Here is a 113,659-nt window from a genome sequence, read left to right as displayed (position 1 = left end):
AACTCGTCCCGGTTCTCCGCGTCGCGTGAGGCGGACGTGGCGACGAACCGGATCCGCTCGGCGCCGTGCTTCTTGATGACCTCGGCGTACTCCCGGCAGGCGGCGAACGTGCGCTCCAGCGCCTCGGGCGCCAGACGTCCGGTGCGGTCCACGCCCTGCCCCAGCCGGACGATGGTCATCCGCCGGTCGAGTTCGACCAGTTCACCCGTGCCAGGGTCGGCGTCCGCGACCAGGAGCCGGATGGAGTTCGTACCGCAGTCGATGGCGGCGACCCGAGTCATTCGGCGTCCTCCTCGCAAACCCCGGCCCCCACACAGGACCCCTTGCGCCACCACTCCGGCAGCATCGCGATCGCCTCGTCGCCGAGCGGGTTGACGCCCGGTCCTGCGGCCAGGGAGTGCGCCACGAGGACGTGCAGGCACTTCACCCGGTCCGGCATGCCGCCCGCGCTGGGGAAGCCCTCCAGGACCTCGATGGCGTCACGGCGGGAGATGTAGTCCTCGTGCGCGGCGCGGTAGGCGGCGGCCAGTTCCGGGTCCGTGCCCAGGCGCTCGGTCATCTCCTTCATGACGCCGTCGGCCTCCAGCGTGCCGATCGCGGAGGCCGCCTTAGGGCACGTCAGGTAGTACGTCGTCGGGAACGGGGTGCCGTCGGGGAGCCGCGGCGCCGTCTCCACGACGTCCGGCTGCCCGCAGGGGCACCGGTGCGCGATCGCGCGCAGCCCGCGCGGGGGGCGCCCGAGCTGCTGCTTGACGGCCTCGACGTCCGCGTCCGTCGGCTCGGTGCGCGGGGTGGGCGGCGGAGGGGTTTCCATGGCTCTCTTTCAGGCTGTCTTTCTCATGGGTGCGTCAGGGTCCGTCGGGGTGCGTCCGGGCGCGTGACGGGCACGTCAGGGCGCTGTGCGCTCACCGGCCGGACCGTCGGCCCTGTCCGCCGTGTCGGCCCTGTCGACCCCGTCCCAGAGGCCGGCGTACCAGGGGCGTACGGCCGTCGTCCGGTCCGCGCGCGACGGCTTGACCACGTCCGGGTCGATCACGATGTAGCCGGTCTCCCCCGGCATCACATAGTGCAGCCGCTGCCGGATCTGCTGCTCCGCGTAGGCGTCGTCCTGCCAGCGCGCCTTCAGGTCACGCAGCTGTTCGACGCGCTTGCGGGCCTGCTCCTGCTGCCGCTCCAGGTCGGCGATCTCGCCGCGCTGGGAGACGTACTGGCGCATCGGGTAGGCCAGTGCCACGATCAGCGAGCACAGGACGAGGGCGAGGAGCGCGGCCCGGCCGGTGAGCCGGGAGCGGCGGGCCTGGCGCCGGGTCTGGGAGCGGTAGACCCGGGCGGCCGTCTGCTCGCCGAGCAGCCTGAGCCTGGTCGCGGTGGAGAACCGGTCGCGGTCCTTCCCGGCCATGTCTCCCGCCTCCCCTTCACACGCGCGTACGTCCCCGCACACGGTACGGGACCGAGTACGGGGACGTACGTACGACCGGCCAAGCCCTGCCCGGGCTTGTCCCAGCGGCTTGCCTCGTCTCAGCCCTTGAAGCGCGGGAAGGCCGAGCGGCCGGCGTACACCGCGGCGTCGTCGAGGATCTCCTCGATGCGCAGCAGCTGGTTGTACTTGGCGACGCGCTCGGAGCGGGCCGGGGCGCCGGTCTTGATCTGACCGCAGTTGGTGGCGACGGCCAGGTCGGCGATGGTGACGTCCTCGGTCTCGCCGGAGCGGTGGGACATCATGCACTTGAAGCCGTTGCGCTGGGCCAGCTCGACGGCGTCCAGGGTCTCGGTCAGCGAGCCGATCTGGTTGACCTTGACCAGCAGGGCGTTGGCCGCGCCCTCCTCGATGCCGCGGGCGAGGCGCTCGGGGTTGGTGACGAACAGGTCGTCGCCGACCAGCTGGACCTTGTCGCCGAGCTTGTCGGTGATGACCTTCCAGCCGGCCCAGTCGTCCTCGAACAGCGGGTCCTCGATGGAGACGAGCGGGTAGGCCGCGACGAGCTCCTCGTAGTACTCCGTCATCTCGGCGGCGGAGCGCTCCTTGCCCTCGAAGAGGTACTTGCCGTCCTTGTAGAACTCGGAGGCGGCGACGTCGAGCGCGAGGGCGATCTGCTGGCCGGGGGCGTAGCCGGCCTCCTTGATGGCCTCCAGGATGAGGTCGAGGGCCTCACGGTTGGAGCCGAGGTTCGGGGCGAAGCCGCCCTCGTCGCCGAGGCCGGTGGCGAGGCCCTTGCTCTTCAGGACCTTCTTCAGCGTGTGGTAGACCTCGGTGCCCCAGCGCAGCGCCTCGGAGAAGGACTCCGCGCCGATCGGGGCGATCATGAACTCCTGGATGTCCACGTTGGAGTCGGCGTGCGAGCCGCCGTTGAGGATGTTCATCATCGGCACCGGCAGCAGGTGCGCGTTCGGGCCGCCCAGGTAGCGGAACAGGGGCAGGTCGCTGGCCTCGGAGGCGGCGTGGGCGACGGCGAGGGAGACGCCGAGGATCGCGTTGGCGCCGAGGGAGCCCTTGTTGTCGGTGGCGTCCAGGTCCATCATCGCCTGGTCGATCAGGCGCTGCTCGGTGGCGTCGTAGCCGACCAGCTCCGGGCCGATCTGCTCGATGACGGCGAGAACGGCCTTCTCGACGCCCTTGCCCTGGTAGCGGTTGGGGTCACCGTCGCGGAGCTCGATGGCCTCGAAGGCGCCGGTGGAGGCGCCGGACGGAACGGCGGCACGACCCGTGCTGCCGTCGTCGAGGCCGACCTCGACCTCGACCGTGGGGTTGCCTCGGGAGTCCAGGATTTCCCGGGCTACGACGACGTCGATGGACGGCACGAGCATCTCCTTCTTGGATGTGACGCTGGAAGTGCGGGGCTGTCTGCCTTGCGGCTGTGCCTTGCGACTAGAGCCTAACCGCCCCGGGCTGTCGGCCGACCTACCGACCGTCCCGTGGACAGGGTGACGGTACACATTGTTCCCGTTCGGAACAAAGGGCGGGGGAAAGGTCCGGTGAAATCCGTGCGGCCGGACGGCGAACGGGCCGGACAGCGAACGGGCCGGACAACGGCGAGGCGGACAGCAAAAGCCCCGCTCCGGCGCGTACGGGGGAACACGCGCCGGAGCGGGGAGCCCGTGGGGACGGGGGGTGGGCCCTCACGTGACCCCCACGGTGGGGGTCACGCCTGGCAGGGGCCTGTGGCCCGGCTACCGGGTGGCTGTCACTTCAGGTGCAGCTGCTGGCCCGGGTAGATCAGGTCGGCGTCCTGGATGATGTCCTTGTTCAGGTCGAAGAGCTTCTTCCAGCCGCCCTGGACGTGGTGGCTCGCGGCGATCGAGCTGAGGGTGTCGCCCTTGACCACCTTGTACTCGCCGTCGCCCTTCTTGACCTTCTGACCGGTCGGGGTGGTGACCGTCTTCTTCGGGGCCGTGCGCTGCACGGAGCGGTTGGCCGCCTGCTGCTCGGTCGAGCGAGTGGTGGTGCTCTTCGGGGCGCTCTTGGCACCGCTCGACGAGCCGGTGGCCGCGGCGCCGTTGTACGTGGCGTTGGTCAGGCCCTTGCCGCACACCGGCCAGGCGCCCTTGCCCTGGCCCGCGAGGACCTTCTCGGCGACGGCTATCTGCTGGCCCTTGGTGGCCAGGTCGGCGCGGGAGGCGTAGGCGGTGCCGCCGTACGCGGCCCAGGTGGAGTTCGTGAACTGCAGACCGCCGTAGAAGCCGTTGCCGGTGTTGATGTGCCAGTTGCCGCCGGACTCGCACTGGGCGACGGCGTCCCACTGGGCGGCGGTGGCCGCGGAGGCGTTTCCGGCCGCGAGGAGCGGGCCGGCGATGGCAGCGCCGGCGACACCGGCGAGCGCGATGGCACGGGTGGCCTTGGACGGGCGGCGGTGCTTGCCGTTGCCGGAACACAGCATGGTTCGTTCCCCTCACCGACGCCTGCGAGGTGAGCTGTCGGGTTCGGGCCGGTTGAGTTGCCCGGCCGTGCCCTTGCGGGACACGGCTTCACCCCGAGCCGCTTCCGGTCAACTCCCGGACGCGGCGCCTACCTTGGGTCCCCCGCTCCTGCCTACGGCGCTTGACGCGACGACTGTTCCCGTACGGCCGCTGGCAGGATTCGGCGTTGCGACCGCAGGGGCTCGCTGTGGCGAGCGATCACGACCGTAAGCAGTCGATCGCCGGAATTTCAAAGACGATCAGGGCTTATGAGACTCATATCTCACTTTCCCTAAACGGGACATTCAGCGCGAAATAGGTCGTGAACTTCCGCCACGCAAGGGGCAGTTCAGGACGAGCCGCCGGCCGGGTCGGCGTCGAGCGCAAGGCTCTGACCGGGAAGGATGAGGTTCGGGTCGGCACCGACCGTCCGCTTGTTCGCCTCGTACAGCGCCGTCCATCCACCGCTGAGTTCAAGGGAGTCGGCGATGGACGACAGATTGTCCCCGGGGCGGACGGTGTACGAGCCGTCGACGGCGTCGCGCGCGTCCGCGGTGCCGCGTGAGGCGTGCCGGCCGGAGGCGTCCGACGTACGGCCGTCCGCGACGCTCTCGTCGGCACTGTCGCCGCGATGGCGACCGGCGCTCGAGGTCTCGGCCGAACTCGCCCCGGATGAGGCGTCGTTCTGTGCCGACTCGTCCGGGTCATCGCTCTTCGTCGTGGCCGTCGGCGCACTGCCGGACCCCTGTGCGCTCTTGGCGGCGTCGGCGGTCGACGCCTCGGACGAGGACGAGGACGAGGAGGGCGAAGGGGACGAAGAGGATGAAGAAGGCGACGGAGTGGTCGACGCAGACGATCCGGACGAGTCGGACAGACCGGAGTCAAGTCCGGCCCCGAGACCGGAGTCGAGGCCGGAGTCGGAGGACGATCCGCCGCCGGACGCCGAGTCCCCGGCGACACCCGTGTCGACGCCGGCGGAGCCGGAGTCCTTGCTCAGACCGTTCAGCAGGCCGCAGGTGCCCCAGACCCCGACGCCCCGGGCCGCCAGGACCTTCTCGGCGACCGCGATCTGCTGCGAGCGGCTCGCCTGGTCGGGGCTCGGCGCATAGTCGAGACCCCCGTACTTGTCCCACTCGTCCTGCGTCAACTGCAGCCCGCCGTAGCGGCCGTTGCCGGTGTCCGCGCTCCATGAGCCACCGCTGACGCACTCCGCGACCTGGTCCCAGGTGGTGCCGGTGGCCGCGCTCGCACCGGTGGCGCCGAGCAGCGGGATCGCGATCGCTGATCCGGTCACCCCTGCCGCGACGAGGAGAGCCGGAGCCTGACGGGGGCGACGGTGACGACCGTTCCCGGAGAGCATGCGGTTGCCTTTCACACGACAGCATCGAACGACGCGACGGCCGTGGCGTGCGGACCGCCGCGTTGCTGCGTGAACGTATCGGCACTAGATCGCTTGTCACAAGTTAATGCAGCGTAGATCACGTGAAGATCACAGAGGTGAGATCCTGTCACCTTCTTGTGACCATCGGCGTGTTCGTCGTGTCATGTCCGGATGTCGGCGGGAGCTTCGTGACCTTTCTCCGGTACCGGTGTGAACGCCACGGGCAGCGTGCGCAGGCCCCGCATGATGAGTCCGCCGCGCCATCGCAGGTCGGACGGGTCGACCGCGAGCCGCAGGTCGGGCAGGCGGGTCAGGAGCGTGGCGAGCGCCGTCTGTCCCTCCAGGCGGGCCAGGGGAGCGCCCAGGCAGTAGTGGATGCCGTGCCCGTACCCGAGGTGCTGGTTGTCGCGGCGGGAGAGGTCGAGGACGTCCGGGTCGGCGAAGCGCGCCGGATCCCGGTCCGCGGCGGCCAGGACCACCAGGACGGGGTCGCCGGGGGCGATGTCCTGCCCGCCGATGGTGAGCGGCCGCGTGGCGAACCGCCAGGTGGCCAGCTCCACCGGACCGTCGTAGCGCAGCAGCTCCTCGACGCCGGTCTCGAGCAGGTCGCGTTCCCCGGCGGCGAGCGACCGCTGCAGACGGGCCCGCTGCCCGGGGTGCCCGAGGAGCGCGAACGTGCCGTTCCCGATGAGGTTGACGGTGGTCTCGAACCCGGCGAAGAGCAGGATGAAGGCCATCGCGGCGGCCTCGTTCTCGGTGAGGTGCTCGCCGTGGTCGGAGGCGCGGATGAGCCCGGAGATGAGGTCCTCGCCGGGGCCGGGCTCGGCGGGCAGCGCCTGGCGCTTGCGGTGGATGAGGTCGGCGAGGTAGCCGCGCATCCTCTTCACCGACCGCGCGACGCCGCCTCGCGGTCCGCCCCCGTGCCGGATCATCATCCCGGCCCAGTCCCGGAAGTCGTCCTGGTCCTCGCGCGGGACGCCGAGCATGTCGCAGATGGCGTAGATGGGGAGCGGGAAGGCGAACTCGTGGATGAGGTCGGCCTCTCCCCTGCCCGCGAACCGGTCGATGAGATGGTCGGTCAGTTCCTGCACCCGCGGCGCGAACTCCGCGACACGCCGGGGCGTGAAGGCCTTGGAGACGAGCCGGCGCAGCCGGGTGTGGTCCGGCGGGTCGATGTTGAGCAGATGCGTCATCAGCTCGGCCTTGCGCTCGCCGGGGATGCCGGTCTTGCCCTTGGCGTGCGCGGGCTCGTCGTGGTGCGCCGGGTTCTTGCTCAGCCGTTGGTCGGCGAGGGCCTGCTTGGCATCCGCGTACCGGGTGACCAGCCAGGCCTCGACACCGCTCGGCAGCCTCGTCCGGTGCACGGGGGCGTGCTCGCGGAGCCAGGCGTAGGCGGGGTACGGGTCGGCTGCGAACTCCCAGGTGAACAGTTCGGGGGCGGGGGAGGCGGTCTGGCCGTTCACTGCTCCGAGCCCCCGCTCTCCACCTCCCGGATCGCGTCCCGGTACGCGCGTGCCGCCGCGCGCAGGGCCGCCTCCGGGTCCACGCCCTCCGCCTCCGCGCGCGCGGCCAGCGCCAGCAGCTCGTAGCCGATGCCGTCGCCCTGCGGGAGCGGGACGTCGAGGCCCGCCGTGCGGACCCGGGAGTGCAGCTTCGCGGCGAGGGCGAGGCCCGGCTGGCCGAGCGGGATGCCCTCCGTCACCGACGTGCGCCGCTTCTCGACCGCCTTGGTCCTCAGCCAGTGCTCCTTGACCTCCTCCGGCGTCGTCGCGGTCTCGTCCCCGAACACGTGCGGATGGCGGTGGATCAGCTTGGCGACGATCCCGCCCGCCACGTCGTCGATGGAGAACGGCGCCTGAGGGTGCTCCTCGGCTATCCGGGCGTGGAAGACGACCTGGAGCAGGACGTCGCCCAGCTCCTCCCGCAGCTCCTCGCGGTCGCCCGCCTCGATGGCCTCGACCAGTTCGTACGCCTCCTCGATGCCGTACTTGGCCAGGCCCAGGTGGGTCTGCCGGGACGACCAGGGGCACTCGGCGCGGATGCGGTCCATGACCTGCACCAGGTCCAGGAGACGGGCGCCCGGGAGGTCGTACGACGCGGGCAGCAGTTCCAGCTCCGGCATGTGGACGCGCCCCGATCCGGCGAGGCGCGCCAGGCCGTCCGTCAGCGCGGGCTCACCCTCACCCGTGGCGACGACGACCACCGTGCGGCCGCCGGCGCAGGCGTCGACCAGCTGCTGCGCGCTCGGCGCGCTCTCCTCGACCGCTATGCCCGCCTCGCGCAGATAGGGCAGCTGCGGGTGCGCGCCGTCCGCGCACAGGACCCGGTCGGCGGCGTGCAGTGCCTGCCAGGCGGGCCAGGACAGGAGACCGGGCGCGACCCGGTGGCTGGTGGTGAGCAGGACGATCCGGCCGGGCTCGGCGGTCGCCTCCGGTCCCGGGGCCGCTTCGAAGCTGGTTGCGTTCACCCTCCGAACGTAACGCACGCCACGGACGGCCCCCGGAGTTGTCCACAGGCGAGGACCAGCGTTCCTGGAGTTGTCCACAGGCGAGGACCAGCGTTCCTGGAGTCGTCCGCAGGCCCGGAGCACCGCCCCGGGCCCCGAACCGCCCGTCTACGCCGTCTGCTGCGCAGCCGCCGCCGTGACCTCCTTGACCCACGGCGTCTTCGCGTCGGCCCGGCTGCTCTTCTGCACGTCCCAGGTGCCGTAGCGGGGGTTCAGGTCGACGCGCAGCTCCCGCGACGCCTGCGACATGGCCTTCCAGAACGCGGCCTTGCCCTCGGTCGTGCTCATGTCGGCGCCGAGCGCGGCGGCCAGCTTCTGCGCCTCGACTTCCGTGCGGAGGCTGTCGTCGAGGCGCTGGGGAGCCACCCCGTACTGCTGCAACCACACGGTCTGCAGCTCCTTCGAGCCGCCCGCCTGTGCCTGAAGGTCCGCCCGCATCTGTTCGACGTCCCTGCTGGTGACGCTCACGCCCGCGTTCTTCGCGGCGCGGTCCAGGACCCGGTCCAGGACCAGACTGTGCAGCGTGTCGCGGGCGAGGCTGCTGGTCTGGGCGACCGCCTGCTCGTACTGGGCGTCGTCCGTGGCGGCGGCGCGCTGGGCCGCGCGCACCTCGTCCACCCGGCTCTCCAGCTGCGCGACCGTGATCCGCTCACCTCCGACGACGGCCGCGGCACCCGGGTGCGGGGTGCCGCCGCACGCGGTGAGGAAAGGGGCCGCGATCAAGGCGGCGCTGAGGGCGATCGCGGGGCGACGGCGGTGCAAAGTGACCTCCCATTGGGGATTGTGCGACGGTGCACAAGGTCTTGCGGTGATCGATGGTAAGGAGCGGACCGGCTCCGGCCAACCCATTCGACCAACGATTCACCGACGCTTCGGGCACCGCCCGCCCCTGGTGAGCCCCGTCCGGCCGCTCGCGCCCGCCCGTCCACCGCTCGCCCGACCGCCCCGGCCACGTCCGTGCGCAGCGTGTCGCCGGTGTCGAGCCTGGTCACATCGGCACCGGCGGTCTCGCCGCCCGCGCTGCCGACGAGCACAAGCCGACCTTCCGGTACCGCGCCGCCGCCCCTCGTGTCGTGGCTCGGCTGCCGGGTCAGCCGGTGATGGCGACGGGCGCGTCCCAGGCGTCACGGTCCACGGTGATCGTGTAGCCGTTGCGCGTCTCCTTGCTGTTCACCATGTACTGGTGGGCGCGGCTGTGGTTGGTGTACTGGGTGGAGCCCCACGGCCAGTCCGTGGTCGTCGTGTACTGCTTGTCCCACAGCGCGTACCAGAGGTTGCCCGGCAGGTCGGTCTTGTTGGTCGCGGTGGCGATGGCCTTGGCGCTGGAGCTGCTGAAGCCGTAGTACCCGGCGCGGTAGATCTTGGCGCGCAGCTGCTTGTCGAAGGCTCGGACGTACGTCAGCACGGCGTTGTTGCACGACGTGTTCGTGATGTCGTACGGCTCCATGTCGAGGTAGATGGGGCTGCCGGCCTTCATGCCGAGCGCCGACGCCTTGGCCACCGCGTCGTTCGCGTCGCTCGTCCCCAGGGTGGCCGCGGTGGTGGCGGTGAGCTTCTCCGGGTTGGAGCCGCTCTGGCAGGGCGGCTGGGCGCCGACGTAGATCGGGATGAGCTTCCAGCCCATCGAGCTGACGGACTTCACCCAGGACGCGGTGAGGTTGGGCTGGCTGCAACCGCGGTTCTTGCCGCCGACGTAGACGGCGGCCGCCCCGTAGGCGCCGGTGTTCCAGGCCTTCATCGCGGCCGCCGAGGGCGCGGTGCAGGTGTCGAAGGCGTGTCCTGTGTAGGTCTTCTGGGCGGGCCAGGTCGTGGCCGCCATCGACGTCTGCGCCGCGATCCCGGCACCCGCGACGACGGCGGCACCCGCGACCGACCAGGTGATGTACCTGAACTTCTTCGACTGCCGATGGCCGGCCATCCCCACCCCAATTCATGACAGGCGGACGCGTGCGGCGTCCGCCGGAAAGTCTTCTGAGCCCCTGAAGCGACGCGGGTCCGGCACGGCGACGTCTGTACGGATTCGCAGGGAAACGTCCGCAGGCACACGGGACTTGAGCGTCCGAAGCGGATCGCACCGTAACCGACGGCGCCCTTGCGCTTGGAAAACGGACCCCCTCGATCGCCACAAGATTATCTCAGGGAACGGCAAAAACACCGGTTACGGGGAACGGCGGCCCGGCCCACCACGTCACTCCCGCCCGATCGGTGATCACTTGGACGGCCTCAGGGCCGTGTACGACCTGCGCATGACCTGACCCGCGCAGGGTACGGTCGGCGCGGCGCCCCACAGACGCTCTAGCCTTGCCCCCTGCGCTCTTCCCGCCCGTCTGCGGCGGAGAGCCGGGGGTCGAGGGCTGGGGATTGGGGGCCACATGGAAAGACGGCTGGAGGCCGGCTGGTTCCAGCGGATCGCCTGGGCGGTCCTGGTGTGGGCATCGCTGGGCCTGCTGGCGTGGGTGCCGTTCCTGTACGCGGCGATCCGCCGTGGGCGGCCGTCGGACTGGGGCGCCTTCGGGTCGTTCGTGCTGTACGAGTGCGTGACCCTGCCGTGGGGGGCGGCCAGGGGAGAGGGGGCGGGTGACCCCGTCCTCGGCGCGGTCGTGATGCTGAGCCTGCTGACGGCGACGGGCCTGCTGCTGTTCGCCCTGTTCGACAGGCGGACGCCGCAGCGGGCGACGGTGCACGGGGTGATGCCCGCGCCTCCGCCGCCGCAACGCAACCCGTACATGCGGTAGTCCGGCGCCGTACGCCCGAACGGCCACCGTCCCGGTGCCGCCCCGCAGTGCCCCTCACGCCCTCCGTGTCCGCCGCAGGATCCGTACGGCGGGCCAGGCCAGCAGGGCGGTGACGCCCCACATGAAGCCCGCGATACCGAGCCACTCCCCGGTGCTGGTCTGCGGGTCGCGGCCGAAGACCGTGACCGCGAGGGCCAGGAAGGCGAAGAGGCCGGCGAGGAGGCCGAACACGACCACCGCCGCCGTCTGCCGCCCGGTGCGCCGGGCGGGTGCGGGCCGCTGCTCGCCGTTCGCCGAGGTCTCCCCGTTCCCTTGGCTTGCCGCGGCCGGTCGCGCCTTGGGCTGCTGCTGCCGGGGCGGCAGCCACACCACCGCGGACTGCGGCACGGCGGCGTCGACGGCCGCCATGGTGTGCGCGTCGACGCCGTACAGGCCCGGCTCCACCTCCACGACCAGACCGTCGGTGCCGATGAGCTGACGGCCGCCGTCGGGCCAGCTCAGCACCGCCGCACAGGCGCGGTAGGCCACGGTGACCGCGTTCTCCGTCCCGTCCTTGGCGCGCACGGTCATGCTGACGCCCTCGTCCCCGAACACCAGCGCCGACCCGTCACCGCCCACGGAGGCGAACCGCCGTCCGGTCACCGCGTACGCCGAACGCGTGGGGGCCGCCGTGTACCCGGCCCAGTCCGCGCTGTGCCCGGCGGGCACCTGCATCAGGGCCGTCCCGGCCGCCTCCAGGGCGACCGCGTGCAGGTGCTCCGGCGTCACCGCCCACAGTTCGGAGCGCAGTTCGTCGAGGCCGCGCAGCGACCGCCCGGCGAGCAGGTCCTCCGCCGCCCCCGGCAGCCTCCGGGCGGCCGCGTCGGGCACGGTCAGCGCCCCGTCGGCCCGGGTGCGCACAGCCTCCAGGTCACCCTGCGCCATCCGGCCCACCTGGAGCCCGGCGAGGACGTCGACGAAGCCGCCGAGCACCGCGTCCTGCTTGGCGGGCAGGGCGTCCGCGAAGGCGGTCACGAGGGCGAAGCCGTCGCGGCGCGAGGCGTAGTCGGTGGCCGCCGTGTAGGAGTAGCCGCCCTCCTGCCGCAGGGCGCGGGACAGCTCGCGCTCGAGGACACCCGCGTACACCCGGGCGGCAGTGGTGTCGGTGACGACGGCGTCCAGCAGGACGCCGCCCTTGCCGTCGGAGAAGTAGGCGGGAGCGGCGGGCAGCGCGGAGGTGACGGCGGGCAGGGGGCGCCGCGGGCCGGCGGGCAGCTTGAGGGTGAGCCCGGCCGGCAGCCGCTCACCGGCGATCCACAGCGCGGCGTTGCCCTGGGTGAACCAGGTGTGCACCCACTCCCGTACGTCGTCCGGGCGCAGGCTGCGCACACCCCACTCCGGGTAGCTGACCAGGCCGTATCCCTGGGCGCCGTACCGCCACAGCGGCAGCTGGCCGACATCGCGCCGGGACTCCTCGGTGCGCAGGATCTCCTTCTCGGTCTCCAGGCGCTCCATGGGCAGGTCGGTGAGGGACGCGCAGACGCCCTGGAGGTAGGCGACGACCTCGTTTTCGGCGCCCTCCACGTGGAAGTGGGTGAAGGCGGCCTTGGTGGCGCCGTTGAAGTGGTAGTCGGCCAGGCCCTGGCGGTGCAGGGCGAGGTGCTCGACCAGGTGCGTGACGCCGGTCCGGGCGAGCGTCTCGTCGGCGACACCGACACGGAAGACGAGTCCCGCGCGCATCGGCCCGGTGGCGTGCGCGAAGAGGGTGGGTATGCCGTCGACCTCGGTGGGGTGGATGGCTGCCTGGGGGTTCATCTGGTGCCTCTGTTCGGCGTGTTCGTCGGGGTCATCCGGGTCATCCTCTGGCGAGCGCGGCGTCGCGGTGCTTGACATAGACCGCGGTGGCGTCTCGGCCCAGATCCGCCCAGGGGTACTCGGACGCGAGGTTGCCGAGCACGCGGAAGCAGGCGGCGGCCCGGGACAGGTCCCCCACGAGGGAGAACAAAGCCGCGAAGTAGCCCGCGACGGTGATCCAGCCGTAGCCGCGGTGGAAGCGAGGGTGGAGCACGGACCGCTCGGCGGCTTCGACGAGTTCGGTGCGCACGGCGTCCTGGAGCAGGTAGTCCTCGCGCTCCTTGCCCTTCAGGACGAGCCAGTGCTCCATGTGCGCCTCGGCCACCATCCCGCCGTTCATGGCGCCCTCCGGAGCCTTGACGAGGCATTCCCGGGCGAAGCCGTGGGCCGCCTCCCAGCTCCCGCTCCACTTGGGGCACAACTGCTGGAGCAGCCGACCCTGCGCGCTGAGATGGTGCGGGTGGAACGCGGCCAGTCGGTCGTACCGGCGCCGCGCCTCGTTCTGCCCGAGCTGCAGCCCCATCGCCGTGGTGAGGCGTGAGGCCCAGGCCGCGTCGAACGAGGGGTCGAGCGCGGTTGCCCGGATCAGATGCTGCTCGGCCTGCCGCAGGTGCGCGTGCAGCCCGGCGAACTGCTCACGGCTGACCTGCTTGGCGGGCGCGGTGGTACGGATCTCCCAGCCGATCTCCACCTCGCGGCTGCCGAGGACGGTGAGCGCGAGCACGTCGTCGGGCGTGGCGGCGAGGATGTCGCGCATCCACTCCTCGACCCCCTTCACATCGGACAGCACCCCGACGGCGAAGCTGCGGTCCGTGCCCTGCGGGAGCCCGTACACGTACTGACGTATCGCCGCCCAGTCCCACGCGCCGGCGGCCTGCCGCAACCAGGCGGCCTCGGGGAAGGCGGAGGCCACCTCGAAGTCGGGGGGCGGCAGGGAGGGGGCGGAGGGGAGCGACATGTCGCGGATACTAAGCGAGGGCGGTGACAACGGAACTCGCCGGGGATGTCGGACCCGAGCAGGCAGAAAGATGACCACACTTTGGTCAATTCCATGCTCTTCTGTCACCCTGCATTAACCGAATCTCCGTAACGTCCGTCCGTCTTGATCACCGCCGTGATCCGCGCGTCGCTCTCGCCGCCCCTGGTCACGTGCATCCCACCGAGCGCTCTGCTTCGCACCCCTGCGCGTCTCCCTCTCCCCTTTTTTGGAGTCCCCGTGGCCCTCAACGCCCGCCGTACCAGGCAACTGCTGGAAACCGCCGCGCCCTTGCTGCTGCAGGGCGAGCAGGTGGAGATGACGACCCTGGCGGGCGTCGGCTCGGTGTCGGTCCGCAAGCAGGCACTCACCGCGGCCGTGGTGGGGGTACTGAGCGCGGGCACGGTGATGGCGACGGTCACGCCGCGCCCGATGTACATAGTCCTGACCGACCAGCGCCTGCTGTTCTTCGACGGCAACCGCGGCGGCAAACCGGGCAAGCTGCTGCTGAACCTCCCGCGCCCGTACGTGTCGGCGGGCGGCTCGAAGAAGGCGTTCCTGGGCCTGCAGTACGTCACGCACCTGACGCTGGCCGACCAGGAGAAGGGCCTGAAGGTCACGTTCCCGGTGCAGCACAAGGGGGACGGGCCGCGATTCGTGGCGGGGTTGCCGGTGACGCGCTGAAAACAGCCTCCGATAGCCGCAGTCGCACCCGACCAGCCCACCACGCAGACGCGCGGGAGCCCCCACCACGAAGCACGGGTGGGGGCTCCTGGCATCCGCCGGCGTAGCTGTCAGCGTTGCCGCCAGGTCACCACGTCGACCACTTCTCAACCCGCGAGGCCGCCGCCTCAGCCGCCGCACTGCCGCAGCATCATCTGCTTGTCGGCCGCCGTCACGGGAAGGTCGTACTTGAGCGACACCTGGGCGAAGCGCACCGAGTAGGCGCAGCGGATCTGTGTGTTCGGGGGCAGCCAGGCCGCCGGGCCGGAGTCGCCCTTCGCGCCATTGGTCGGTCCGTCCACCGGGATCAGGTTCAGCGGGTCGTTGGCGATGTCCTCCCGCTTGTCCTTGGTCCAGCGCGAGGCACCCATCTGCCAGTCGTACGACAGCGGCATGACGTGGTCTATCTGGACTGTCGCCGCATGGGACTTGGTCCACTCGATCGTCTTCCCGGTGTACGGGTCATGCAGCGTCATGGAGGTGACGACGCAGTCCGAGCCCGTCCGGAAGCGGACTTTCTCGCCATCGCGTTTCAGGAGATCGTTTCGCGAGTCGCACCCGTTGTGGGAAAAGGGGATGCCGCCCGGGGCCGAGTCGGTCCAGGCATAGCCGAACTTGTCCCGCTCGTACCCCGTCTTGGGGCCGCGGCCCTTCGTCGCCACCTTCTCGATCAGCGACCGGGCCTTCGCCTTGTCCGCACTCGAGGTGACGGCCGCCAGCCCCGGCTTCGTACCGTCGGGGTTGTCCAGCGGGTTCACCGCGCGGCCGTCGGCGGCCGTCGGGACGGCGGAAGCGGAGGGTCCGCCGTCCGCGGGCGGGGCGAGACCCTCGCACCCGGTGACCATCAATCCGGTGGCCAGAAGCGCGGCGGACATCAGCAGGCCCCGCCGCCTCCCGCCACGGTGCCCGACGTGCCGCTCGGTAAGCATCGCGCGACGCCCTCCCCTTGCCTGTACCGCCCGCGCCGGGCGGGTTCTCCCGGCCTCACGGTATCCGTCAAGGGGTATGTCCCTCACATCGCCTTCGTCATGCGTACGAGAATCGGCCCGCTCACGCCCTGCGACCCGATACGAGCGCTACGACCTGCCAGGACTGATCCACCGCCAGGTCCCCAGGACCTGATCCGGCCTGCCAGACCCACTAGGACCCGCCAGGAGCTAGGACCCACTAGGACCCGCCAGGACCCGCCAGGGCCCGCCAGGGCCCGTTACGATCCCAGGATCGACGTCAGGAACTCCCCGACCCAGCCCAGCAACTCCCGCCCGACCAGCGGCTTTCCGCCCACCTTCGCCGTCTTGGGGCGGGGCACCAGGACCTGGTGGACGGCCGGCTTGACGATGGTGCCGGGGTACAGGCGCTTGAGCCGCAGCTCCTGGGACTCCCTCAAGTCGACCGGGGCGAAGCGGACGTTGGTGCCCTGCAGGACGATCTCGCCGACACCGCAGGCGCGGGCGAGCATGCGCAGGCCCGCCACCAGCAGGAGGTTCTCGACCGGCTCGGGCAGCTTGCCGTAGCGGTCGACGAGTTCCTCGCGGACGGCCTTGATGTCCTCCTCCGAGTTCACGGATGCGATCGCGCGGTAGGCCTGCAGACGCAGCCGCTCGCCGGGCGCGTAGTCGTGCGGGACGTGGGCGTCGACGGGCAGCTCGATCTTGACCTCGAGCGGCGCCTCCTCCTCGATCTCGCCGGTCTCCAGCTGGCGCCGGTAGTCCGCGACCGCCTCGCCGACCATCCGCACGTACAGGTCGAAGCCGACGCCCGCGATGTGGCCGGACTGCTCGCCGCCGAGCAGGTTTCCGGCTCCGCGGATCTCCAGGTCCTTCATCGCCACGTACATGCCAGCGCCCATCTCCGTGTGCTGGGCGATGGTCGCCAGCCGCTCGTGGGCGGTCTCGGTGAGCGGCTTCTCCGGCGGGTAGAGGAAGTACGCGTAGCCGCGCTCCCGGCCACGGCCGACGCGGCCGCGGAGCTGGTGCAGCTGGGACAGGCCGAAGGTGTCGCCGCGCTCCACGATCAGCGTGTTCGCGTTGGAGATGTCGATGCCCGACTCGACGATCGTCGTGGAGACCAGCACGTCGAACTTCTTCTCCCAGAAGTCGACGACGACCTGCTCCAGCGCCTGCTCCGACATCTGGCCGTGGGCCGTGGCGATCCGCGCCTCGGGGACGATCTCGCGCAGCCGCGCCGCCGCCCGGTCGATCGACTCCACCCGGTTGTGGATGTAGAAGACCTGGCCCTCGCGCAGCAGCTCACGGCGGATCGCGGCGCCGATCTGCTTCTCCTCGTACGGCCCGACGAAGGTCAGCACGGGGTGCCGCTCCTCCGGCGGGGTGGTGATCGTGGACATCTCGCGGATGCCCGTCACCGCCATCTCGAGGGTCCTGGGGATCGGGGTCGCGGACATCGTCAGCACGTCGACGTTGGCGCGCAGCTTCTTCAGCTGCTCCTTGTGCTCGACGCCGAAGCGCTGCTCCTCGTCGACGATGACCAGACCGAGGTCCTTGAACCTGGTCTCCGAGGAGAACAGGCGGTGCGTGCCGATGACGACGTCCACCGAGCCCTCGCGCAGCCCCTCCAGGACCGCCTTGGCCTCCGTGTCCGTCTGGAAACGGGACAGCGCCCTCACGTTCACCGGGAACTGCGAGTAGCGGTCGGAGAACGTGCCGAAGTGCTGCTGCACCAGCAGCGTCGTCGGTACGAGGACGGCGACCTGCTTGCCGTCCTGGACCGCCTTGAACGCGGCCCGCACAGCGATCTCCGTCTTGCCGTAGCCGACGTCGCCGCAGATCAGGCGGTCCATCGGGACCGACTTCTCCATGTCCTCCTTGACCTCGGCGATCGTGGTCAGCTGGTCCGGGGTCTCCGCGTACGGGAACGCGTCCTCCAGCTCCCGCTGCCAGGGGGTGTCCCCTCCGAAGGCGTGGCCGGGGGCCGCCATGCGCGCGGAGTACAGCTTGATGAGGTCGGCGGCGATCTCCTTGACGGCCTTCTTCGCGCGCGCCTTCGTCTTGGTCCAGTCGGCGCCGCCCAGGCGGTGCAGGGTCGGGGCCTCGCCGCCGACGTACTTGGTGATCTGCTCGAGCTGGTCGGTCGGGATGTAGAGGCGGTCGCCGGGCTGGCCGCGCTTGGCCGGGGCGTACTCCACCACCAGGTACTCGCGGGTGGCCCCCTGGACCGTGCGCTGGACCATCTCGATGTAGCGGCCGACACCGTGCTGCTCGTGGACGATGTAGTCGCCGGACTCCAGGGTCAGCGGATCGATCGTCTTGCGGCGGCGGGCCGGCATCCGGGCGCCGTCGCGGCCGGCCGCCCGCTGGCCGGACAGGTCCATCTCCGTGAGCACGGCCAGCTTGAGGGCCGGGTCGACGAAGCCGTACTCGATCGAGCCGCACGCCACGTGCACGACCGACGGGGACAGCGCCCCGAGGTCGGCGTCGAGGCGGGCCGCGATGCCCTCGTTGCCCAGGACCTCGACCGTGCGGGACGCCGGGCCGTGGGCCTCGGTGACGAACACGGTGCGCCAGCCGTCGGCGAGCCAGCCCTTGGTGTCGGCGAGCGCCTTGGCGGTGTCGCCGCGGTAGGTCTCGGGCGCGTGCATGCCGAGCGTGAGGGTGTCCGCGTCGAGGTCGGCGTCCGCGGCGAACGGGGACACCGACCACCACATCATGCCCAGCTCGCCGGCCCGGTCCCGGACGTCCGCGAGGGGCCACAGGGAGGCGGCGCCGACGTCGATGGGGGCCTCTCCGCCGCCGGCGGTGGCCGCCCAGGACGCCTGCAGGAACTCCTGCGACGTGGCCACCAGGTCCGCGGCGCGCGTGCGCACCCGCTCCGGGTCGCACACGACGGCCATGGCGCCCGCGGGCAGGACGTCGAGCAGCAACTCCATCTCGTCGACGAGGACCGGTGCGAGGGACTCCATGCCCTCCACGGCGATCCCCTCGGCGATCTTGCCGAGCAGTTCGCCGAGCTCCGGGTGGTCCTCGGCGAGGGCGGCGGCGCGCCGGCGCACGTCGTCGGTGAGCAGCAGCTCGCGGCAGGGCGGTGCCCACAGGCCGTGCTCGGCGACCTCCAGGGAGCGCTGGTCGGCGACCTTGAAGTAGCGGATCTCCTCGACGTCGTCGCCCCAGAACTCGATGCGCAGGGGATGTTCCTCGGTGGGCGGGAAGACGTCCAGGATGCCGCCGCGCACGGCGAACTCGCCGCGCTTCTCCACCAGCTCCACGCGGGAGTACGCGGCGGCGGCCAGGGCCTCCACGACGTCGTTCAGGTCGGCGCTCTGGCCGGTTCTCAGGGCCACCGGTTCCAGGTCACCGAGGCCCTTGACCTGGGGCTGGAGCACGGAACGCACGGGGGCGACGACGACGGAGACCGGGCCGGTCTCGGGGTCGTCGGAGCTCGGGTGGGCGAGCCGTCTCAGGACGGCGAGGCGGCGGCCGACGGTGTCGCTGCGGGGACTGAGGCGCTCGTGCGGAAGGGTCTCCCAGGACGGGTACTCCACGACGCCGTCGGGCGGCAGCAGGGAGCGTAGCGCGGCCGCTAGGTCCTCGGCCTCGCGGCCGGTCGCGGTCACGGCGAGGACGGGCCTGCCCGCGTCCCGGGCGAGTGCGGCCACGGTGAAGGGGCGTGCCGCCGGGGGGCCGACGAGGTCGACGTGCATACGGTTGCCGTCGGTCGCGGCCTTGACCGCTTCCGCGAGTGCGGCGTCCTTGACTACGGCGTCGAGCAGACCGTGCAGGCTCATGGAGGGGCATCCGTCCCGGGGTGGGCAACACGAACACCCGGCCGCGAGGTTTTCAGGGGCCGGGGTTGTCCAGCGTACGACGCCGGACTCGGCTGCGCGGAGGCTGTGGACAACCGCGGCCGGGGAGCGGCAGCGGCGCGGGACTCACCCTTCGGACGCCTGGCGGCCGGTCCCCGCCCACCGGAGACCACGGAGTACCGCTCACGGAGCCTGCGCCGCATGCGCGTGGGCCGCTGTCGAGTCACATGCGAGATCACCGGAAGCACTGTCACGGTCGTGGTCGTGGTCCTTCACCCCGGCCGCAGGGCGTGAAGGTGGGGGCCGGGTCCGGTGGCTCTCCACCGGACCCGGCCCGTCCCCGTCACGCCCGCCTCCCGGGCTACTCCGTCGCGATCGCGTTCAGTACGTTCATCCGACCCGCCCGGAACGCCGGGATCAGGGCCGCGAACAGGCCCACGAAGGCCGAGGCGACGAAGACGCTCGTGATCGTGCCCCACGGGATCTGGAGGACGTTCAGGCCCTCCAGGGCGAGGAGCTTCTGGGCCGTGGCGCCCCAGCCCATGCCCAGGCCGAGTCCCAGCAGCGCGCCGAAGAGGGCGATCACCACCGACTCCAGGCGGATCATGCGGCGCAGCTGGCGGCGGGAGAGACCGATCGCCCTGAGCAGGCCGATCTCCCTCGTCCGCTCCACCACCGACAGGGCCAGCGTGTTCACCACGCCCAGGACCGCGACGATGATCGCCAGGGCGAGGAGGCCGTAGACCATGTTGAGCAGCTGGCCGACCTGGTTCTTCAGCTCCTTCTTGTAGTCGGTCTGGTCGCGCACCTGGTACTGCGGGTACGGCTTCATCGACTGCTTCAGCGCCGCGTACGCCTGTTTCTCCTGGCCGTTCTCGGCCTTGGCGAACATGATCTGGTTCGGCGGGATCCTGTCCTTCGGGACGTACTTCTCCATGGTCGCGATGCTCATGTAGCGGGCGCCCTGGTCGAGGGCGGTGTCGTCGCTGGTGATCGCCGCCACCTTGAGCTTCGCCGTCCGGCCGCCCTTGAAGGCGACGGTGATGGTGTCGCCGACGTGCACACCGTGCTTCTTGGCGTAGTCGGAGCCGACCGACATGGCGTCGTCGCCGTAGGCGGCGGACAGGGTGCCCTGCGTGGTCGTGCGGCGCAGGTCGTCGGCGTACGAGGGGTCCGCGGCCGTGATCCCGGTGTCGTCGGCCTTGCCGTCCGGCGAGGTGAGGGTGGCGTCGAGCATCTTGTAGCGGGTGACGTGCGCCAGATGCGGACTCTGCTGCATGGCTTTCTCGGCCTGCGGCACGATCCGCTGGTTGCCCTGGACGATGAAGTCCGCGCCGACCGACTTGTCCAGCTCGCTGGTGGCCGAGGCCACCATCGAGGAGCCGACCACCGAGAGGCAGGCGACCAGTGCGAGGCCGATCATCAGGGCCGCGCCGGTGGCGCCGGTGCGGCGCGGGTTGCGCAGGGCGTTGCGCTCGGCCATGCGGCCCACCGGGCCGAAGGCCCGCAGCAGCACCGCGCTGATCACCCGGACCACCCCGCCCGCCAGCAGTGGGCCGATGACCACGAAGCCGATCAGGGTCAGGACCACGCCGACGCCGAGGACGAGCGAGCCTTCGCTCGCCTTCTTGGCACTCGCCGCCGCGTACAGGGCGGCGGCACCGGCGCCCGTGAGGACGAGCCCGATCAGGGCGCGCACCCGGCCCGCCTTGCCGTCGGCCGGCGTGCCGGCGTCCCGCAGGGCGGCCATCGGGGAGACCTTGCCGGCGCGGCGGGCCGGCAGGTAGGCGGCCAGGACGGTGACGACGACGCCCAGGACCAGGCCGGCCACCGGTGTGGTCGCCTTGATCGTCAGGTCCCGCGTCGACAGGTCCATGCCCATCGAGCCCATGACCTTCATGAGGCCGATCGCGATACCGACACCCGCGCCCACACCCAGGACCGACCCCAGGACACCCAGCAGCAGCGCCTCGACCAGCACCGACCGGTTGACCTGCCGGCGGGAGGAGCCGATCGCCCGCATCAGGCCGATCTCCCGCGTCCGCTGGGCGACCAGCATCGAGAAGGTGTTGATGATCAGGAAGATGCCGACCAGGAACGCGATCCCGGCGAAGCCGAGCATGGCGTACTTGATGACGTTCATGAACTGACCGACGTTCTGGCGGTTCTCGTCGGCGTTCTCCTTGGCGGTCTGGACCTTGAAGGACCCGGCCCCGGCGAGTGTCCGGGTGACGTTCTGCTTCAGCTGCTCGTCCGACACACCGGACGCCGCGGTGACGTTGATGTTCGTGAACCGGCCCGTCGCCCCGAGCAGTTCGCGCTGCGCGGTGGCGGTGTCGAAGTAGACGACCGCGGCACCGGGGTTGGTCACCTTGAAGGTGGCGATGCCGACGATCCGCGCCCGGAAGTCACCGGTCTGCGCGATGGTGCGCAGCTCGTCGCCCAGCTTGAGGTGGTGCTTGTCGGCGGTGTCGGCGTCGACCATCATCTCGGTCGGCCCGCGCGGGGCGTGACCGGACGTGATCTCCATCGACCGCAGGTCGTTGCTCGTCCAGTTGCCGGCGATCGTCGGGGCGCCGGTGGAGGAGCCCATGTTCTCGTTGTCGCTGTCGACGACGGTCACGTTCATCGAACTGACGCCGCCTTCCACCGACTTGACGCCCTCGGCGTGCCGGGCCTTGTCCAGCACCGAGGCCGGCAGCGACTCGGGCACGCCGTTCTGCGGGGTCTCGTCGCTCTTGGCGACCTTCGGCGAGACGGTCACGTCGGACGCCGTCACCGCGAACAGCTTGTCGAACGTCGTGTTCATCGTGTCCGTGAACACGAGCGTGCCGCACACGAACGCCACCGACAGCAGGACCGCGACGGCCGACAGCGCCATGCGCCCCTTGTGCGCGAAGAAGTTGCGCAGCGAGGTCTTCAGGACGGTCATGACGTGCGCCCCCGGGCGTCGAAGTCCTTCATGCGGTCCAGGACGGTGTCCGCGGTCGGCTTGAGCATCTCGTCGACGATCCGGCCGTCGGCCAGGTACAGCACGCGGTCGGCGTAGGAGGCGGCGACCGGGTCGTGCGTGACCATGACGATGGTCTGGCCGAGCTCGTCCACGGACCGGCGCAGGAAGCCCAGCACCTCGGCGCCCGCGCGGGAGTCGAGGTTTCCGGTCGGCTCGTCACCGAAGATGATCTCGGGGCGGGCGGCCAGGGCGCGGGCCACGGCCACGCGCTGCTGCTGTCCGCCGGAGAGCTGGCTGGGCCGGTGCTTGAGCCGCCCGGCGAGCCCGACGGTCTCCACGACCCGGTCCAGCCACGCCTTGTCCGGCTTACGGCCGGCGATGTCCATGGGCAGCGTGATGTTCTCGATCGCGTTCAGGGTGGGCAGCAGGTTGAACGCCTGGAAGATGAACCCGATGCGGTCCCGGCGCAGCTGGGTGAGCTTCTTGTCCTTCAGGCCGGTGATCTCGGTCTCGTCGAGGTAGATCTGGCCGCTCGTCACGGTGTCGAGCCCGGCCAGGCAGTGCATCAGCGTGGACTTGCCGGACCCCGAGGGGCCCATGATGGCGGTGAACTGGCCGCGGGCGATGTCCACGTCGACGTGGTCGAGGGCGACGACGCGGGTCTCCCCCGCCCCGTACGCCTTCACGACCTGCCGAGCCCGCGCGGCAACGGCCGTACGCCCTCCAGTGCCCCCGTGCCTGGGAATGGTCACGGCCGATGTCATGGTTAATCCCCTTTGTCCATCAGTGAATACATGCGCGTAAGTGCGCTGATCGGTGGCGATCGGTGCAGGGCCATGCCGATCGGTGGCGATCGGTGGCGATCGGTGTGGTGAGTACGCCGGTCAGTCTGGTGCCGGCGCACGGTCCGGCGCGCTGGTGCCCGGCCCCGTCTTCCGCTGGGGAAAACCCCACCCCCTCTGGTGCGGCCGGCGCGACCCCCGTGCGCCCCGACCGCTCCCCAGCGGCGTAAAGCCAGGCTAAGGAACGGGCCCGGTCCCTCTCGTCCTCCGATGGGACGAGCCCTCCCCGAGCCCTGATACGGAGGAACCCCTATAGGTCCTCCACCTCGAGGTGGACCGGCCTCGGGGCCTGCCTCCACCCGTCGGCCCACCCACTCTCCACCCTGACGTCGCGTGAGGGTCAACTCTCCCCAGGCAGGGGCCGCGAGTGAGAGGGTGTCGTACGGCAGATACGTGCACAGGGAAACGACCGGGAGAGGATTCCTGTGGACCAGGGGGACACGGACATACGGACCGCGGCGGCCGGCCGCACCCAGGACGCGACGCGGCGCCGCGGGGCCGTCGTCGCCGCGCTGATGCTGGCGATGGCGCTGGCCGCGCTGGACTCGACGATCGTCTCGACGGCCGTACCGCAGATCGTCGGCGACCTCGGCGGATTCTCCGTCTTCTCGTGGCTGTTCTCCGGTTATCTGCTGGCCGTGACGGTGACGCTGCCCGTCTACGGCAAGCTCTCCGACACCTTCGGCCGCAAGCCGGTGCTGATCGCGGGCGCGTCGGTCTTCCTGCTGGGCTCGCTGTTGTGCGCGTTCGCCTGGAACATGGGCTCGCTGATCGCGTTCCGCATCGTGCAGGGCCTGGGCGGCGGCGCCCTGCAGGGCACGGTGCAGACGCTCGCGGCCGACCTGTATCCGCTGGAGGAGCGTCCGAAGATCCAGGCGAAGCTGTCCACGGTGTGGGCGGTCTCCGCGATCGCGGGCCCGGGGCTCGGCGGGGTGCTCGCCGCGTACGCGGACTGGCGGTGGATCTTCCTGGTCAACCTGCCGATCGGGGCGGTCGCGCTGTGGCTGATCGTCCGCCATCTGCACGAGCCGAACCGGGAGTCGGGCCCGCGCCCCCGCGTCGACTGGGCGGGCGCCCTCGCGGTGTTCGCGTGCGGGGGCGTGCTGCTGACGGCGCTGGTGCAGGGCGGGGTGGCCTGGCCATGGCTGTCGACGCCGTCCCTGGCGCTGTTCGGGACGGGAATCGCGCTGGTCGCGGTGGTGGTGGCGGTGGAGCGCCGGGCGGCCGAGCCGATCATCCCGGGGTGGGTGTGGCGGCGCCGTACGATCGCCGCGGTCAATCTGGCGCTCGGCGCGCTGGGACTGCTGATGGTGGCCCCGACGGTCTTCCTGCCGACGTACGCCCAGGCCGTGCTCGGTCTCGCCCCGGTGGCGGCCGGGTTCGTCCTGTCCGTGTGGACGCTGAGCTGGCCGGTGTCGGCGGCGCTCTCCCAGCACGTGTACCGGCGCATCGGCTTCCGTGACACGGCGATCCTGGGCATCGGCCTGGCCGCGCTGCTCCTGCTGGCGTTCCCGTTCCTGCCCTACCCCGGCTCGCCCTGGCAGCCGGCCCTCCTGATGCTCCTGCTGGGCGGCGCGCTGGGCCTGTTCCAGCTGCCGCTGATCGTGGGTGTGCAGTCGACGGTCGGCTGGGCGGAGCGCGGGACGACGACGGCGTCCGTCCTGTTCTGCCGTCAGACCGGCCAGACGGTCGGGGCGTCGGTGTTCGGCGCGGTCGCCAACGGGGTCCTGGCGTCGCGGCTGGGCGGGTCGGGCGGCCTGGACGCGGTGACGCGCGGCCTGAACGCGGGCACCACACCGGAGGTGACGCGCCGGGCGATCGCGGACGCGGTGCACGCCGTGTATCTGGGTGCGTCGTGCGCGGCCGCGTTGGCGCTCCTGGTGCTGCTGTTCGTGGCCCCGCGGAGATTCCCCGTGCTCAACGAATGAGCGGTCCCCCTCCCCCGGCTCACGGCACCGGCGGAGCCGACGGGTATGCCACCGCACGCCCCGACAAGTCCCGCTCAGGCCCGACGAACCCCCGCTCCGCGGACCGCGGAGCGGGGGTTCTCTTCAGAGCGCCGGGCAGGCCTTGCACCTGCATCTCCCCGCAGGAAGCGGGGCGTCTTTCCTTGGACCACCAACGCACCACCGGACACCGGGAGTTGCGGCGACCAGCACATGATCAAGTGTAGCCCACTCCCGTCAGGCGCCGCACATCGCGCCTCAGGAGGGCAGCTGCTGCCGGTACGCGGCCAGCGCGGGCGCCGTCTTCGTCGCCAGGAACTCGGTGACCCGGTACGCGCACACCCCCGCCGCCACGAACGGGTCGGTCGCCGTCAGGCGCTCGATCTCCTCGCGGTCCTCGCCGACGGCCAGGACGACCCCGCCGTCACGCGGGACCTTGCGGCCGGAGGCGAGGAAGACACCTGCGGCGTACTGCTCGTCCAGCCAGGCCACATGCGCCGGAAGGACTGCGTCGACGGCTTCGAGCGGGGCGGTGTAGGTCAGTTCCAGTACGAACACGCGCGCCAGCCTATCCGCCCCTCCCGCCGGCCAGATGGTCATTCACCCGTGAAGCAACCTCGAGTAACCGTGGGTAACGTCACAGGTCGGTGTAGTAAGCGCATACCGACCGGCCAGTTTGCCGAAAAGCCTACGCGTCCCGGATCTCCACGAGTAGCGTGCGTCGCTCACCCCCCGCTCCCTGCGGTCCGCCGCACCGGACCCGAGCCACGCAAGGAGAACCGGGATGTCCGACGCGTTCATACCGCGGCACTCGTCCCCCGAGTACTCAGTACCGCACCACTCACCACCGCCGTACCCCACGTACCCCTGGCAGCAGCCGCCCGCCCCGCCGACCCGTCCGCGGACGCCGGCCCATCCGCCGCTCGGACACCACAGCGACCTGCGCCTCCTGCGCACCGCCTATCGCTGGCAGCGGCGCGTGGCCACCTTCACCGCGCTCGGCTACTTCGTGGTGTTCCTCCTGCTGTCCGCGTTCGCGCCCTCCTTCATGACGGCCACCGTCTCCGGCGGCCTCACCATGGGCCTGCTGCTCGGACTGCTCCAACTCCCCGTCACCTGCGTCGCGATCGGCGTGTACGAGTACACGGCACGCCACGGCGTCGACCCGATCGCCGACCGCATCCGCAGGCAGATGGAACCGGACACCGGGCGGGGGGCGGCCCGATGACCACGGCGAGCCTGCCGGGAGGGATCACCGGGTTCAGCAGCTCCGCACAGGCCATGTCACTCGTGGCGTTCACCACGGTCGCCACCATCACGCTCCTGCTGTGCGTGATGACCGGACCCGACCGCGACGACCTCGTCGAGTTCTACACCGGCTACAACTCCCTGTCCCCGATGCGCAACGGCCTCGCCATCGCGGGCGACTACATCTCCGCCGCCACCGTACTCAGCACGGGCGGGATCATCGCCCTCACCGGATACGACGGCGTCGTCCTCGCACTGAGCACGGCGCTGTCGCTGATGCTGCTGATGTTCCTGCTGGCCGAGCCCCTGCGCAACGCGGGCCGGTTCACCATGGGCGATGTGCTGGCACGGCGGATGCCCGGGCGGGCGGTGCGTGGGGCGGCGTGCGCCGTGACCATCGCCGCGCTGCTGCCGCTGATGCTCGTACAACTCGCCGGAACCGGCGACCTGCTGGCCTTCATCCTCGGCTTCTCCAGCGACGCCCTGAAGACGGGCTGCATCATCGGCATCGGCGCGCTGATGATCAGTTACGCGGCGATCGGCGGCATGAAGGGCACAGCCCTCATCCAGATACTGAAGATCGTGATGCTGCTGGGCTCCGGCGCGGCCGTCGCCATGCTGATCCTGCACCGCTTCGACTGGGACCCGGGCGCGCTGTTCGCAGCCGCCGCGAAGAACAGCGGCGTCGGCCCCGCCTTCCTGCACTCGGGCCTGGAGTTCGCGGGCGGCCCGGCACCCCGCCTCGACATGATCAGCTCCGAGCTCACGGTGGTGCTCGGCGGCGCCTGTCTGCCGCACATCACCATGCGGATGTACACGGCGAACAGCGCCCGGCAGGTGCGCCGCTCGTTGTCCTGGGCGGTGCCGTCGGTGGCCCTGTTCGTGCCCATCATCACGGTCGTCGGGTTCGGCGCGACCGCCCTGATCGGGCGCGCCACCATCGCGGCGGCCGACCCCCAGGGCCGTACGGCCTATCTGCTGGGCTCCCGGGCCGCGCTCGGGACGGACGTGTCGATGGGCGCGACACTGCTGTTCACCGCGGTCACGGCGGCGATCTTCCTGACCCTCCTCGCCTCCGTGGCCGGAATGATCCTCTCCTGCGCCAACTCCCTCGCGCACGACGTCTTCGCCGCCCTGAAGCACGAGATGCCCCCGCGACGCGAGATGACCACGGCACGCCTGTCGGCGATGGCGGTGGGTGTCGTGGCGGTCCTGCTCGCCACCCTCGTCCAGCACCGCAGCCTGCAGCCGCTGGCCACGCTCTCCTTCTGCATCGGCGCGTCCTCGATCGCACCGGCCCTGGTGTACAGCCTGTTCTGGCGCCGCTACACCCGAACCGGCCTGCTGTGGACGCTGATCGGCGGCACCCTGACCACCATCGTGCTCATGACCGGCACCAACCTGGTCTCCGGCTCCCCCGCCGCGGCCTTCCCCGACGCCGACTTCAACTGGTTCCCGTTCACCACCACCGGCCTCGTCTCCATCCCGCTCGGCTTCGCCTACGGCTGGCTGGGCACGCTCGCCTCCGGCCGCGGCCAGGCCGCCGAGCAGCGCCGGCAGTACGAGGCGGTCGAAGGCTGGATCCTGGCGGGGGCGACCCGCAGGAGCGGCTGACGAACGGCCGGGCGCGCGCGGAGTCCCTGAGGGGACCCCTTACTCCGCGGGAGCCCGGCCCGTCAGCATGGCCAGGCTGTTGCGCACATGGTCCATCTGAGCCTGCACACAGTCCCAGACCTCACCGTGCTCCCGCAGCACCCGCTCCGTCTCCCGGGCGATACGGTCCTCCCGCAGCCGCGCCTCCGCGACCAGCTCGGCGGCGCGCGCCTGGGCGTCCCGCTGCACCTGCCGGGCCGACTCCTCGGCCTCGGCCAGCGCCCGCTGTGCCTGAGACAGCGCGGCCTGCGCGCGCGCCACCCGCTCCGCCTCCCACGCCTCGGCCTCCGCGACCCGTTCGGCCGCCGCCCGCTCCTCGTCCGCGCAGCGCTCGGCGTGCTCCCGTTCCTGCTCGGCGAGCAGCGCCGCCGTACGCTGCCGCACCTCACGCAGCGCGGCCAGCGCCTCCCCGCGCCCCTCCTTCACCTCACGCCGCGCCGTGATCCGTACGTCGTCGGCCTCGGCCCTCGCCGCCAGCAGCCGGGTGCGGACCCGCTCCTCGGCCTCACCGCGGACCTCGTCCGCGTACGCCTGCGCCTCGTCCCGCACCCGCCGCGCCTCCTGCTCCGCCTCCGCGAGCACACGCCCGGCGTCCTGCCGCGCCTCCTCCCGCAGGGCCTCGGCCTCCTCCCGCGCCAGGTCGAACAGCCGGCCGGCCCGACCGCCCAGGCCCTCGTAGGTCTGCGCGGGAAGCTGCGCCACCCTCTCCCGCAGCCGCAGCAGACCGGCCTCCATCTCCTTGGCCAGCACCGTCAGCCGCGCGGCCCGCTCCCAGGCGGCGTCGCGCTCGCGCGAGAGGGCCGAGGTGTAGGCGTCGACCTGGTCGGGACGGTAGCCGCGCCGCACGGACACGAAGCCGTACGGCGACCTCGATGCGCTGCTCATCGTGGAACCCCTCTCCAGCTGACCCACGAATCGATGATTTTGCGCACATCTTGATGGATCAGTCAGAAGTGTTCATAACGCGACACTCCACGCACAAGCAACGGATCGCCCCGAAGATCACCCGAAAAAGCGGCCGGGCCCGGTCGTCCGTACGACCGGGCCCGAACTGACGAAGCGTCAGACATGGGTTGTGCGGGAAGAGCTCACAGCAACCCGTCCCACATCTGCTCCAGCAGCACCGACCACCAGCTCTCCGGTGAACTCAGCGCCGCCGGGTCCAAAGAGGCGAGCTGCGCCTGGAAGTCCACCGTCCAGCGGCCCGCCTGCTCCTGGTTGAGGCCGTAGCGCAGCCGCCACATCCGGCCGAGCAGGGCCAGAGCGCGCACGAACTCGGGCAGACCCGTGTTCACGAACTGCGGCGGCACGGAAGCACCGCCCGGCCCCGCCTCCACGGGCACCGCGACGATGTTCGCCGTCCCGTACTGCACACAGATCGCCTTGCCGAAGTCGCTTCCCATGACCAGGTACGAGCCCGCGTCCGGGGCCGGCTGCACCCCGCGCTCCTGCGCCAGCTCCGCCAGCGTCGGCACCGGACGGCCCGGCTGGGCCTGCGCCCAGAAGAACGGGCCCATGTCGAAAGGCAGTCCCGCCACCACCAGGGTGTGCGCCACGATCGGCGGCACACCCTGCCGGGACACCGCGGCCTGCTCGAACCGGAAGATCCCCGGACCGAAGGAACCCGCCAGCTCCTGCGCGATGCCCTCCGGCGGGACCGGCGGCGCGGGCTGCACCGCGGGCAGCGGCGCACGCACCGGCCCCGGGCGCGCCGGACCGTCCGCCACCTGATGCAACTCGCCCTGGTGCGCCAGCAGTTGCCGCATGCCCTGCTGGCGGGAGGCGTGGTCGGTGCCGTACGGGGCGATGCTGGTGATCCGCGCCTGCGGCCAGTTCTCCCGGATCATCCGCGCACAGTACGCGCCCGGCAGCTCGCACGACTCCAACTCCGTGTGCAGCTCCAGCACCTGGTCCGGCGGCACGTTCATGGCACGCAGCTCATGGAAGATCTGCCACTCCGGGTGCGGCATGCCCGGCGCCGAGCGCCGGATCAGCTGCTGCTCGGAACCGTCCTGCGCGCGGTAGCGCAGCACGGCCTGATAGCCGGGGCCGACGGTCGGCGGACCCTGCGGCGGATAACCGTACGACGGCTGCGCACCGGACATGGGCTGCCCGGGCGGCTGCTGCCCGGGCGGCTGCTGCCCCGGCACCGGCGGTCCCGGCACCGGCTGTCCACCCATGGGCTGTCCGGGCACCGGCGGTCCGGGCAGGGGCTGCCCCGGCGGCTGCGGGGCGCCCGGAGGCATGCCGGGGGCACCCGGAGGCGGCGGGGCCGCACCGGGGCCTCCGGCCGGCGGCCCGGCCAGCATGGTCTCGGCGTGATGAACGGCACCGGGGGCACCCGGCAGCTGCGAAACCCCCGACGGATTCGGCGCGCCGGGGGCGCCAGGCCGTCCGGAAGCCGCGGGCTGTCCCGGAGCACCGGGCTGTCCCGGAGCCGCGGGCAGGGCCGAAGGGCTCGGCGGACCGGGGGGGTTGGGGGCACCCGGAGCGCCGGGGCCCGGCCGGTACGGGTCCGCGAGCACGGTGGCCGCGTGCTGCACACCGCCCGGGGGCGGGCCCGGAGGGTTGGGCGCTCCCGGAGCATGCGGCGCCCCCGGAGGGTTCGGCACACCCGGCGGCTGGGGGCCGCCCGGCGGCGGTGTTCCCGGCGGAGGCGGCGGAGGCGGAGGCATGCCGGGGCCCGCCGCGCCCTCGGGCCCGTCCGGGCCGAGCTGCGAGACGAGCTGGGTCGGCACATACCCGCCCGCCGAAGCGCCCGGTGCGGGCGGCGGCGGGGGAGGCGGCGGAGGCACGGCACCCGGCCTCGCACCCGGAACCCCGGGCGCGCCCGGCGGATGGGGCGCACCACCGGCCCGCGCAGCCCGTGGAGGCGCCGCCTTGCTGGTCGCGGCATCCGCGATGTCCGCGGCGTTCGGCGCGGGAGCCTGCGGCCCGCCGGGCGCAGGCGTGCCCGGAGCCTGCGGATAGCCGTACGCCGGAGCACCCGGCGCCTGCGGAGCACCCGGAACACCACCGGGAGGCTGCGGATAGCCGTACGCCGGCGTCCCCGGAACGCCCGGAGCACCCGGAGCACCAGCAGCACCCGCCCCCGGCGTCCCCGGAGCGCCCGGCGCACCCGGAACCTGCGGACCCGGCGGCGTACCGCCCGACATCCTCGCCGCCTTCGCATCCGGCGGCGCGGCACCCTCGTCCGAGTCGCTCAACGGCGGAGCGAACACCGTCTCCGGCAACGGCACCGAACCGTCCTCGCCCGCCTCCGCGTTGGTGTCGGTCCCCGCCCACGGCGTATCCCCCGCGGACCTGTCCGGCACCTCCCCGCCACCACCGGCCGCAGGCCACGCCGTACCCGACGCACCCGAAGAAGCCGCCGCGGCCGGACGCGAACCCGCCCCGTCCGACACACCGTCACCGGACGTCCGCCCCTGCGGAACCCCCCTCCTGTCCGCCGCCTCCTGGAGCCACTCCGGCGGCGTCAAAAGGAACGACGTCTGGTTCAGATCCACCCGGGCCCCGGGCGCCGCAGCCGTGGGTACCTCCTCGTCCCGCGTCCCGTACTCCTCCTCGTACCGGCGGATCACCTCACCCACGGGCAGCCCCGGCCACAGCGTCGCCTCACCACTGTCCCGGGCGATCACCAGCCGCTGAGCGCCCCCGTCCGAACGCGGCCCCCCGTCCCGGTCCTCCGCCCACACCACGAAGCCGAGCTCGAACTCCCGCACCCGCACCTCACGCTGCAGATACGCCGGAACGTCCCCGTTGATCCACTCTTCCGCGCGCTCCTGCGCCTGCGCGAACGTCACCATCGCCCGAACTCACTCCCCCACCGAAGACGCCGACGACTCCGACGACACCGGCACCGCACGCGCGAACCCACCGTCCACCATCAGATTCGCCACGGTCTCCAACTCCGGCGGATCACCCGCAAGCCGCCCCAGGAACTGGTCGAAGTCGTCACCGCACGGCAGCAACAACCGCTCCACCCGCTCCGCAGGCGCCCACGATGCGTCCACATCCCGCGCATCGTCATACGCGCAGAACCACACCGAACCGATCCGGTCACCCTTCACCTTCACGGCCAGCAACCCGCCCTGCACAAAACCGACGCCCAGATAGTCCTTCGTCAGATGGTCACGCAGACACTTGTTCACATACACCAGGTCATTGACCGCCGCCTCGTCCCGCACCGTGAAGAACGGCTGGTCCACCAGCAACCCCAACTCCGCGTCCAGCGCCGCACCCACCGGCGCACAACCACCCGCAGCCTTCAGAAACGACCGATAAGCACCAGGCAGCCGATACCCCAGATCCTCCTCGACCCCCTGCACCTGCGACTCCGTCACCGCAACCGACGACTTCGGCAACCCGAAATGCACCGGCCGCGTCTCCTGCAACGGCCGCGTCCCCCGCTTGCCCTGATCCACCCTCGCCGTCGCGATCCCGCCGTGATGCCGCAGCAGCGCCTTCACCTCGACCGGAACCAACTCCAGCCGCCGCGAACCCCGCACGTGATGCCACGTCCAACCATGCGGCGTCGCCACCGACGCGACCGTGTCCCACAACTCGTGCCCCGACGCCGCCAACGCCGCGTTCGCCGACACGTAGTCCGTCAGCCGCAACTCGTCCACACCGAAACCCTCCGGCGGATCCGCGATCTCGGCGGCCGCACGGGCGTACGGCGAGAAATCCGGATAACCGTACTCATCGACCCGCACCCCCCTCGGATGCCGGGCCGCCCTCACCGGGTCCGGAAAGTGCACGACCTGCCCGGCGTATGCCGCGTTCGGCGGCGCGGCCTGTCCCCCAGCCTGGCGGCTGGGCGGTGCCCCCAGCCCGAGCCGACCTGTCGTCACGGTTGCCCCCTGCGGCTTTCTGTCTGGCCTGTACGGCGATACGGATCGCGGACCCCGACAGCCTATGCGGTACGACGACACCGGTCACCGGCCCACCGCTCCCCCGCCCACCCCACATGACCAGCCGTCACCCCACAGTCACCGAAAGACCCGACCCGGGCGTGTCACAGCGCCCCAGCTTCCGCACCCGCCACGGCATTTGGCAGTCTGTGTCCCCACCGGGGGGATGCACGGAGGGGAAGACGATCATGAACACCGCACCGACAGACACGTCCGCCGACCCGCGCATCGGCTGGAGCGCGACCGACGCGCCCCCCGCCCCCACCCTCCGCCACCGCCGCGACGGCATCCTCCCCACCGTCGCCGCCGCCCTCTCCGTCCGCGGCACCACCCTCACCGGCACCGCAGCCCGCGGCGACCAACCCCCCGCCCTGCACCCCCTCGTCCAGGACTTCCTCGACGCCCTCACCACCAGCCAACGCGACCGCTACACCGGACGCTGCGCCGAAACCATCCTCATCTCCCGCCACATCGCCGCCGCCGACGCCGCCCGCAGCAAACGCGCCGCCCGCAGACCCATGACCAACGGCGAAGCCCGCAAAGCCCTCAGACACGCCAAACTCACCGCCCGCCGCATCCGCGAGGACGGCGACCCCCTCCACGGCAGCTTCGCCCCACCCTGCCGCGCCTGCACCGCACTCAGCGCCCACTTCGGCGTCCGCATCATCGACCCCACACCGCAGGACTGACCCCCCCCCACACACACAACGGCAGCCCCCACGCCGGACCAGGAACCCGACGAACGAAGAGCAGATGCACGCCGACCGCTCCACAACCACCCGCTTCCCCGTCCCCGTCGACGCCGCACTACGCGCCGCAGGCTGGCAACCAGGCCGCTGGGACATAAAGCAAGCGGAAATCTGGGCCGACACCCTCCGCAACCACACCTCACCCGCAGGCCACCGGCACGCCGTCTTCCCCGCCGCCGTCGAAGCCTGGGCCGAATTCGGCGGCCTCCACCTCACCGCCCAGGGCCCCGGCCGGCAACTCGCCCCCGCCGCCCTCCACCTCGACCCCCTGCACGGCCTCCACATGGCCCGCACCCTCGGCGACCTCGGCCGCGCCCTCGACACCGAAGTCAGCCCCCTCGGCGAGGAAACCGACAGCCACACCCTCATCGCCATCGACTCCGAAGGCCGCGTCTACGCCCTCGACCACACCGGCGACTGGTACCTCGGCCCCGACATCGACCACGGCCTCACCACCCTGCTCACCGGAATCGCCCCCGTACGACTCACCGCAGGGTGACTCAGGCCGCCTCCGCCGGAATCACCGCCGACACCCGGAACCCACCGGCATCCGTCGGCCCCGACACGAACACCCCACCCAGCGCCCCGACCCGCTCCTTCATCCCCAGCAGGCCATTGCCCCCACTCGGCAACCGCGCCGCCCCCACCGCACCCGGCTCCGGCGGCGGCTCGTTCTCCACCTGCATCGCGATCTCCGCACTGCGATGCGCCAACCGCACATGCGTCTTCGCCCCCGCCGCATGCTTGTGGACGTTCGTCAACGCCTCCTGCACCACCCGGTACGCCGTCTGCTCCACCTCCGGCGCATACGACCGCACCTCCCCCTCCACCGACAGATCCACCACCATGCCGGCCGCGGCGGACTGCCCGATCAACTCCTCCAACTCGGCAAGGCAAGGACCCTCGGAGGACTCCGGATCAGCCGCCCGGGACGCCGCAGCGGCAGCCGCCACCCCCACCGCGGCAAGAGACACAGCAGCCGGAGCCGGCCGCGCCACGGCCCCCTCCCCGCTCCGCAGCACACCCAGCATCTGCCGCAACTCGGTCAGCGCCTGCCGCCCCATGTCCCCGACCAGGGCGGCGTTCTTCACCGCCTTCTCCGGATCCTTCCGCGCGACAGCCTGAAGCGCCGCCGCATGCACCACCATCAGACTCACCCGATGCGCGACGACGTCATGCATCTCCCGCGCGATCCGCGTCCGCTCCTCGTTCCGCGCCCACTCCGCACGCTCCTCCGCCCGCTCCGCGAGCAGCATCAGCTCCCGCTCCAGCGAATCCGCCCGCTCCCGCAGGCTCTCCATCAGCCGCCGCCGGGCACCGACGTACAGACCGAGAAGCACGGGAGGCGCGGTCATACCAAGGGCCGTGGTCACAGAAAGAAACGGGATGAACCCACCAGCGATGGACAGATCTCCCCGCACCATCCCCTGATGCGCCCGCACATACGTGACGACGAACATCCCCACGAACGACATCCCCGCCAGCGCACCGATGATCCGCCGAGGCAACTCCGAAGCCGCAAGGGTGTACAACCCGACGAGCCCCATCAGGAAACCCATCTGCGCCGGCGTGACGGCGATGCTCACCAGCACCACAGCAACGGGCCACCGCCGCCGCAACAGCAGCGTCAGCCCCGCGAACAGCCCGAACACCATCCCCACCGGAGCCGGCAACCCGGCATCCCGCGAGAACTGGAGCCCCTCCACCGCACACTCCACGGCGGACACCGCCGCGAGCCCGATATCGAGCACGGCACTACGCCACCGCACCCACCACCACGGCCCCCCGGCCGCGATGTGCACTTCCCCCGACGTGGTCATGGCTCCAGCCTACGGGCGCCCACCGCGGCTTTTCCGGCGAGTTTCCACGACTGCGCCACACCACACTCCGTAACCGAACAGAAGCGAAACGCCCCGGAATCCCTCGAACTGCTGAATCGCACACTGTTCGACCCCGGAAGGACCGATTCCGCCCAGAGGTTATGCCCATGCACGGGGCAAGTACGCGGACTTCGAGGGACTACGGGAGCGGGTGGTGGCGCTGCGGCGCGCGGGCCTCAGCCGCCGACAGATCCGCGACCGGCTGCACGTCGACAACAACGACATCCTCAACCGGCTCCTGGAGGGAGAGCCGCCCCCGGAATGGACGAAGCGCCCGAACGCGAAGGACGACCTGCGCGACAGGGCGCGTGAGCTACGGCTTCAGGGCTGGACGTACGACCAGATCCAGGTGGAGCTGGGGTGTTCCAAGAGTTCGATCTCGCTGTGGGTACGGGATCTGCCGAGGCCGGAGCGACGGGATCCGTCGGAGCAGGCCAAGCTGGCAGCGAGGAAGCGCTGGGAGCACGAGCTGGCCGTACGGGATCAGGTGCGACAGCAGACCAAGGCCGCAGCGACGCAGGAGATCGGGGAGATGTCCGACCGAGACCTGTTCATGATCGGCGTTGCCCTCTACTGGGCGGAGGGCTCCAAAGACAAACCGTACGATCGACGTGAGAACGTCCTCTTCGTCAACAGCGACCCTGGTGTGATCCAGCTCTACCTGGCGTGGTTGGGCCTCCTGGGCGTGGAGCCGGAGCGCCTGCAGTACCGCGTGATGATTCACATGACGGCGGACGTGGAGGCAGCCAAGCGCTACTGGGCCGACCTGGTCGGCGTCGACGTCTCAACCTTCCAGAAGACGACGATCAAGAAGCACAATCCCAAAACGGTCTGCAAGAACGTGGGCGAGAACTACCGAGGTTGCCTGGTGATCCGCGTAACACAGGGCGCCGAGCTCTACCGCCGTATCGAAGGTTGGTGGACCGGAATGGTGACCCAGGCGCCAGTACGTCTCCGGTAAGGTCTGAGGCAGTGATCCGCCGTGGGGTAATCGGTAGCCCGCGGGACTTTGAATCCCTGTAGTGCTGGTTCGAGTCCAGCCGGCGGAGCTGCTCGGTTCGGGCCCTGACTGACCCAGTCAGGGCCCGCTCGCATGTCCCCCGAGAAACGCCCCGGTATCCTGCGGATGTCCACCCCACTCCTTGAAGCCGAAGGGCATCCCCGTGAGCGCCAACCGCCCGGCCGCCGTCGTTGTTCTTGCAGCGGGTGAGGGCACCCGTATGAAGTCGGCCACACCCAAGGTTCTGCACGAGCTCTGTGGTCGTTCCCTCGTCGGGCATGTGCTCGCCTCCGCGCGCGAGTTGAAGCCCGAGAATCTCGTCGTCGTCGTGGGCCATGCCCGGGAGCAGGTCACGGCGCACCTGGCCGAGATCGACCCGGATGTCCGCACGGCCGTGCAGGCCGAGCAGAACGGCACGGGGCACGCTGTGCGGATGGCTCTGGAGGAGCTGGGCGGGTCCGTGGAGGGGACCGTGGTGGTCGTGTGCGGTGACACCCCGCTGCTGACCGGTGAGACGCTGCGGCGGCTGGCCGCGACCCACGGTGAGGACGGCAACGCCGTCACCGTGCTGACGGCCGAGGTCCCGGATGCCACGGGTTACGGCCGGATCGTGCGGGACGACTCGGGTGCGGTCACCGCGATCGTCGAGCACAAGGACGCGACTGACGCGCAGCGGGCGATTCGTGAGATCAACTCGGGTGTGTTCGCTTTCGACGGCCGGTTGCTGGCCGAGGCGCTGAAGCAGGTGCGGACGGACAACAGTCAGGGTGAGGAGTACCTGACGGATGTGCTGGGGATCCTGCGGGAGGCCGGGCATCGGGTGGGGGCGTCCGTCGCCGCCGATCATCGTGAGATCGCCGGCATCAATAACCGTGTGCAGCTCTCGGAGGCGCGCCGCATCCTCAATGACCGGCTGCTGACGGCTGCCATGCTGTCGGGTGTGACCGTGGTCGATCCGGCGACCACGTGGGTCGACGTCACCGTGACCTTCGGGCAGGACGCCGTCGTGCACCCGGGTACGCAGCTTCTGGGTTCGACGCACGTCGGTGAGGGTGCGGAGGTGGGTCCGAACTCGCGGTTGAAGGACACCGAGGTCGGTGCGGGGGCGCGGGTCGTCAACGCGGTGTCGGACGGTGCCGTGGTCGGGCCGCAGGCGTCGGTCGGTCCGTACGCGTATCTCCGTCCGGGCACGCGTCTTGGGCTGAAGTCCAAGGTCGGTACGTACGTGGAGACGAAGAACGCGTCGATCGGTGAGGGGACGAAGGTCCCGCACCTCTCCTATGTCGGTGATGCGACGATCGGTGAGTACACGAACATCGGTGCCGCGAGTGTCTTTGTGAACTATGACGGGCAGGACAAGCACCACACCACGGTGGGGTCCCATTGCCGTACCGGTTCGGACAACATGTTTGTGGCTCCTGTCACGGTCGGGGACGGCGCGTACACCGCGGCCGGTTCTGTGATCACGAAGGATGTGCCGCCCGGTTCGCTGGCTGTGGCCCGTGGTCAGCAGCGGAATATCGAGGGTTGGGTGGCTCGTAAGCGTCCGGGGAGTGCCGCTGCGAAGGCGGCGGAGGCGGCTTCCCGGGAGTCGGATGGCGAGGGCTGACCGGAAACAGGTGCGTCTGTGACGGCGTACCGTGATAAGTGCACATCCGCACCCCACCAGCTGAGACGGTCGTCCGTGTTCCAGCCGTTGTGGCTGTGGCGGCCTCTGGATGCCCAGCTGAGTTATGACCTCTGAGGAGACAGTGTCGTGACCGGGATCAAGACGACCGGCCTGAAGAAGTTGATGTTCTTCTCCGGCCGCGCCCACCCCGAGCTTGCCGAGGAGGTCGCCCAGCAGCTGGGTGTCGGGGTTGTCCCGACGAAGGCCTTCGACTTCGCGAACGGTGAGATCTATGTTCGTTATCAGGAGTCGGCGCGGGGTGCTGACTGCTTCCTGATCCAGAGCCATACGGCTCCGATCAACAAGTGGATCATGGAGCAGTTGATCATGATCGACGCACTGAAGCGTGCGTCGGCGCGTTCCATCACCGTGATTGTGCCTTTCTACGGTTACGCGCGGCAGGACAAGAAGCACCGGGGGCGTGAACCGATTTCGGCGCGTCTGATCGCTGATCTGATGAAGACGGCGGGTGCGGACCGGATTCTGACGGTGGACCTGCACACGGATCAGATCCAGGGTTTCTTCGACGGTCCGGTGGATCACCTGTTCGCGCTGCCGCTGCTGGCGGACTACGTGGGCGGGAAGGTGGACCGGGACAAGCTGACCGTGGTGTCGCCGGACGCCGGCCGGGTGCGGGTCGCGGACCGCTGGTGCGACCGGCTCGGTGCGCCGCTGGCGATCGTGCACAAGCGGCGGGACAAGGACGTCGCGAACCAGGTGACGGTGCACGAGGTCGTGGGTGAGGTCGAGGGCCGGGTGTGCGTCCTGGTCGACGACATGATCGACACGGGTGGCACGATCTGTGCGGCGGCGGACGCGTTGTTCGCGCACGGTGCGGAGGATGTCATCGTGACGGCGACGCATGGTGTGCTGTCGGGTCCTGCTGCGGACCGTCTGAAGAACTCGCGGGTGAGTGAGTTCGTCTTCACGGACACGCTGCCGACGCCGGGTGAGCTGAGCCGGGACCTGGACAAGATCACGGTGTTGTCGATCGCTCCGACGATCGCGAGTGCGGTGCGTGAGGTGTTCGAGGACGGTTCGGTGACGAGCCTGTTCGACGAGCAGTAGGTCCTGTCGGCCCTGGGGCTGGTGGAGATCGTTTTGGGTGCGGCCTCCTTCTGCGAGTAAACTGCTGCAGTTGCTCGGCGAGGGAGGCCGCACTCGTTTTTCGATTGCGGTGGTCCGTTATCGACGCGCTCTTCGTAGCAGGCCGTTCGTGGCCGGGTGACCCCGACCGTTGTCCTACGTACTACTACGAGGAGTGTTGAGATGTCCGAGGTGAAGATCGCCGCTCAGACGCGCACCGAGTTCGGCAAGGGTGCCGCGCGTCGTATCCGCCGTGACAGCAAGGTTCCGGGCGTGCTGTACGGGCACGGTTCCGAGCCGCTGCACCTGACGTTCCCGGGTCACGACCTGCTGCTGGCGCTGCGTACGCCGAACGTCCTGATCGCGCTGGACATCGACGGCAAGTCCAACGAGCTGGCGATCCCGAAGTCCGTGCAGCGTGACCCGATCAAGGGCTTCCTGGAGCACGTGGACCTGCTGCTGGTGAAGCGCGGCGAGAAGGTCACGGTCGAGATTCCGGTGCACGCCGAGGGCGAGCTGGCTCCGGGTGGCAACCTGCTGGAGCACGTGCTGAACGCGCTGCCGGTCGAGGCGGAGGCCACGCACATCCCCGAGGCGCTGACCGTCTCGGTCGAGGGCCTGGAGGCCGGCGCGTCGGTGCTGGCGAAGGACGTCGCGCTGCCGAGCGGTGTGACGCTGGCCGTGGACGAGGACGCGGTGGTCCTGCAGGTGCTGGCCGCGCAGGTCGAGGAGGCCGCCGAGGGCGAGGCCGAGGGCGAAGAGGCCGCTGCCGAGGCCTGATTTCTCACCGGCACTGTTTTGTCAGCCGCTGCTCCTTCGGGAGTGGCGGCTGGCGCGTATCGAGGAGACGTGGACGTGACGACCGATCCAGGCGCGCCCTGGCTCATCGTGGGGCTCGGTAATCCTGGGCCCGAGTACGCCATGAACCGGCACAACGTCGGGTTCATGGTGGCGGATCTGCTGGCGGGGCGGATCGGGGGGAAGTTCAAGCGGGCGGGGAAGGCGCAGGCGCAGGTCGTGGAGGGCCGTATCGGGCCGCCGGGTCCGGGGAGCCGTCGGGTGGTCCTGGTGAAGCCGATGTCGTACATGAATCTGTCGGGTGGCCCGGTGAACGCTCTGCGGGATTTCTACAAGGTGCCGGTGGGGAATGTCGTCGCGGTGCACGACGAGCTGGACATCGACTACGGGACGCTGCGGCTGAAGCTCGGTGGTGGCGACAACGGTCACAACGGGTTGAAGTCGATCACGAAGGCGCTGGGGTCGGACTATCACCGGGTGCGGTTCGGGATCGGGCGTCCGCCGGGGCGCATGCCGGTGGCGGACTTCGTGTTGAAGGATTTCTCCTCTGCGGAGCGCAAGGAGCTGGACTACTTCGTGGACCGGGCGGCGGATGCGGTGGAGTGTCTGGTGATCGATGGGCTGGAACGGGCGCAGAGTACGTACAACTCGTGAGGTGCCGCCCTGCGGGGTTGACCGCGTGTGTGGGGATGTCCCATGATCCCCGCCATGTCTGCCACCGCCGCCCGTTCTCGCCGGGTCTCGTCCGCTGCGTTCCGGTCGGTGCGGGTGGTGGTGATGGGGGCCGTCGCCCTGCTGATTCTGGTCGGTGGGCTGTGGGGGTCCTGGGGTACGGCGCAGTTGGTGATGCTGACCAAGGGTCGTGAGCGCGGCACGATCGAGGTCACGCGGTGTGGGTCGGATGTGTGCAGTGGTCCGTTCAGGCCGTTGTCGGCGGGGGCGGCGGCGCGTGACCGTGTGACGATCGAGCAGACGGTGGCGGTGCGGCGGGGGCGTACGTACGCCGTGGTGGTGAGGCCGGGCACGGACGATGTGGTCCGTTCGGGTCCTGCGGGGGTTCTGTATGCGTGGCTTCCGCTGGGCGGGGCGTTGTTGCTGGCCTCGGTGGTGGTGGCGGGCGGGCTGCGGCTGAGGCGGACGGCGTGGGTGCTGGCGGGGTCGGGAGTGGCGCTGCTGACGGCTGCCTTCGTGACGATGTGACTGCTGTCCGCTCGCCTGGCGTTTGTGAATGAAGTGTCTGTTGCCTCTTCGTGATTGACGTGTGGTGTTCTCGGGCCCGATGCTGAGCCGCCCCCTCCACGTCTTCCGTTCCGTTCCTCGAAGTTGGACTGCCCATGCGTACCCTCATGCGCGCCGGTGCTTTCGTCGCCGTCGCCTCAGCAGCGTTGCTGACCGCTCCCTGCGCCCATGCCTCGGCTCGGGGCGACAACGGCGACGTGAAGATCCACAAGTCCGCCACGGACGAGTACGACCAGCGCAACGAGCCGCACGTGTGCTCGTTCTACCTGGACGCCTTCAATTTCGATGGCCGGCAGCAGGTGGACTGGCACATCGAGGCGTGGGCCCCGACCGCCGCCACCAAGGGTGAGACCGTGAAGAGCGGTGCGGTCACCCTGGACGCCGACGGCCACGGCCGTACGGCGGACATGACGCTGCCCGACGGGCACTACAAGCTGTTCTGGAACTTCGACGGCGAGAAGGGCGCCGCGAAGCACAAGGTGTTCTGGACGCAGTGCGAGAGCTCGGGCGGGGGCGGTACGACGCCGTCGGGCTCCCCCTCGGCCTCCGCGTCGGCCTCCGCGTCCGCCTCCCCGTCGGGCACGGTCGGCGCGAGCGCCTCGCCGAGTTCGTCGTCGGGTGCGGGGGCGTCGGTGCCGGCCTCCGCGTCCCCTTCGGCGCAGGGTGGCAGCGGTGACCTGGCCGAGACGGGCAGTGGTGCTCCGGTGGGGCTGCTGTCCGGTGCGGCGGCCGTGCTGGTGGCCGCCGGTGGTGGTCTGGTGCTGTGGCGCCGCAGGGCCGCCCGGGGCTGACGTCCGCGGGATGTGACGGTGCCCCCGAGCCTGCACGGGCTCGGGGGCACTGTCGTGTCCGGGGCTGTGTCAGCCGGTGTTGCGCAGGCCGGCTGCGACGCCGTTGACGGTGAGGAGAAGGGCGCGGGAGAGCAGCGGGTCGGGTTCCTCGCCTGCGGCGGCGGCGTCGCGCTGGCGCTTGAGGAGGGCGACCTGGAGGTAGGAGATGGGGTCGAGGTAGGCGTCGCGGATGGCGAAGGTCTGCTTGAGGACCGGCTGGGCGTCGAGCAGTTCCTGTTCGCCGGTGACGCGGAGTACCTCGCGGACGGTGAGTTCGTGTTCGGCCCGGATGGTGTCGAAGATGTGCTTGAGGTTGTCGGGGACGAGTGTGTCGACGTAGTGCTGGGCGATCCGCAGGTCGGTCTTGGCGAGGGTCATCTCGACGTTGGAGATGAAGTTGCGGAAGAAGTGCCACTGTTCGTGCATCTCGTTGAGCACGCTGTCGAGGCCGGCTTCGCGCAGGGCCTTGAGGCCGGAGCCGACGCCGAACCAGCCGGGGACGATCTGCCGGGACTGGGTCCAGCCGAACACCCAGGGGATGGCGCGCAGGCCGTCGAGCGAGACGCCCGAGCCGGGGCGGCGGGAGGGCCGCGAGCCCAGGTGCAGGTCGGCGAGCTGGTCGACCGGCGTGGAGGCGAGGAAGTACGTCGGCAGGTCGGGGTCCTCGACGAGCCTGCGGTAGGCGGCGTGGGCGGCGTCGGAGACGACGTCCATGGCGGCGTCCCAGCGGGCGAGTGCCTCGTCGGACTGGCGGGGGGCGGTGTGCAGGGCGGAGGCCTGCAGGGTGGCCGCGACCGTCAGTTCGAGGTTCTCGCGGGCGAGGGACGGGATGAGGTACTTGTCGGAGATGACCTCGCCCTGTTCGGTGACCTTGATCTCGCCTTCGAGGGTGCCCCAGGGCTGGGCGAGGATGGCGTCGTGGGTGGGGCCGCCGCCGCGGCCGACGGTGCCGCCGCGGCCGTGGAAGAGGCGCAGGCGGACGCCGTAGCGGTGGGCGACGTCGCGCAGGCGGCGCTGGGCGCGGTGAATCTCCCACTGGGAGGTGGTGATGCCGCCGAACTTGGAGGAGTCGCTGTAGCCGAGCATGACCTCCTGGACGTCTCCGCGCAGCGCGACCAGGCGCCGGTAGGAGGGGTCGGAGAGCATGTCCTCGAGGATGGTGTCGGCGGCCTTGAGCTCGTCGGTGGTCTCCAGGAGGGGCACGATGCCGATCTTGGCCCAGCCGGCGTGGAGGTCGATGAGTCCGGCTTCGCGGGCGAGGACGGCGGCGGCGAAGACGTCGTCGGCGCCCTGGCACATGGAGATGATGTAGGACTCGATGACTTCGGGGCCGAAGACCTTCAGGGCGCGCTTGATGGTCTCGAAGGTGCCGAGGGTCTTGGCGCCGGCCGCGTCGAGCGGTGCCGGGGTGGGGGCGAGGGGGCGGCGGGAGCGGAGTTCCTTGGCGAGCAGCTTGTGGCGGTACTCGCGGGGCATGTCGTCGTAGCGCCAGGATTCCTCGCCGAGCCGGTCGAAGAGCTGGCCGAGGGCGTGGTGGTGGGCGTCGGCGTGTTCGCGGACGTCCATGGTGGCGAGCTGGAGGCCGAAGGCGGCCAGGGTGCGGATGGTGCGGGCGAGGCGGCCGTCGGCGAAGAGGCCGCCGCGGTGGGCGCGCAGGGAGGTCTGGATGAGTCTCAGGTCCTGCAGGAGCTGGCTGGTGCCGAGGTAGTCGCGGCCGGGCTCGTGCTGGGTGCCCTTGGCGAGGCGCTGCTTGGTGTTGACGAGCTTCTGGCGGATGCAGGTGGCCTTGAGCCGGTAGGGCTCCTCGGCGTTGAGGCGCTTGTAGCGGGGACTGATCTCGGGCAGGACTTCGAGGTCCGTCTTGAGGGAGTCGAGGAGTTCCTCGGTGGCGCCGGTGTAGCGGATGGAGTTGGACAGGAAACCGCGCAGCTCGTCGATCATCTCCAGGGCGTCGTTGATGCCGTGCTCGTGCTGGAGGATGAGGACGTCCCAGGTGACCTGGGGGGTGACGTTGGGGTTGCCGTCGCGGTCACCGCCGATCCAGGTGCCGAAGGTGACGGGGCGGGTCTCGTCGGGGAGCTTGACACCGACGCGCTCGAGTTCCGCGGTGAGGTCCTCCAGGACGTCGCCGACGGCGCCGGCGTGCAGCTCGTCGAGGTAGTAGATGGCGTTGCGGGCCTCGTCGGCGGGCTCGGGGCGCACGACGCGGAGCTCGTCGGTCTGCCAGACGAGGTCGATGTTCTCCGCGAGCCGGGTGTCGAGGCGGCGGCGGTCGGACTCGAGGACGGGGGTTTCCAGGAGTGCGGCGATGCGCCGGAGCTTGTTGAGGACCGACCGGCGCGCGGCCTCGGTGGGGTGCGCCGTGAAGACGGGGCGCACGTTGAGGTTGCGGACGGTGTCGCGCAGGTGGTCGGGGTCGGCGTCCTTGAGGCGGTCGGCGGTGCGGGAGAGCAGCCCGCCCTCAGCGGCGCGCTTGGCGCGCAGTTCGCGGCCGCGGTGCACCTGCTCGGTGACGTTGGCCAGGTGGAAGTAGGTGGAGAAGGCGCGCACCAGCTTGGCGGCGGTCTCCAGTTCGGTTCCGCGCAGCAGTTCCGCGGCGGCGTCACCGTCCTCACGGGTCAGCCGGCGGACCCGTTCGACCAGGTCAAGGAGCTCGGGGCCTTCCTGGCGGACCAGGGTCTCGCCGAGCAGGTCGCCCAGTCGGCGGATGTCGGCGCGCAGTTCACTGCTGGTCGTCGTCGTCTGGTCGTCGGCACTGCTCACAGGTGCGGCTCCTTGCAGTGTTGAAGCTCGTCTGGGAGGGGACCCGGATGGGTGCCGTGCGCGGCGGGTGCCGCATACGGTCCTGGCATCCGGGAAGAAATCAGAGCGGACCGCGCTGTCCGACCGACTCCAAGGATAGGTGGCGATGCGGACGCGCAGGCTTTCGGGCTCTTGCCGCCGAGCGACGCACTGCCATACTTACGACGCCGTAGGTTACGGAACCGTAGGGTGTCCCGTCAGGTGGCGGGAGCACGCTGGGTGCCGTATCCGGGCATTTGCCTCGACCCTCGACCCCACAGGGGACGCCCCATGACCACGAGCTCCGATGTGATCGAAGACGCCCCGAAGGCGAACGACGACTCTCCGCTGCCCTCCGCGACGCTGGGTGGCGAGCAGAAGCGCTCGATCGAGCAGATCACGCTGCTGCTGTTCATCACCGTCCCGTTCCTGGCGCTTGTCGCGGCGGTGCCGCTGGCGTGGGGATGGGGCGTGAGCTGGCTCGACATGGGCCTGCTGGTCTTCTTCTACTACCTGGGCTGCCACGGCATCACGATCGGTTTCCACCGTCACTTCACGCACGGTTCGTTCAAGGCGAAGCGGCCCCTGAAGATCGCGCTGGCGATCGCGGGGTCGATGGCCGTGGAGGGGCCGCTGGTGCGCTGGGTGGCCGATCACCGCAAGCACCACAAGTTCTCCGACGCGGAGGGCGACCCGCACTCCCCGTGGCGGTACGGGGAGACGGTTCCCGCGCTGATGAAGGGCCTGTGGTGGGCCCATGTCGGCTGGATGTTCGACGAGGAGCAGACGCCGCAGGACAAGTACGCCCCGGACCTGATCAAGGACCCGGCGATGCGGGCGATCTCCCGCCAGTTCGCGCTGTGGACGGCCGTGTCGCTGCTGCTGCCGGCGCTGATCGGCGGGCTGGTCACGATGTCCTGGTGGGGTGCGTTCACCGCGTTCTTCTGGGGGTCGCTCGTTCGGGTGGCTCTGCTGCATCACGTGACATGGTCGATCAACTCGATCTGTCACGCGGTGGGCAAGCGGCCGTTCAAGTCGCGCGACCGTTCGGGCAACGTGTGGTGGCTGGCGGTCCTGTCGTGCGGCGAGTCGTGGCACAACCTGCACCACGCGGACCCGACGTCGGCGCGGCACGGTGTGGAGCGGGGCCAGCTGGACTCCTCGGCGCGGATCATCCGCTGGTTCGAGCAGCTGGGGTGGGCGTACGACGTGCGCTGGCCGTCACGCTCGCGTATCGATTCACGGCGCGCGGTGACGGGAGTGGCTCCCGACTCGGGAAGGTGACCGCCGGCACGGCATGATGGCGGGGTGGCGACCGACTCCAGCACCCCCAGCAGCGACAAGCCGCGGCGCGCACGCCGTACTCGGATGACCGGTGCGGAGCGCCGCCAGCAGCTGCTGGAGATCGGTCGCACGCTGTTCGCCGCGAAAGGTTTCGAGGGCACGTCGGTGGAGGAGATCGCGGCCAAGGCCGGGGTGTCCAAGCCGGTGGTGTACGAGCACTTCGGCGGCAAGGAGGGTCTGTACGCGGTGGTGGTGGACCGCGAGATGCGGCGCCTGCTGGACATGGTGACCAGCTCCCTGACGGCCGGGCACCCCCGTGAGCTGTGCGAGCAGGCGGCGTTCGCGCTGCTGGACTACATCGAGGAGTACACGGACGGTTTCCGGATCCTGGTCCGGGACTCCCCCATCCCGCAGTCGACGGGCTCCTTCGCGTCGCTGATCTCGGACATCGCGACGCAGGTGGAGGACATTCTGGGCCGCGAGTTCAAGAGCCGCGGCTTCGACCCGAAGCTGGCCCCGCTGTACGCGCAGGCGCTGGTCGGGATGGTCGCGCTGACGGGCCAGTGGTGGCTGGACGTGCGCCGCCCGAAGAAGGCCGAGGTGGCGGCGCATCTGGTGAACCTGGCGTGGCACGGGCTGGACGGGCTGGAGCCGAAGCCGCGACTGATAGGTCACCGCAAGAGCTAGTGCCGCAGCAGGCACTGGCAGTGGATTGGCCGACCCCGTGTGTCGATCACCCGGTGTGACGACCTTTCTCGGTTCCGGCGGCTAGCGTGGGTACTCAGGCCGTTGAATCCCGCTCATGGGAGGAATCACCATGACTGCCGAGCCGAGCGCCGCCCACGACTCCGAGCCCGGCATCCACCTGCCTGTGCCGCCCCCCGAGGGCTTCACGGTCGACGACCTGTTCACCCTGCCGGGCCTCCCGCCGCACACCGAGTTGATCGACGGGAGCTTGGTCTTCGTGAGTCCGCAGCGTGACTTCCACAGCGTCGTGATCGACCTGCTGGTGACTGGCCTGCGCCGTACGTTGCCCAGTCGGCTGAAGGTGCGTCGTGAGATGACAGTCGTCATCGACCGGCGAAACGCCCCTGAACCCGACGTCAGCGTTGTCCGTGCGGATGCGTTCACGGGACGGGAGCAGACCCGGTACCACGCCGAGGACCTCGTACTCGCCATTGAGTTCGTCTCCCCTGACTCCGAGGCCCGCGATCGGGACACCAAGCCTTTGAAGTACGCAGCCGCCGGCATCCCGCACTTCTGGCTGGTCGAGATGGCAGAGGGAAACCAGCACCCGGTGGTCCGGACCTACGAGCTGGACCCGGTCGTCGGCAACGGCTCACCGGCATCCACCACGACAAGCTGGAACTCGCCGAGCCGTTCGAGATCGACATCGACATCACCTCTGCCGCACTCGACGAGCTGTGACCAGCGGCTCCAGGAACTCCAGCCGGTTGCCCACCGGATCCTCCGAGTAGAAGCGCCGGTGCCCCGGTAGGTCGTCGTCCCAGGTGACCGGCGCCCCGCGTTCGGCCAGCCACGCCGCGTACGCCTCGATCCCCGTGACCCGCAGCCCGGGGTGGGCCTTCTTCGCAGGCCGGAAGTCGTCCTCGATTCCCAGGTGGAGCTGCACGGCCCCCGCCTGGAACCAGCAGCCCCCACGTGCCGCGAGGACCGGTGGCTTGGGGATCTCCGTCATGCCGAGGACGTCCACGTAGTACGCGCGCAGCAGGTCCTCGGAGCCGGGCGGGGCGGCGAGCTGGACGTGGTCGACGGCGGTCAGCATCGGTCAGGCCCCCTTCCGGGCGACGGCGAAGATACGGCGGAACGGGAACACCGTGCCGTGCTCGGTCGCCGGGTACGCCTCGCGCAGCGCCACGCGGTAGTCGGCGACGAACTCCTCCGCCTCCTCCCCCAGCTCGGTGAGGACCGGCCGCAGTCCGGTGCCCTTGACCCAGTCGAGGACCGGGTCCTCGCCCTGCAGCAGATGCAGGTACGTCGTCTCCCAGACGTCCGCCGCGCAGCCGAGCGCGGTGAGGTGGTGCAGATACGCCTCCGGGGTGAGGACCGCGTCGTCGTGGCGCAGGGTTTCGGCGAGGCGGTCCTTCCAGCGGGCGGAGTGGGCGAGTTCGCGCATCAGCCGGTGGCTGGGGGAGGCGAAGTTGCCGGGGACCTGGAAGGCGAAGGTGCCGCCCGGCTTCAGGGCTGTCACCCACTCGGCGAAACGCCCGGCGTGTCCGGGTACCCACTGGAGGGTGGCGTTGCTGATGATCAGGTCGTACGGCTCCTTCGGCGCCCAGGTGCGGGCGTCGGCGTGTGCGAAGTCCAGGCGGCCGCCGCCGGCCGTGGGGCCCGCGTGGGCGTCGGTCTTCGCGAGCATCTCCGGGGAGTTGTCGTAGCCGGTGATGTGCGCGGTGGGCCAGCGCTCGGCGAGCAGGACGGTGACGTTGCCCGGTCCGCAGCCCAGGTCGGCGATGCGCGGCGGGTCGCCGGGAAGTCCGGGCACGCGGGAGAGCAGGTCGGTGAAGGGGCGGGCGCGGTGGTCCGCGTGACGGAGGTACTGGGCGGGGTCCCAGACGGGGCCGGTGGCGGGCATGGCGGGGCCTCCTCGGGGCGGGCGGACGAGCAGCGGGCGGCGCGGCCGCGTGCGGCGCCGCCGTACGGAGGCGTCGCCCCCGTTTGACGCCGCCTCCGTACGGCTCGCCATCCTCGTACCGCAACTATCTCGACGTCAAGAGACTCAACGTCAAGATGTCTCCCATCAAGAGACTTCACATCGACACAACCACTACACTGATCGCATGGAGGACGAGGTCGATCGGCTGGTCGCGGCGTGGCGCAGGGAACGCCCGGACCTCGACGTGGAACCGCTCGAGGTGCTCAGCCGGGTCAGCAGACTGGCCCGGCATCTGGACCGCGCACGCCGGCTGGCATTCTCCGAGCACGGCCTGGAGCCCTGGGAGTTCGACGTCCTCACCGCGCTCCGCCGGGCCGGCAGCCCCTATCAGCTCTCCCCCGGCCAGTTGCTCACCCAGACGCTGGTCACCTCGGGCACGATGACCAACCGCATCGACCGCCTGGCGAAGAAGGGCCTGGTCGAGCGGCTCCCGGACCCGAGCGACCGCCGGGGTGTGCTGGTGCGGCTCACGGACGAGGGCCGGGACCGGGCCGACCAGGCTCTGGCCGGACTTCTCGACCAGGAGCGCGCGATCCTCTCCGAGCTCAGCTCGGCCCAGCGCGGTGAGCTGGCCGCGCTGCTACGCCAGCTGACCGCCCCGTTCGACAACATCCCCGGCTAGGTCGACCGGTCCGACCCCGGCGCGGCGGGCGAGGGCGACGGCGGCGAGCGTGGAGTGGACGCCCAGCTTCCCCAGCACGTTCTGCATGTGCGTGCGGACGGTGTGCGGGGACAGGAACAGCCGCTCGGCGACGGCCTTGCGGCCGAGTCCGGCGACCATGCACCGCAGCACCTCCCGCTCCCGGGGCGTGAGGGACTCCACCAGACGCTCGCTCTCGGTGCGGTGCTTGCGGGCCGCGGTCAGCTCGCGCAGCACCCCGGTGAGCAGGGCGGGCGGCAGGTGCGTCTCGTCCCGCAGGACGCCCCGGATGACCGTGAGCAGCCGCTGCAACGAGCAGTCCTTGGCGACCCAGCCGGAGGCGCCCGCCTGCAGGGCCAGGGCGGCGCGGCGCGGGTCGTCCTTCTCGGCGAGGACGACGGTCCGCACGTTCGGCTGGCCGGAGCGGACGCCGGCGACTAGGGAGATGCCGTCGACGAGGCCGTCCTCGTCGCCGTCCTGTACGGGGACCGCCGGGCGTGAGCCCAGGACGTTGCCACCGAGATCCGCGTCGACGAGCATCACGTCGAATCTGCGGCCCTCCGCGGCCGCCCGCTCCAGGCAGCGCAGCGCGGCCGGGCCGCTGCCGGCCGCGGACACGTCGACGTCCGGTTCGGCCGCCAGGGCGGCGGCGAGGGACTCGGCGAAGATGCGGTGATCGTCGACGACCAGAACTCGGATGCGAACCACTGATACCCCCACTGTTCGGGGGACGGCCCGGCGCGGATAGGGCGCCCGGAGCGCTCCCCGGATTTTCTCCTGGGACGGGTAACGCAGCGGCACGGCCGCCGCCGTGTCGGAACTGCTACCCCCGCCCCGGGCGCCGTACCCGACTGTCTCGCCCCCTGATCAGCACCGGCCCCCACCGGCGCTGTTTCACAGGGTAGGGCCGCCGGCCTGGAGCGGAAGGAGAATTGCAGAACTGGTCGGCCGACGCGTTTATGGTGAGCCGCATGTTTCGTATCGAGACAGAAGTCGACAAGGAGCGGCGGGACCTGCTCCGCGCTCGGCTGCGTGAGACGAACACGGCGGCGTCCCCGGTGCTGCGCGCGCTGCGCGGAACGCCGGCGGAGCGCGATGTTCCGCTCCATGTGTGGGCGTTGGACGCGGCGGGGGAACTGGCGGGCGGGCTGGTCGGGCACACCTGGACGACGTGGCTGCACGTCGCGTACCTGTGGGTGGACGACCGGCACCGCGGCGCGGGCCTCGGCACGCGGCTGCTGGCGCAGGCTGAGCGGACGGCCCACGAGGAACGCGGCTGCACCGCGTGCCGCCTGGAGACGTGGGACTTCCAGGCCCCGGAGTTCTACCGGAAGCAGGGCTACGAGGTGGTGTGCGTGATCCCCGACTACCCGCCGGGGATCACGGAGTACACGTTGACGAAGCGGCTGGGCCGAGCCGGGGCGTGATCAGCTCAGGCGGCGCGCCCCGGCCGACGGCACCGCAGGGAACACCCGGGGTGCCGTGTAGCCGGCGGCGGTGAACGCCTCCTCGATCGCCTTGGTGATCGTGTCCGTGTCCGACGCCTCCACCAGGACGATCGCCGAGCCGCCGAAGCCGCCGCCCGTCATCCGTGCCCCCAGCGCGCCCGCGGCGTTCGCCGTGTCCACCACCAGGTCCAGCTCGGGGCAGGAGATCCGCAGGTCGTCGCGGAGGGAGACATGGCCCTCGGTCAGCACGGGGCCGATCGCCCGGACCTCGCCCGCGTCCAGCAGCCGGACCACCTGGTCGACCCGGTGGTCGTCCGAGACGACATGGCGCACATAGCGGCGCACCCGCTCGTCGGACAGGCGCGCGAGCGCGGCCTCAAGCTCCTCGTATGCCACGTCCCGCAGATGCGAGACGCCCAGCTGCCGTGCGCCCTCCTCGCAGCCCTCGCGCCGCTCGGCGTACGCCCCGTCGCCCAGCGCGTGCTTCACGCGGGTGTCGACGACCAGCAGCGTCAGGCCCTGCGAGGCCAGGTCGAAGGGAATCTGCCGGATGGACAGGTCGCGGCAGTCCAGGTGCAGCGCGTAGCCGTCCGTGGCGCACGCCGACGCCATCTGGTCCATGATCCCGCAGGGCACGCCCACGAAGTCGTTCTCGGCGCGCTGGGCGATCCTGGCCAGCTCGGGGCCGGTCAGGCCGAGCTCGTACAGGTCGTTGAGCGCGAGGGCGACGACCACCTCCAGCGCCGCCGAGGAGGACAGGCCGGCGCCGGTCGGCACCGTCGAGGACAGGTGGACGTCCGCGCCGGCGATCGGGTGGCCGGCCTCGCGCAGCACCCAGACGACACCCGCGGGGTAGGCGGCCCAGCTGGTGTTGGTCAGCGGCTGCAGTTCGTCGACGTGCAGTTCGACGACCGGGCCCTCGATGTCGGCCGAGTGCAGCCGCAGCACACCGTCGGTGCGCCGCGACACCGCCGCGACCGCCGTGTGCGGCAGCGCGAGCGGCATCACGAAGCCCTCGTTGAAGTCCGTGTACTCGCCGATCAGGTTGACCCGGCCAGGTGCCGCCCAGACGCCCTCGGGAGCCGTCCCGTAGATCTCCCCGAAGCCCTCGCGTACGCCCACCTACTGCTCCCTTGCGTTGCTTGCGACGTGCCGTGCGAACTGCCACGCGTCCGCGACGATTCCCGCGAGGTCCGCGCGGGACGGGTTCCAGCCGAGCTTCTCGCGGGCCGTGGCCGCGGAGGCGACCAGGACCGCCGGGTCGCCGCCCCGGCGCGGGGCCACGACCTCGGGGATCGGGTGCCCGGTGACCTGGCGCACCGTTTCGATGACCTCGCGCACCGAGAAGCCGTTGCCGTTGCCGAGGTTGCAGATCAGGTGTTCGCCGGGGGCGGCGGCGCCCAGGGCGAGCAGGTGGGCCTCGGCGAGGTCGGCGACGTGGATGTAGTCGCGGATGCAGGTGCCGTCCGGCGTCGGGTAGTCGTCGCCGAAGACCGAGATGGCCTCGCGCCTGCCCTGCGCGACCTGGAGGACGAGCGGGATGAGGTGGGACTCGGGGTTGTGGCGCTCGCCGTAGGCGCCGTAGGCGCCGGCGACGTTGAAGTAGCGCAGGGAGACCGCGCCCAGGCCGTGCGCGGCCGCCTCACCGGTGATCATGTGGTCGACGGCGAGCTTGGAGGCGCCGTAGGGGGAGGTCGGCGCCGTCGGGTCGGTCTCGGTGATCGGGGTGTTCACCGGCTCGCCGTAGGTGGCCGCCGTGGAGGAGAAGACGAGCCTGCGCACACCGGTCTCGCGCATGGCGCCGAGCAGGGCCATGGTGCCGCCGACGTTGTTGTCCCAGTACTTCTCCGGCTTCACGACCGACTCGCCGACCTGCGAGAACGCGGCGAAGTGCAGGACCGCGTCGAAGGAGGCGTCGAGCCACTTGGCGGCGTCGCGGATGTCGCCCTCGATGAAGGAAGCACCGGTGGGCACGCCCTCGCGGAAGCCGGTGGAGAGGTTGTCGAGGACGACGACCTCGTGGCCGGCCTCCAGCAGGTGCTGCGCGACCACGCTGCCCACATAGCCGGCGCCGCCGGTGACCAGGTACTTCCCGCTCATGAACTCGCTACCTCTCGCAGTCGCCGGGCCGCGGCCTCCGGCGGCACGTCGTTGATGAACACGCTCATGCCGGACTCGGAACCCGCGAGGAACTTCAGCTTGCCGGAAGTGCGGCGAATGGTGAAAAGCTCGAGGTGGAGCGCGAAGTCGTCCCTCGTCACGCCGTCGAACTCGTCCAGTGTGCCGAACGGCGCCTGGTGCCAGGCGGCGATGTACGGCGTCGGAGGCTCACCCTCGCCGAAGATCCGGTCGAAGCGCTTCAAGAGTTCCAGGTAGACCTTGGGGAACTCTGTGCGTGCCGCCTCGTCGAGCCCGAGCAGGTCGGGGACGCGGCGGCGGGGGTAGAGGTGGACCTCGTAGGGCCAGTGCGCGGCGTACGGCACGAACGCCACCCAGTGCTCGCTCTGCAGGACGATCCGCTCGTCGGCGAGTTCGTGCTCCAGGACGGCGTCGAACAGGTTCCCTCCGCCGGTCGCCTCCTTGTGGGCGGCCAGCGAACGGAGCATCAGGGCGGTGCGGGGGGTGGTGAAGGGGTACGCGTAGATCTGCCCGTGCGGGTGGCCGAGGGTCACGCCGATCTCCGCGCCGCGGTTCTCGAAGCAGAAGACCTGCTCGACGGCCGGCAGGTGGGACAGCTCGGCGGTGCGGTCGGTCCAGGCGTCCAGGACCAGGCCCGCCTGCTCCTCGGTCAGGTCGGCGAAGGAGGCGTTGTGGTCGGAGGTGAAGCAGACGACCTCGCAGCGGCCGGAGTCGCCGGCGAGCGAGGGGAAGCGGTTCTCGAAGACGACGACGTCATAGGACGAGTCGGGGATCTCGCTCAGCCTGCCGTCCCGGGAGGGGCACAGCGGGCACTCGTCGGCGGGCGGGTGGTAGGTGCGGCCCTGGCGGTGCGAGGCGACGGCGACCGAGTCGCCGAGCAGCACGTCCTGGCGGATTTCGGAGGTCGTGACGGTCCGCTCGAGCGGCCGGCGGTCGACCGCGTCCCGCACGACGTCGTCGCGCAGGTCGTAGTAGATGAGCTCACGACCGTCGGCCAGCCGGGTCGAGGTCTTCTTCACGTTCGACTCTCCATTCGAGCCACTCACCCTTCAAACATAACCCAACACACCAAAACACAAGTCACCACCGGCGTCAACGTCACAATCCAACAAAGACCGTCATCAGAAGAGTTCAAATATCGAACGTGGGGGCGTACGGTTCCGCACTGATTGGTTCACGCAACGAAGCGAGTGCTCATGCATACCCCCACATGTCTGGCAGCCGAGCTACGACTCCCCACGAACGGGCTCGACTACGCGATCCTCGGGATCTACTTCGCGGTCGTCCTCGGCATCGGCTTCGCGGCCCGCCGCTCGGTGAAGACCAGCCTCGACTTCTTCCTGTCCGGGCGCTCGCTGCCCGCCTGGATCACCGGTCTCGCGTTCATCTCCGCCAACCTGGCCGCCACCGAGATCCTCGGCATGGCCGCCAACAGCGCCCAGTACGGCGCCTACACCGTGCACTGGTACTGGATCGGCGCCATCCCGGCCATGGTCTTCCTCGGCCTGGTGATGATGCCGTTCTACTACGGCTCCAAGGTCCGCTCCGTGCCCGAGTTCCTGCTGCTGCGCTTCGACAAGGGAGCGCACCTGCTGAGCTCGATCCTGTTCGCCTTCGCCGCGATCCTCATCGCGGGCGTGAACCTCTACGCCCTCGCGATCGTCGTCGAGGCGCTGCTGGGCTGGCCGCAGTGGGTGGCGATCGTGGTCGCCGGCTTCTTCGTGCTCGCGTACATCACCCTCGGCGGCCTGTCGTCGGCGATCTACAACGAGGTGCTGCAGTTCTTCGTGATCCTCGCGGCGCTCATCCCGATCACCGTGCTCGGCCTGAAGAAGGTCGGCGGCTGGGGCGGGCTGACGGACAAGCTCACCAAGACCCACGGCCACGACTTCGTCACCGCCTGGGGCGGCACCGGGATCGGGCACGCCAACCCGCTGGGCGCCAACTGGCTGACCATCGTCCTCGGCCTCGGCTTCGTGCTGTCCTTCGGCTACTGGACCACCAACTTCGCCGAGGTGCAGCGCGCCCTGTCCGCGAAGAACCTCTCCGCGGCCCAGCGCACCCCGCTGATCGCCGCGTTCCCGAAGATCTTCATCGTGTTCCTGGTGATGATCCCGGGCCTGGTGGCCGCCGTCCTGGTCCCGAAGATCGGCACGCCCGGCTCCTCCCTGCAGTACAACGACGCGATCCCGTACCTGATGCAGGAGCTGCTGCCCAACGGCGTCCTCGGCATCGCGGTGACCGGTCTGCTGGCGGCCTTCATGGCGGGCATGGCGGCCAACGTGTCGTCCTTCAACACGGTGTTCACCAACGACATCTGGGCGCGGTACATCGTCAAGGACCGCGAGGACGCGTACTACGTCCGCTTCGGCCGCCTCATCACGGCGATCGGCGTGCTGGCGTCGATCGGCACGGCGTTCCTGGCGTCGTCGTTCTCGAACATCATGAGCTACCTGCAGACGCTGTTCTCCTTCTTCAACGTGCCGATGTTCGTGGTGTTCGTCGTCGGCATGTTCTGGAAGCGCGCGTCCGCGAAGTCCGGCTTCTGGGGCCTGCTCGCCGGCACGGTGACCGCGATGGTGAACTACTTCGTCATCTACAAGCACGGCGTCATCGGCATCCCCTCCGACCAGGGCGCCAACTTCGTCTCCGCCATCGCCGGTTTCGTGGCCGGCGCGGTCGTGATGGTCGCGGTCTCGCTGTTCACCAGGCCCAAGCCGGCGGACCAGCTCCAGGGCCTCGTCTACGGCACCCGCTCGCCCGGCATGGCCGAACCGCCCTCCGCGGGCGACGACGCCTGGTACCGCAGGCCCGCCCTGCTCGGCTGGGGCGCGGTCGTCCTCGCCGCCGCCTGCTACATCCCGTTCTCGCTCTGACCGCGGAGGATTGACCGACCATGTCCGAGTACTCCGAACACGACGTCCAGCGCCAAGTCACCGAGCTGGAAGGCAAGTCCGCCACCGCGGCACGCATCTTCGACCTGCGCCGCATCATCGGCGGCCTGTTCGTGCTCTACGGCGTGATTGTGATGATCGCCGGGTTCACGGCGTCCGACGCCGCGATCCGCAAGGCGGAGGGCGTCAACATCAACCTGTGGACGGGCCTCGGGATGCTGATCCTGGGCCTGCTGTTCCTGCTCTGGCTGAAGCTGAGGCCGATAGCTCCGCCGTCCCTCGACGCGGCGTCGGAGGAGAGGCCCGAGTAGCACGGCCACGCGGCTTCATCGGGCGCCGGGGAACTGCGCGCCGTACGTCGGCCGCGGCTGGTCCGTGGCTGATCCCGCGCGGTTCCCCGCGCCCCTGTGGGGCGCACCGCCCGGTCACTTGCTTCCGATGGGCCCCGCCCGGTCCAGGAGGCCGGTCCGCGCTGCCAGGGCGGCAGCCTCCAGGCGGGAGCCCACGCCCAGTTTCATCAGGACGCGCTGGACGTGGGTGCGGGCCGTGGACGGGGCGATGCCCATGCCCGCCGCGATGAGGCGGGTGTCCTCGCCGTCGGCCACCCGGACCAGGACCTCGACCTCCCTCGGGGTCAGCATCTCCAACAGGCGCTGGCCCTCGTCGTCCGGCTGCGCCGCCGGGTTGAGCAGTTCGTTGAACGCGCCCTGCAACAGCTGCGGCGCCACGGCCGCCTCGCCCGCCCGCGCCTTCATGATGGCCCGCTCGACGCCCTCGATGCGCTCGTCGTGCCGTACGTAGCCCGAGGCTCCGGCGGCGAACGCGGCCGCTATCCCGCGCGGGCTGGGCACCGGGCCGAGCACCAGCACCGCCACCTGCGGGCGCTCCCGTTTGATGCGCACCACCGGGTCGAAGGCGCCGGGCTCCGCGGGTGCCGCCGTGCCCAGCAGGCACACCTCGGGCGCCCTGCTGATCACAAGGTCCGCCGCCCCCGCGGCGGGCGCCGCCGCGGCGAGCACCCGGTGCCCCCTCAGCTTCAGAGCCGAGGCCAGCGCCTCGGCGAGCAATCGGTGGTCGTCGACCACCATGAGCCGCACTCCCATCGAGCAACCCCCCAGTCCCCCCCCGTGGATGCCCACTATGGATGCCCACTGGCCCGCATGGACAGAAGCCCCCCGGGCGCACCCCCCGCCCTTCATGCCCCCGGAAGCTACACGCTTGTTCGACATCGCGCTTCCCCTACCGGCCAGAAGTGCCCCGGATTACCGAAATCCCGCCCAATGGCGGCTGATGACGGGTACGTGAAAGGCCCCGCCCCCGAACAGGAGCGAGGCCTTCGCCGTGCGCCGCGTACGCGCTACTTCGCGCCGAAGCCGAGCGCGGTGTACGACTTCTGGTCGGCCGTGAACGGCTTGCCGACCAGGTCCTTGCCGAGGAAGAGCCGGCCGTCGGTGTAGAGCAGCTCGGACGTCTTCGGCACCATGCTCATGATCGCGCCCAGCACCTCCTGGGAGGCCGGGGTCTCCAGCAGTCTCGTCTGCTTCAGGGACCCGCCGTCGACCGAGACCACCTGGGCGCCCTTGTTGTACGGGCCGCTCTTGTACGCCAGCACGTTCCCGCCGTCCATGCGGATCGGGAAGATGTCGTAGCCGTCGCCGGCGTCGATCCGGTCGCCGGTGGTCTTCCCGGTGGCCAGCGAGAACGCGATGATCTCGTTGGTCCGGGTTCCCTCGGCCGAGCCGTCGTGGTCGTTGGTCGGCACGTACAGCTTGTCGTTGCCCACCGTGATCGCCTGGCAGTCGTGCACCTTGCCGAGGCCGCAGTGGTGCTCGTACTTGCCGTCCTCCAGGGCGATCTTCGTCCGCAGCCCGCCGGTGTCGTCCAGTGAGAAGACGTCCGTGGCTCCGGAGGCGGTGATGCCGCCCGAGTCCACGCCGAACACCACCGGCTTGGTGGAGATCACCTTGGCGTTGTCGATGCCCTCGGGGAGCTTGTAGCTCCACCTGGCGCCACCCGTCCTCGGGTCGAGCAGCTGCACCTCGTACAGCTCCTTGCCGAAGGGGCCGCACCTGCGCACCGCGACGAGCTGATCGCCGCCCGCGTAGCCGACGTCCGTGCAGGAGCCCCTCCCGTGCTGCCACAGCACCTTGCCGGTGGCCAGGTCGAAGGCGGCACCGCCGTAGAGGCCGGCGCCGGCGGCGACCGTCGTGCCGCTGATGGAGACCTCACCGAACGGGACCGCCGCGCCACCGGTGCCGACCGATTTCGTCCACAGCTTCTTCCCGGTGGCGACCTCGAACGCGGTGACGTCGCCGCACGGCTTGCGGTCCCGCACGTTCGCCCGCTTGCCCGACTCGGAGACCACCGCGGCGATCCCGGAGGAGCTGATCTCGGGGGAGCCCGCGCAGGTCTGGCCGTTCAGCGGCAGCGTCCACTTGGTCGCGCCGGTGTCCGGGTCGTAGCCCACGATCTTGTTGATGCCGGCCTTGGCGTAGACGGAGCCGGTGAGCCAGGAGCCGGCGACGTTGTCGAGTTCCTGTCTGTCCGTGATCCGCGGCGCCGGGATCCGGAAGAGAACCCTGGCGCTGGGGTCGGCCGGCGCCTTCTCCTTGCCGGAACCGGAGCCGCCGGTGCCGCTCCCCTGGCCGCCCTGGCCGCCGTCGGCGCCGGAGGCGGGGCCGCCGCCCGTGTCGCTGCCGGAGGAGTTGTTCGCGTACCAGGCCCCGACGCCGACGACCAGCGCGATGGCCGCGACCGCCGCGACGACGATCCACACCGTGGCGCTCGGCCCCTTGCGGCCGCCGCCCGGGGCGCCATGCGCCGGTACGGGAACCATCGGCGGCTGGTGATGGCCGTAGCCGGGGTGCTGGTTCGGGTAGCCGTAACCGGGCTGCTGGGCATACCCGTATCCCGGCTGCGGCGGGGCCGGCGGCTGCGGATGGCCGTAGCCCGGCCCCTGGGCGGGCGGCGGGGGCGCCTGGGGCGGCGGCTGGGGTGCGCCGAAGGCGCCGAAGCCGCCCGGCGGCGGAGGCTGCGGGGCGTCGAAACCACCGCCCGGCGGAGGCTGGTGGGGCGGCGGGGGCGGCTGGTGGGGAGGGGGTGGCGGCTGGCTCATGGCGTGAGGACCTCGAAGGACACAGGAACAGTGGGCGGGGACGGGCGGGTCGGTGAACCGCTCACCTGCCGTAGGCCAGCATCAGCTTCTCCTTGGACCGGGTACCGCCCGTCAGCCGGGTCGTGGAGAGGTACAGGCGCCCGTCCACGTAGTCGATCGCCTTGGCGAAGAAGCCGCTCTCGACCTGCGCGGCGCCCGCCGGGTTCTGCAGCAGCTTCGCCGCGGTGTGGCTCCCGCCGGCCGTCGCGATGGAGACGACCTGGCCGCCCGTGTCGTACGACGGCTCGACATACGCGATCAGATGGGTGCCCTCCATCTTGAGCGGGAGCATCGACTCGTCCGCCGGGGACTTCACCCGCCACTTCTCCTTGCCGGTGTCCAGGCTGATCGCGACGATCTCGTTCGGGCCGCTCTTCGCGTCGGTCGGCAGGTACAAGGTGCTCGCGTCGGCCACGGCGCCCGTGCAGCCCTGCAGGTCACGGTTGAGGATGGCCCAGCCGCACCGGGGTGCGAAGGACTCGTCGACGTTCAGCTGGGAGCGCACGCTGCCGTCGCTCCTCAGTGTGGAGACGTTCCACCGCGTCTTGTCCTCGTCGGTGAGGTAGAGGACGACCGGATCGACGGAGTAGGCGTGGGCGACCGACCAGCCCTTGGGGATCTTCTTGGTCCACTTGGTCCTGCCGGTCGTGGGATCCAGTTCCTGCACCTCGTCGTGCGCGTCGGAGCCGCCGGCGCCGCAGGAGGCGACCGAGAGGAGCTTGGCGCCGCCCGCGAACGCGGTCGGGAAGCAGGCCGCGCCGTACCGCTGCTTCTCCCACAGCTTCTTGCCGGTGGCCACGTCGTACGCCAGGCCGGACTGCGCGCGGGCGACCAGCAGGGTCCTGCCCGTGACGGTCAGGTCGACGGCGAGCGCGCTGTCGAAGAGGGCGCCGTCGGCAATCTGCGCGCTCCAGCCCTTCTTGCCGGTGTCGAGGTCGATCTCCTGGATGTGGTTGCACTTGGCGCTGTCGCTCACGCCGCTCATGTAGGCGACCACGACCTTGTCGTCCGCCGTCTTCTGCGGAGTGACCGCGCAGATCTTCTGTGGGAAGGAGATCGGGTTCCAGGTGGGGCTGCCGCCCGCGACGTCGTAGGCGAAGACCTGCTTGTACGCGGCCTTCACCGCCGACCTGCCGGTGATCCACATGCCGGGGGCGTCGGCGCCGTGGCCGGGCGCGTCGGGCGCCTGCCGGTACCAGAGGACCCTGTCCTCCCCCGGCTTGCGGTCCTGGTTGAGGTTCTCCGGGTCCGCGCCGCCGTCGCCGCTGCCACCGCTCGCGTCGGCCGGGGCGGAGGCGGTGGAGGACGGCCCGGAGCTCTGGTTGCTGTCGGCGGTGGGCTTCTTGTCGCCGCCGCTGCCGACCGCGTACACGGTGCCGCCTATGAGGAGCAGCGCGGCGACGGCGGCGCCCACGACCAGCGCGGGCTTGCCCCTGAAAGGGTTCCAGGGGCCGCCGCCGGGGGGCGGGAGGGGCGCGCCGGGGAACCGGGGCGGCTGCTGCGGGTAGCCGTAGCCGGGGTGGGGAGCGGCGTAGGGGCCGGGCTGCTGGGGGTAGGGGCCGGGCTGCTGGGCGTACGGACCGGGCCGGCCGGGCTGCTGGGCGTAGGGACCCGGCCCGCCGTACGGGCCCGGCTGCGGATACGCGCCCGGCTGCTGGAACGGGCCGGAAGCCGACGGCTGCTGCGGCTGCTGCGGGTGGCCGTACCCCGGCTGCGGTGGGGTCGCCGGGGGCTGGACGGGCGGTGGCGGGGTCGCCGGCCGGGGGTCCTGCGGGGCACCGAAACCACCCTGTGGCGGCGGATTCTGCGGTGCCCCGAAACCGCCGCCCAGGGGCGGGTGTTCGGGCGGCTGAGTCATCAGCGCTTTCCCCCTCAAACTGATGTGTCCCCACGCCCGTGGTGCTCGTTTCCGCCACGCCGGTGGTACTCAGGCTGTTCTCAGACGGACCTTTCTATCACTGGGGCGTCCTCGAACACGGGGCCGGTCCTGCCCCTGTTCCCAAGGGAGGACCGGCCCGTGATGCCCTCGTTACGCGCCTTCCCGCGCCGCTCGCGGCGCGCGTTCCGCGCCCGTCAGCACCTAGGCGTCCTCGGCGAGTTCGAGCCAGCGCAGCTCCAGCTCCTCACGCTGCCCCACCAACTCCCGCAGCTCGGCGTCGAGTCCGGCCACCTTCTCGAAGTCCGTGGCGTTCTCGGCGATTTGCTGGTGGAGCTTGCCCTCCCGCTCGGAGATCTTGTCCAACTGCCGCTCGATCCGCTGAAGTTCCTTCTTCGCGGCCCGGGCGTCGGCGGCGGAGGCGGTCGGCTTGGCCACGGCGGGTGCCGGTGCCGCGGCCGCCGCGGCGGCCTCCTCCATGCGGTGGCGCCGCTCCAGGTACTCGTCGATGCCACGGGGCAGCATCCGCAGCGTGGCGTCGCCGAGGAGGGCGAAGACCTTGTCGGTGGTGCGCTCGATGAAGAAGCGGTCGTGGGAGATCACGATCATCGAGCCGGGCCAGCCGTCGAGGACGTCCTCGAGCTGGGTGAGCGTCTCGATGTCGAGGTCGTTGGTGGGCTCGTCGAGGAAGAGGACGTTGGGCTCGTCCATGAGGAGGCGCAGCAGTTGCAGCCGCCGCCGCTCACCGCCGGACAGGTCGCCGACCGGCGTCCACTGCTTCTCCTTGCTGAAGCCGAACGTCTCGCACAGCTGCCCGGCGGTCATCTCGCGCCCCTTGCCGAGGTCGACCCGCTCGCGGACCCGCTGCACGGCCTCGAGGACACGCCAGGTGGGGTCGAGTTCGGCGACTTCCTGGGAGAGGTAGGCGAGTTTGACGGTCCTGCCGACGGTGATCCGGCCGCCCGCGGGCTGCTGCTCGCCCTCGCTGCGGGCGGCGTCGGCCATGGCGCGCAGCAGGGAGGTCTTCCCGGCGCCGTTCACGCCGACGAGACCGATCCGGTCGCCGGGGCCGAGCTGCCAGGTGACGTGCTTGAGCAGCACCTTCGGGCCGGCCTGGACGGTGACGTCCTCGAGGTCGAAGACGGTCTTGCCGAGCCGTGAGGAGGCGAACTTCATCAGCTCGCTGCTGTCGCGGGGCGGCGGCACGTCCTTGATGAGTTCGTTGGCGGCCTCGACGCGGAAGCGGGGCTTGGAGGTGCGGGCGGGGGCGCCGCGTCGCAGCCACGCCAGTTCCTTGCGGACCAGGTTCTGCCGCTTGGCCTCCTCGGAGGCGGCGATGCGCTCCCGCTCGGCGCGGGCGAAGACGTAGTCGGAGTAGCCGCCCTCGTACTCGAAGACCTCGCCGCGCTGCACGTCCCACATGCGGGTGCACACCTGGTCGAGGAACCAGCGGTCGTGGGTGACGCACACGAGCGCGGAGCGGCGCTCGCGCAGGTGCTGTGCGAGCCAGGCGATGCCCTCGACGTCGAGGTGGTTGGTGGGCTCGTCCAGGACGATCAGGTCCTGCTCGGCGATCAGCAGCTTGGCGAGCGCGATACGGCGCCGCTCGCCGCCCGAGAGGGGGCCGATGACGGTGTCGAGCCCCTGAGGGAAGCCGGGCAGGTCGAGTCCGCCGAAGAGGCCGGTGAGCACGTCGCGGATCTTGGCGTTGCCCGCCCACTCGTGGTCGGCCATGTCCCGGATGACCTCGTGGCGGACGGTGGCGGCCGGGTCGAGGGAGTCGTGCTGGGTGAGCACGCCCAGGCGCAGCCCGCCGGAGTGGGTGACGCGGCCGGTGTCGGCCTCCTCCAGCTTGGCGAGCATCCGGATCAGGGTGGTCTTGCCGTCGCCGTTGCGCCCGACGACCCCGATCCGGTCCCCTTCGGACACGCCGAGCGAGACGCCGTCGAGCAGGGCACGGGTGCCGTACACCTTGCTGACGTTCTCGACATTGACCAGGTTGACGGCCATTTCACTCCTGACGCGGGGATCGATCAGCCTTCAAGCGTAGGGCCTCCGGGGGAGGGGGCGGGGTGCACTCGTGTCGTCACTCTTTGTGGTGACGTGATCCGCGCTGGGCCGCTACCGCGGAGGGCACGCGAGCCCGCAGCGCTACTTCCACTTCGCCGCGATCGACCTGCTGGTCAGCGGCCTGCGCCGCACTCTGCCGCCCGGCTTGAAAGTCGCACGCGAGATGACGGTGGTGCTTGATCGGCGCAACGGCGCCGAACCGAACATCTCCGTGATCAAGGCAACAGCCAAGAAGGGGCCGGACCAGACGTATTTCGAAGGCAAGGACGTCGTACTCGCCGTCGAGGTCGTTTCCCCGGAGTCCGAAGCCCGCGACCGGCTCACCAAGACGCACAAGTACGCTGCCGCAGGCATCCAGTACTACTGGCTGGTCGAGATGACCGGACCCTACAAGCATCCGGCTGTAGAGGTATTCGAACTGTCGCAGGAAACGGGCATGTACAGGCCTACCGGCACCTATCGCGACCGCATCAAGGTCGACAGGCCGTACTCCATCGACATCGACCTGACCGCCATCGACGAGCTCTGAGGCTCACTCATCAGACCACCGTCGCCCCCGGCGCCGGGGACACCGCGACCCTCGCCGACTCGCACGTCCCCGACGCCACGAGCGCCTCAGCCACTCTCCCGGCCGAATCCGCATTCCGCACCAGGAACGCCGCCGTAGGCCCCGACCCCGACACCAGCCCCGCCAGCGCACCCGCCGCCTGGCCCGCGGCCAGCGTGTCCACGAGCTCCGGGAAAAGGGACAGCGCCGCCGGCTGCAGGTCGTTCGACACCGTCGCCGCCAGCGCGCCCACGTCGCCCTTCGCCAGCGCGTCCAGCAGGTCCTGGGAAGCGACCGGCTCGGGGATCCGCACACCCTCGTTCAGGCGGTCGAACTCCCGGAAGACCGCCGGAGTGGACAGCCCCCGGTCCGCCGTCGCGAACACCCAGTGGAAGGTGCCCCCGACCTCCAGCGCCGTGAGCCTCTCGCCCCGCCCGGTACCCAGCGCCGCCCCGCCCACCAGGCTGAACGGCACGTCGCTGCCCAGCTCGGCGCAGATCTCCAGCAGTTCCTCGCGCGAGGCCCCCGTGCCCCACAGCACGTCGCACGCCAGCAGCGCGCCCGCCCCGTCCGCGCTGCCGCCCGCCATGCCCCCGGCGACCGGGATGTCCTTGGCGATGTGGATGTGCACGGCCGGATCCAGCCCACGGCGTTGCGCGAGCGTCAGCGCCGCCCGCGCCGCCAGGTTCGTACGGTCGAGCGGCACCTGCGCGGCGTACGGCCCCGAGCAGGTGACGCCCAGCTCGTCGGCCGGGGTCACCGTGATCTCGTCGTACAGGCCCACGGCCAGGAAGACGTTCGCCAGGTCGTGGAAGCCGTCGGGGCGGGCACCGCCCACCGCGAGCTGCACATTGACCTTGGCCGGGACGCGTACCGTCACGCTCACTTACTCGGACTCCTTGTGCTCGGCCAGGCGGTTCTCGGCGATACGCGCGAACTCCTCCACCGTCAGCGACTCGCCCCTCGCCCGGGGTGAGATGCCGGCTGCCACGAGCGCGGCCTCCGCCGCCGCGGCCGACCCCGCCCACCCGGCGAGCGCGGCCCGCAGCGTCTTGCGCCGCTGGGCGAACGCCGCGTCCACGACCGCGAACACCTCGTCCTTCGACGCGGCGGTCTTGAGCGGCTCGGCGCGCCGCACCAGCGAGACCAGCCCGCTGTCGACGTTGGGCGCGGGCCAGAAGACGTTGCGCCCGATGGCTCCGGCGCGCTTGACCTCGGCGTACCAGTTGGCCTTGACGGACGGCACCCCGTACACCTTGGACCCGGGCGCGGCGGCGAGCCGGTCGGCGACCTCGGACTGCACCATCACCAGCGTCCGCTCGATGCTCGGGAAGGTGTCGAGCATGTGGAGCAGGACGGGAACGGCGACGTTGTAGGGCAGGTTCGCGACCAGCGCGGTGGGGGCGGGGCCCGGCAGCTCACGGACGTGCAGCGCGTCGGAGTGCACCAGCGCGAACCGCTCGGCGCGCTCCGGCATGCGCGCCGCGATGGTGGCGGGCAGCGCCGCCGCCAGCACGTCGTCGATCTCCACGGCGGTGACGCGCTCGGCGACCTCGAGGAGCGCCAGAGTCAGCGAGCCGAGCCCGGGTCCCACCTCCACGACGACGTCGTCGGGCCGCACTTCGGCGGTGCGGACGATGCGGCGCACCGTGTTGGCGTCGATGACGAAGTTCTGGCCGCGCTGTTTGGTGGGGCGCACGCCGAGGGCCGCCGCCAGCTCACGGACGTCGGCGGGGCCCAGCAGGGCGTCGGGGGTGGGGCTGCTCACGGGCCAAGCCTACGGGGCGGCGCCCGGGCCTCCGGCCGGTGGCACCGTCACCGGTACAGCCGCGACCCGCAGTGCGGCCACGGGCTGGTCCCCTGGCGTGCGAACAGCTTCTTCGCCCGGTACGTCTGCTCCTCCGCGGGCGCGTCCTGCGGCCGGCCCGAGCCGCCGAGGCTGCGCCAGGTGCGCCGGTCGAACTGGTAGAGGCCGCCGTACGTGCCCGACGGGTCCACCGCGCGTGCGCGGCCGCCCGACTCGCAGACCGCGAGCCCCTTCCAGTTCAGCTGCTCCGCGCCCTCCACCAGGTCCGGGCGCGGCTTGGTGCCGATCCGGACGAGCTGGGTCTGTGGCTGCCGCACCACCTCGTCCCTGATCCGCCGCGGTCTCTCCCTGACGCCGTTGACGGTGCGCAGGGCGTACGTGACCCGGCGTGCGCCCGCCTGCCCGGGGCGTGCGACCACCTCCGTGCCCTTGAGCAGGTTCGGGTCCTTGGTGCGCCGCACGTCGAAGGGGATCGGCTCCTCACGGACCTCCTTGGAGCCCATCACCCGCAGCACGGTCACCGTCTGCCCGTCGCGCGGGAAGCTGTCCGGTGCCACGGACGTCGTGTCCTGCCGGTAGAGCACGACCCCGGCCTGGGCGACGGCCTCGCGGACGGTCGCCGCGTTGGTCCGGATGGTGCGGGCCTGCCCGTCCGCGAGGACCGTCACGGTGCGCTCGGTGCGGACGTCCAGCTCGAGCCCGTCGCGGCCGATCCCCTGGGAACGCGAGGTCGACACGTAGGCGCCCTCCGCGCGCACCCCGAACTGCTGGAGCGCCGCCTCCACCGTGGGCGCCGTCGTCCACACCTCGCGCTGGATGCCGTCGATGGTGAGCCGCACGGGCCGGCCGTAGCGCACCGCGACCTCGTCACCGCTCGCGAGGGGAGTTCCGGGCGCGGGGGCGACGAGGTCGTGATCGCCGACCTTCACGCCCTGCTGGGCGAGCAGTTCGCCGACGTCGGAGGCGAAGGTGTGCAGCGTGCGGGTGCGGCCGTCCACGGTGAGCTCGACGGCCTTGTCGTTGGCGACGAACGCGGTGGTGCCGCCGGCGAGGAACGCGACGACCAGCGCCTGCGGAATCAGGCGGCGCATGGGGTCGGGGCGTGCGCCGCCCTTTCTGCCGCGCGCCGCGTGCCGGGCCTGGGCGCGCCCCGAGGGGCGCGGGATGGGCTTCGGCTGCCGGCGGGGCGGGGGGGCCGTTATCTCCGTGGCGCGCGCGGCCGCGCGTGCGCGCGCCTCGTACGCGGGCCGGTACGTGTCCGGGTGGGCGCGACCGGGGGCCTCACGGTCCTCGTACGCCCCGTACGGCGAGTACTGCCGGTTGCTCACGACGACACGCTCCAGAGAGGTTCCGACACGGCGACCAGAACCTAGCGGCTGGCCGTCACTCTCCAAAGCAACGCGGTTACTCGGTGTCGCGACACGGGCTCCCGGTGGACACCCCGGCCGGGCGGGCCGGTCAGTACGCGAACGCGCGGGCCGTGTTGCGCGCGACGGCCGCCGCCAGCGCGTCCTCCTCGACGCCCTTCACCGCGGCCATGGCGCGGACCGTGACCGGAATGAGATAAGGCGCGTTCGGCCGTCCGCGGTACGGCGCGGGCGTCAGGAACGGCGCGTCGGTCTCCACCAGGACGAGGTCCAGGGGCGCCACGGCCAGGGCGTCGCGCAGCGGCTGGGCGTTCTTGAAGGTCACGTTGCCGGCGAACGACATGAAGTACCCGTTCCGCGCACAGACCTCGGCCATTTCGGCGTCACCCGAGTAGCAGTGGAAGACGGTCCGCTCCGGCGCGCCCTCCTCCTTGAGGATGCGCAGCACGTCGGCGTGGGCCTCGCGGTCGTGGATCACCAGCGCCTTGCCGTGCCGCTTGGCGATCTCGATGTGGGCACGGAAGGAGCGCTCCTGGGCGGCCTTGCCCTCGGGACCGGTGCGGAAGTAGTCGAGACCGGTCTCGCCCACACCCTTGACCTGCGGCAGGGCGGCGAGACGGTCGATCTCGGCGAGCGCCTCGTCCAGCGCAGCGTCCCCGCCAGGCTCCCGGGCGCCCTGCCGGGACCAGCCGTCGGGGTCGCCGTGCACGATGCGCGGGGCCTCGTTCGGGTGCAGGGCAACCGCCGCGTGCACGCAGTCGTGGGCCGCGGCGGTCTCGGCGGCCCAGCGCGAGCCCCGCACATCGCAGCCGACCTGCACGACCGTCGTCACGCCGACCGACGCGGCCTTTGCGAGGCCCTCCTCCACCGTGCCGGACTGCATGTCGAGGTGGGTGTGCGAGTCGGCGACGGGCACGCCGAGGGGCGCGGGAAGCGGCGGCGGCGCGTTCTTGGCGGACTGCTCGGAGGCTCCGGAAGGCATGCCCCGATCCTACGAAAGGGGCATGCCTCGCCTGGGACTGCCTTGCGGCAGGAGCCGTCAGCCCGCCCTGCGGTGGTTCTGGAACGGGTGGAGCAGGTCCGACAGGTGCCAGTGATGGTGGCCGTCGGTGGCCTCCGGCTGTGTGCCCGGCACCTCGCGGTCCTCGCCGTCGGCCTGCGGGACGGGGGCGTGGTGCCGGTGCAGGGAGTTCTGCACGGAGGACACCTGGCCCGGGCGCATGATGCGCACCACGTGGCTGTCGCAGTTGTGGCAGGCCGGGCGGCTCAGCGGCGAGGGGACGACGCGGCCGTTCGCCACGTACATCACGAACTCGTTGCCGTCCGCGTCGAGGTGGTGCTCTATCTCGTACGACTGCTCCCAGCCGTGCCCGCAGCGCATGCACGCGAAGGAATAGGACTCGTGGACGACGGCGGTCGCCGCGTTGCGGTCGGGCTGCCCTGTGACCTGGCCGGCCGCCGTGGCCTGGCCGGTCCGCCCTGATATCTCACTCATTCCAGCTCCTCTTGTCCGCTGGACAAGCGCCCCCGCGGTGCGGGCTTCCCCCCGGAACCCCGCGCGGTCCCACGGTGGCGAGGGACGGGTGCGTCCCTGTCCCAGTGGACGCCTTCACGAGCGGGAGCGGGAGCGGACCTGTCGAGTGTTGGGGGCGATTTGGACTTCGCTTGCCAAACTCACCCGATCGCCCCACTCCGGCTTTGCCTTCGACGACAGCCCTTTGCCGCCCTATGGGGCGCACGCTCAGGAGAGATGCGCCCTGCTCAGAGAGGGTATGAGCCCCCTCACAGGGGCGGACGGCGATCATGGCGGCGCACATCGCCGGGACTCCGCGCCGAGGGGGCGGAACCGCCCGCCGGCCGGCAGCGGGGAGCGCCTGGGCTCAGCCCGCCGCGGTCGCGTTCTTCGCCGCCACCACCGCGTCGAAGACCTCCCGCTTCGGCAGGCCCGCCTCCGCCGCGACCGCCGCGATGGCCTCCTTGCGGCGCTCCCCGGCCTCCTCGCGAACGCGCACCCGGCGCACCAGCTCGGCCGCGTCCAGCTCCTCGGGGGCCTTCTCGCCGGCGCCCTCCACCACGACCGTGATCTCGCCCCGTACGCCCTCGGCGGCCCACGCCGCCAGCTCCCCCAGAGAGCCGCGCCTGACCTCCTCGTACGTCTTGGTCAGCTCGCGGCACACCGCGGCCCGCCGCTCGCCCCCCAACACCTCCGCCATCGCGGCGAGCGTGTCGTCGAGCCGGTGCGGGGCCTCGAAGTACACCAGCGTGCGCTGCTCCTCGGCGACCTCCCGCAGCCGCGACAGCCGCTCCCCCGCCTTGCGCGGCAGGAACCCCTCGAAGCAGAACCGGTCCACCGGCAGCCCGGACAACGCCAGCGCGGTGAGCACGGCGGACGGCCCCGGCACGGCGGTCACCCGGATGTCCTTCTCCACGGCGGCGGCCACCAGCCGGTAGCCGGGGTCCGACACGGACGGCATCCCCGCGTCGGTGACGAGCAGCACCCGCGCCCCGCCCACCAGGGCCTCGACCAGCTCCGGTGTCCGGGCGGACTCGTTGCCCTCGAAGTACGACACGACACGCCCGGCGGGCTGGACGTCCAGCGCCTGGGTGAGCCTGCGCAGCCGGCGCGTGTCCTCGGCGGCGATCACATCGGCGGTGGCCAGTTCCTCGGCGAGCCGCGGCGGCGCGTCGGCGATGTCCCCGATGGGGGTTCCGGCGAGGACCAGGGTTCCGGTCGTAGTCCCAGGTGCAACTGTCACGTTTCCATCCTCGCAGGCGCGGGCCCCACCCGATCGGCCGGGACGACGTCGACGTCGGGGGCTGCCGCCGCGGGGCGCCGTGCCCGGTGGAGCGCCGGAAGACCGGCACGGCCGATCGGGTAGGGCCCAAGCGCGGGACTCACACAGACGTGTTCCCTACGATGGCGCGGTGACCAGTACCGCGTCCTCCACGGACACCCGGCAGGGCCAGGCCGGCGAAGAACCGCGGCCGTCGTGGCAGCAGCGGCTGCGCCGTTTCGGTTACGCGGCGCGCGCGAGAAGCGACGTCCGCGACCGGCTTGTGCCGCCGTACAACCGGCCCAGCCCGCGCATCTGGGCGTCGATCGGCCTGCGGCAGGGCGCCGCCGACCGGATCACGCGCTGGTCGGCGTGGGGCGGCCCGCTGCTCGTGACGCTGATCGCGGGGCTGATGCGGTTCTGGAACCTGGGCAGCCCCAGGGCGGTGATATTCGACGAGACGTACTACGCGAAGGACGCGTGGGCGCTCGTCCACAACGGGTACGAGGCGAACTGGGCCAAGGACGCGAACGACCTCATCCTTCAGCACAACGGCCATGTGCCGGTCCCGACGGACGCCGCGTACGTCGTGCATCCGCCGGTCGGCAAGTACGTCATCGGCCTGGGCGAGCTGGTCTTCGGCTTCAACCCGTTCGGCTGGCGCTTCATGACCGCTCTGCTCGGCACGCTGGCGGTGCTGCTGCTGTGCCGTATCGGCCGCCGCCTGTTCCGGTCCACCTTTCTGGGCTGTCTGGCGGGCGGGCTGCTGGCGGTGGACGGGCTGCAGTTCGTGATGAGCCGCACCTCGCTGCTCGACGGCGTGCTGGAGTTCTTCGTGCTCGCGGCCTTCGGCTGCCTGCTCGTCGACCGGGACAGAGCGCGCGCCAAGCTGGCGGCGGCCCTCCCGGTGGACGCCGACGGCCGGGTGCGCCCGGACGCGCACACCGCAGAGACCACCCGCCTCGGGTGGCGCCCGTGGCGCTGGCTGGCGGGCCTGATGCTGGGCCTGGCGATCGGCACGAAGTGGAACGGCCTGTACTTCCTGGCCGCGTTCTGTGTGATGGCCCTGCTGTGGGACGTGGGCGCGCGCCGGGTCGCGGGCGCCCGCCGCCCGTACCTGACGGTCCTCAAGCGGGACACGGGCCTGACCTTCCTGGCGACGGTCCCGGTCGCGCTCGCGGTGTACCTGGCTTCCTGGACCGGCTGGATCCTGTCCCCGGCCAACGGCTCCGGCGGCTACTTCCGCAACTGGGCGGCCACCGACGGCAAGGGCGGCAACTGGACCTTCCTGCCCGACTGGCTGCGCAGCCTGTGGCACTACGAGCACGAGGTCTACCTGTTCCACGTGGGCCTCACGTCGCCGCACACGTACCAGTCGAACCCGTGGAGCTGGATCGTGGTGGGCCGCCCGGTCTCGTACTTCTACGAGTCCCCGAACCCGGGTGAGGCGGGCTGCCCCACGGACGCGGGCGGGAAGTGCGCCCGCGAGGTCCTCGCACTCGGCACCCCGCTGCTGTGGTGGGCGGCCTGCTTCGCACTCGTGTACGTGCTGTGGCGCTGGGCGTTCCGCCGCGACTGGCGGGCGGGCGCCGTCGCGTGCGGTGTCGCGGCCGGCTACCTGCCGTGGTTCCTGTACCAGGAGCGCACGATCTTCTACTTCTACGCGGTCGTCTTCGTGCCGTTCCTGTGCCTTGCGGTCGCGATGATGATCGGCGCGCTCCTCGGCCCACCCGGCGCGGACGAACGCCGCCGGATCGCGGGAGCGGCGGGCGCGGGCGTCCTGGTCCTGCTGATCGCCTGGAACTTCATCTACTTCTGGCCCATCTACACGGGCACGGCGATCCCGATGGACTCCTGGCGGGCGCGGATGTGGCTGGACACCTGGGTCTAGCCGGGCGGACACACCACGAGGGCGCGGCGGCCGGCCGCGCCCTCGTCGTCGTCGCCGGGCGTCGACGGCTGCCGGCGGCCCCGGGACGGCCCTGAGACCACGCATCGGTGTCGTTGATCACGCCGCCCCGCTCACGTATCCGGCATTCACGTACGTGGTGGCCGAAAACGCGGGTTCAGGTCATATTCCTGATCACTCTTGGACAACGAACGACCACACAGCCCCCAAGCGTCCCTCGGGCTGCCTACAGTGCGAGACCTACGGGGAGGGGGCTGTCTGCCATGCGCAAGGGGGTCAAGGTCGTCATCGTGGGCGGGGTGTTCGCGGTGATGGTCGGAGGGGCCGGATACGGCGCCTACAACGTGCTGAGTGCGCTGAACGAGAGTTCGGGGGGCGGTTCCCAAGGGGCCGCGCAGGTGAAGACCGGGCCGCCGTCGGCCGGCGAGGTCAAGGAGGCGACCGGCAAGTTCTTCGCCGCCTGGGAGAGGGGTGACGCGGCCACCGCGGCCTCGTACACGAACAACGCAGAGGCCGCGGCGCAGCTGCTCACCGCCTTCGGATCCAGCGCGCACATCACCGGTGTGCACATCACGCCGGGCGCGCTCAGCGGGGACACGGTGCCGTTCTCCGTGAAGGCGACCGTGTCCTACGAGGGGAAGTCCAAGCCGATCGCCTACGACAGCAGGCTGTCCGTCGTGCGCGGCGTGACCACCGGGCGGGCGCTGGTCGACTGGCAGCCGTCCGTCGTCCATCCGTCCCTGCAGAAGGGCGACACACTCGTCACCGGGGAGGCCAAGGCCCCGCCGATCGAGGCGGTGGACCGCAACGGGGCGGTGCTGACGAGGGACAAGTACCCCTCCCTCGGCCCGATCCTGGACGCCCTGCGTGAGAAGTACGGCGACGTGGCCGGGGGCACGCCCGGCATCGAGCTGTCCGTCCAGCGCGCCGACGCCGGCACGCCCGGCAAGACCCTGCTGACGCTTGCCGAGGGCAAGCCGGGCAAGCTGCACACCACGCTCAGCGCCACCGCGCAGGCCGCCGCCGAGCGGGCCGTCCAGAAGTACGCGGAGTCCTCCGTGGTGGCGGTCAAGCCGAGCACGGGTGAGGTGCTCGCGGTCGCCAACCACCGCAGCGACGAGTTCAACGCGGCGTTCGAGGGGCGGCTCGCCCCGGGTTCGACCATGAAGATCATCAGTGCGGCGACGCTCATCGACAACGGCATCACCACCATGAACGGCCCCGCTCCCTGCCCCGACACGGCCGTCTGGCAGAGCCAGACGTTCCACAACCTCAAGAACATGGCCCCCAACGAGAAGGCGACGCTGGCGAACAGTTTCATGCGGTCGTGCAACACGGCGTTCGTGAAGTACGCGGACGAGGTGAAGGTCGACTCGCTCACCCGGGAGGCCGAGGACCGCTTCGGGCTCGGACAGGACAACTGGAAGACCGGCATCGTCTCGTTCGACGGCTCGGTGCCCGCCTCCGGCGGCCCGGACACCGCGGCCAACATGATCGGCCAGGGCCAGGTCCAGATGAGCCCGCTGAACATGGCCTCGGTCACGGCGACCGCGATCACGGGCACGTTCCGGCAGCCGTACCTGGTCTCCCCCGACCTCGACCACCGCGAACTGGCCACCGCCAAGGGGCTGTCCGCGAGCACGGTGGCGCAGCTTCGGGCGATGATGCGGCTGACGGCGACCCAGGGCACCGCCGCGCAGGTGATGGCGGGGCTCAGCGGTGACATCGGCGCGAAGACCGGGTCCGCGGAGGTCGACGGGCAGGCGAAGTCCAACAGCTGGTTCACCGGCTACCGGGGCGACATCGCCGCGACGGCCATGACCCAGGAGGGCGGGCACGGCGGCGACGCGGCCGGTCCTATTGTCGCAGCTGTGCTACGAACGGGCAGCTGAAGTCACCCGTGTCACCGCGGGACTCTACTGTGGTGTTCTCGTTGAGGACTGTGAGGGCACTGGGGGACCTGGGGACTGCGGAGGACCGGGAGCTGTGGGCAAGAGAAGGCGCGTCGCCGGGCGCAACAACAGCCGGCCGCTGGTGATCGGCGCGCTGATCGCCGTCGTCGGGCTGGGCGGCGCCGTCGGCGCCTACAGCCTGCTGGGCGGCGGCGCGGCGGCCGAGGACCGCAACGCGGCCTCGGGCCACCGGAAGCTGGTGAGGATCGGGCCGCCGTCCGCCTCCGAGGTCCGTACGGCGGCCACCGCCTTCCTCACGGCCTGGCAGCGGGGCGACGTGGCCAAGGCGGCGGGTGCCACGGACGACTCGGCCGCCGCGGCCGCGGCGCTGACCGGCTACCGCAAGGACGCGCACATCACGGGCGTCACGCTGACCCCCGGCACCGCCACCGGGGCGACGGTCCCCTTCTCCGTCAAGGCCACGGTGTCCTACCAGGGCGTGAGCAAGCCGTTCACGTACGCCTCGAAGCTGACCGTGGTGCGGCGGGCGAACGACGGCGTGCCGCTGGTGCGGTGGCAGCCGTCGGTGGTGCACCCGGACCTGGCGGACGGCGACCGCCTGGTGACCGGCGAGGCGGGCACACCCCCGGTCAAGGCGACCGACCGCAACGGCGGCGAGATCACCGCGGCCAAGTACCCGTCGCTGGGCACGGTGCTGGACAGCCTGCGCGAGAAGTACGGCAAGAAGGCCGGCGGCAAGGCGGGCATCGAGCTGCGGATCATGCGCAGGGCGGCGGCGAAGGGCAAGGAGAAGACGCCCGACAAGACGCTGGTGACGCTGAGGGAGGGCACGCCGGGCACGCTGAAGACGACGCTGAGCCCGGCGCTCCAGGCGGCTGCCGAGCAGCAGGTCGCCAAGCAGGCGAACGCCTCGGTCGTCGTCATGCGCCCGTCGACCGGCGAGATCCTCGCCGTCGCCAACACCGGCCACGGCTTCAACGTCGCCTTCCAGGGCTCCCTGGCTCCCGGGTCCACGATGAAGATCATCACGTCGACGATGCTGTTCGAGAAGGGGCTCGTCACCCCCGAGGCGTCGCACCCCTGCCCCAAGACGTACAAGCTGGCCGGCTGGACGTTCCACAACGACGACGACTCCGAGATCAAGCAGGGCTCGTTCAAGCTGAGCTTCGCGGCCTCCTGCAACAACGCCTTCATCAACTTCGCGCCGAAGCTGTCCAACAGCGACCTGACCGAGGAGGCCCAGCAGGTCTACGGCCTCGGTCTGGACAACTGGTCCATCGGCGTCCCCACCTTCGACGGCTCGATCCCGGTGCAGAGCGGCGCGCAGATGGGCGCCTCGCTGATCGGGCAGGGCGGGGTGCGCATGAACCCGCTGAACATGGCGTCGGTGGCCGCGACGGTGGAGACCGGTGTCTTCCACCAGCCGTACCTGGTGTCCCCGGCGGTGGACGACCGGACGCTCGCGAAGGCCTCGCGCACCATGTCCGCGAAGACCCAGGCCGCGCTGAAGGAGGTCATGCAGTACACGGCGGCGTACGGCACGGCTGCCAAGGCGATGGCGGGGCTCGGCCCGGACTCCGGTGCGAAGACGGGTTCGGCGGAGGTCGACGGCCAGAAGAAGCCGAACGGCTGGTTCACCGCCTACAAGGGCGACCTGGCCGCCGCGGGCGTGGTCCAGGCAGGCGGCCACGGTGGCGACACGGCCGGCCCCATCGTGGCGGCGCTCCTGCGCGCGGGAAGCTGAGCCCCCGGGGACGGAGCTGTCCCCGGACCGGAAGCTGCCCCGCCGGACGGGTAGCCGATTTGTCGGGCGGATGCCCTACCGGCCCGGCCCCGCCCCCACCGTGTACGTCCGGCGCAGGAACCGCATCAGGGCCTTCGACTCGAACTGCACCACTTCCACGCCCTGCGGTGAGTGGAACTCCATCACGGCCTGGACCCGGCCGCACGGCCAGATGCGGACCTCGCCCGTACCCGCCGGAGCGCTCAGGCCCTGCTCCAGCAGGTCCCGCGAGAAGGCCCACTCATGCGGGCCCGGCAGGCCGATGCGCACCGAGCGGGGGTCGGCGTCCGGGTCGTAGCGCAGGACGACTGGGACGGCGTCAGGAGTTTCCGGGGAGTCGGTGACGACATGGCCTCGCGCGTACTGTTCCACCACGGACATCGGATCACTCCTCACGCTGCGTCACCCAAGCAGAAGCTGTGAATCCGCTACCCATCCAATGTCGCACATATGGGCGCCACCGGCCTCCGATGCGAGTGTCGCTCGCCACAGTGCGCGCTCCCGTGCGCCTTTCACGACACTCAAGCTCTTGCAAATGGGTCGCAATAAGCCGCTATCCTCGAACGGTGCATGTCCCGGACGGATTCATCGACGCCCCCACCTCCGCCGCGACCGGTGTCCTCGCCGCCGGCGCCCTGGCCGTCAGCCTGAAAGGCGCCCGGCGTGAGCTCGACGAGCGCACCGCCCCGCTGGCCGGCCTGGTCGCCGCGTTCATCTTCGCGGTCCAGATGCTGAACTTCCCCGTCGCCGCGGGCACCAGCGGGCATCTGCTGGGCGGCGCGCTGGCCGCGATACTCGTCGGACCCTGCACCGGGGTCCTGTGCGTCTCGGTCGTCCTGCTCATGCAGGGCATCCTCTTCGCGGACGGCGGTCTGACCGCGCTCGGCGTGAACATCACCGACATGGCGGTGGTGACGACCGTCGTGTCGTACGCCGTCTTCCGGGGCCTGGTGAAGGTGCTGCCGCGCAGGCGGCGCTCGGTCACCGTCGCCTCCTTCGTCGCCGCGCTGGTCTCGGTGCCGGCCGCCGCGGTCGCCTTCACGCTGATCTACGCCGTGGGTGGTACGACCGACGTGGCCATCTCCAAGGTCGCCACCGCGATGATCGGCGTCCACGTCCTCATCGGCATCGGCGAGGGCACGATCACCGCGCTCACGGTCGGCGCCGTCATCGCCGTACGGCCCGACCTGGTGTACGGCGCGCGGGGCCTGGAGCGGAAGCTCAAACTGCGGGTGAACGGTCAGCTGGTGGACGCGCCCGACGCCGAGCCCGCCGTCCCCGGGGCCGCCGCCCTCCCCCAAGCTCTCGACTCCGCTCGAGCAGGGAGGAACCCCCACCACTGGAAGCTGTGGGTCACCGGCCTGGTCACCTCTCTCGTCCTCGCCGGCTTCGTCAGCTTCTACGCCTCCGCCAGCCCGGACGGCCTGGAGAAGGTCGCCAAGGACCAGGGCATCGCCCGGAAGACCGAGCCGCACGCGTCGGCCGACTCCCCGCTCGCCGACTACGGCGTCCGGGACATCGCCGACGCCCGCCTCTCCGGCGGCCTCGCGGGAGTGATCGGCGTCGGGGTCACCGTGGTCGCGGGCAGCGCGGTCTTCTGGGCCGTCCGCAGACGGCGGACGACCGAACCCTCGCAGGCGAGCTGACATGGGCGCCGGCCACGCCCATCGGCTGTACCGGCACGGGCACTCCCCCGTGCACGCCCTGCCGCCGCACACCAAGCTCGCCGCCGCGTTCGCCTTCGTGGTGATCGTGGTCTCGACCCCGCGCGAGGCGATGTGGGCGTTCGCGCTGTACGCCGTCCTCCTCGCCCTCGTCGCGTACGCGGCCCGCGTGCCCGCCGGTTTTCTGCTGCGGCGGCTGCTGATCGAGGTGCCGTTCGTCGCGTTCGCGGTGCTCATGCCGTTCGTGGCGGAGGGCGAGCGCGTCGAGGTCCTCGGGCTCTCGCTGAGCGTGAACGGCCTGTGGGGCGCGTGGAACGTCCTCGCCAAGGGCACCCTCGGCGTCGCCGCCTCCGTGCTGCTCGCCGCCACCACCGAACTGCGCGAACTGCTCCTCGGCCTGCAGCGCCTGAAGCTCCCGCCCCTGCTCGTGCAGATCGCCTCCTTCATGATCCGCTACGGCGACGTCATCACCGACGAGATGCGGCGGATGCGCATCGCGCGGGAGTCGCGCGGCTTCGAGGCGCGCGGCGTCCGCCACTGGGGCGTGCTCGCGAAGTCGGCGGGCGCGCTGTTCATCCGCTCCTACGAACGGGGCGAGCGCGTGCACCTGGCCATGGTCAGCCGTGGCTACTCCGGCTCGATGCCGGTCATCGACGAGGTGACCGCGTCCCGTGCGCAGTGGTCGTACGCCCTCGCCCTGCCCTTCACCGCCCTCGTCGTCTGCCTGCTGGGATGGACCCTGTGACACCTTCACTCGAAGTGGCCGGGCTGGCCTTCGCCTACCCGGACGGCCACCAGGCCCTGTTCGGAGTCGACTTCCGCATCGAGCGCGGCGAACGGGTCGCGCTGCTCGGGCCCAACGGCGCCGGGAAGACCACGCTCGTGCTGCACCTCAACGGCATCCTGACCGGCGGCACGGGCACGGTGACGGTCGCCGGACTGCCGGTCGGCAAGCGGCACATGGCGGAGGTCCGCCGCCGGGTCGGGATCGTCTTCCAGGACCCGGACGACCAGTTGTTCATGCCGACGGTCCGCGAGGACGTCGCGTTCGGGCCGGCGGCGGCCGGGCTGAAGGGCGCGGAACTCCAGGAGCGCGTCGACCGCGCCCTCGAGCGGGTCGGCATGGCGGAGTTCAAGGACCGCCCGCCGCACCACCTCTCCTTCGGTCAGCGCCGCCGGGTGGCCGTGGCGACCGTCCTCGCCATGGAGCCGGAGATCCTGGTCCTGGACGAGCCGTCCTCCAACCTGGATCCGGCCTCCCGCCGCGAACTCGCCGACATCCTCAGGTCGTTGGACGTGACGGTGCTCATGGTCACGCACGACCTGCCGTACGCCCTGGAGTTGTGCCCCCGCTCCCTGATCCTGAGCGACGGTGTGATCGCGGCGGACGGCAAGACCGCCGACCTGCTCGCCGACGACGAGCTGATGCGCGCCCACCGCCTGGAACTGCCCTTCGGCTTCGATCCGCGGTCCGTGACAATGGGCGCGTGACGAACGAGGAGATGGACGGTTCACTGCTCCTGGACGACCAGCTGTGCTTCGCGCTGTACGCCGCCCAGCGCGCGGTGACGGCCGTGTACCGCCCGCTCCTCGATGAGCTCGGTCTCACCTACCCGCAGTACCTCGTCCTGCTGGTCCTGTGGGAGCGCGGCGAGACGACGGTCAAGGAGCTGGCGGCCGCCCTGCGCCTCGACTACGGCACCGTCTCCCCGCTGCTGAAGCGCCTTCAGGCGGCGGGCCTGGTCCGGCGTGAGCGGTCGGCGCGGGACGAGCGGTCGGTGCTCGTCGCGGTCACCTCGCGCGGGGAGGAGCTGCGGGAGCGCGCGGCGCGCGTGCCCGGCGCCCTGCTCACGGCGACCGGGCTCGACGGCCCGGGCATCGCGCGGCTGCGCGAGGAACTGTGGCGCCTGACGGAGAGGGCGGAGGCCGCGGCGGCCCGCACTCGCTGATCTCGGGTTACCCATGGTTGCTACCCCCTGGTAACGGCGATCCTACCTACCAGCCGGTACCTTGTGCACGATGTACTTGCGCACACTTGTTCTGGGGGAGGCCGACCATGTCCGACGGCACCGCTGTCGACACCCGTCCAACGAAGATCATGTATGTCGCCGAGGCCACCGCCCACGGCGGCCGGGACGGGTACGTGACCAGCCAGGACGGCCACATCGCGCTGAAGGTGGCGATGCCGCCGGAGCTGGGCGGCGACGGCAGCGGCACCAACCCCGAGCAGCTGTTCGCGGCCGGCTACAGCTCCTGCTTCCACAACGCGCTGATCCTCGTCGGCAACCGTGAGGGTTACGACCTGACCGGCTCCGCCGTCGCCGCCAAGGTCGGCATCGGCCCCAACAAGCAGCGCGGCTACGGCCTCGCGGTCGCCCTGACCGTCTCGCTGCCCGTCCTCGACCAGGAGGTCGCGGCCCGGCTGGTGGAGGCGGCCCACGAGGTGTGCCCCTACTCGAACGCCACCCGCGGGAACATCGATGTAACGATTGTGCTGGGCTGAGGAACCCCAGGAATCGCAGGCTCGAGGCACGCGTTACGCCCATAGTCGCAGGCGATCGACCATCCAGGATCGGGACGGGAGTGCGGACGTGGACGTGCACGGCGCTGTGGCCGAGGGCTTCGAGCCGGTCAGGGAGGCGTTCGTACGGAACTTCGAGGCGCTCGGCGAGTGCGGGGCGGCGGTCGCCGTCTACCGGGACGGCCGAAAGGTCGTGGACCTGTGGGGCGGCACGAAGGACGTCGACGGCACGGCGCCCTGGCAGCGGGAGACGGCGCAGATCGTGCGCTCGGCGACCAAGGGCGTCGCGGCGGCCGTGCTGCTGATGCTGGCCGAGCGCGGGGAGCTGGACCTGGACGCGCCGGTCGGACACCACTGGCCCGAGTACAAGGCGCAGGGCAAGGAACACACGACGGTGCGGCACGTCCTGTCGCACCGGGCGGGCGTACCGGTCCTGGACCACCCGCTCACCCCGGCCGAGGCCGCCGACCCCGATCTGGCGGCCGCGGTGCTGGCCGGGCAGGCCCCCGTCTGGGAGCCGGGCACGGACCACGGCTACCACGCGCAGACGTACAGCTGGCTGACGGGCGAGCTGGTGCGGCGGGTCACGGGCCGTTCGATCGGCGAGTGGATCGCCACCGAGATCGCCGGGCCGCTGGGCCTGGAGATGTGGGTGGGCCTGCCGGAGGCGGAGGCGCACCGGGTGGGCCGCGTCGGCCGCATCGAGGCCCCGGCCCGGGAGGGCGCCCTGCGCACCCGCCCCAAGCGGGCGGTCGCCGACGCGTACGCGGACCCGGCGAGCCTGACCCGCCGTGCGTTCGCGGCGATCACCCCGCTGCCCGACGAGAACGACCCCGCCTACCGGGCGGCGGTGCTGCCCGCGTCGAACGGCATCGCGACGGCCGACGCGCTGGCCCGGTTCTACGCGGCGTTGACCGGCGAGGTGGACGGCGTACGCCTCTTCTCCCCCGCGACCGTGGAGCTGGCGCGCCGGGAAGCCTCGGCGGGCCCGGACCGCGTGCTGGTGGTCCCCACGCGCTTCGGCCTCGGCTACATGCTTCACGGCAGCGCGTCCCCACTGCTCACCCCCGGCTCCTTCGGCCACCCGGGCCGCGGCGGCGCGCTGGGCTTCGCGGACCCGGAGTCGGGCATCGCCTTCGGCTATGTGACGAACGGCTTCCACAAGAGCGTGACGGCGGACCCCCGGGCGCAGGCGCTGGTACGGGCGGTGCGTACGGCGCTGGCGTAACCGGGCACGCGGCGCAACGGTGCCCGCACGCCTCGCCGTGCGGGCACCGCGGGGACCCGTACTACCCGTACTCCTCTGTCCCGCTGTGCGTCAGTGGAACGTCAGCGGGTGCGACGTCCGCCCCGACGCCTCGTCGATCTCGTCGTGCGCCTTCGTGAGCAGCTGCATCGCCAGCTCGTTGAGCGCACGCGCCCCCGCGATCTCCTCACCGACGCGCGGCTGATTCGAGTCGGTGCGGTGGCGGCTTGCGTAGCCGCGCGCCCGGACCTCCTTGCCGTCGGGGAGCCGGACGAGCGCCGCCGCCCGCGTCCGCTGGTCGTCCTCCTCGAACTCGAGTTCCACATGCCATCCGACTGCGGTGTGCATAGCCATGACGATCACCTCCGGAACCGCTGATTCCAGGGTGCTCCTCCTCGTCCCCCGATGCACGGCGCGGGCGCCTTCGGAACTCTCCGGCAGACCTCGGAGTCTTCCGGGAGCTCGCCGGAACCTTCAGGAACCGGACTTCTCGTCGAAGCTGGCGAAGTACGCGGCTGCCATGTCCTCGTCGGCGTGGCCCTGGGCGGCGGCGCGGGCGAGGCGTTCGGCGGTCGCGGCGGCCACGTCGAGGCGGACGCCGTGCTCCTCCCCGGCCCGGACGATCAGACGGGCGTCCTTCTCGGCCGTCGCCACGGCGAAACTGGCCGGGGTCAGCGTGCCGTTCAGAAGGAGATCCGCCTTGGCGTGCAGGTAGCCCATGTCCAGCTGGCCGCCCGCGATGATGTCGAAGAACTTCTGCGGGTCCACGTCCAGGGCCTTGGCCAGGGCCAGTACCTCGCCGGTCGCGGCGCTGGCGGCGAGGACCCAGCTGTTGGCCACCAGCTTCAGCCGGCTGGCGCTGCCCGCCGCACCGTCCTGACCGGTCCACAGCGTGCGGGCGCCGACGGCGTCGAAGACGGGCGTCACCGCCTCCCGCCCCTCGACGGGCCCGGCGGCGAGCACCGTCAGCTGCCCGGCCTCCGCGGGCTGTCGGGTGCCGAGCACAGGGGCGTCGTAGAAGGCCAGTCCGTGCTCCCGGGCGAAGGCGGCCAGCTCACCCGTGGCCTCGATCCCGGCGGTGGTGGACTGCACCCAGGCGGTGCCGGGGCGCAGGGCGTCGGCGGCCTCCCGCATGACCTGCAGGACGGTGGCGCCGTCGTAGAGCATGGTCAGCACGACATCGGCATCCCGCACCGCCTCGGCTGGGGTGCCGGCGATCTGCGCGCCGTCGGCGGCAAGCGGCTCGGCCTTGTCACGGGTGCGGTTCCAGGCGCGGACGGTGTGCCCGGCGCGGGCGATGTTGCGGGCCATCGCGGCGCCCATGATGCCGGTACCGAGGACGCTCACGGTGAGCTTGTCTGTCATGACGTCGACTTCCTGATTCCACGGGACTGATGCACTTCCCATGCTGCCTCCCCAGCGGACGAACGTTCCGTCGTCACCCACCCGGCGTGGAGCATCAGCCCCATCCGGACCACCGGCAGCCCGGCCTCCGTCATCCGGGGGCACTGGAGCAACTTCGTCGACTGTGTTGGCGAGTCCGTCTGTGAGGGGCACCCGCGCACGGAGTGCGACGGTTTTTCGGGAACTGTCGCACTCCGCGCAGCGCATACCCGCCGACCCGCGATCTTCGCGCTGTTCTGTGAACGGAACTCGCTCACCTCGACGGTGATCCCCCTGTCGGGGTAGCGCGCGGACAGTGTCTCCTGCGGGATCACCGGTGCTCGCGTACTGGGGTGTCGGCCCCCTCGCCTCCTACCCGGCGTGGAGCATCAACCCGATCCCGACCACCAGCAGCCCGGCCGCCGCGATCCGCGGAATACCGAACCGCTCCTTGAAGAAGACGGCACCGATGGCCGCGCCGACGATGATCGAGGACTCCCGCAGGGCGGCGATGGGGGCCAGCTCGGCCCGGGTCTGGGCCCACAGCACGAGGGCGTACGCCGTCACGGACAGCGCGGAGCCGAGCAGCCCGAGTGCCGCGAACGGCCGGAGCCGCACAGTGAATTCGCCCCGCCACCGGTACCAGGCGTACGCGGGGATGACGACCCCCTGCACGGCCATCAGCCAGGCGATGTAGCCGAAGGAGGATCCCGACGCCCGTACGCCCAGCCCGTCCACCAGGGTGTACGCGGCGATCGTCAGGCCGGTGGCGAGCGCGGCGCCGATGGCCGCCCAGTTCGGGCGGCGCCCGCGCAGCCCCCACAGCGCGACCCCGGTCAGCCCGGCGCACGACACGGCGACGCCCGCCGCCGCCCAGCCGTCCGGCACCTCGTGGGCGAACACCGCCGCCAGCACGGTGACGACGAGGGGCGCGGTGCCGCGCGCGATGGGGTACGCCTGCCCGAAGTCGCCGAGCCGGAACGAGCGCATGAGCAGCGCCATGTAGGCGATGTGGATGGCCGCGGAGGTGAGGAGGTACGGCCACGCCCGTGCCGCGGGGAACGCCGCGAACAGGGCGATCGCCAGTCCGATGAGCGCCCCGCCACCGGAGATCAGCGTGAAGCCGACCAGCTTGTCGGTGATGCGGTGGGCGATGGCGTTCCAGCTGGCGTGCGTGACGGCGGCGAGCAGCACCGCCGCGGTGACGGCGGGCGTCACGAGGTCTGCTCGCGCACGTCCACCAGCGTTCCGCCCGCGTGGGCGATCAGTGACTTCGGGTCCATCGGGAACACGGTGTGGGGGGTGCCGGCGGCGGCCCACACGGTCTCGTGGTCGAGCAGTGCACGGTCGGCGAGGACCCGGGTCCTCCTACGGTGCCCGAAGGGCGGCACACCGCCGATCGCGTACCCGGTGGTCTCCCGCACGACATCCGGTTTGGCCCGGCCGACCTTCCCGGCCCCGAGCTCTTCCCGCACGCGCTTCACGTCCACCCGGGACGCCCCGTCCATCAGGATGAGCACCGGCTCCCCGTCCGCCTGGAACACCAACGACTTGCAGATCTGGGCGAGTTCGCACCCGATGGCGGCGGCGGCCTCGGCGGCGGTACGGGTCGCGTCCGGGAAGCGGCGGACACGCGCTTGCAGTTCACCGAGGCCCATGTCGTCCAGGGCCGCAACGAAGAGGGGGTGCGCTCCCGAGTTCCCGGGGCCATCGGCGTCAGTGGCGGCTGTCGTCATGCAGGGCACGGTAGCGGCGGCTGGACAGGGCAGGCGACTGGGTTGTCGGTGGCAGGCGCGAGCCGGATCACGCCCTCTCGCGCCCGAGGACCCGGAGGACCACAGCAGGGCGCCCCACCCACCGGTGAGGCGCCCCGTTCGCTTTCAGGAGCAGGCTCAGACCCGCACCAGCTCCCTGTCCTGGTCCGGATCCGCGTCCGGGTCCCGGCGGTCGGCCGCGTCGGACGCCGCGCGCAGGCCCTCGCCCTCGACGTCCACGTTCGGCAGTGCCCGGTCCAGCCACTTCGGCAGCCACCACGCCCGGCGGCCCAGCAGCGCCAGGACGGCAGGAACCAGCGCCATCCGGACCACGAACGCGTCGAAGAACACCGCGATCGCGAGGCCGAAGCCGATCATCTTGATCATCGACTCGCTGGAGCCGATGAAGCCGGAGAACACCGCGATCATGATGACGGCCGCCGCGGTCACCACCCGCGCACCGTGCCGGAAGCCGGTCACGATCGCCTGGCCGGGACTCTCCCCGTGGACGTACGCCTCACGCATACGGGTGACGAGGAAGACCTCGTAGTCCATGGCCAGGCCGAACACCACGCCCACCATGAAGATCGGCATCATCGACATGATCGGGCCCGTCTGCTGGACGCCCAGCAGACCGGACAGCCAGCCCCACTGGAACACCGCGACCACCGCGCCGAGCGCCGCCGTCACCGAGAGCAGGAAGCCGAGCGCCGCCTTCAGCGGGACCAGGATCGAGCGGAAGACCACGATCAGGAGGAGGAAGGCGAGGCCGACCACCAGCGCCAGGTAGGGCAGCAGCGCGTCGTTGAGCTTCTGCGAGAAGTCGATGTTCATCGCCGTCGTGCCGGTGACCAGCAGCTTGGCGTCCGTCTTCGCCTCCAGCCCGGCGCCGGTGTCCCGGATGCCGTGCACCAGGTCCTCGGTGGTCGCCGAGGAGGGCTTGGAGTCGGGGACGACCGTGATCATCGCCGTGTCGCCCGCCTTGTTGTACGTCGCCGGCGTGACCGTCGTGACGTCCTTCAGGCCCTTGATGTCGTCGGTCACCGTCGCGACCGCCGCCTTCGGGTCGTCGCTCGCCTTGGCGTCGACCACCACCATCAGCGGCCCGTTGAAGCCGGGCCCGAAGCCCTCCGACAGCAGGTCGTACGCCCGGCGCTGGGTCGTGGACGTCGGCTGGGAGCCGTCGTCCGGCAGGCCCAGTTCCAGCTGGGACGCGGGAACGGCCGCGGCACCGAGGCCGATGACACCCAGCAGCAGGACCGCGACCGGGCGGCGCACGACGAAGCTCGCCCAGCGCGTACCCATGTTCGGCTTGTCCTTCTTGCCGGCGGCGGCCCGGCCGCCGCCCAGCAGCCTGCTCTTCTCTCCCGCCGGCTTGACCCTGCGGCCCGCGTAGCCGAGCAGCGCCGGGATCATCGTCAGCGCGATCAGGACCGCGATGGCCACGGTGCCGGCCGCCGCGACCCCCATCTTCGTCAGCATCGGGATGTTCACGACGGACAGGCCCACCAGCGCGATCACCACGGTCAGGCCCGCGAAGACCACCGCCGAGCCCGCCGTGCCGACCGCGCGGCCCGCCGCCTCCTCGCGCTCACGGCCCTCGGCCAGCTCGGCCCGGTAGCGGGAGACGATGAACAGCGCGTAGTCGATGCCGACCGCGAGGCCGATCATCATCGCCAGCGTGGAGGTCGTGGTGCCGAGGTCCAGCGCGTTCGCCAGCGCTGTGATCGCGGAGACACCGATGCCGACGCCGATCAGGGCCGTGAGCAGCGGCAGCCCGGCCGCCACGAGGGAACCGAAGGTGATGACGAGGACGACCGCGGCGACCGCGATGCCGATGACCTCGGTCGCGCCCGTCTCCGGTGCGGCCTGCAGCGCGTCACCGCCGATCTCGACGGTCAGCCCGGCGTCCCGCGCGTCCTGCGCGGCCTCCTTCAGGGCGTCCTTGGATGAGTCCTTCAGCTCCATCCCGGAGACCTTGTACTTCACCTGCGCGTACGCGATCGTGCCGTTCTTGCTGACGGCGTGCGCGGTGAACGGGTCGGCGACGGAGACGACTTCGGAGCCGGAGCGCAGCTCCGTGACGGTCTTCTCGACGGCCGACTTGTTGTCCTTGGCCGTCACCTTCTCCCCGCCGGGCGCCTTGAAGACGACACGGGCGGTCGCCCCGTCGGCGCTCATCCCCGGGAAGCGCTGTTCGAGCAGGTCGAAGGCCTTCTGGGCCTCGGTGCCGGGGATGGAGAAGGAGGAGGAGCCCGCCGCCGGGGCGCCGGCGGCGCCGACGCCCGCGAGCGTCAGCAGCGCCACCCAGATCAGGGCGACGAAGTGCCGTCGCCGGAAGGCGAGACGGCCGAGTCTGTAGAGAAAAGTGGCCACGAGGGCGTACTCCCGGTCAGTCGTGGGGTTTTCAGGGCATGGGTGATCAGCCCGACGACGTGAGCGGTGACGTCAGGTGGGGGCCAGCCAGGGGACAGGTCAGGTGGTGGGCGCGCCGAGGGCGGGGAGGACCACGGCGTCGATGTAGGAGCGCAGGAACGCCTGCGTGGGCGGCAGGTTGTCGATGAGGGAGCGCGTGGCGAAGGCGCCGATCAACATGTGCACCACGTACTGCAGCGCCGGGTTGTCGGCACGGATCTCCCCGCGGTCGACGGCCCGCTGCAGCACGCGCCGGAACTCTTCCCTCTCCGGTTCGACGAGGTGCTCCCGGAACGCACGCTGAAGGTCGGGGTTGGTGTGCGTCGCCATGGCCAGACCCCGCATCAGGGCGTGGTTCTGCTCCATGGTGCAGTCGTCCTGGTGTGCCGTGAGGGCGTGGAAGTCGCCCCGCAGGGACCCGGTGTCGACGTCGGCGAAGGGGCTCGGCTTGCCGTGCCGGATCGCCCGCGCCACCAGCTCGGCCTTGCCGCCCCACTGGCGGTAGAGCGTCGCCTTGCTGGACCGGGTGCGGGCGGCCACGGCGTCCATCGTCAGGGCGTCGTAGCCGACTTCACGGAGCAGGTCGAGCACGGCCTCGTACAACTCGGCCTCGCGCTCGGGGGTGATCCGACTACGACGCCCTGTCGCGACATCGGTCATGCGACTCACCTCTCCTGCTCGGTGTTTCCGCTTCCCGCCCGGAGCGGCAGGGCTCCGAACGAGACTGTTTCGTACGCCATGACGATACCCCGGCAGCCAAGCGAAACGAAACAGTTTCGTACGTGTTCTGGGTCACGCGGCTTCCTGCGCACTTGCCGACACACCCTCCGTACGAGTTGCCGCGCCCCGTCGCCGGACAAAGCATGGGTAGGTGGATGAAGCGCGCGACGAGTACGAGAACGAGAAGGCGCCCGGCTACCTCCGCTTCCCGCACCTGCACGGCGACCGCCTGTGCTTCGCCGCAGAGGACGACCTGTGGACGGCTCCGCTGGACGGTTCCGGCCGGGCCTGGCGGCTCACGGTGGACCGTACGAAGATCGGGCATCCCCGCTTCTCGCCGGACGGCAGGTTCATCGCGTACACGAGCTGGCGCAGCCTGTTCCCGGAGATCCATCTGACGCCGGTGGACGGCGGCCCCGGCCGGCGGCTGACCTACTGGGGAAGCGTCGACACCCGGGTGTGCGGCTGGACTCCGGAGGGCGACCTCCTCGCCGTCGCCTCGCACGGCGAGCCCTTCTCGCACTACACCTTCGCCTACAAGGTCCCGACCGACGGCGACCCCGGCGGCAAGCTGCCCTGGGGCCCGGTCTCCGACATAGCCGTGGCAGACATCGACGGCGAACGCAGAACGTTGCTGCTCACCGGCACACCCCCGCACGAACCGGCCTCCTGGAAACGCTACCGCGGCGGCGCCATGGGCCGGCTCTGGCTGCACGGGCAGCGGCTGCTCGCCGACCTCGAGGGCCACCTGGACTCGCCGATGTTCGTCGGCGGGCGGATCGCGTTCCTCTCCGATCACGAGGGCATCGGCAACCTGTACTCGTGCGCGTACGACGGCTCCGACCTGCGCCGCCACACCGACCACGACAGCTTCTACGCCCGCCACGCCGCGAGCGACGGCGCGCGGGTGGTGTACCAGTGCGCGGGCGATCTGTGGATCGTCGACGACCTGTCCCCCGACTCGATCCCGCGCCGCCTGGACGTACGCCTGGGCGGACCACGGGCGGGGCGCCGCAAGTACCAGGTGCCGGCGGCGCAGCACGTGGACGGGATCTCGGTGGACGAGACCGGTCGGGCCAGCGCCGTGGTCGTCCGCGGCAGCCTGTACTGGCTCACGCACCGGGACGGCCCCGCCCGCACGATCACGGACACCCCCGGGGTGCGCATCCGGCTTCCTGAGATGCTGGGCGCCGGCGGGCAGATCGCGTACGTCACGGACGCCGAGGGTGAGGACGCCGTCGAGATCGCGTATCTGCCGCGGGCCTCCGGCGACCGCGGGCCGCGCCGGCTGGCCTCCGGGCGACTGGGGCGCGTCCTGGAGATGGTGGCGGACCCGCAGGGCGAACGGCTCGCCATCGCCTCGAACGACGGACGTCTGCTGCTCGTCACCGTGACCGACGAGGAGTCCGGCGGCGAGGAGTCCGGTGGCGAGGCGCCTGGCGGCGAAGATCAGGAAGGCGCGGTCACGGACGGCACGGTCACGGACGGCACGGTCACGGAGTTGGTCCGCTCGGACAACGGGCCGGTGCGGGACCTGGCGTTCTCCCCGGACGGCGCGTGGCTCACGTGGTCGCATCCGGGGATCGGCCGGTCGCTGAGGCAGATCAGGATGGCCCGCATAAAGGACCAGTTGATCGTCGACGTCACCAACGGCCGCTTCGAGGACGAGAACCCGGTGTTCACCCGCGACGGCCGCTACCTGGCGTTCCTGTCCTGGCGCGGCTTCGACCCCGTGTACGACGTGCACACCGGCGACCTGTCCTTCCCCCTCGGCTGCCGCCCGTACCTGGTCCCGCTGTCCTCCGCGACGCCCTCCCCCTTCGCGCTGAACCCGGAGGGACGGCCCGCGGCCGGCGGTCTGGAGGACGAGGAGGAGGGCGGCGGAGTGGTGACCGTCGAGGTCGAGGGGCTGGAGAACCGGGTGACGCCGTTCCCGGTCACGGCCTCGAAGTACTCCGAGCTGCGTCCGGTCGCGGGCGGCGGCCTGGTGTGGCTGCGCTGGCCGATCTCCGGCGCGCTGGGCGAGACCTTCGTCAACCCGGACGACGTCTCCGGCCGCCCCACCCTGGAGCACTTCAACCTCAGCAAGGCGAAGAAGTCCGAACTGGTCGCCCACCTCGACTGGTTCGCGGTGAGCGGGGACGGGACGCGGCTGGTGGTCGTCGACGAGGGCGACCTGCGGGCGGTGCCGTCGACCGAGTCCGGTGACTCCGACACGACGGTGTGGATCGACGCACGCCGCATCATGCACGAGGTGGACCCGGGCGCGGAGTGGCGGCAGGCGTACGCGGAGGCGGGCCGGCTCATCCGGGCCTACTTCTGGGAGCCGGACATGTGCGGGATCGACTGGGACGCGATCCTGGAGCAGTACCGCCCGCTGGTCGAACGGGTCGCCTCCCCGGACGAGTTCGCGGACCTGCTGCGCGAGGTGCTGGGCGAACTGGGCACCTCGCACGCGTACGTGGCGGCGGCCCGGCGCAACGAGGGCCCGCCGCACTACCAGCGCTACCAGGGCCTGCTGGGCGCCAACTTCGTGCGCCACGACGGGCGCTGGGTGGTGAGGCGGATCCTGCCGGGCGAGTCATCGGACTCCAAGGCGCGCTCCCCTCTCGCGGGCACCGGCATCCGTGAGGGCGCCGTGCTGACCCATGTGGACGGGCGGCCGGTGGACCCGGTGACGGGACCGTATCCGCTGCTGGCCGGGGCGGGCGGTACGACGGTGGAGCTGACGTTCCTGCCCGCCGACGGGGAGGGCGGACCCCGTCGTGTGGCCGTGGTGCCGCTGGTCGACGAACGGCCGCTGCGTTACCAGGACTGGGTCGCCAAGCGCCGCGCGGTCGTCAAGGAGTTGAGCGGCGACCGCTGCGGGTACCTGCACATCCCGGACCTGGGCGGCTCCGGCTGGGCACAGTTCAACCGGGACCTCAGGAAGGAGGTCTCGCGGCCTGCGCTCATCGTGGACGTACGGGGCAACGCGGGCGGCCACATCAGCGAACTCGTCATCGAGAAGCTGACGCGCACCATCCTGGGCTGGGACCTGACACGCAACGCCCAGCCGGTGTCGTACACCTCGAACGCCCCGCGCGGTCCGATCGTGGCCCTCGCCGACGAGGCCACGTCCTCCGACGGCGACATGATCACGGCCGCGTTCAAACTGCTGAAGCTCGGCCCGGTGGTGGGCCAGCGCACCTGGGGCGGCGTGGTCGGCATGACGGGCCGTCACCGCCTGGGCGACGGCACGGTGATCACGGTGCCGATGAACGCGGCGTGGTTCGACGCGTACGGGTGGTCGGTGGAAAACCGGGGCGTCACTCCGGACCTGGAGATCGAGCGCACCCCCGTGGACTGGGCGGAGGGCCGCCACAGGCAACTGTCGGACGCGGTCGAGGTGGCCCTGAACCTCCTGGAGACCCAGCCGGCGGCGACCCCACCGGACTACAGCCAGGTCCCGGACAGAACCCGCCCGAAACTCCCCCCGAGGCCGTAACCGCTGTTGGGCACCGAAAAGTGGGGCGCCCCCAAAGCGAAGGGCGCCCCACTCACCGCGGCCGAAGACGGCCGCAGGTTACCGCTCGCGGTCCCGGTCGAAGCGGTCCTCCGCTTCCTCCTGCATCCGCTGCGCCTCTTCCCGCGACTGCTGGCCCCGCTGCTGACCCCGCTGCTGAGCCTGCTGACCGCGCTGCTGCGCCTGCTGCTTGGCCTGCTCCATCTTCTGCTTGGCCTGCTGCTTGATCTGCTCGGACTTGTCCTTCATGCCCATGTGGGTTCACTCCCGAAGTGGGTGAGGGGATCGGGCTCGACCAGACTGACACGCAGGAACAAAGCACGCATTTCGATCAGTTACCGAGCGTACTCCGCCGCTGCTCATCGGCCTGACCACCGGCCCCGACGAGCCCCGTGCGCACCCCCCTGAGCCGCGGCTCGAACCGCCGCATCTCCCGCTGCCCCACGGTCGCGATGATTCCCGGCAGATACCCGCGCACCGCCTGCATCCCGCGCAGCCACGCCTGCCCGTACACATGGGTCGACCGCCGCTCGATCCCGGCCACCAGCCGGTCCACCGCGGGCCCCAGCGGATACGTCTTGTTGGACGGCCACGGCAGCCGCTGCCGCAGCTCCCGCATCACCTCGTCCTGGTCGGCGCCCCGCACCATGTCCGTGTCGGTCCAGGACAGATACCCGACCCCAACGCGTACGCCACGGTGCGCGACCTCGGCGCGGAGACTGTGCGCGTACGCCTCCACGCCCGACTTGGACGCGCAGTACGCCGTCATCATCGGCGCCGGCGTGATCGCCGCGAGGGAGGCGATCTGGAGGAGGTAGCCCCGGCTCGCGAGCAGCGCCGGCAGGAAGGCGCGGGCCGTCACCGCGGAGCCGATCAGATTGACCTCGACCACCCGCCGCCACGCCTCGGGGTCGGACTCGGTGAACGGCCCTCCGCTCGCCACACCGGCGTTGGCGACCACGATGTCGACCTTCCCGAACCGCTGCTGGACCTCCCGCGCGACCCGCGTCATCGCCTCGTGGTCGGTGACGTCGGCGTACCAGTGCCCGCCGTCCCCGTACAGCTGCTCGGCGACGCGCTTGAGGGCGTCCGCCTCCAGGCCGACCAGGGCGACCGTGGCCCCGCGCGCCGACAGCTTGCGGGCCAGCAGTTCGCCGACGCCCCGCGCCGCGCCGGTGACGACGGCGACCCGCCCCTCGAGGCTCGCCCTGCTCATGCGCCCTCCTTGACCGGCTCGTTCGGTGTGTGTGCCGCGTACGCGGTGACGAGTTCGCGGATCCTTCCGGTGACCAGCTCCGGTGCCTCCACGGGTGTCATATGGCCGAGCCCCGGCAGCTCCGTGACGCCCACGCAGTGCGGCAGCGCGGCGGCCAGCGCCCGCGCGTGCACCGGCGGGGTGAGCCGGTCGGCGGTGCCGACCACGACGGCCGTCGGTGCGGTCAACTCCCGTACGGCGTCCTCGAGATCGAGCTGTTCGAGCACGCGCGACCAGGCGTGGCGCACCTCGCGCGGACAGGCGTGCACCACCCGCGCGCACGCCTCCACCATGGCCGGCGTCGCAGCGGCGCCCATGGTGGCGTACTTGAGGATGCGCCGGGCCACCGGTGTGACCGGTCCGAGCGGGGCGCGCGAGCCCAGGACGCGCGCAGTGAGCCAGGTGCGCACGCGCCCGGCGCGCATCGGCACCACCAGCGACTCGGCCACCAGGCGCCCGCTGCCCGTACTGCACAACAGGACGGCCGCCGTGTGCGTCCGGAAACGGGGGCGCGCGGCGGCGGCCAGCACCGTCATCCCGCCCATGGAGTGCCCCACGACCACGGCTCTCTCGCCCGGCGCGAGCGTGGCGGCGAGCACCGCTTCCAGATCGTCGGCGAGCGCCTCGGTGGAGCAGGTGGGGCTCGCGGAGCTGCGCCCGTGCCCCCGCTGGTCGTAGGCGATCACCCGGTGGTCGGCGGCAAGGTCCCTGATCTGCGCCGCCCAGAAGGCGGTCGAGCACGTCCAGCCGTGGACGAGGACCACCGGGGACGCACCCTCGGGTCCGTGCACCTCGACATGCAACCGGGCGCCGTCGGTGGAGAGGACCGAAAGCTCACGATCCGGGGCCGGGGGCGCGTAGGGGCCCGTGGCCACCGGCGTCGGGCGCCTCATGCGCCGGCCTCCACGCGCTCCTCGGTCCGCGCGCTCCGCTGGGCGGGTGCCCGCAGCACGTCGTACTCCGCGAGGTTCACGCGCCGCGTCGCCGCCCGGAACTCCGTCGTCGTACCGGGCCAGACGGTGGTGTTGCGGCCGTCCGCGTCGAGGTACCAACTGGTGCAGCCGCCGGTGTTCCACACCGTGCGCTTCATGCGTTCCTGCACCTTGTCGTTCCAGGCCGCGACGGCACCGGGACGGGCGTCGAGCGCGACCCGGCCGCCGAGGACCCGCAACTGCCGCAGGAAGTCGGCCATGTAGTTCAGCTGGGACTCGATCACCAGGATCATCGAGGAGTTCCCGAGACCGGTGTTGGGCCCGATGATCGTCATCCAGTTGGGGAACCCGGCGGCCGAGGCCCCGCGCAGGGCCTGCATCCCGCCCCTCCAGCTCTCCGCGAGCGTCCTGCCGTCGGCGCCGACGACCCGCTCGGCGATCGGCATGTCCGTCACATGGAACCCGGTACCGAAGACGATCACGTCGACCTCGGCCTCGGTGCCGTCCGCGGCGACGACCGTCGAGCCGCGGACCTCGGCGAGCCCGCTCGTGACGACGTCCACATTCGGCTGCGCGAGCGCCGGGTAGTAGTCGCTGGAGAGCAGGATCCGTTTGCAGCCGATGCGGTAGTCGGGGGTCAGCCTGGCGCGCAGGGCCGGGTCCTTGACGGCGCGGGCCATGTTGGCCTTGGCCAGCCGCTCGACGAGACCCAGCTCGTTCGGGTGCTTGGTGAACGCCTGGATCTGCAACTCCCGTATCCCCCACAGCAGTCCGCGCCGCAGCCGCGCCGTGGCCGGCAGCGCGCGGTGCAGTGCCCGCTCCGGCCCGGTGATCGCGCGGTCGACACGGGGCAGCACCCACGGTGGGGTGCGCTGGAAGAGGACGAGCTTCGCGACGTCGGGCTGGATGGCCGGCACGATCTGGATCGCGGAGGCCCCGGTGCCGACCATGGCGACCCGCTTGCCGCGCAGGTCCTGGTCGTGGTCCCAGCGGGCGGAGTGGAAGACCGCGCCGGGGAAGGAGTCGAGGCCGGGGATGTCCGGGATCTTCGGGTCGGAGAGCGGGCCGGTCGCGGAGACGACGACGTCCGCGGTGAGCGATCCGCTGCTGGTCTCGATCTCCCAGCGCAGCTTCGCGGCGTCCCAGGTCATCAGCTTCACCTCGCTGCGGAAGCGGAGGTGCGGCCGCAGTCCGAAGACGTCCGCCACATGCTCCAGGTACGCGCGGATGTGCTCCTGACCGGAGAAGGTGCGCGGCCAGTCGGGGTGGGGCGCGAAGGAGAACGAGTAGAGGTGGGAGGGGACGTCACAGGCGCAGCCCGGGTAGGTGTTGTCGCGCCACGCGCCGCCCACCGCGTCCGCCCGTTCCAGCACCAGGAAGTCGGTGATCCCCTCCCGGCGCAGTCGCACGGCGGCACCGAGCCCGCCGAACCCCGACCCGATCACCGCCACCCGTACATGCTCGTGCTCGGCCATCCCGCAGCCTCCCGGTCGCCAGACTCTGCCAGTGAACACTGGCGCAATCGGGAGGGTAGGGCAGCGGCCGTACCGATGGGTAGGGGTGGGACAAGGAAAGTTACCGACGGTACGACGTAGGGTTCGGGCGTGGCAGGCAACGGGGAGCGGCACGAGTACCGCATGGAGGAGCTGGCCGGGAAAGCCGGCATCACGGTGCGCACCCTGCGCTTCTACCGCGAGCGCAAGCTGATCCACCCGCCGCGTCGCGAGGGCCGTATCGCCTGGTACGACGACACGCACCTGGCCCGCCTGCGGACGATCTCCGCACTCCTGGAACGCGGCCACACCCTCAGCGGCATCGCGGAACTCGCGGAGGCCTTCGACCACGGCCGTGACGTCGGCGAGCTGCTCGGCCTCGGCGCACCCAGCGAGGAGACCCCGGTCCGGCTCACCCCCGAGGCGCTGGCCGACGTCTTCGGCGACCAGGCGACACCCGAGAACCTCTCCGCCGCACTCGAACTGGGCTACCTCGGCACAGACGGCGGCGAGATCGTGCACGTCAGCCGCCGACTGCTGGACGTCTCAGCCGCCCTGGTGCGCGAGGGCATCCCGCTGGCGGACGTCCTGGCCACCGCCCGCCGCGTCCGCGACCACGCGGAGGCTCTGGCGGAGCTGTTCAACGACCTGGTGGCCACGGGGGACCGCTCCCCGGAGGACGTCAAACGCCTGCGCCCGCTGGCGAAGAGCGTGGTGGAGGCGGAACTGTCACTGGCGCTGGACCGGCGGCTGCTGAGGGATCAGAGGTCGTAGACCACCGTCACCGGCGCATGGTCCGACCAGCGCGCGGTGTGCGTTGCCGCGCGCTCCACGTACGCCTTGACCGCCCTGGCGGCGAGACCCGGCGTGGCGACCTCGTAGTCGATGCGCCATCCCGTGTCGTTGTCGAACGCCCGCCCCCTGTACGACCACCACGTGTACGGCCCCTCCGCATCGGGATGCAGCGAACGCACGACGTCGACGTACCCGCCGTCCGCCGGATCGAACACCCGCCCAAGCCACTCGCGTTCCTCGGGCAGGAAGCCGGAGTTCTTCCGGTTGCCGCGCCAGTTCTTCAGGTCGGCCTCGCGGTGGGCGATGTTCCAGTCGCCGCAGACGACGACCTCGCGTCCGTCGGCGGCGGCCCGCTCCCGCAACTCCTTGAGATGGCCGAGGAACTCGGCCATGAACCGGGCCTTCTCGTCCTGCCGTTCGGTCCCGACCTCACCCGAGGGCAGGTACAGGCTGGCGACGGTGACACCGGGCAGATCCGCCTCGACATACCGCCCGCTGCCGTCGAACTCGGCCGACCCGAACCCGATCCGCACCCGGTCGGGCTCGCGCCGCGTGTAGAGCGCCACCCCCGCGCGCCCCTTGGCGGCGGCCGGGGCGTGCACGACATGCCAGCCGTCGGGCGCCCGGACGTCCTCGGGGATCTGCCCGGGCTCGGCGCGCACCTCCTGGAGGCACAGCACATCGGCGGAGGTACCGTCGAGCCACTCCGCGAAGCCCTTCTTCGCGGCGGCACGGATCCCGTTGACGTTCACGGAGGTCACAGTGAGCACCCGGGAACGATACCGGCAGGCCGGCACAGCCCCACCGGCAGTATTTGTATAGATGTACGATTTCCGGCGTGAATATTCGCCGTGCCTCCTTCGACCACCCCGACGCCGTCAAGCTCAACGACCTCGTCCAGGCCGAGTACCACGTTCGCTACGGCGACGGTGGCGACGCCACACACCTGGACCCGGCGATGTTCGTACCGCCGGTCGGCCTCTACCTGATCGCGTACGACGAGCAGGACCGCCCCGTGGCCACGGGCGGCTGGCGCTCACAGGAGAAGAACGACGAGGGGTACGAGAACGGCGACGCCGAACTCAAGCGGATGTTCGTCATCGAGGAGATGCGCGGCCGGGGTCTGGCGCGCCGCATCCTCGCCGCCCTGGAGGAGGACGCCCGCGCGGCAGGCCGCACCCGCATGGTCCTGGAGACGGGCACCAAGCAGCCGGAGGCAGTGGCCCTGTACACCTCCAGCGGCTACGAGCCGTGCGCGAAGTTCGGCTACTACCGCTTCTACGAATCGAGCCTGTGCTTCGCGAAGCCGCTCTAGGCGTCGGGTGAGGCTCACCCGACGCACAGGAAAGGGGCCGGGAACCCTCGCGGTTTCCCGGCCCTTCCCTTCGGGATCACCGCTTCAGGGTGACCGCCGGGCGGAGTTGGGAACGCCGCGCCCCGAAAGCCGGGACGGGCATGGCAAGAGGCCCGCCTCCCTTACGGGAAGCGGGCCTCCATGCTGCGTGGACCTGAGGGGATTTGAACCCCTGGCCCCCTCGATGCGAACGAGGTGCGCTACCGGACTGCGCCACAGGCCCTTGCAACGAGTGAAACTCTAGCATCCCCATCGGCTGGTCAGGAAATCCGTTCCAGAGCCGCCCCGGCCGCGGGCAATCGTGCCGTCACCGGCCCCTACTCGTTCGCGGCCCGCGGCCGCTCCCCCTCCTCGTACTGGTCGAACAGCGGGGTCCGTCCCCGCTCCCTCGACCGCCGAGCCGACGCCGCCCGCCGGGCATCGCTCCGGTCGGCACCCTCCGAGGGCTCCGCCCGCTCCCCCGGCCCCGCCCCGGGGTCGGCCGCGGGCCCGGGCTCCGCGCCCGCCGTCGGCGCCGCCTCCGCCGTGCTCGACCGTGCCGAGCTCCACGCGTCCGGCGTGCCGAGGTCGACACTCGGCGTCGCCCGCGGAGCGACCGGCGCGGTCACATACGTCGGCAGCGGCACCGGCACCGGGTCCCAGCTCTCCCCGTGCCCCGGCCTGCGCTGCCGCTCCCGCTGCTGGTCCACCCACTCCGCGTGGTCCGTCTGCTCCACGAGCGCGCGCCGGTCGGCGGCCAACGCGGACAGCCCGGGGTCGTTCTCCGGCTCGGGGCCGTCCTCCGCCTCGTCCGCGTCGGAGTCGACCGGCGGGCGCCGCCTCGGCTGCCGCTCCCGCAACCGCTGCGCCGCCGCCTCGGCCCGCCGCCGGTCCATGGTGTACGTGAACCGCTTCCGCTCCTGGGCCCGCAGGTACGCGATGTACGCGCTCAGCAGCACAGCCGGCACACCCGGCGCCCACAGGAACGCGAGCCCGCCGACCGCGGCCACGATCGCGCCGAGCGTGAACGCGAGGAAGAGCATCACGGTCGTCCGCCGCCGGCGCGCGAGCACCTTCGAGCGCCGGGCGCGCGCCATGGCCTCCGCCGAGGAGACCTTCCGCCCCCGGGGCACCCGTGCGGGGGCACCCGACTCGGCCGCGCGCGGCTGCCCCGGCTCCGCCCGCTCTCCCTGTTCCCGCCGGGGCCGGTCCTCCGGCTCCGTCTCCACCCGCGCCCGCGGCTGCCGCTCGGTCGGGGGCATGGCGAAGGACCGGACGTCCACCGAGCCGGTGACACCGTCCGGCTGCGCGCCGGGCTCCCCCTCTTCGGCGGAGCGCGCCCGCAGGCCCTTGGCGTATCGGCGCTCCATGCCCGCCCGTCCGGACAGCAGCCGGATGGCGGTGCTGAAGCGTTCCGTCGGACGAGACTCGTTCAGCTCGTCCTGCCTACGGAGCCACATCGGCACCAAGTAGGCGGCCCAGGCCCCGACAATGACTGCGTAGATGAGGCCGCTGCTGCTCACGTCTCACACGGTAGAGGGGTTTGCATGAGGCCATCTGCCAATTGAGCCGGTGTGTCGCACGATCTGGCTGATATTTCGAACTTTTTTTGGGACGGATGCGATCAGCAGACCGACGTGTCCGCTAATTCATTGCCTCCAGACGAACGCGAGGCGATCGCCACCCGATCAAATTCGAACGTAGTTTTTATTTCCCGGGGTGGCGGTGGGCCTGCTGAGAGCGTGCCCGGCGCCAGCGCGCCAGCAGCCCCTCCGGCACCTCTTCCGCGGTGAGCGCGAAGACCAGATGGTCCCGCCAGGCCCCGTCGATGTGCAGATAACGCGGCCGGAGCCCTTCATCACGGAATCCCAGTTTCTCCACGACCCGGCGGCTCGGACCGTTCTCGGGGCGAATGCAGACCTCGATGCGGTGCAGCCCGACGGCGCGGAAGCAGTGGTCGACGACGAGCGCCACGGCCGTCGGCATCACCCCGCGGCCCGCGACCGCCTCGTCCACCCAGTAGCCGACGTGCCCGGAGCACATCGAGCCCCAGGTGATCCCGGCCACCGTCAACTGTCCCACCAGGCGCCCCTGGTACTCGATGACGAAGGGCAGCATCCGGCCCGCCCTGGCCTCGGCGCGCAGGTGCCGGACCATCTGCCGGTAGGTCGGCCGGTGCGCTGTCGGGCCGCCGGGCGCGGGCGGCGGAATGGTCGCCTCCCACGGCCGCAGCCACTCCCGGTTGCGCCGGTTGACCTCGCGCCAGGCCCGCTGGTCGCGCAGCCGTATCGGCCGGAGGACGACATCGCCGTCCACCAGCTCGACGGGCCAGGATGGGCTGTTCAGCTCGCACCCCCACTCGGTCCGGGGCGGTCCTCGCGGACCGCGGACCCGCCGGCGTCGGCCCGGGGGTGGTCCCCGCCGCGGATCTGGTCGACGGCGTGGACCAACAGGGGCTCCAGGACGGCCAGTCCGTCCCTCACCCCGCCGGTGGACCCCGGCAGGTTGACGATCAGCGTCCCGCCGGCGACTCCGGCCAGTCCCCGGGAGAGCGCCGCCGTGGGCACCTTCTTAGTTCCGAACGCCCTGATGGCCTCGGGAATGCCCGGCACCTCGTAGTCGATCACCGCGCGGGTCGCCTCGGGGGTGCGGTCGGTCGGGGATATGCCGGTGCCCCCGGTGGTCACGATCACGTCGTAGCCGGCGCGCGAGCCGGTCCGCAGGGCGTCCTGAACCGGGTCACCGTCCGGGACGACCCACGGGCCGTCGACCGCGAAGCCCAGGCTGGTGAGCGCCTCGGCGATCAGGGGCCCGCCCTTGTCCTCGTAGACGCCCGCGGCCGCGCGGTTCGAGGCGGTCACCACCAGGGCCGAGTACGGCGCCGCGAGGGCGCCGCCGGCCGGCGGCCCGCCCGGTGCTGTCATGCCCGGCTCCAGTCGCCCGACTTCCCGCCCGTCTTCTCCTCCACGCGCACGTCCGTGATCACCGCCGCTTTGTCGACCGCCTTGACCATGTCGATCACGGTGAGCGCCGCGACACTGACCGCGGTGAGCGCCTCCATCTCGACACCCGTGCGGTCGGTGGTCTTCACGGTGGCCGTGATCTCCACGGCGTCGTCCGCGACCGACAGATCCAGCTTCACACCGGACACCGCGAGCGGGTGGCACAGAGGGATGAGGTCGGGGGTGCGCTTGGCGCCCATGATGCCCGCGATGCGCGCGGTGGCCAGCGCGTCGCCCTTGGGGACGCCCTCACCGCGCAGCAGTTCGATCACGCGCGGTGAGACCAGCACACGGCCGCTGGCGCGCGCGGTGCGCTCGGTGACGTCCTTGCCCGAGACGTCGACCATGCGGGCCGCCCCCGCGTCATCGATATGGGTCAGTCTGTCCTGCGAACTCATGTGCTGCGGCACTCCCGGTCGTGGCCCGGCACGCGGGCCTGCTGTGCGCGACACGGTACCGCCAACCGGGCGGGATCAGCCGACCAAGGTCCACGGACCGGATACGGGGACGGGGCCGGACCGCTCGAGCAGGCCTGTCCGCGCGGGCGAAGCCTCCGAACCCGGACACCCGGGGCGCCCGTCGTCAGCCGAGCAGGACCACTTCGACCTCCGTGCCCGGTTCGATGGAGGTGTCGTCCTCGGGGACCACGATCAGGGCGTCCGCCTGGGCGAGGGCGGCGATCAGGTGGGAGCCCGCGCCGCCCACCGGGGACACCGTGCCGTCGGCGTAGGTGCCGCGCAGGAACTGCCGGCGGCCCGCGGGCGACGTCAGCGCCTTGTCCGCCTTCAGGACGGCTCTGGTCCGGGGGCGGTGCACGTCCGGCAGGCCCATCAGGGTGCGGATCGCCGGGCGTACGAACAGCTCGAAGGAGACGTACGACGACACCGGGTTGCCCGGCAGCGCGAGCAGCGGCGTGTGCTCGGGGCCGATGGAACCGAAGCCCTGGGGCTTGCCGGGCTGCATGGCGAGCTTGCGGAAATCGACGCCGCCGCCCGCCTCGTCCGCGTCGCCCATGGAGGACAGCGCCTCCTTGACGACGTCGTACGCGCCCACGCTCACCCCTCCGGTGGTGACCATGAGGTCGGCCCGGACGAGCTGGTCCTCGATGGTGGACCGCAGCGTGTCCGCGTCGTCCGCGACCGCGCCGACCCGGTAGGCGATGGCGCCGGCGTCCCGGGCGGCGGCGGTGAGGGCGAAGCTGTTGGAGTCGTAGATCTGGCCGGCCGCCAGTTCCTCGTCGGGCTGGACGAGTTCGCTCCCGGTCGACAGGACGACCACGCGCGGGCGCGGGCGCACGCGTACCGTGCCGCGGCCGATCGCGGCGAGCAGCGCGATCTGCGGCGGCCCGAGGACGGTGCCGGCCGCCAGGGCGAGGTCGCCGGCCCGGACGTCGCTGCCCTCGGCGCGCACGTGCGCGCGTGCCTCGGCCGGGCGGTGGACGCGCACCTGCCCTGCGGCTCCCTCGGGCGCGAGACTGCGGGCGCGCATCCCGGAGACGGGGCCGCCGCCCAGCCCGCCGTCGGTCCACTCCACGGGAACGACTGCCTCGGCGCCCGGCGGCAGCGGGGCGCCGGTCATGATGCGCGCGGCCTGGCCGGGCCCGACGTGCAGCAGGTCGGCCGCACCCGCCGCGACGTCGCCGATCACCGTGAGGACGGCCGGGAACTCCTCGCTCGCGCCCGCGACGTCCGCGACCCGCACCGCGTACCCGTCCATGGAGCTGTTGTCGAACGGCGGCAGGGACAGGGGCACCGTGACGTCGTCGACCAGAACGCAGTCCTGCGCGTCGAGCAGGTTCAGCTCGATCGGCTCCAGGGGGCGGACGGTGGTGAGGATGTCCTCCAGGTGTTCGTCCACCGACCACAGGCGGTCCTGGCCGGTGGTGCGGGTCGCGGCGGCGCTCAAATCGCTACATCTCCTCGGCTACGAAGCTGCGAAGCCAGGTCCTGAAGTCAGGGCCCAGGTCTTCACGTTCGCATGCGAGTCTGACAATGGCACGCAGGTAGTCGCCACGGTCGCCGGTGTCATAGCGGCGGCCCTTGAAGACCACGCCGTGCACCGGGCCGCCGACCTTCTCGTCCTCGGCGAGCTGCTGGAGGGCGTCGGTGAGCTGGATCTCGTTGCCGCGGCCCGGCTCCGTCTTCCGCAGGATGTCGAAGATGTGCGGGTCGAGGACGTAGCGGCCGATGACCGCGTAGTTCGACGGGGCGTCCGCCGGGTCCGGCTTCTCGACCAGGCCGGTCACCTGGACGACATCGCTGTCCTCGGTGGTCTCCACGGCCGCGCAGCCGTAGAGGTGGATCTGCTCGGGTGCGACCTCCATGAGCGCGATGACACTGCCGCCGTACAGCTCCTGAACCTCGATCATGCGCTTGAGCAGCGGGTCGCGCGGGTCGATCAGGTCGTCGCCGAGGAGGACCGCGAACGGCTCCTGGCCGACGTGCGGGGCGGCGCACAGGACGGCGTGCCCGAGGCCCTTGGGGTCGCCCTGGCGGACGTAGTGCATGGTGGCGAGGTCACTGGACTCCTGAACCTTGGCGAGCCGCTCGGCGTCGCCCTTCTTCTCCAGGGCCGACTCGAGCTCGTAGTTGCGGTCGAAGTGGTCCTCGAGGGGGCGCTTGTTGCGGCCAGTGACCATCAGTACGTCGTCGAGCCCCGCGGACACGGCTTCCTCGACCACGTACTGGATCGCGGGCTTGTCGACGACCGGCAGCATCTCCTTGGGCGTGGCCTTGGTGGCCGGCAGGAACCGGGTGCCGAGGCCGGCAGCAGGGATGACAGCCTTGGTGATCCTGGGGTGCGACTGAGTCATGTCCGCAACGATATCCGGTAGGTATGTGCGGAAACTGTGGCTCCGGTTAATTCGCTCTCATATGAGCGCATTGTGAACGAGGAGGCCACTGACCTGTGGGTCCCATGGAACACCAGGCAGATCCTGGCAAGCGAATGTTGCGGCGAGGCTTCCTCGCGGTGAGGAGCGGGTTGACCGCCGATGACGTGCGGGAAGCGGCGACGGCGCTGGCCGAACGGGCCCTGGAGCTGCCCGAGCTGGCGCACGCCCGCACGGTGGCCGCGTACGTCTCCGTGGGGAGTGAACCGGGCACGCTCGCGCTTCTGGACGCGCTGCGCGCGCGGGGCGTGCGCGTACTGCTCCCTGTGCTCCTGCCGGACAACGATCTCGACTGGGGCACGTACGCCGGGGCGGAGTCCCTGGTGAGCGTGCGGCACGGCGGGCGGATGGCCCTTCTGGAACCCGCGGGCGGGCGCCTGGGCCCGGAGGCCGTCCGGGAGGCCGACGCCGTACTGCTGCCCGGGCTGGCGGTCGACGCCCGCGGCATGCGGCTCGGGCGCGGCGGCGGCTCCTACGACCGTGTGCTGGCCCGCCTGGAGCGCGCGGGCGCCGACCCCGCCCTGGTGGTGCTCCTGTACGACCGGGAGGTCGTCGAGCGGGTCCCCGAGGAGGCGCACGACCGCCCGGTGCACGCTGTGGTGACCCCGTCGGGCGTACGCCGCTTCCACCGCCGGCCCTGAGAGCCGCGCGCATGGAGAACGGCCCTCCACGCGCACGTGAAGGGCCGTTCTCACGGTGCGGCGCCCGTCAGGGCTTGAGCACCAGCGTGTCGGTCGTGCTCTTGTCCACCGCGTCCTTCGAGAAGTTCCACGGCAGCAGCTCGCCCTTGACCCACATCTCCGTCTGATCGGTGTAGTGGGCGCTGTAGGCGTGGCCCGAGGCACCGCTGAGGTTGATCCACTTGGACTTGTCGAGGTCGGCCAGGTTGACCACCATCCGCATCGACGGCACCCACACGGCGTTGTAGCCGCCCGCCGCGTTCCAGCCGGTGGCGTTCACGGTCGCCTCGCCGCCGTCCAGCTTCCAGGGCCCGCGGTTGAGCATGTACTGCAGTATGCCCGGGCCGTCGGTGCCCAGGGTCTGGTTCTTCAGGAACAGGCGGTGCAGCCGGCCCCAGCTCCAGGTGTCCATGTCCTTGCCGAGCTTGGCGACCAGCTCCCAGGTCGCGTCCTTCATGGCGCGCCCGAACAGCTCGTCACGCGTCGTCGCGGCCGGGTCGGTGCGCGTCGCGGGCGACTGCCACCAGTCGTTCTTCTCGTCGTCGACGATGTTGCGCACCACCTCGAACCAGCGGTCGCCTCCGTCCGGCTGCGCCTGGTCCGCTTCGCGCTGGCCGCACTCGCGCACCTTGCGGTCCTCGTCGGCCGGGCCGGTGGAGTCGGCGGGCTCCACCCACAGGCACTGGCCCTTGACCCGCAGCTCCTTGGGCAGCTTGTTGCCGAAGGCGAGCTTGAGGATGTTGCGCCAGACCGCGTTGAAGTACGCGGCCGCCGCCGAGTCGGAGTCCTGGGTGTAGTCCCAGCCCTCCAGCAGCTTCTGGGCCGCGCGGACGTGCTTGTCCGAGACATCGATCTTGAGCAGCTTGGGCACCAGCAGCTTGGCGATCTCGCTGCTGTTGTCGAGCTGCATCTGCCGCATGTCGTCGGTCGAGATCTTGCCGCCGCCCTTGATCTTCGACTCGATCAGGTCGGTGATCCGCTGGCTGCGTGAACCGTAGCCCCAGTCCGTGGTGAGCGTGTAGGGGTACTTGTCCTTGTCGATCACGGCCTGGTTGGCGGTGACGATGTAGCCGCGCTTGGGGTTGAACTCGTGGGGCAGCGCGGACTGCGGGATGTAGCCGGTCCAGTCGTACTTCGAGTCCCAGCCGGGCGCCGGGATCGAGCCGTCGTCGCCCTGCGCCCGCGTGGGGATCTTCCCGGGCAGCTGGTAGCCGATGTCGCCCTGGGTGTCGGCGTAGATCAGGTTCTGCGAGGGCACGTCGAAGGAGCGGGCCGCCTGGCGGAACTCGGACCAGTTCGACGCCTTGTCGATCTCGAAGACGGCGTTCATGGTGGTGCCGGGGTCCAGCGCGGTCCAGCGCAGGGCGACGCCGTAGCCGTCGGCGCGGTCGGGGGCCACGGTGTCGACAGTGGCCTTCTTGCCGACGTTGACGAGCTCGTCGTCGCGGTCGGACAGCAGCGGGCCGTTGTTCGTCTCACGGACGACGATCTTCTTCGAGTCGCCGCCCGCCACCTTGATCGTCTCGGTGCGGGTGGTGAACGGCACGACCTTGCCGTCCCTCAGGTAGCCGTCGCCGGAGAGCTTCTCCAGGTAGAGGTCGGTGACGTCGACGCCGGAGTTGGTCATGCCCCAGGCGATGTTCTGGTTGTGGCCGATTATCACACCGGGCAGGCCGGCGAAGGTGTAGCCGGTGACGTCGTAGCCGCACTTGCTGGAGACGGTCGTGCAGTGCAGGCCCATCTGGTACCAGACCGACGGCAGCGAGGCCGACAGGTGCGGGTCGTTGGCCAGCAGCGGCTTGCCGGTGATGGTGTGGCTGCCGGCGACGACCCAGGAGTTGGAGCCGATGCCGTGGCCGTTCACGCCGACGGCGGTCGGGACGTCGGCCAGGACGTTCGTGAGGCCCGCCAGCTGGCTGCGCACGGACGAGGAGGCCGAGGAGGCCGAGGTCGACGTGGAACTCGACGTTCCGGTCGTCGACCGCGCACCCGTCGTGCCTGTCGCACCCTTCGAGCCTGCCGTACCCGTGGTACCCGTCGAGTCGCCCTGCTCGAACGCCTTCGTGAGGGCGTTGTACTCGCCCTCCTGGACGATCGGCTTGTTGCGGCTGTACGGGTACTCCGGGTACAGGTCGGCGATCTGCTTGGGGCCCAGGCGGCTGGTCATCAGGGAGCGGTCGATCTCGTCCTGCATGTTGCCGCGCAGGTCCCAGGCCATCGCCTTGAGCCAGGAGACCGAGTCGACCGGGGTCCACGACTCGGGCTTGTAGTCGTTGGTCAGCCCCAGGGCCGCGTACTCGAGGGAGATCTCCTTGCCGTCCTTGCCCTTGAGGTAGGCGTTGACTCCCTTGGCGTACGCCTGGAGGTACTTCTTCGTGGAGGCCGACAGCTTGGTGTCGTACTCCTTCTGCGCCACCCGGTCCCAGCCCAGGGTGCGCAGGAACTCGTCGTTCTTGACCTGGCTCTTGCCGAACATCTCGGACAGGCGTCCGGACGTCATGTGGCGGCGCACGTCCATCTCGTAGAACCGGTCCTGCGCCTGGACGTACCCCTGCGCCATGAACAGGTCCTCGTCGGAGGACGCGTAGATCTGCGGGATCCCGTAGCCGTCGCGCTTGACGTCGACGGGACCCGACAGGCCTTCGAGCGTGATCGTCCCCTGGGTCTGCGGGAAGGAGGCGCGCACGGTGCTGACGGACCAGTAGCCGCCGTATCCGAAACCTCCCACAAGGGCCACAACCAGGACGATTACGAGCAGTCGGGCTCTGTGCCCCTTCTTCCTGCCGGACTTGCCGGGCTTCTGGCCGGAAGAGGCGGTGGTGTTGGGGGGCATCGCTGTCCTTGCTGTCCTAACACGAGCGGCAGGGCGGGCTGTGCTTTCTACTGAGCGCTGGAGCAACCATAGGCGCAGGGCCCGGTCCACCTTGACGCGGAGTCGGGAACCAGCCCGGGCTGGAGTTCGATCATGCGAAGGGAAGCGTCAAGAAAGCGTCAAGAGTTAGGTAAGCTAATGAAGTAGTCGGAGTGAAGTCCGCCCCAGCACCGGGCTTCGCGTGCTCGGATCGTGGCGTCGCACCGCGGCCCACGTATTGGCGAGAAGGGAACGGCCGCTGACTGTCCACCACCTCAACCAGCTCCTGCTTCTCTGCTCGCTCGTCCTGCTCGTCGCGGTGGCAGCGGTCCGGATCTCGTCGCGCAGCGGCCTCCCCAGCCTGCTCGTCTACCTGGGCATCGGCATCGCCATGGGCCAGGACGGATTCGGCATCCACTTCAACAACGCGGAGCTGACCCAGGTCATGGGATACGCGGCACTGGTCGTGATCCTTGCCGAGGGCGGCCTCGGCACGAAGTGGAAGCAGATCAAGCCGGCCCTCCCGGCGGCCTCCGCGCTGGCGCTCCTGGGCGTCGCGGTGAGCGTCGGCGTCACGGCCGCGGGCGCGCACTACCTGAGCGGACTGGAGTGGCGGCAGGCGCTGATCATCGGAGCGGTGGTGTCGTCGACCGACGCGGCGGCGGTCTTCTCGGTGCTGCGGAAAGTGCCCCTCCCCGCGCGCGTGACGGGCGTACTGGAGGCCGAGTCCGGCTTCAACGACGCACCCGTCGTCATCCTCGTCGTCGCGTTCTCCACGGCCGGGCCGATCGAGCACTGGTACACGCTGCTCGGGAAGATACTCCTGGAGCTGGCCATCGGCGCCGCCATCGGCCTCGCGGTGGGCTGGCTCGGCTCCTGGGGTCTCAGGCACGTGGCACTGCCGGCCTCCGGCCTCTATCCGATCGCGGTCATGGCCATCGCGGTCATGGCGTACGCGGGCGGCTCGCTGGCCCACGGCAGCGGCTTCCTCGCGGTGTACCTCGCCTCGATGATGCTCGGCAACGCCAAGCTGCCGCACTGGCCCGCGACCCGGGGCTTCGCCGAAGGGCTCGGCTGGATCGCGCAGATCGGCATGTTCGTCCTGCTCGGTCTGCTGGTGACCCCGCACGAACTGGCCGACGACGTACTGCCCGCCCTGGTCATCGGCATGGTGCTGACGATGGTGGCGCGTCCGCTGAGCGTCGTGATGAGCCTCGTGCCCTTCCGGCTCCCCTGGCAGGAGCAGACGCTGATGTCGTGGGCCGGGCTGCGCGGTGCGGTGCCCATCATCCTCGCGACGATCCCCATGGTGAACGGCGTCGCCGGCAGCCGCCGCATCTTCAACATCGTCTTCGTTCTCGTCGTCGTCTACACCCTCATCCAGGGGCCGACCCTGCCCTGGCTGGCCCGCAAGCTGCGGCTGGGCGAGGGCCCCGAGGCCTCCGACCTCGGCATCGAATCGGCGCCCCTGGAGCGGCTGCGCGGGCATCTGCTGTCCGTCGCGATCCCCGAGGGCTCGCGGATGCACGGCGTCGAGATCAACGAGCTGCGGCTGCCGGCCGGAGCCGCGGTCACCCTCGTCGTCCGGGAAGGCAAATCGTTCGTTCCGCTGCCGACGACGGTGCTGCGCCGCGGGGACGAACTGCTGGTGGTCGCCACGGACCAGGTCCGCGACGCGGCGGAGAGGCGCCTGCGGGCCGTCGGCCAGGGCGGCAAGCTGGCGGGCTGGCTGGGAACCACCGGGAACGGCGCGCCGGGACGGTGAGGGGGCCCTTGGTGAACGGCGCGTTTCGTACCGTTCACACCGTCGGGAATCCCAGGTCGAGCGCCGGACGGTGCTCTGTTTCACAGGCGTCCTGCGCCATGCCCCTGTACAATCCAGGCGCACCCTGATCGAACCAACTCTGCCTGACGCAGAGCTGGCGCGACCGTATGGCGGCCGGGCGCCCTTCCTCCGTAGGGGCCGGTATCTACCGCAGTCCGCGCAAGAGGACAGCTCTCGGCGCGCACACGCGCTACCAGGCAGCGGAAAGGCACGGGCCGTGGAGTCCACGGTCACCTCGAAGGCGTCCCGTCCGGGCTATGGGCAGCTGCTGCGCACCCGTGGCGCCTGGACGTTTCTGCTCCCCGGCTTCGCGGCGCGTCAGCCGTTCGCGATGCTCACCCTCTCCATCGTGCTGCTCGTCCGGCACACCACCGGCTCCTACGGGGCCGCGGGCGCCGTCGCTGCGGTCACCGGCGTGTCCATGGCCCTGTTCGCGCCCTATAGCGGCCGTCTCGCCGACCGCCACGGCCAGCGGGCGGTGCTGCTGCCCGGCGTCCTGGTGCACGCCCTGGCAGGCACCTCACTGACCGCTCTCGCGCTGGCCCACGCCCCGCTGTGGGCCCTCTTCGCGGCGGCCGTCCCGACCGGCGCGTCGGTGCCGCAGATCGGCCCCATGGTCCGCGCCCGCTGGGGCGTGAAGCTGAAGGACTCGCCCCTGATGCCGACGGCGGCGGCCTTCGAGTCGGTCACCGACGAGCTGACCTTCGTGCTCGGCCCGCTCCTGGCGACCGCACTGTGCACCGCCGTGGCCCCGGCCGCCGGCCTGCTCACGGAGGCGGCGCTGACGCTGGTGGGCGGTGTGCTGTTCGCGGCACAGAAGCCTGCGCAGCCGGCCGTCGCCGCCGTCACGCACGCACGCGTGGAGCACGCGTCCGCCCTGCGCGTCCCCGGGGTGCGGGTTCTGATCGTGACCTTCCTGGGCATCGGTTCCGTCTTCGGCGGTATGCAGGTCTCGCTCTCCGCGTTCAGCCAGTCGATCGGCGAGCCCGGCCTGAACGGCGTCCTGTACGGCGTCTTCGCCGCAGGCAACATGCTCTCCGGCGTCGTGTGCGGCGCGATCGCCTGGAAGGCCGCCCCGCAGCGCCGCCTGGTCATCGGCTACACGACCCTCGCCCTGGCCGCCTCCGCTCTGTGGACGGCGCACTCGGTGGCCCCGCTGGCCGCGCTCGGCCTCCTGGTGGGCATGTGCATCGCGCCGTCCCTGATCACCGGCTACACCCTGGTCGAGGCCCTGGTCCCGGACGGCGCCCGTACCGAGGCCTTCACCTGGCTGACCGGCGCGGTCGCGCTCGGCCAGGCGGCGGCGGTCACGGTCGCCGGACAGCTGGAGGACCGGCTGTGGACCGGCGCCGGCTTCCTCGTCCCGATGGGCGGTACGGTGCTGGCGCTGCTGACCCTGCTGACCCTGCGGTCGTGGCTGGTCACGCGAGCTCACGGCCGCACCGTGGCACGTGGCGTCGGTCACCGCGCACCGGTGACGGTGGACTGATCCCGCGGAATAGGTCACTATGGATCGTCGTTAGCACTCATTGAGTGAGAGTGCCAGGAGGAAGACAAGTGCCGACCTACCAGTACCAGTGCACCGAGTGCGGCGAGGGCCTCGAGGCGGTGCAGAAGTTCACCGACGACGCCCTGACCGAGTGCCCCAACTGCGGCGGCCGCCTGAAGAAGGTGTTCTCCGCGGTCGGCATCGTCTTCAAGGGCTCCGGCTTCTACCGCAACGACAGCCGCGGCTCGTCGTCGAGCAGCAGCCCGGCGTCGTCGAAGTCGTCGAGCTCCTCGTCGTCGTCCGACTCCGGCTCGACGTCTTCGTCGTCCTCGCCGTCGAGCACCAGCTCCTCCGCCGCATAGGTCCGTGCCGGGAGACCCCGCCGTCGTACGACGGCGGGGTCTTCGGGGTATCCCGCCCGCCTGGCGCGGCGGGCGGGGTATCCGGCCCGCCTGGCGCGGCGGCTGCGTAGTTCTCTACCGCCGGCTCGCACCTCAGTACGGGGCGGCTACTGTGCTCGCCATGACGAACGCGGAGATCGGTGTCATCGGCGGCTCTGGCTTCTACTCCTTCCTCGACGAGGTGACCGAGGTCCAGGTGGACACCCCGTACGGGGCTCCCAGCGACTCTCTCTTCCTCGGCGAGATCGCCGGCCGGCGGGTCGCGTTCCTCCCCCGCCACGGCCGCGGCCACCATCTGCCGCCGCACCGGATCAACTACCGCGCCAACCTGTGGGCGCTCCGCTCCGTCGGGGTACGCCAGGTCCTCGGCCCGTGCGCGGTGGGCGGACTGCGCCCGGAGTACGGACCGGGCACGCTGCTGGTTCCCGACCAGTTGGTGGACCGCACGAAGGCCCGGGTGCAGACGTACTTCGACGGGCTGCCGCTGCCGGACGGCACCGTGCCGAACGTGGTGCACGTGTCCCTGGCCGACCCCTACTGCCCGGTCGGGCGGACGGCCGCGCTGAAGGCCGCCCGCGGGCGGGACTGGGAGCCGGTGGACGGCGGCACGCTGGTCGTGGTCGAGGGGCCGCGGTTCTCCACCCGAGCCGAATCGCTGTGGCACCGGGCGCAGGGCTGGTCCGTGGTGGGCATGACCGGCCATCCCGAGGCCGCGCTGGCTCGTGAACTGGAGCTGTGCTACACGTCGTTGACCCTGGTCACGGATCTGGACGCGGGGGCGGAGACCGGAGAGGGCGTCTCGCACGACGAGGTGCTGAAGGTGTTCGCGGCGAATGTGGACCGGTTGCGGGGCGTGCTGTTCGACGCGGTGGCCGCGCTGCCGGCCTCCGCGGAGCGGGACTGCCTGTGCGTGAACGCGCTCGGCGGGATGAATCCGGGGTTCGAGCTGCCGTGACGGGGGTGCCGCGACGGTGGCGTTGGGGCTGTGGGGGCCGTAGTGGGTCCTGTCGTGGGCGCCGTAGTGGGTCCTGCCGTGCGGAACGTCCCGTTCGGGTGAGCGAGTTGTCCACAACCGCGGAGTAACCCACAGACGTCCGCGGCTTCCACCGCGAAGCGTCATCGTGGATCGCGACCCGATCGCTCACGACGCAGGTGGTGACCAGCATGCCCCGCATCTCCCCCTCCGCCCCTCAGCCCTACGCAGCGGTCCCGGCGACCGCGTACCCGCCCGCCGGCCTTTCCCCGCGTTCCGACACGCCCCCCACCTGTGCCGTGCCCCACTTCGCTCCCGTACGGGTACGCGGAGGGCGGCAGCAGTTGCGGCGGGTGCTGCGGTGCCGGAGGCGGGCCGTGGCCGCGGGACTGGCCGTCACCGCTGCCGCGCTCGTCGCGGCGGGGCCGGGCGGCTCCGAGGGCGCACGCGGACACCCGGGCACCGGGGCCCGCCCGACCGCGGCAGCCGCAGAGGAGCCGCGCCCGGTGGAGACGGTGACGGCGCCCGTGCGGATCGCGGACGCGGCGACCGTGCGGCTGCTGCGGCCCGGCGACCGCGTCGACGTGATCGCGGCCGACGGCGGCGGCCAGGCCAGGGTCGTCGCGGCCGGGGCCCGGGTGACGCGGGTGCCCGATGTCGATCCGACGGAGAACGGCGCACTGCTGGTGCTGTCCGTGCCGCGCCCCACGGCCGCACGCCTCGCCGGCGCCGGCGCCACCTCACGGCTGGCGGTGACACTGTGCTGAGCCCGCCCCTGTTTCACACTGCCGGCGTCGCGCCGTGCTGAGTCCGCCCCTGTTTGACACTGCCGGCGGTCGCGCCGTGCTGAGCCCGGCCCCCTTCCGCACGGCATGCAGTTGGACAGCCGTGGTACGCCCTGCCGTAGGTTGCGGAACTGTTCGTTCAGAAGCGTGTGCAGTCGAGAAGGGTCCCAGTGGTGAGCGAGATCAAAATGCCGGGCGTCCTGCAGGGCTTCAAGGCCTTCCTGATGCGTGGAAACGTCGTCGACCTGGCGGTCGCGGTGGTCATCGGCGCTGCCTTCACCGGCATCGTGAACTCCGTGGTGAAGGGCGTCATCAGTCCGGTCGTGGGTGCGCTCGGCACCAAGAGCCTGGACGGCTACAGCTCCTGCCTGAAGGGACCGTGCACGGGCACCGGCGCCAACGCGACGGGCGTCCGCATACTCTGGGGCTCCGTCCTCGGCGCCACGCTCAACTTCGTGATCACCGCCGGCGTCGTCTACTTCCTGATGGTCCTGCCCATGTCCAAGTTCCTGGCCCGGCAGGAGGCCCGCCGCAAGGCCAGGCACGGCACCAAGGACGTGTCCGAGGTGACCGAACTGGAGGTGCTCGAGGAGATCCGCGACGCCCTCGTCGCGCAGCGCACCCCGAACCGGACCGACGCCTGACGGACGCCAGGACGCGCCACATCACGCAGGACAGGGCCCACAACGGGCCCGGGTCCTGTGACGGTTCTCACAGATGGTGGGGCGGCTTCTCGTCAAGGAACCGCGCCAGATCGGCAGCGCTGTCACCGCCGGGGCGGGGCCGCTCGCCCCAGCCCAGGTCCGTGTCGTCCGACGACTGCGTCGTCAGCGGGTCGTCGAAGACCAGGGCGTCCTTGGGCTCGGGCTTCGCATCCCGCGGTTCGCGGTCGGGGGTGGACGTCGGGGTGGCGCTCATAGCCCCAGCGTACGTCTCCGCCGCACCAGGACGCGGCGTCGCGGCTTCGCAGGGAGGGGCACTCGCCACGGGGTGACACCGACGGGGCGGATTTCTGCGGCGTGATGTCACGACCGGCGTGCGGCGAAGGATCATGGGGCCATGACACGTGACGCTCTGACAGATGTCGCCGGTCTGCGCGTGGGGCACGCCACGCGGATCGGGGACGGCTGGCTCACCGGCACCACGGTCGTCCTGGCGCCGGAGGGCGGCGCGGTCACGGCGGTCGACGTGCGCGGGGGCGGGCCCGGCACGAAGGAGACCGACGCGCTCGATCCGCGCAACCTGGTGCAGAAGGTCGAGGCCGTCGTCCTGACCGGGGGCAGCGCCTACGGGCTCGACGCGGCGTCGGGCGTCATGGCCTGGCTCGAGGAGCACGGCCGCGGGGTGCGGGTGGGCCCCGATCCGTCACACGTGGTGCCGGTCGTGCCGGCCGCCTGCGTCTTCGACCTGGGGCGCGGCGGTGACTTCAGGGCCCGCCCGGACGCGGCCATGGGCCGGGCCGCGGTCGAGGCGGCGGCCGCAAGCAACCCGGGCGCACCCGTGGCGGAGGGCTGCGTGGGCGCGGGCACCGGCGCGACGGTCGGACCCCTCAAGGGCGGCGTCGGCACCGCGAGCACCGTGCTGGACGCGGGGATCACGGTGGGCGCCCTGGTGGTGTGCAACGCGGTGGGCTCGGCGGTGGACCCGGAGACTGGCGCGCTGTACGGGGAGTTGGTGCAGGGCCGGGTCGGCCGTCCGGCGCGGGAGGTGCACGAGGCCGCGCGGCGACGGCTCGCCGAATCCGCCGCACGCCTCCCGCGCCCGCCGCTGAACACGACCCTCGCCGTGGTGGCGACCGATGCCGACCTCGACAAGGCTCAGGCGCAGAAGCTCGCGGGCGTGGCCCACGACGGTCTGGCGCGCGCCGTGCGGCCGGCGCACCTGCTGCACGACGGGGACACGGTGTTCGCGCTGGCGACCGGCGCCCGTGCGCTCCCCGCCGCGGACCCCCTCGCGCTCAACGAGGTGCTGGCCGCGGGCGCGGACCTCGTGACGCGCGCGATCGTACGGGCGGTGCGCGCCGCGGAGCCGGTGGACGGGCCGGGCGGGACATGGCCGTCGTACGGGGAGTTGTACGGCACGGCAGAGACGATATGAGGGGAGGGCATGAGAGGCCGAAAGGCCCTGGGGTGGCGGGTGATTGTCCCGGTTCTGTCACGTAAGGGCGTGCGGCGTGGCGGAGGGGAACCCTTGAGCGCGGCGTTCGCTCTCTCTCCACGTATCGAGCGGATCACGCAGCCGAACGCACACCCCGACGACCTGGAGAAGCCTGTGACAACGCCGGACATGCGAGTGCGGCGCGCACTGGGGGCCTGTGCCGCCCTGGTGGTCGGCGCCCTGGCCCTCACCGCCTGCGGCGGCAGCGCCACCGCCGACAACGACAAGGGCGGCAAGGACGCCAAGGAGTCCGCCAAGGTGTCCGCCGCCAGGATCACCATCTCCGCCAAGGACGGTTCGACCGGCGCGTCGATCAACACCACCGGAGTGAGGGTCAGCGACGGGAAGTTGACGCAGGTGCGGATGACGGCGGCGGGAACCGGCACGGCGGTGCCGGGGGAGATCTCCGCGGACGGGGCTACCTGGAAGCCGAAGGGGCAGCTGGACCGCGGGACGAAGTACCAGATCTCCGCCATCGCCAAGGACGCCGACAACCGGGTCGCCGCCGCCAACTCCATCTTCACCACGGTCACTCAGGCGGGCAGTTTCATCGGCACGTACACGCCCGACGACGGGGCGACGGTCGGTGTCGGTATGCCGGTGTCCTTCACGTTCGACAGGGCGATCACCGACAGGAAGGCCGTGCAGTCGCACATCAAGGTGACGTCCAGCAGCGGCCAGCAGGTGGTGGGGCACTGGTTCGGCGCGCAGCGCCTGGACTTCCGGCCCGAGGATTACTGGAAGGCCGGCTCCAAGGTCACGATGAAGATCGACCTGGACGGTGTGGAGGGCGCGAACGGCGTCCGCGGTGTGCAGAAGAAGACCGTCACGTTCACCGTCGGACGCTCCCAGGTCTCCACGGTGGACGTGAAGACCCAGACCATGACGGTCGTGCGGGACGGCAGGACCATCAG

At 71.1% G+C, this 113,659-nt stretch carries 100 protein-coding genes, 2 tRNA genes, 2 pseudogenes and 1 riboswitch (2 of these 105 cut by a window edge); of the genes and pseudogenes, 44 read left to right on the top strand and 60 right to left on the bottom strand.

The annotated features are described in order from the left end of the window. The 10 genes from ACFYZE_RS25000 to ACFYZE_RS24955 form a co-directional block, all read right to left on the bottom strand. Window positions 1-281, bottom strand: partial view of an exopolyphosphatase gene (locus ACFYZE_RS25000; protein ID WP_388998145.1) — the start only. It extends 661 nt beyond the left edge of the window; 281 of the gene's 942 nt are visible here — the first part of the coding sequence; it begins with the start codon at window positions 279-281; its stop codon lies beyond the left edge, outside the window. Continuing rightward, window positions 278-814 carry a DUF501 domain-containing protein gene (locus ACFYZE_RS24995; protein ID WP_388998142.1) on the bottom strand — a complete coding sequence of 179 codons (537 nt, stop codon included), beginning with the start codon at window positions 812-814 and terminating at the stop codon, window positions 278-280. The genes ACFYZE_RS25000 and ACFYZE_RS24995 overlap by 4 nt, the downstream gene beginning before the upstream one ends. A 75-nt stretch (window positions 815-889) precedes the next feature. Beyond that, complete coding sequence (locus ACFYZE_RS24990; protein WP_388998139.1) at window positions 890-1,399, bottom strand: septum formation initiator family protein; 510 nt, start codon at window positions 1,397-1,399, stop codon at window positions 890-892. Window positions 1,400-1,518: 119 nt separating this feature from the next. After that, window positions 1,519-2,805 carry a phosphopyruvate hydratase gene (gene eno, locus ACFYZE_RS24985; protein ID WP_200420638.1) on the bottom strand — a complete coding sequence of 429 codons (1,287 nt, stop codon included), beginning with the start codon at window positions 2,803-2,805 and terminating at the stop codon, window positions 1,519-1,521. Between the two features lie 377 nt (window positions 2,806-3,182). Next, on the bottom strand, window positions 3,183-3,875 hold the full coding sequence (locus tag ACFYZE_RS24980) for a transglycosylase family protein (RefSeq protein WP_388998136.1): 693 nt from the start codon (window positions 3,873-3,875) through the stop codon (window positions 3,183-3,185). A 4-nt stretch (window positions 3,876-3,879) separates the two neighbouring features. Next, window positions 3,880-4,045, bottom strand: a riboswitch (cyclic di-AMP (ydaO/yuaA leader). 198 nt (window positions 4,046-4,243) lie between these two features. Continuing rightward, window positions 4,244-5,254, bottom strand: a complete 1,011-nt coding sequence (locus ACFYZE_RS24975; RefSeq protein WP_388998133.1) for a transglycosylase family protein — start codon at window positions 5,252-5,254, stop codon at window positions 4,244-4,246. Window positions 5,255-5,436: 182 nt separating this feature from the next. Further along, entirely contained in the window at window positions 5,437-6,738 is a 1,302-nt protein-coding gene (locus tag ACFYZE_RS24970) for a cytochrome P450 (protein ID WP_388998130.1), read from the bottom strand. Beyond that, the gene (locus ACFYZE_RS24965) at window positions 6,735-7,742 is read right to left on the bottom strand and encodes a nucleoside triphosphate pyrophosphohydrolase (protein ID WP_388998127.1); all 1,008 of its coding nucleotides are present in this window, start codon (window positions 7,740-7,742) and stop codon (window positions 6,735-6,737) included. The genes ACFYZE_RS24970 and ACFYZE_RS24965 overlap by 4 nt, the downstream gene beginning before the upstream one ends. A 147-nt stretch (window positions 7,743-7,889) precedes the next feature. Continuing rightward, window positions 7,890-8,543 (bottom strand): SurA N-terminal domain-containing protein, encoded by a 654-nt coding sequence (locus ACFYZE_RS24960; protein ID WP_388998124.1) that lies wholly within the window; start codon window positions 8,541-8,543, stop codon window positions 7,890-7,892. A gap of 328 nt (window positions 8,544-8,871) precedes the next feature. Further along, window positions 8,872-9,699 carry a glycoside hydrolase domain-containing protein gene (locus ACFYZE_RS24955; protein ID WP_388998121.1) on the bottom strand — a complete coding sequence of 276 codons (828 nt, stop codon included), beginning with the start codon at window positions 9,697-9,699 and terminating at the stop codon, window positions 8,872-8,874. 454 nt (window positions 9,700-10,153) lie between these two features. Between ACFYZE_RS24955 and ACFYZE_RS24950 the strand changes: the two genes are divergently transcribed. Next, on the top strand, window positions 10,154-10,516 hold the full coding sequence (locus tag ACFYZE_RS24950; RefSeq protein WP_388998118.1) for a hypothetical protein: 363 nt from the start codon (window positions 10,154-10,156) through the stop codon (window positions 10,514-10,516). Between the two features lie 54 nt (window positions 10,517-10,570). Here the strand turns inward: ACFYZE_RS24950 and ACFYZE_RS24945 are convergent, their stop codons facing one another. Together ACFYZE_RS24945 and ACFYZE_RS24940 are read right to left on the bottom strand one after the other, a co-directional pair. Further along, on the bottom strand, window positions 10,571-12,310 hold the full coding sequence (locus ACFYZE_RS24945) for an insulinase family protein (protein ID WP_388998116.1): 1,740 nt from the start codon (window positions 12,308-12,310) through the stop codon (window positions 10,571-10,573). A 40-nt stretch (window positions 12,311-12,350) separates the two neighbouring features. Continuing rightward, complete coding sequence (locus ACFYZE_RS24940; RefSeq protein ID WP_388998113.1) at window positions 12,351-13,307, bottom strand: hypothetical protein; 957 nt, start codon at window positions 13,305-13,307, stop codon at window positions 12,351-12,353. 258 nt (window positions 13,308-13,565) lie between these two features. Here ACFYZE_RS24940 and ACFYZE_RS24935 point away from each other — a divergent pair, with 258 nt between their 5' ends. Then, the gene (locus ACFYZE_RS24935) at window positions 13,566-14,009 is read left to right on the top strand and encodes a hypothetical protein (RefSeq protein WP_388998111.1); all 444 of its coding nucleotides are present in this window, start codon (window positions 13,566-13,568) and stop codon (window positions 14,007-14,009) included. Between the two features lie 167 nt (window positions 14,010-14,176). Here ACFYZE_RS24935 and ACFYZE_RS24930 read toward each other — a convergent pair whose 3' ends face one another. The 5 genes and pseudogenes from ACFYZE_RS24930 to ACFYZE_RS24910 all read right to left on the bottom strand — a co-directional run bounded on the left by ACFYZE_RS24930 (window position 14,177) and on the right by ACFYZE_RS24910 (window position 22,524). After that, complete coding sequence (locus ACFYZE_RS24930; protein ID WP_388998221.1) at window positions 14,177-14,710, bottom strand: HNH endonuclease family protein; 534 nt, start codon at window positions 14,708-14,710, stop codon at window positions 14,177-14,179. 42 nt (window positions 14,711-14,752) lie between these two features. Then, window positions 14,753-14,848 (bottom strand): annotated as a pseudogene (locus tag ACFYZE_RS24925) (HNH endonuclease); the annotation flags it as partial. A 407-nt stretch (window positions 14,849-15,255) separates the two neighbouring features. Further along, entirely contained in the window at window positions 15,256-18,789 is a 3,534-nt protein-coding gene (gene mfd / locus ACFYZE_RS24920; protein ID WP_388998108.1) for a transcription-repair coupling factor, read from the bottom strand. 379 nt (window positions 18,790-19,168) lie between these two features. Continuing rightward, window positions 19,169-21,739 carry an ABC transporter permease gene (locus ACFYZE_RS24915; protein WP_388998105.1) on the bottom strand — a complete coding sequence of 857 codons (2,571 nt, stop codon included), beginning with the start codon at window positions 21,737-21,739 and terminating at the stop codon, window positions 19,169-19,171. Continuing rightward, window positions 21,736-22,524, bottom strand: a complete 789-nt coding sequence (locus ACFYZE_RS24910) for an ABC transporter ATP-binding protein (protein WP_388998102.1) — start codon at window positions 22,522-22,524, stop codon at window positions 21,736-21,738. The genes ACFYZE_RS24915 and ACFYZE_RS24910 overlap by 4 nt, the downstream gene beginning before the upstream one ends. A 503-nt stretch (window positions 22,525-23,027) precedes the next feature. On the opposite strand from ACFYZE_RS24910, the gene ACFYZE_RS24905 reads away from it, so the two are divergent. Beyond that, window positions 23,028-24,530, top strand: coding sequence for an MFS transporter (locus tag ACFYZE_RS24905; RefSeq protein WP_388998099.1), 1,503 nt, complete (start codon window positions 23,028-23,030; stop codon window positions 24,528-24,530). Window positions 24,531-24,806: 276 nt separating this feature from the next. Here the strand turns inward: ACFYZE_RS24905 and ACFYZE_RS24900 are convergent, their stop codons facing one another. Further along, window positions 24,807-25,106 (bottom strand): YciI family protein, encoded by a 300-nt coding sequence (locus ACFYZE_RS24900; RefSeq protein WP_388998097.1) that lies wholly within the window; start codon window positions 25,104-25,106, stop codon window positions 24,807-24,809. Between the two features lie 226 nt (window positions 25,107-25,332). On the opposite strand from ACFYZE_RS24900, the gene ACFYZE_RS24895 reads away from it, so the two are divergent. Together ACFYZE_RS24895 and ACFYZE_RS24890 are read left to right on the top strand one after the other, a co-directional pair. Then, window positions 25,333-25,776, top strand: coding sequence for a DUF485 domain-containing protein (locus ACFYZE_RS24895; RefSeq protein ID WP_388998094.1), 444 nt, complete (start codon window positions 25,333-25,335; stop codon window positions 25,774-25,776). Then, window positions 25,773-27,410: a cation acetate symporter gene (locus ACFYZE_RS24890; RefSeq protein ID WP_388998091.1), complete on the top strand. Its 1,638-nt coding sequence runs from the start codon at window positions 25,773-25,775 to the stop codon at window positions 27,408-27,410. The genes ACFYZE_RS24895 and ACFYZE_RS24890 overlap by 4 nt, the downstream gene beginning before the upstream one ends. A 39-nt stretch (window positions 27,411-27,449) precedes the next feature. Here the strand turns inward: ACFYZE_RS24890 and ACFYZE_RS24885 are convergent, their stop codons facing one another. The 3 genes from ACFYZE_RS24885 to ACFYZE_RS24875 all read right to left on the bottom strand — a co-directional run bounded on the left by ACFYZE_RS24885 (window position 27,450) and on the right by ACFYZE_RS24875 (window position 32,302). Continuing rightward, window positions 27,450-28,334, bottom strand: coding sequence for a cellulose-binding protein (locus ACFYZE_RS24885; protein WP_388998088.1), 885 nt, complete (start codon window positions 28,332-28,334; stop codon window positions 27,450-27,452). 203 nt (window positions 28,335-28,537) lie between these two features. Then, window positions 28,538-31,255, bottom strand: coding sequence for an SUKH-4 family immunity protein (locus ACFYZE_RS24880; protein ID WP_388998085.1), 2,718 nt, complete (start codon window positions 31,253-31,255; stop codon window positions 28,538-28,540). Window positions 31,256-31,264: 9 nt separating this feature from the next. Further along, window positions 31,265-32,302, bottom strand: a complete 1,038-nt coding sequence (locus tag ACFYZE_RS24875) for an SMI1/KNR4 family protein (RefSeq protein ID WP_388998082.1) — start codon at window positions 32,300-32,302, stop codon at window positions 31,265-31,267. Window positions 32,303-32,550: 248 nt separating this feature from the next. Between ACFYZE_RS24875 and ACFYZE_RS24870 the strand changes: the two genes are divergently transcribed. Continuing rightward, window positions 32,551-33,051: a YwqJ-related putative deaminase gene (locus ACFYZE_RS24870; protein ID WP_388998079.1), complete on the top strand. Its 501-nt coding sequence runs from the start codon at window positions 32,551-32,553 to the stop codon at window positions 33,049-33,051. 64 nt (window positions 33,052-33,115) lie between these two features. Beyond that, window positions 33,116-33,610 carry an SUKH-3 domain-containing protein gene (locus tag ACFYZE_RS24865; RefSeq protein WP_388998076.1) on the top strand — a complete coding sequence of 165 codons (495 nt, stop codon included), beginning with the start codon at window positions 33,116-33,118 and terminating at the stop codon, window positions 33,608-33,610. A 1-nt stretch (window position 33,611) separates the two neighbouring features. On the opposite strand, the gene ACFYZE_RS24860 is transcribed toward ACFYZE_RS24865, so the two are convergent. After that, window positions 33,612-34,931: a sensor histidine kinase gene (locus tag ACFYZE_RS24860; protein WP_388998073.1), complete on the bottom strand. Its 1,320-nt coding sequence runs from the start codon at window positions 34,929-34,931 to the stop codon at window positions 33,612-33,614. Window positions 34,932-35,076: 145 nt separating this feature from the next. On the opposite strand from ACFYZE_RS24860, the gene ACFYZE_RS24855 reads away from it, so the two are divergent. The 8 genes from ACFYZE_RS24855 to ACFYZE_RS24820 all read left to right on the top strand — a co-directional run bounded on the left by ACFYZE_RS24855 (window position 35,077) and on the right by ACFYZE_RS24820 (window position 41,574). Beyond that, window positions 35,077-35,952: a hypothetical protein gene (locus ACFYZE_RS24855; protein WP_388998218.1), complete on the top strand. Its 876-nt coding sequence runs from the start codon at window positions 35,077-35,079 to the stop codon at window positions 35,950-35,952. Window positions 35,953-35,967: 15 nt separating this feature from the next. Beyond that, window positions 35,968-36,040: transfer RNA gene (locus ACFYZE_RS24850), tRNA-Gln, on the top strand. 114 nt (window positions 36,041-36,154) lie between these two features. Further along, on the top strand, window positions 36,155-37,600 hold the full coding sequence (gene glmU, locus ACFYZE_RS24845; RefSeq protein ID WP_388998070.1) for a bifunctional UDP-N-acetylglucosamine diphosphorylase/glucosamine-1-phosphate N-acetyltransferase GlmU: 1,446 nt from the start codon (window positions 36,155-36,157) through the stop codon (window positions 37,598-37,600). 147 nt (window positions 37,601-37,747) lie between these two features. After that, window positions 37,748-38,728, top strand: coding sequence for a ribose-phosphate diphosphokinase (locus tag ACFYZE_RS24840; protein WP_388998067.1), 981 nt, complete (start codon window positions 37,748-37,750; stop codon window positions 38,726-38,728). A 201-nt stretch (window positions 38,729-38,929) separates the two neighbouring features. Beyond that, window positions 38,930-39,526: a 50S ribosomal protein L25/general stress protein Ctc gene (locus tag ACFYZE_RS24835; RefSeq protein WP_388998064.1), complete on the top strand. Its 597-nt coding sequence runs from the start codon at window positions 38,930-38,932 to the stop codon at window positions 39,524-39,526. A 69-nt stretch (window positions 39,527-39,595) separates the two neighbouring features. Continuing rightward, window positions 39,596-40,198: an aminoacyl-tRNA hydrolase gene (pth, locus tag ACFYZE_RS24830; RefSeq protein ID WP_388998062.1), complete on the top strand. Its 603-nt coding sequence runs from the start codon at window positions 39,596-39,598 to the stop codon at window positions 40,196-40,198. Between the two features lie 42 nt (window positions 40,199-40,240). After that, window positions 40,241-40,744 (top strand): hypothetical protein, encoded by a 504-nt coding sequence (locus tag ACFYZE_RS24825; RefSeq protein WP_388998059.1) that lies wholly within the window; start codon window positions 40,241-40,243, stop codon window positions 40,742-40,744. A gap of 134 nt (window positions 40,745-40,878) precedes the next feature. Beyond that, a complete protein-coding gene (locus ACFYZE_RS24820; RefSeq protein WP_388998056.1) occupies window positions 40,879-41,574 on the top strand; it encodes an LPXTG cell wall anchor domain-containing protein in 696 nt (231 codons plus the stop codon). Between the two features lie 69 nt (window positions 41,575-41,643). On the opposite strand, the gene ppc is transcribed toward ACFYZE_RS24820, so the two are convergent. Next, complete coding sequence (gene ppc, locus ACFYZE_RS24815) at window positions 41,644-44,376, bottom strand: phosphoenolpyruvate carboxylase (protein ID WP_388998053.1); 2,733 nt, start codon at window positions 44,374-44,376, stop codon at window positions 41,644-41,646. 309 nt (window positions 44,377-44,685) lie between these two features. On the opposite strand from ppc, the gene ACFYZE_RS24810 reads away from it, so the two are divergent. The 3 genes and pseudogenes from ACFYZE_RS24810 to ACFYZE_RS24800 all read left to right on the top strand — a co-directional run bounded on the left by ACFYZE_RS24810 (window position 44,686) and on the right by ACFYZE_RS24800 (window position 47,106). Beyond that, on the top strand, window positions 44,686-45,678 hold the full coding sequence (locus ACFYZE_RS24810; RefSeq protein ID WP_388998050.1) for an acyl-CoA desaturase: 993 nt from the start codon (window positions 44,686-44,688) through the stop codon (window positions 45,676-45,678). Window positions 45,679-45,762: 84 nt separating this feature from the next. Then, complete coding sequence (locus ACFYZE_RS24805; protein ID WP_236041747.1) at window positions 45,763-46,365, top strand: TetR/AcrR family transcriptional regulator; 603 nt, start codon at window positions 45,763-45,765, stop codon at window positions 46,363-46,365. A 130-nt stretch (window positions 46,366-46,495) separates the two neighbouring features. Further along, window positions 46,496-47,106 (top strand): annotated as a pseudogene (locus tag ACFYZE_RS24800) (Uma2 family endonuclease). Here ACFYZE_RS24800 and ACFYZE_RS24795 read toward each other — a convergent pair. Both ACFYZE_RS24795 and ACFYZE_RS24790 read right to left on the bottom strand, forming a co-directional pair. Further along, window positions 47,078-47,464: a glyoxalase gene (locus ACFYZE_RS24795; RefSeq protein WP_388998048.1), complete on the bottom strand. Its 387-nt coding sequence runs from the start codon at window positions 47,462-47,464 to the stop codon at window positions 47,078-47,080. The pseudogene ACFYZE_RS24800 and the gene ACFYZE_RS24795 overlap by 29 nt on opposite strands. Window positions 47,465-47,467: 3 nt before the next feature. Next, on the bottom strand, window positions 47,468-48,274 hold the full coding sequence (locus tag ACFYZE_RS24790) for a trans-aconitate 2-methyltransferase (protein ID WP_388998045.1): 807 nt from the start codon (window positions 48,272-48,274) through the stop codon (window positions 47,468-47,470). Window positions 48,275-48,479: 205 nt separating this feature from the next. Here ACFYZE_RS24790 and tamR point away from each other — a divergent pair, with 205 nt between their 5' ends. Continuing rightward, the gene (tamR, locus tag ACFYZE_RS24785; RefSeq protein ID WP_103837595.1) at window positions 48,480-48,977 is read left to right on the top strand and encodes a MarR family transcriptional regulator TamR; all 498 of its coding nucleotides are present in this window, start codon (window positions 48,480-48,482) and stop codon (window positions 48,975-48,977) included. On the opposite strand, the gene ACFYZE_RS24780 is transcribed toward tamR, so the two are convergent. Beyond that, on the bottom strand, window positions 48,936-49,703 hold the full coding sequence (locus ACFYZE_RS24780) for a response regulator transcription factor (protein WP_200420679.1): 768 nt from the start codon (window positions 49,701-49,703) through the stop codon (window positions 48,936-48,938). The genes tamR and ACFYZE_RS24780 overlap by 42 nt on opposite strands. 251 nt (window positions 49,704-49,954) lie before the next feature. Between ACFYZE_RS24780 and ACFYZE_RS24775 the strand changes: the two genes are divergently transcribed. After that, window positions 49,955-50,422, top strand: coding sequence for a GNAT family N-acetyltransferase (locus ACFYZE_RS24775; RefSeq protein ID WP_388998215.1), 468 nt, complete (start codon window positions 49,955-49,957; stop codon window positions 50,420-50,422). Here ACFYZE_RS24775 and galK read toward each other — a convergent pair whose 3' ends face one another. Genes galK through galT form a run of 3 tightly spaced genes read right to left on the bottom strand, consistent with a single transcriptional unit; the run spans window position 50,423 to window position 53,601 of the window. Further along, window positions 50,423-51,565: a galactokinase gene (gene galK, locus ACFYZE_RS24770; RefSeq protein WP_388998041.1), complete on the bottom strand. Its 1,143-nt coding sequence runs from the start codon at window positions 51,563-51,565 to the stop codon at window positions 50,423-50,425. Beyond that, window positions 51,566-52,543, bottom strand: a complete 978-nt coding sequence (galE, locus tag ACFYZE_RS24765) for a UDP-glucose 4-epimerase GalE (protein ID WP_388998038.1) — start codon at window positions 52,541-52,543, stop codon at window positions 51,566-51,568. It lies immediately after the preceding gene. Next, the gene (gene galT / locus ACFYZE_RS24760) at window positions 52,540-53,601 is read right to left on the bottom strand and encodes a galactose-1-phosphate uridylyltransferase (RefSeq protein WP_388998035.1); all 1,062 of its coding nucleotides are present in this window, start codon (window positions 53,599-53,601) and stop codon (window positions 52,540-52,542) included. Before galT ends, galE begins: the two co-directional genes overlap by 4 nt. A gap of 177 nt (window positions 53,602-53,778) precedes the next feature. Between galT and ACFYZE_RS24755 the strand changes: the two genes are divergently transcribed. Together ACFYZE_RS24755 and ACFYZE_RS24750 are read left to right on the top strand one after the other, a co-directional pair. After that, window positions 53,779-55,458, top strand: coding sequence for a sodium:solute symporter family protein (locus ACFYZE_RS24755; protein ID WP_388998032.1), 1,680 nt, complete (start codon window positions 53,779-53,781; stop codon window positions 55,456-55,458). Window positions 55,459-55,478: 20 nt separating this feature from the next. Then, window positions 55,479-55,787, top strand: a complete 309-nt coding sequence (locus tag ACFYZE_RS24750) for a hypothetical protein (RefSeq protein ID WP_388998029.1) — start codon at window positions 55,479-55,481, stop codon at window positions 55,785-55,787. A gap of 114 nt (window positions 55,788-55,901) precedes the next feature. Here ACFYZE_RS24750 and ACFYZE_RS24745 read toward each other — a convergent pair whose 3' ends face one another. The 4 genes from ACFYZE_RS24745 to ACFYZE_RS24730 all read right to left on the bottom strand — a co-directional run bounded on the left by ACFYZE_RS24745 (window position 55,902) and on the right by ACFYZE_RS24730 (window position 62,516). Next, window positions 55,902-56,579 carry a LuxR C-terminal-related transcriptional regulator gene (locus ACFYZE_RS24745; protein ID WP_388998026.1) on the bottom strand — a complete coding sequence of 226 codons (678 nt, stop codon included), beginning with the start codon at window positions 56,577-56,579 and terminating at the stop codon, window positions 55,902-55,904. Between the two features lie 254 nt (window positions 56,580-56,833). Then, window positions 56,834-58,591 carry a PQQ-binding-like beta-propeller repeat protein gene (locus tag ACFYZE_RS24740; RefSeq protein ID WP_388998024.1) on the bottom strand — a complete coding sequence of 586 codons (1,758 nt, stop codon included), beginning with the start codon at window positions 58,589-58,591 and terminating at the stop codon, window positions 56,834-56,836. Window positions 58,592-58,652: 61 nt separating this feature from the next. Then, window positions 58,653-60,488, bottom strand: coding sequence for a PQQ-binding-like beta-propeller repeat protein (locus ACFYZE_RS24735; protein ID WP_388998021.1), 1,836 nt, complete (start codon window positions 60,486-60,488; stop codon window positions 58,653-58,655). A 222-nt stretch (window positions 60,489-60,710) separates the two neighbouring features. Then, on the bottom strand, window positions 60,711-62,516 hold the full coding sequence (locus tag ACFYZE_RS24730) for an ABC-F family ATP-binding cassette domain-containing protein (protein WP_388998018.1): 1,806 nt from the start codon (window positions 62,514-62,516) through the stop codon (window positions 60,711-60,713). Window positions 62,517-62,619: 103 nt separating this feature from the next. On the opposite strand from ACFYZE_RS24730, the gene ACFYZE_RS24725 reads away from it, so the two are divergent. Beyond that, window positions 62,620-63,105, top strand: coding sequence for a Uma2 family endonuclease (locus ACFYZE_RS24725; RefSeq protein WP_388998212.1), 486 nt, complete (start codon window positions 62,620-62,622; stop codon window positions 63,103-63,105). Window positions 63,106-63,115: 10 nt separating this feature from the next. Here ACFYZE_RS24725 and ACFYZE_RS24720 read toward each other — a convergent pair whose 3' ends face one another. From ACFYZE_RS24720 to rsmI, 6 genes are all read right to left on the bottom strand, one after another. Next, window positions 63,116-64,009 (bottom strand): 4-(cytidine 5'-diphospho)-2-C-methyl-D-erythritol kinase, encoded by an 894-nt coding sequence (locus tag ACFYZE_RS24720; RefSeq protein ID WP_388998015.1) that lies wholly within the window; start codon window positions 64,007-64,009, stop codon window positions 63,116-63,118. Continuing rightward, window positions 64,010-64,891: a 16S rRNA (adenine(1518)-N(6)/adenine(1519)-N(6))-dimethyltransferase RsmA gene (rsmA, locus tag ACFYZE_RS24715; protein ID WP_388998012.1), complete on the bottom strand. Its 882-nt coding sequence runs from the start codon at window positions 64,889-64,891 to the stop codon at window positions 64,010-64,012. Window positions 64,892-64,938: 47 nt separating this feature from the next. Continuing rightward, window positions 64,939-66,258 (bottom strand): ubiquitin-like domain-containing protein, encoded by a 1,320-nt coding sequence (locus tag ACFYZE_RS24710; RefSeq protein WP_388998009.1) that lies wholly within the window; start codon window positions 66,256-66,258, stop codon window positions 64,939-64,941. A gap of 130 nt (window positions 66,259-66,388) precedes the next feature. Continuing rightward, window positions 66,389-67,279: a TatD family hydrolase gene (locus ACFYZE_RS24705; protein ID WP_388998005.1), complete on the bottom strand. Its 891-nt coding sequence runs from the start codon at window positions 67,277-67,279 to the stop codon at window positions 66,389-66,391. Between the two features lie 57 nt (window positions 67,280-67,336). After that, window positions 67,337-67,792: a hypothetical protein gene (locus tag ACFYZE_RS24700; protein ID WP_388998002.1), complete on the bottom strand. Its 456-nt coding sequence runs from the start codon at window positions 67,790-67,792 to the stop codon at window positions 67,337-67,339. 385 nt (window positions 67,793-68,177) lie between these two features. After that, window positions 68,178-69,053, bottom strand: a complete 876-nt coding sequence (gene rsmI / locus ACFYZE_RS24695) for a 16S rRNA (cytidine(1402)-2'-O)-methyltransferase (protein WP_388997999.1) — start codon at window positions 69,051-69,053, stop codon at window positions 68,178-68,180. 169 nt (window positions 69,054-69,222) lie between these two features. On the opposite strand from rsmI, the gene ACFYZE_RS24690 reads away from it, so the two are divergent. The 3 genes from ACFYZE_RS24690 (at window position 69,223) to ACFYZE_RS24680 (ending at window position 74,637) form a co-directional block, all read left to right on the top strand. Next, entirely contained in the window at window positions 69,223-70,962 is a 1,740-nt protein-coding gene (locus tag ACFYZE_RS24690; RefSeq protein WP_388997996.1) for a dolichyl-phosphate-mannose--protein mannosyltransferase, read from the top strand. 281 nt (window positions 70,963-71,243) lie between these two features. After that, complete coding sequence (locus ACFYZE_RS24685) at window positions 71,244-72,872, top strand: penicillin-binding transpeptidase domain-containing protein (protein WP_388997993.1); 1,629 nt, start codon at window positions 71,244-71,246, stop codon at window positions 72,870-72,872. 94 nt (window positions 72,873-72,966) lie between these two features. Then, window positions 72,967-74,637: a penicillin-binding transpeptidase domain-containing protein gene (locus ACFYZE_RS24680; protein ID WP_388997990.1), complete on the top strand. Its 1,671-nt coding sequence runs from the start codon at window positions 72,967-72,969 to the stop codon at window positions 74,635-74,637. Between the two features lie 75 nt (window positions 74,638-74,712). Here ACFYZE_RS24680 and ACFYZE_RS24675 read toward each other — a convergent pair whose 3' ends face one another. Then, the gene (locus tag ACFYZE_RS24675; protein ID WP_388997987.1) at window positions 74,713-75,057 is read right to left on the bottom strand and encodes an SsgA family sporulation/cell division regulator; all 345 of its coding nucleotides are present in this window, start codon (window positions 75,055-75,057) and stop codon (window positions 74,713-74,715) included. Window positions 75,058-75,242: 185 nt separating this feature from the next. On the opposite strand from ACFYZE_RS24675, the gene ACFYZE_RS24670 reads away from it, so the two are divergent. The 6 genes from ACFYZE_RS24670 (at window position 75,243) to ACFYZE_RS24645 (ending at window position 80,089) form a co-directional block, all read left to right on the top strand. Beyond that, the gene (locus ACFYZE_RS24670) at window positions 75,243-76,322 is read left to right on the top strand and encodes an energy-coupling factor ABC transporter permease (RefSeq protein WP_388997984.1); all 1,080 of its coding nucleotides are present in this window, start codon (window positions 75,243-75,245) and stop codon (window positions 76,320-76,322) included. Window position 76,323: 1 nt separating this feature from the next. Beyond that, window positions 76,324-77,085 (top strand): cobalt ECF transporter T component CbiQ, encoded by a 762-nt coding sequence (gene cbiQ / locus ACFYZE_RS24665; protein WP_388997981.1) that lies wholly within the window; start codon window positions 76,324-76,326, stop codon window positions 77,083-77,085. Beyond that, window positions 77,073-77,831: an energy-coupling factor ABC transporter ATP-binding protein gene (locus ACFYZE_RS24660; RefSeq protein WP_388997978.1), complete on the top strand. Its 759-nt coding sequence runs from the start codon at window positions 77,073-77,075 to the stop codon at window positions 77,829-77,831. The genes cbiQ and ACFYZE_RS24660 overlap by 13 nt, the downstream gene beginning before the upstream one ends. Continuing rightward, window positions 77,828-78,289, top strand: a complete 462-nt coding sequence (locus ACFYZE_RS24655) for a MarR family winged helix-turn-helix transcriptional regulator (RefSeq protein ID WP_388997975.1) — start codon at window positions 77,828-77,830, stop codon at window positions 78,287-78,289. The genes ACFYZE_RS24660 and ACFYZE_RS24655 overlap by 4 nt, the downstream gene beginning before the upstream one ends. A gap of 107 nt (window positions 78,290-78,396) precedes the next feature. Beyond that, entirely contained in the window at window positions 78,397-78,843 is a 447-nt protein-coding gene (locus ACFYZE_RS24650; RefSeq protein ID WP_388997972.1) for an organic hydroperoxide resistance protein, read from the top strand. A gap of 88 nt (window positions 78,844-78,931) precedes the next feature. Next, window positions 78,932-80,089: a serine hydrolase domain-containing protein gene (locus ACFYZE_RS24645; RefSeq protein ID WP_388997969.1), complete on the top strand. Its 1,158-nt coding sequence runs from the start codon at window positions 78,932-78,934 to the stop codon at window positions 80,087-80,089. Between the two features lie 90 nt (window positions 80,090-80,179). Here the strand turns inward: ACFYZE_RS24645 and ACFYZE_RS24640 are convergent, their stop codons facing one another. From ACFYZE_RS24640 to ACFYZE_RS24615, 6 genes are all read right to left on the bottom strand, one after another. After that, window positions 80,180-80,461 (bottom strand): DUF1876 domain-containing protein, encoded by a 282-nt coding sequence (locus tag ACFYZE_RS24640; protein ID WP_388997966.1) that lies wholly within the window; start codon window positions 80,459-80,461, stop codon window positions 80,180-80,182. A 120-nt stretch (window positions 80,462-80,581) separates the two neighbouring features. Continuing rightward, window positions 80,582-81,472 carry an NAD(P)-dependent oxidoreductase gene (locus tag ACFYZE_RS24635; protein WP_388997963.1) on the bottom strand — a complete coding sequence of 297 codons (891 nt, stop codon included), beginning with the start codon at window positions 81,470-81,472 and terminating at the stop codon, window positions 80,582-80,584. A 390-nt stretch (window positions 81,473-81,862) separates the two neighbouring features. Beyond that, window positions 81,863-82,708, bottom strand: coding sequence for an EamA family transporter (locus ACFYZE_RS24630; RefSeq protein WP_388997960.1), 846 nt, complete (start codon window positions 82,706-82,708; stop codon window positions 81,863-81,865). Further along, window positions 82,705-83,226, bottom strand: a complete 522-nt coding sequence (locus tag ACFYZE_RS24625; RefSeq protein ID WP_388997957.1) for a YbaK/EbsC family protein — start codon at window positions 83,224-83,226, stop codon at window positions 82,705-82,707. The genes ACFYZE_RS24630 and ACFYZE_RS24625 overlap by 4 nt, the downstream gene beginning before the upstream one ends. A 156-nt stretch (window positions 83,227-83,382) precedes the next feature. Then, on the bottom strand, window positions 83,383-85,620 hold the full coding sequence (locus ACFYZE_RS24620; protein ID WP_388997954.1) for an MMPL family transporter: 2,238 nt from the start codon (window positions 85,618-85,620) through the stop codon (window positions 83,383-83,385). 99 nt (window positions 85,621-85,719) lie between these two features. Then, window positions 85,720-86,319 (bottom strand): TetR/AcrR family transcriptional regulator, encoded by a 600-nt coding sequence (locus ACFYZE_RS24615; protein WP_388997951.1) that lies wholly within the window; start codon window positions 86,317-86,319, stop codon window positions 85,720-85,722. 211 nt (window positions 86,320-86,530) lie between these two features. On the opposite strand from ACFYZE_RS24615, the gene ACFYZE_RS24610 reads away from it, so the two are divergent. Next, window positions 86,531-89,866, top strand: a complete 3,336-nt coding sequence (locus tag ACFYZE_RS24610) for a S41 family peptidase (protein ID WP_388997948.1) — start codon at window positions 86,531-86,533, stop codon at window positions 89,864-89,866. A 78-nt stretch (window positions 89,867-89,944) separates the two neighbouring features. Here ACFYZE_RS24610 and ACFYZE_RS24605 read toward each other — a convergent pair whose 3' ends face one another. The 4 genes from ACFYZE_RS24605 to ACFYZE_RS24590 all read right to left on the bottom strand — a co-directional run bounded on the left by ACFYZE_RS24605 (window position 89,945) and on the right by ACFYZE_RS24590 (window position 93,546). Further along, complete coding sequence (locus tag ACFYZE_RS24605) at window positions 89,945-90,139, bottom strand: hypothetical protein (RefSeq protein WP_388997945.1); 195 nt, start codon at window positions 90,137-90,139, stop codon at window positions 89,945-89,947. Window positions 90,140-90,215: 76 nt separating this feature from the next. After that, window positions 90,216-91,100, bottom strand: coding sequence for an SDR family oxidoreductase (locus ACFYZE_RS24600; RefSeq protein ID WP_388997942.1), 885 nt, complete (start codon window positions 91,098-91,100; stop codon window positions 90,216-90,218). Further along, complete coding sequence (locus ACFYZE_RS24595; RefSeq protein WP_388997939.1) at window positions 91,097-92,032, bottom strand: alpha/beta fold hydrolase; 936 nt, start codon at window positions 92,030-92,032, stop codon at window positions 91,097-91,099. Before ACFYZE_RS24595 ends, ACFYZE_RS24600 begins: the two co-directional genes overlap by 4 nt. Next, on the bottom strand, window positions 92,029-93,546 hold the full coding sequence (locus ACFYZE_RS24590) for a flavin-containing monooxygenase (protein ID WP_388997936.1): 1,518 nt from the start codon (window positions 93,544-93,546) through the stop codon (window positions 92,029-92,031). The genes ACFYZE_RS24595 and ACFYZE_RS24590 overlap by 4 nt, the downstream gene beginning before the upstream one ends. Window positions 93,547-93,708: 162 nt before the next feature. On the opposite strand from ACFYZE_RS24590, the gene ACFYZE_RS24585 reads away from it, so the two are divergent. After that, window positions 93,709-94,338, top strand: a complete 630-nt coding sequence (locus ACFYZE_RS24585; RefSeq protein ID WP_388998209.1) for a MerR family transcriptional regulator — start codon at window positions 93,709-93,711, stop codon at window positions 94,336-94,338. Here the strand turns inward: ACFYZE_RS24585 and ACFYZE_RS24580 are convergent. After that, window positions 94,326-95,129 (bottom strand): exodeoxyribonuclease III, encoded by an 804-nt coding sequence (locus ACFYZE_RS24580; protein ID WP_388997933.1) that lies wholly within the window; start codon window positions 95,127-95,129, stop codon window positions 94,326-94,328. The two genes, ACFYZE_RS24585 and ACFYZE_RS24580, sit on opposite strands and share 13 nt — an antisense overlap. 68 nt (window positions 95,130-95,197) lie before the next feature. Between ACFYZE_RS24580 and ACFYZE_RS24575 the strand changes: the two genes are divergently transcribed. After that, on the top strand, window positions 95,198-95,674 hold the full coding sequence (locus ACFYZE_RS24575; protein ID WP_388997930.1) for a GNAT family N-acetyltransferase: 477 nt from the start codon (window positions 95,198-95,200) through the stop codon (window positions 95,672-95,674). 188 nt (window positions 95,675-95,862) lie between these two features. Here ACFYZE_RS24575 and ACFYZE_RS24570 read toward each other — a convergent pair. From ACFYZE_RS24570 to galU, 7 genes are all read right to left on the bottom strand, one after another. Then, window positions 95,863-95,936, bottom strand: a tRNA-Ala gene (locus tag ACFYZE_RS24570). Window positions 95,937-96,030: 94 nt separating this feature from the next. Further along, window positions 96,031-97,215, bottom strand: a complete 1,185-nt coding sequence (gene glpR / locus ACFYZE_RS24565) for a gephyrin-like molybdotransferase receptor GlpR (protein ID WP_388997927.1) — start codon at window positions 97,213-97,215, stop codon at window positions 96,031-96,033. A gap of 184 nt (window positions 97,216-97,399) precedes the next feature. Beyond that, a complete protein-coding gene (locus ACFYZE_RS24560) occupies window positions 97,400-98,008 on the bottom strand; it encodes a GNAT family N-acetyltransferase (protein WP_388997924.1) in 609 nt (202 codons plus the stop codon). Window positions 98,009-98,034: 26 nt separating this feature from the next. Continuing rightward, window positions 98,035-98,616 carry a molybdenum cofactor biosynthesis protein B gene (locus ACFYZE_RS24555; protein ID WP_388997921.1) on the bottom strand — a complete coding sequence of 194 codons (582 nt, stop codon included), beginning with the start codon at window positions 98,614-98,616 and terminating at the stop codon, window positions 98,035-98,037. Beyond that, window positions 98,613-99,092 (bottom strand): cyclic pyranopterin monophosphate synthase MoaC, encoded by a 480-nt coding sequence (moaC, locus tag ACFYZE_RS24550; RefSeq protein ID WP_200420720.1) that lies wholly within the window; start codon window positions 99,090-99,092, stop codon window positions 98,613-98,615. The genes ACFYZE_RS24555 and moaC overlap by 4 nt, the downstream gene beginning before the upstream one ends. A gap of 184 nt (window positions 99,093-99,276) precedes the next feature. After that, complete coding sequence (gene glp, locus ACFYZE_RS24545; RefSeq protein WP_388997918.1) at window positions 99,277-100,599, bottom strand: gephyrin-like molybdotransferase Glp; 1,323 nt, start codon at window positions 100,597-100,599, stop codon at window positions 99,277-99,279. 4 nt (window positions 100,600-100,603) lie between these two features. Beyond that, entirely contained in the window at window positions 100,604-101,506 is a 903-nt protein-coding gene (galU, locus tag ACFYZE_RS24540; RefSeq protein WP_388997915.1) for a UTP--glucose-1-phosphate uridylyltransferase GalU, read from the bottom strand. A 134-nt stretch (window positions 101,507-101,640) separates the two neighbouring features. Between galU and ACFYZE_RS24535 the strand changes: the two genes are divergently transcribed. Next, window positions 101,641-102,225, top strand: a complete 585-nt coding sequence (locus ACFYZE_RS24535) for a 5-formyltetrahydrofolate cyclo-ligase (protein WP_388997912.1) — start codon at window positions 101,641-101,643, stop codon at window positions 102,223-102,225. Between the two features lie 67 nt (window positions 102,226-102,292). Here the strand turns inward: ACFYZE_RS24535 and ACFYZE_RS24530 are convergent, their stop codons facing one another. Next, a complete protein-coding gene (locus tag ACFYZE_RS24530; protein ID WP_388997909.1) occupies window positions 102,293-105,097 on the bottom strand; it encodes a penicillin acylase family protein in 2,805 nt (934 codons plus the stop codon). Between the two features lie 220 nt (window positions 105,098-105,317). On the opposite strand from ACFYZE_RS24530, the gene ACFYZE_RS24525 reads away from it, so the two are divergent. The 6 genes from ACFYZE_RS24525 (at window position 105,318) to mscL (ending at window position 111,232) form a co-directional block, all read left to right on the top strand. Then, window positions 105,318-106,880 (top strand): potassium/proton antiporter, encoded by a 1,563-nt coding sequence (locus ACFYZE_RS24525; protein WP_388997906.1) that lies wholly within the window; start codon window positions 105,318-105,320, stop codon window positions 106,878-106,880. A gap of 277 nt (window positions 106,881-107,157) precedes the next feature. Further along, window positions 107,158-108,429: an MFS transporter gene (locus tag ACFYZE_RS24520; RefSeq protein ID WP_388997903.1), complete on the top strand. Its 1,272-nt coding sequence runs from the start codon at window positions 107,158-107,160 to the stop codon at window positions 108,427-108,429. Window positions 108,430-108,497: 68 nt separating this feature from the next. Continuing rightward, window positions 108,498-108,791 (top strand): FmdB family zinc ribbon protein, encoded by a 294-nt coding sequence (locus ACFYZE_RS24515; protein ID WP_388997900.1) that lies wholly within the window; start codon window positions 108,498-108,500, stop codon window positions 108,789-108,791. 160 nt (window positions 108,792-108,951) lie between these two features. Continuing rightward, on the top strand, window positions 108,952-109,785 hold the full coding sequence (locus tag ACFYZE_RS24510) for an S-methyl-5'-thioadenosine phosphorylase (protein WP_388997897.1): 834 nt from the start codon (window positions 108,952-108,954) through the stop codon (window positions 109,783-109,785). A 209-nt stretch (window positions 109,786-109,994) separates the two neighbouring features. Next, window positions 109,995-110,570 carry a hypothetical protein gene (locus tag ACFYZE_RS24505; RefSeq protein WP_388997894.1) on the top strand — a complete coding sequence of 192 codons (576 nt, stop codon included), beginning with the start codon at window positions 109,995-109,997 and terminating at the stop codon, window positions 110,568-110,570. A 191-nt stretch (window positions 110,571-110,761) separates the two neighbouring features. After that, window positions 110,762-111,232, top strand: coding sequence for a large conductance mechanosensitive channel protein MscL (gene mscL, locus ACFYZE_RS24500; protein ID WP_388997891.1), 471 nt, complete (start codon window positions 110,762-110,764; stop codon window positions 111,230-111,232). A 67-nt stretch (window positions 111,233-111,299) separates the two neighbouring features. On the opposite strand, the gene ACFYZE_RS24495 is transcribed toward mscL, so the two are convergent. Continuing rightward, window positions 111,300-111,506, bottom strand: coding sequence for a hypothetical protein (locus ACFYZE_RS24495; RefSeq protein ID WP_103842929.1), 207 nt, complete (start codon window positions 111,504-111,506; stop codon window positions 111,300-111,302). Window positions 111,507-111,647: 141 nt separating this feature from the next. Between ACFYZE_RS24495 and ACFYZE_RS24490 the strand changes: the two genes are divergently transcribed. Next, on the top strand, window positions 111,648-112,685 hold the full coding sequence (locus tag ACFYZE_RS24490; protein WP_388997887.1) for a P1 family peptidase: 1,038 nt from the start codon (window positions 111,648-111,650) through the stop codon (window positions 112,683-112,685). Window positions 112,686-112,859: 174 nt separating this feature from the next. After that, on the top strand, window positions 112,860-113,659 hold the 5' portion of the coding sequence (locus ACFYZE_RS24485) for an Ig-like domain-containing protein (protein WP_388998206.1). The gene runs 424 nt beyond the window's last position; 800 of the gene's 1,224 nt are visible here — the first part of the coding sequence; it begins with the start codon at window positions 112,860-112,862; its stop codon lies beyond the right edge, outside the window.

The organism is Streptomyces sp. NPDC001796 (assembly GCF_042892355.1).
Taxonomy (GTDB): domain Bacteria; phylum Actinomycetota; class Actinomycetes; order Streptomycetales; family Streptomycetaceae; genus Streptomyces.
The sequence above is the reverse complement of the archived record's forward strand: the minus strand, read 5'-3'. Positions and strand labels throughout refer to the sequence as shown.

What these genes read in the sequence shown, in the direction of transcription:
- ACFYZE_RS24775 (WP_388998215.1), top strand. Translation starts at nt 49,955, where the DNA reads ATGGTGAGCCGCATGTTTCGTATCGAGACAGAAGTCGACAAGGAGCGG.
- ACFYZE_RS24915 (WP_388998105.1), bottom strand. Translation starts at nt 21,739, where the DNA reads ATGACCGTCCTGAAGACCTCGCTGCGCAACTTCTTCGCGCACAAGGGG.
- ACFYZE_RS24615 (WP_388997951.1), bottom strand. Translation starts at nt 86,319, where the DNA reads ATGACCGATGTCGCGACAGGGCGTCGTAGTCGGATCACCCCCGAGCGC.
- ACFYZE_RS24705 (WP_388998005.1), bottom strand. Translation starts at nt 67,279, where the DNA reads ATGCCTTCCGGAGCCTCCGAGCAGTCCGCCAAGAACGCGCCGCCGCCG.
- galE (WP_388998038.1), bottom strand. Translation starts at nt 52,543, where the DNA reads ATGAGCGGGAAGTACCTGGTCACCGGCGGCGCCGGCTATGTGGGCAGC.
- ACFYZE_RS24590 (WP_388997936.1), bottom strand. Translation starts at nt 93,546, where the DNA reads ATGGCCGAGCACGAGCATGTACGGGTGGCGGTGATCGGGTCGGGGTTC.
- ACFYZE_RS24685 (WP_388997993.1), top strand. Translation starts at nt 71,244, where the DNA reads ATGCGCAAGGGGGTCAAGGTCGTCATCGTGGGCGGGGTGTTCGCGGTG.
- ACFYZE_RS24795 (WP_388998048.1), bottom strand. Translation starts at nt 47,464, where the DNA reads ATGCTGACCGCCGTCGACCACGTCCAGCTCGCCGCCCCGCCCGGCTCC.
- ACFYZE_RS24750 (WP_388998029.1), top strand. Translation starts at nt 55,479, where the DNA reads ATGTCCGAGTACTCCGAACACGACGTCCAGCGCCAAGTCACCGAGCTG.
- ACFYZE_RS24820 (WP_388998056.1), top strand. Translation starts at nt 40,879, where the DNA reads ATGCGTACCCTCATGCGCGCCGGTGCTTTCGTCGCCGTCGCCTCAGCA.
- ACFYZE_RS24870 (WP_388998079.1), top strand. Translation starts at nt 32,551, where the DNA reads ATGAACACCGCACCGACAGACACGTCCGCCGACCCGCGCATCGGCTGG.
- ACFYZE_RS24945 (WP_388998116.1), bottom strand. Translation starts at nt 12,310, where the DNA reads ATGAACCCCCAGGCAGCCATCCACCCCACCGAGGTCGACGGCATACCC.
- galU (WP_388997915.1), bottom strand. Translation starts at nt 101,506, where the DNA reads ATGACTCAGTCGCACCCCAGGATCACCAAGGCTGTCATCCCTGCTGCC.
- ACFYZE_RS24980 (WP_388998136.1), bottom strand. Translation starts at nt 3,875, where the DNA reads ATGCTGTGTTCCGGCAACGGCAAGCACCGCCGCCCGTCCAAGGCCACC.
- cbiQ (WP_388997981.1), top strand. Translation starts at nt 76,324, where the DNA reads ATGGGCGCCGGCCACGCCCATCGGCTGTACCGGCACGGGCACTCCCCC.
- ACFYZE_RS24755 (WP_388998032.1), top strand. Translation starts at nt 53,779, where the DNA reads ATGCATACCCCCACATGTCTGGCAGCCGAGCTACGACTCCCCACGAAC.
- ACFYZE_RS24595 (WP_388997939.1), bottom strand. Translation starts at nt 92,032, where the DNA reads ATGAGGCGCCCGACGCCGGTGGCCACGGGCCCCTACGCGCCCCCGGCC.
- ACFYZE_RS24790 (WP_388998045.1), bottom strand. Translation starts at nt 48,274, where the DNA reads ATGCCCGCCACCGGCCCCGTCTGGGACCCCGCCCAGTACCTCCGTCAC.
- ACFYZE_RS24490 (WP_388997887.1), top strand. Translation starts at nt 111,648, where the DNA reads ATGACACGTGACGCTCTGACAGATGTCGCCGGTCTGCGCGTGGGGCAC.
- ACFYZE_RS24530 (WP_388997909.1), bottom strand. Translation starts at nt 105,097, where the DNA reads ATGCCCCCCAACACCACCGCCTCTTCCGGCCAGAAGCCCGGCAAGTCC.
- ACFYZE_RS24635 (WP_388997963.1), bottom strand. Translation starts at nt 81,472, where the DNA reads ATGACAGACAAGCTCACCGTGAGCGTCCTCGGTACCGGCATCATGGGC.
- ACFYZE_RS24535 (WP_388997912.1), top strand. Translation starts at nt 101,641, where the DNA reads ATGTTGCGGCGAGGCTTCCTCGCGGTGAGGAGCGGGTTGACCGCCGAT.
- ACFYZE_RS24825 (WP_388998059.1), top strand. Translation starts at nt 40,241, where the DNA reads ATGATCCCCGCCATGTCTGCCACCGCCGCCCGTTCTCGCCGGGTCTCG.
- ACFYZE_RS24810 (WP_388998050.1), top strand. Translation starts at nt 44,686, where the DNA reads ATGACCACGAGCTCCGATGTGATCGAAGACGCCCCGAAGGCGAACGAC.
- ACFYZE_RS24885 (WP_388998088.1), bottom strand. Translation starts at nt 28,334, where the DNA reads ATGAGCAGCGCATCGAGGTCGCCGTACGGCTTCGTGTCCGTGCGGCGC.
- ACFYZE_RS24745 (WP_388998026.1), bottom strand. Translation starts at nt 56,579, where the DNA reads ATGGGAGTGCGGCTCATGGTGGTCGACGACCACCGATTGCTCGCCGAG.
- ACFYZE_RS24910 (WP_388998102.1), bottom strand. Translation starts at nt 22,524, where the DNA reads ATGACATCGGCCGTGACCATTCCCAGGCACGGGGGCACTGGAGGGCGT.
- ACFYZE_RS24995 (WP_388998142.1), bottom strand. Translation starts at nt 814, where the DNA reads ATGGAAACCCCTCCGCCGCCCACCCCGCGCACCGAGCCGACGGACGCG.
- ACFYZE_RS24625 (WP_388997957.1), bottom strand. Translation starts at nt 83,226, where the DNA reads ATGACGACAGCCGCCACTGACGCCGATGGCCCCGGGAACTCGGGAGCG.
- ACFYZE_RS24510 (WP_388997897.1), top strand. Translation starts at nt 108,952, where the DNA reads ATGACGAACGCGGAGATCGGTGTCATCGGCGGCTCTGGCTTCTACTCC.
- ACFYZE_RS24505 (WP_388997894.1), top strand. Translation starts at nt 109,995, where the DNA reads ATGCCCCGCATCTCCCCCTCCGCCCCTCAGCCCTACGCAGCGGTCCCG.
- eno (WP_200420638.1), bottom strand. Translation starts at nt 2,805, where the DNA reads ATGCTCGTGCCGTCCATCGACGTCGTCGTAGCCCGGGAAATCCTGGAC.
- moaC (WP_200420720.1), bottom strand. Translation starts at nt 99,092, where the DNA reads ATGAGTTCGCAGGACAGACTGACCCATATCGATGACGCGGGGGCGGCC.
- ACFYZE_RS24895 (WP_388998094.1), top strand. Translation starts at nt 25,333, where the DNA reads ATGTCCGACGCGTTCATACCGCGGCACTCGTCCCCCGAGTACTCAGTA.
- ACFYZE_RS24650 (WP_388997972.1), top strand. Translation starts at nt 78,397, where the DNA reads ATGTCCGACGGCACCGCTGTCGACACCCGTCCAACGAAGATCATGTAT.
- ACFYZE_RS24605 (WP_388997945.1), bottom strand. Translation starts at nt 90,139, where the DNA reads ATGGGCATGAAGGACAAGTCCGAGCAGATCAAGCAGCAGGCCAAGCAG.
- ACFYZE_RS24805 (WP_236041747.1), top strand. Translation starts at nt 45,763, where the DNA reads ATGACCGGTGCGGAGCGCCGCCAGCAGCTGCTGGAGATCGGTCGCACG.
- ACFYZE_RS24700 (WP_388998002.1), bottom strand. Translation starts at nt 67,792, where the DNA reads ATGAGTGAGATATCAGGGCGGACCGGCCAGGCCACGGCGGCCGGCCAG.
- ACFYZE_RS24940 (WP_388998113.1), bottom strand. Translation starts at nt 13,307, where the DNA reads ATGTCGCTCCCCTCCGCCCCCTCCCTGCCGCCCCCCGACTTCGAGGTG.
- ACFYZE_RS24890 (WP_388998091.1), top strand. Translation starts at nt 25,773, where the DNA reads ATGACCACGGCGAGCCTGCCGGGAGGGATCACCGGGTTCAGCAGCTCC.
- tamR (WP_103837595.1), top strand. Translation starts at nt 48,480, where the DNA reads ATGGAGGACGAGGTCGATCGGCTGGTCGCGGCGTGGCGCAGGGAACGC.
- ACFYZE_RS24990 (WP_388998139.1), bottom strand. Translation starts at nt 1,399, where the DNA reads ATGGCCGGGAAGGACCGCGACCGGTTCTCCACCGCGACCAGGCTCAGG.
- ACFYZE_RS24950 (WP_388998118.1), top strand. Translation starts at nt 10,154, where the DNA reads ATGGAAAGACGGCTGGAGGCCGGCTGGTTCCAGCGGATCGCCTGGGCG.
- ACFYZE_RS24555 (WP_388997921.1), bottom strand. Translation starts at nt 98,616, where the DNA reads ATGACAGCACCGGGCGGGCCGCCGGCCGGCGGCGCCCTCGCGGCGCCG.
- mfd (WP_388998108.1), bottom strand. Translation starts at nt 18,789, where the DNA reads ATGAGCCTGCACGGTCTGCTCGACGCCGTAGTCAAGGACGCCGCACTC.
- ACFYZE_RS24740 (WP_388998024.1), bottom strand. Translation starts at nt 58,591, where the DNA reads ATGAGCCAGCCGCCACCCCCTCCCCACCAGCCGCCCCCGCCGCCCCAC.
- ACFYZE_RS24730 (WP_388998018.1), bottom strand. Translation starts at nt 62,516, where the DNA reads ATGGCCGTCAACCTGGTCAATGTCGAGAACGTCAGCAAGGTGTACGGC.
- ACFYZE_RS24735 (WP_388998021.1), bottom strand. Translation starts at nt 60,488, where the DNA reads ATGACTCAGCCGCCCGAACACCCGCCCCTGGGCGGCGGTTTCGGGGCA.
- ACFYZE_RS24865 (WP_388998076.1), top strand. Translation starts at nt 33,116, where the DNA reads ATGCACGCCGACCGCTCCACAACCACCCGCTTCCCCGTCCCCGTCGAC.
- ACFYZE_RS24495 (WP_103842929.1), bottom strand. Translation starts at nt 111,506, where the DNA reads ATGAGCGCCACCCCGACGTCCACCCCCGACCGCGAACCGCGGGATGCG.
- ACFYZE_RS24835 (WP_388998064.1), top strand. Translation starts at nt 38,930, where the DNA reads ATGTCCGAGGTGAAGATCGCCGCTCAGACGCGCACCGAGTTCGGCAAG.
- ACFYZE_RS24880 (WP_388998085.1), bottom strand. Translation starts at nt 31,255, where the DNA reads ATGGTGACGTTCGCGCAGGCGCAGGAGCGCGCGGAAGAGTGGATCAAC.
- ACFYZE_RS24955 (WP_388998121.1), bottom strand. Translation starts at nt 9,699, where the DNA reads ATGGCCGGCCATCGGCAGTCGAAGAAGTTCAGGTACATCACCTGGTCG.
- ACFYZE_RS24600 (WP_388997942.1), bottom strand. Translation starts at nt 91,100, where the DNA reads ATGAGCAGGGCGAGCCTCGAGGGGCGGGTCGCCGTCGTCACCGGCGCG.
- ACFYZE_RS24640 (WP_388997966.1), bottom strand. Translation starts at nt 80,461, where the DNA reads ATGGCTATGCACACCGCAGTCGGATGGCATGTGGAACTCGAGTTCGAG.
- ACFYZE_RS24660 (WP_388997978.1), top strand. Translation starts at nt 77,073, where the DNA reads ATGGACCCTGTGACACCTTCACTCGAAGTGGCCGGGCTGGCCTTCGCC.
- ACFYZE_RS24675 (WP_388997987.1), bottom strand. Translation starts at nt 75,057, where the DNA reads ATGTCCGTGGTGGAACAGTACGCGCGAGGCCATGTCGTCACCGACTCC.
- ACFYZE_RS24585 (WP_388998209.1), top strand. Translation starts at nt 93,709, where the DNA reads ATGGAGGAGCTGGCCGGGAAAGCCGGCATCACGGTGCGCACCCTGCGC.
- ACFYZE_RS24975 (WP_388998133.1), bottom strand. Translation starts at nt 5,254, where the DNA reads ATGCTCTCCGGGAACGGTCGTCACCGTCGCCCCCGTCAGGCTCCGGCT.
- ACFYZE_RS24860 (WP_388998073.1), bottom strand. Translation starts at nt 34,931, where the DNA reads ATGACCACGTCGGGGGAAGTGCACATCGCGGCCGGGGGGCCGTGGTGG.